Here is an 87,143-nt window from a genome sequence, read left to right as displayed (position 1 = left end):
GACTGTGCCAATATCATTCCTCTGCAGGAATCATACTGTTCGGTCACTCAGTTCATTGATAAATCTTTCGACTTAACTTTTTCACGAGTGCCCACACAGATTGCATGGTCAAATTGTTAAAGAACGTTATTGCCTCGGCTATCTACTCGGTAGTTTGTCGTGACAACGGAAGCGAATTATAGGGAGTCCCCGATAATCTGCAAGCCTTAATTTTAATAAAACACTCAACCGGTTACTTTTTAGCCAACCACAAGAAATCCGAGGATGTTTCATGCTGTTTGTCGAAATTCACTCTTTACCTGGCGAGTATTAGAATAATGACACGCATCAGCATGATCACCCACTTTTTCCAATAATAGCGGCCTTTCTTCTCGGCACCTGTCTGTCGCATATGGGCAGCGAGTATGAAAATGACAACCTTTGGGTGGGTTAATCGGTGAAGGCAACTCACCTTCCAGTACCGTCCTACTGCTGTTTCTTTGCCGGGGATCGGCAACCGGTATCGCAGACAATAATGCCTTTGTATAAGGGTGTAGAGGTGAGCTATAAACCTCTAATGCATGCCCAATTTCCACTATTTTACCCAGATACATGACAGCAACGCGATCTGATATATGCTTAACTACTGATAAGTCATGGGCAATAAAGATTAAAGTTAGATTCATCTCTTGCTGCAGTTCCAACAATAAGTTAAGGATTTGCGCCTGCACTGATACATCCAAAGCCGATACGGATTCATCACATACAATGAGCTTAGGCTTTAATGCAATCGCACGGGCAATACCAATACGCTGACGCTGACCACCAGAAAACTCATGAGGGTAACGCTCTGCAGCACCGGCAGGTAAACCTACTTTTACCAACAGATCTTTTACCCATTCTTTTCGTTCCGCCGGCTTACCTATCTTATGAATAATAAATGGCTCTTCAATTATCATTCCAACAGTATGGCGAGCATTCAGTGATTCCGTCGGATCCTGAAAGATAACCTGCATTTCCTGACGAAGTGAACGCATCTCTTTTACTGACAAATGGGTAATATCACGCCCTTCAAAAAAGATCTTACCTGCGGTAGGTTCAAACAATTTTAATAACGTTAGCCCGAGTGTACTTTTCCCGCAGCCTGATTCACCAACCAAGCCCAGCGTCTCTCCTTGCTTAACGGAAAAACTTACCCCGTCTACGGCATACACCGTGTAGCCCTTTCTTAAGATACCGCCACCGGAAAAGAAGTATTGCTTAAGATCTTCAACACGCAGTAATTCCGACATTAGCTTACCTCCATCCAATGATGGCAACTCACTTTGTGAGATCCCTTTAACTGAGTCCAGGCTGGGACAAGGTCACGGCACTCATCAGTAGCATAACGGCAACGAGTACAGAAACGGCAACCATCAGGCATTTCGTTTAACGGAGGAACGTTGCCCGCTATCGTATCCAGCTTTTGTTTATGCGCGGTATGCTGCGTTGGCATCGATTTAAGCAAGCCAAGTGTATAGGGGTGTTTTGGCTTCTCAAATAAGGTGAAAATATCAGCCATTTCCACCACTCGCCCAGCATACATAACAACAACGTCATCACACATTTCAGCGACCACGCCTAAATCGTGGGTAATGAAAATAATCGCCATCCCCGTGTCACGTTGTAGCTCACGCATTAAATCGAGAATCTGCGCCTGCACGGTCACATCAAGTGCTGTTGTGGGTTCATCACAGATAAGGATATCGGGTTTACACGCCAGCGCGATGGCTATCATGACTCGCTGACGCATGCCGCCTGAAAGGTTGTGCGGATATTCTGATATACGCTGTTCCGGTGATGGGATCCCAACCTTAGCTAGCATATCAATCGCAAATTTCAGGCGATCTTTTTTATCTAAATCACGGCGGTGTAATTCGAGAACCTCACACAGTTGTTTACCTATGCTGTGCACCGGATTCAGCGCCGTCATCGGATCCTGAAATATCATAGAGATACGGTTACCCCGCATCGCATAGAGTTTTTCAGGTGGCAAATCAACAATGTTCGCTCCCCGATAAATGATCTTTCCACCAGTAACTTGCCCGTAAGGTCTCGGCAACAGGCCCATGACGGACATAGCGGTCACGCTCTTTCCGCACCCGGACTCACCGACAATCCCTAATGTTTGCCCTTTCTTTACGGTGAAGTTAACACCATCAAGAACACGCACGACACCATCATCGGTCACGAATTCTGTCACAAGATCGTTGACTTCCAGTAAGACTTCATGGGTCATAACCGCTACTCCCATGTCTATAATTTATAGGTATCATCGATGACAGTGACAGGTTCGAAATGCTTCCCCTTTTTCATGGCAGACAAGGTTTCTTTCTTTATTTCCTCGTCAATCCAGAATGTTGACAGATCTATCGGAGAAAACATGGCTTCTGTCAGTTTAGTCATCGCAGGAGTCGGATATTTCAGCCAACGCCAATATCCTTCGCGGGTGTACGGCACGATATAACCAGGAATGATCACACTCGCATCTGCAACAGTTTGTTGAATCTGTCGGGATATCGCCCTCTTCCGGCCTAAATCAAATTCAGCCCGATAAGCCATGATCAACTTATCCAGCTCTGGCGAGCTGTAGTTAGTAAAATTATTCGTCTGTGGCTTAGTGGCATTATCCGAGTGGAAATATTCCCAATATTGCGGAATATAACTGGTCCCCATGTTATGAAATGAAAGTTCATGCTTTTTCTCAAGCACGTACTTAAATGCAGAAGATCCATCAACTAAATTCAACGTCAGCTCCAGACCGGCTTGCTTCGCCTGTTCTTTCAGGTAGGCGATACGCGGGGTATGGGCAGAATAAGAATAGGTCACGGCAAACATCAGCTTCTCGCCACGGCTGTTGACTCGGATCCCGTCTGGCCCTACCTGATCAAACCCAGCCCGGATAAAATAGTCTGCAGCGCGGTTCGGATCAAACGGGTCAGGCTTAATATCAGTATTGGTGTATTCACCATGTCCGACACCAAGTCCATTCGGTTTACGGACATAATCACCACGCAATACTTTTTCAATCATGCCATCAAAGTCAATGGCGAGTGCCAGACCTTTCCGGACATTGATATCATCCAGATGAGGCTTGGCGGTGTTGATCCAGACTCCACCGCTACCTTGAGGTAGCTGGTTATACCCCCAAAACCGATTGATATAGCCGTTCTGGTAAGGCTCGCCATTTGATTTCTCATGCCAAAGCGAAGGCATAATCAAACCAAAGGCATCAAGATCACCTTTCTCAAAATATTTTTGCGCAATATCCTGATCGCGGATCACTTTGATCCGGATCTTCTCTACGTTATAACGATTTTTATAATACTTATTGGAGTAGCCCCACCAGTCCCGCCCTACATGTTTAAAGCTAATAGATTTACCTTTCTTCACTTTATCCACATAGTACGGCCCCGATGACGGTTCTGCTTTAAAGTTATAAAGACGAACGAAATTGTCATCAACCCCATCACTGTTTTTGTCAACTCTCGGTGTGTAAAAATGGGCAGGACGGGGTTGAATGTCATAAAGCGTCGTCATTAAATCTTCCCGGTTTTTAGCCTTTGTCGACGTAATGACAATGGTATGATCGTCAATTTCACCTACCCCCTCCACCTGCTCGGTGAAGTAGTTGTTGTACCAAGGTGCCACAATATCTTTTGAACGCATTAACTGGACCGCAAATTTGAAGTCTTCGGCTGTAATGGGTTTACCATCAGACCACTGGGCGTTGGGATTTATTCGAAAATAAATACTTTTATTATCCTTCCCATAAGCCCATTCGTTCGCAAGTTCCGGAATCCATTTATAAGTAATGGGGTGTCGCCTGACTAAGTTAGGGCGAGTATCTAATAGCCAATGCCTGAAACTACCGTTTGAATCAGGCCCAACAATTCGGAATGTTTGTGGAAAGCTCTGAAGGTAGGTGCGGAAAGTTCCACCGAACTGAGCATCACTCGACGCAAAAATAGGTTCATTCGGGTTTGATATCCACTCTAGATCATCAGGCAACGTTGCTGCATGCACGGTAAAACCTAGTGCGGATATCATCGCTAAGGCGGATAATTTTATTTTTTCATACATCATTAACATCCTTGTTGATACGGTAGATCTTAAATATAGCGGGTATATTTTTTAGGGTCGAAAGCTTCACGGATTGCTTCCCCAATAAAGGTCACCATCACCAGTACCATAACAATGGCAGCAACAACGGAAGAAGCTATCCATGGCGAGTCCAGATTCGATTTTCCCTGTTGTAACAAATCGCCCCAACTCGGTGTGGGAGGCATCAAACCAAGCCCTAAATAATCCAGCGCCGTTAACGCGGTAATATTGGCCGCTATGGTAAAGGGGGCCAGAGTCACAATCATGACCATGGTGTTTGGCAATATATGCCTGAACACAATCCTTGCAGTCGATGCACCTAAGGCACGGGCTGCCATCACATATTCCCGAGCCGACTCTTTGTAAGTCATGGTGCGCATGTACCAGGTCATTCCCATCCAGCCAAACAGTACATTTATCGCGACAAACAAGGTAAAGGTGGGTCGGGTGATCGATACCAGGATCATAATTACATACAGGAAAGGAACCATTGACCAAACTTCAATAAAGCGCTGGGCTATCAAGTCAAATTTCCCGCCCCAAAATCCCATCGCACAGCCGACAGAAACGCCGATTGCATACGAAATCACCATGGTCGTTAAGGCAAAGCCCATAGCAATGCGAAAACCATAAAAAAGACGGGCTAAAATGTCGCGGCCGATGGTATCGGTCCCCAGGTAATGTTGATCGTCAAAGCTTGGAGCTGTTGGCGGGTATTCACCACTAAAATCCTGTTCGTAGGGATTCCATGGCACTAACGGCAAGATAACAAAATTATCGCCATTCTGCTGCTCAAAAAGCTGCTGTAATTCTCTGTAATCAGCCTCTTTAGAGTAATCTAAGCCAAAATCGGTTCCCGGCCTGACATCACTCATCACCGGAAAATAGTAGTCGCCACTGTATCTGACGACGAGCGCCTGACTATTGATCAAAAACTCGGCAAAAAGAGAGAGTATCAGTAAACAAGACAAGATTAAAAATGACAGATACCCGCGTCTGATTTCTTTAAATCGCTTGATTTTCTTTAGTGTTAACGGATTTATTCTCATCAGTCTAGGCTCCGAACTTCACTCGAGGATCAACAATCGCGACGCAAACATCCGACAGAATATTGCCGATCATCAGTAATACCGCATTAATCGCAACAATCCCCATAACAACAGGGTAATCCCGCTCCATAATCGCTTCATACCCTAGCAAACCCACACCATCTATATTAAAAATAACTTCAATAAGAAATGAGCCGGTCATGAAAAATAGCAGGGAGTTACCAAAATGGCTTGCTACCGGTATTAGGCTATTACGCAGAGCGTGCTTGCGTACTGCTTGTGGAAACGGCAGGCCTTTGGCTATAGCAGTTCGTACATAATCTGATGATAAATTTTCCATCAGATTATTTTTCATTGTCATGGTTAGCGTGGCAAAATCGCCAATCAAATAACAAATCAACGGCAACACAGCGTGCCACATAATGTCTTTCACTTGATCGTAAACGCTCTCATAGTCGTCAAAATCATCATCGACAAAGCCCCCCATCGGAAACCATTCAAGGTGATAGCCGAATAAGGTGATCAGCAAAACCCCAACGACGTATCCAGGCAGTGCATAGCCGACAAAAATAACAATGGATGATCCCGAATCAAACACACTGCCATGTCTCATGGCTTTGAAGTAGCCAAGGGGAATAGAAATGAAATAGCTGATAAAAAAGGTCATTCCCCCATAGAACGCCGAAACGGGTAGCCGCTCGGCGATCATGTCCCAGACAGGTTCGTAATAACGGGTCGATTCACCCAAATCGAGCACGACTAATTTAGCGAGCCAGTCGGTATAGGCTTCGAGCGCCGGTTTATCTAACCCGTAAAAAGCATTCAATTCTGCTATCTGATCTTCTGATAACGCGCTACTGCCACCCGGTGTTGTCATCGATGATGCAGCATCTCCTTTTGCCTGCATACTGGCCAGCATCCGCTCAACCGGCCCCCCCGGCACAAAACGGGTGATCGTGAAAATAAGAAGGGTTATACCAAGAAATGTCGGGATGACTAACAGCATCCGACGGAAAAAATAGGACAACATCTGCAGACTAACTCCTTGTCTTCAGTAATTTAGGCTCCTGCCATTAATAATGTCATTATCAATCACCGCACAGAGCAATAGCAACGAGCAACTGCGGATATGTGAGAGAGAATCACCACAACGAATATCGACGGATAGACAAATCACAGCGTTGATTAGCTATTATTTTAGCGTACGGAGCACTCCACGGCCGGGAATCACATGTCTCCGTATTTCTTCTCCCCCAGAAACCAAAAAACCCGGCCAATAGGGCCGGGGGGAAAAAGACATGGCTTAAAAGGAATTACCAGTAAACACGCGCACCGATAGCAAATTTACTTTCGCTATCCACTTCTGTTGGGGCAATAGTTGTATCTGAGCCTTTGTTACTGTAGCCCAGGGTACGACCATCTGCGTAAGCGTATTCAGCATAGATACGAGCCCACTTGTTAAAATGATAAACAGAGCCGATGTGGAATCCTTTGCTATCACCATCTTTTAGCGATGATTCTGATGCATCCTGATCAGTAAAATCAAACCCCGCATAAGTTGTAGCCTTGTCAGTCCAGCTGTATGTACCGCCTACACTGTAGCCATTTTCTTTGATCTTCTGGCCTCCTTGACTTTCAAGTTCAGCGTTGTAGTAAGTAAAGCCAATCAATGCAGCACCAACCGTATATTCAACCGTACCTTCAAAATACGTATTTTGAAGATCCGCTTTAACGTCCTCTTCACTTTTCAGCGTTGTCAGTGCACCTGTAACTTTATCTTTCACTTCCTCTATTGTATGGGTACCAACTTTATAAGCTTTATCGCGATTCTGACCGCCACCGAAGTGCAGGTTAAAGTCACCTAAGCTGGTACCGGCATACAGTTCAGCCAGCTCCTGATTGGTATCATCTTCAGATAGGCCATAGTTACCAGCAACCCAGAAGCTTTCGCCTTCATAGTTATACTTGATCAGTGAATCGTGACGCGCACCAGAAAGCGTCGCGTGACGCAATGCAGAACCACCAAAGAAGTAGGAATAATCGGCACCCCATGTATCATCCGAAACAACCCACTGACGGCCGAAAGTAAATTTACCGACATCCGTATCTACACCGGCATAATGCAGGCGGTTTTTCATCGCGTAATCTTTTTCCTTGGTTTTGTAGTTCAAACCAAATTCAACCTTACCAAACACATCCACTGTATCGGTAAGCTTGTATTGTGCTGTAACGCCGGCACGAGAAGACCCTGCGTTTAACGTGACATCCTTATCTTCAAGTTTTTTTACTTCAGTTCGAAGCTGACCGTAAAAGTCGGCGAATCCTTCGTCAGACTTGAAAATTTCAACGGCGTTTGCCGATGTGGCAAACAAAAGAGAAGGGATTGCTACTGCTAGAAGTGTTTTTTTCATCATACTTTCCTGTAATTTTTATTATCCTTAACGCCTAATCCTTCCTGAACTAAGCCTGAACAACCTAGCAATAAGCCAATTTCTTATCAACGCAATATAAATCTACAAAAGATGACAACACATATAAAATAAGTTGTATTTTACAAAATGGTCGCGCGATTAATTGGTGCATAATTCTCACCGCGAAACATTGTGCCAAGTGCGCCTCGACGCTTTATTTCAAAGGATAAATAACTATTCCCCCTCCGTCACAACACACCGGCCTATTCGCAATTTCGCATAAATAGTCAAAATAGTGCATAGGCACGTCCCGATTTATATGCGAAAATAACCTATTAATATTATTTTTAATTCCAAAAAGTTCTAGTAAAAGTGAGGTGTTAATATAACCCACTTTCAGTCAATGGGTCACATTTGCCTGTTAAGCACTGAATTACAAGCATAAAAAAAGCCGCCTAAGGCGACCTTCTGCTATTTGAGATTGAACTTAACGAGTTGCTAGCCAAGCAGGCACATCAGCAACACTGTCCAGCACCACACTAGCCAGAACTGCGCCTTCGTCAGTAACAGGCTTGCCAGTACGAACTAAAATTTTCATTCCGACTTCCGCTGCTTCTGCCGCAATCATATCTTCCGCTTTATCACCGATCATAACGGAATTAGTCATATCGATTGCTAAATAATCACGAGCCGAAATAAACATTCCCGGCTTAGGCTTGCGGCACTCACAGTCCTGTTTATAATCACCCACACCTTCTGTTGGGTGATGCGGACAATAATAAATACCGTCAAACTCAACACCATGATCGACAAAATTCCAGTCCATCCATTCTGTCAGACGCAGGAATTCATCTTCAGTGTACATCCCACGCGCAATACCGGCCTGGTTGGTCACCAACACAAGCATATACCCCATTTCTTTGAGTTTTTTACAGGCCTCAAACACCCCTTCTACGTATTCGAAATCGTCCACGGTATGAACATAACCATGATCAACGTTGATTACGCCATCACGATCGATAAAGACTGCTGGTTTGGCCAAGAGTTAGCCCTCTGTATTATTGCGTTAGGCAGATTATGGCATGCCAGAGGCTGGTATTCACCTGTTTACCGATAATGCATCGCCTCTTCTGTAAAAGAAAAGAACAAAAAACAACATCTAGACGTCTGGACGTAAAAATAGCTATTGACTTGGCCGTCTAGACATCCTAGCATCACAGCAACACAATATGATATAAATCAACCTTTCACACCAAACGATTACAATATTAAAACAAAAAACACTAATCGATTTATCTAAGTTCAGGAAGTTCGATGATAGAAATTAATAGAGTCAATAAAGTGTTCTATCAGGGAGAGAGAGCCATAAACGCCCTCCTCGATATCAACCTAACAATTGAGCAAGGTACCATTTTCGGGGTGATCGGATCCTCAGGTGCCGGTAAAAGCACGCTAATTCGTTGCGTAAATTTGCTGGAAAAGCCCACCAGCGGCCATGTTATTGTTGATGGCGTCGATCTTACTCAGCTATCGAATCAGGAGCTCACATTAGCTCGCCGTAAAATTGGCATGATTTTCCAGCACTTTAATCTGCTATCGTCTCGTACCGTCTTTGATAATATCGCACTTCCGTTAGAGCTGGCCGGAGCATCAAAAACGGATCTCACGACGAAAGTCGACGAGTTACTTAAACTGGTTGGCTTGGCCGATAAAAGAGACACTTATCCATCCAATCTCAGTGGCGGTCAAAAACAGCGCGTCGCCATTGCCCGTGCATTAGCCTCTGATCCTAAAGTCTTACTTTGTGATGAAGCCACCAGTGCACTGGATCCGGCAACAACCCAGTCTATTCTCGAGCTGCTAAAAGAAATCAATCGCAAGCTGAACCTGACTATTCTGCTTATCACCCATGAGATGGACGTAGTTAAAAGTATCTGTGCCGAAGTCGCTATTATTGGTGATGGTGAGCTGGTAGAAAAAGGCCCGGTCGGCGATATTTTTGCTCACCCGAAAACAGACCTGGCGCGTGAATTTATTCGCTCGACGTTAGACTTATCCATTCCTGACGATTATCAAGCGCGGATGACCGCAGAAAGAGTGACCGGCAGCTACCCTCTGATCCGCCTGGAGTTTACCGGAGCTTCTGTTGATGCTCCGCTGATCAGCCAGGTTGCACGAGAGTTTAATATCGACATCAGTATCCTGAGTTCTGATATGGACTACGCGGGCGGTGTTAAATTTGGCCTGATGCTCGCCGAATTTTTGGGAACAGAGCAAGCAGCAGAACAAGCGATCGCTTTTCTGCGTGATCATAAAGTGAATGTTGAGGTATTAGGTTATGTGGCTTGATTCGATTGCCAACTGGTGGCTAACCAATGAACGTCTGACCTACCTGCTCATCGAGGCACTCGGCCAGACCCTAACCATGGTACTGGCATCCGGCATCATCGGTTTTGCATTAGGTATTCCTCTCGGTGTCGCGCTGCACTTAAGTAAAGACGGCGGGCTACTGGAAAACCGTACCCTGAATAAAGCATTGGGAACCGTTGTTAATATTGGCCGCTCGATTCCGTTCATTATCCTGCTGGTCGCCATTATTCCGTTTACCCGCTTTATCGTCGGCAGTTCTATCGGTACAGCGGCAGCGATTGTTCCATTGGCCGTAGGCGCTATTCCGTTTATCGCGCGGCTGGTTGAAGGGGCATTACTGGAAGTACCATCTGGCCTGGTTGAGGCAGCTCAGGCAATGGGGGCGACACCAAAGCAGATCATTACTAAGGTCCTGTTACCAGAAGCGCTGCCGGGTATTATCAATGCCGTCACGATCACACTCGTCACACTGGTCAGCTATTCTGCAATGGCAGGCACCGTCGGAGGTGGCGGTTTAGGTGATGTGGGTATTCGTTACGGCTACCAACGCTTTGATGGCTCCGTCATGATGATCACCGTCGTCATCCTGGTCATTCTGGTTCAGCTTATTCAATCTGTTGGCGATCACTTAGTCAAACGGGTCGATCACCGATAATCCAAGATTCTAAAAAGTAAAACTTTAGCAATACCATTTAGGGAATACCCCATTCTAAGGAGAAGTAATATGACATTTAATTTAAAGAACCTTTTTGCTGCCGCAGGTCTCGCATCGGCCTTGGTTCTAACCGGTTGCGGCGAAAAAGAAGCCGTTGTTGATGTAAATAAAATCAAAGTCGGGGTCATAACAGGGGCCGAAGCACAGGTTGCCGAAGTGGCAGCAAAAGAAGCAAAAGATAAGTATGGTCTGGATGTTGAGCTGATCATTTTTTCTGACTACGTTTCACCTAACGCGGCACTTGAAGAAGGATCTATTGATATCAATGCCTTCCAGCACAAGCCATACCTTGATCAACAAATTACTGACCGTGGTTACAAGTTTGCCGTAGCGGGCAACACCTTTGTGTATCCGATCGCAGCCTACTCAAACACAATCAAATCTATTGATGAGCTAAAAGATGGCGATCAGGTTGCGGTACCGAATGATCCGACCAACCTTGGCCGCTCGCTGCTGCTACTTCAGCAACAAGGTCTGCTTCAGCTAAAAGAAGGTGCAGGCCTAACAGCAACAGTATTAGATATCGTAAGCAGCCCTAAGAACCTCAATATTGTTGAGCTGGAAGCCGCCCAGCTACCGCGCTCTCTTGAAGATGTACAGCTAGCAATTATCAATACAACGTACGCCAGCAGCATCAACTTAACGCCTGAGCGTGACGGTGTCTTCGTTGAAGACAAAGAGTCACCATATGTGAACCTGATTGTGGCCCGCGAAGACAATGTTAATGCAGAGAATGTAAAAACATTCGTTAAGGCATATCAGTCAGAAGCCGTTTACGCCGCGGCACAAGAGATCTTCCAGGGCGGCGTTGTTAAAGGCTGGTAACCTTTAATCAAGCTTTATCCCCTCTAAGTCCTGGACATTCGTCCGGGGCTTTTTTATATGCGGCTCTATCACATAAGCCGCATCGGAACTTTTATGGTATGTTTTGTTCACTCAACTCCTTGTCATTAATTACAAGACCAAACCGTTATGTCATACAACATTGAGCCGATTGGCATTATTCGCTCACCCTACAAAGAAAAATTTGCCGTACCGCGCCAGCCGGGATTAGTTCCCAGTGCCCGTTCTGAAATAGTGCTGCAAGGTGAAGCCAATGCTCTCGAAGCTGTCAGGGGGATCGAACAATTCAGTCATTTGTGGCTGCTATTTTTGTTTGATCAGAACCTGCAAGCCGGTTGGCGGCCCACCGTTCGCCCTCCCCGCTTAGGGGGGAACGAGCGTATTGGTGTATTTGCCAGTCGTGCGACTTTCCGCCCAAATGGTATTGGTATGTCGGCGGTTGAGTTAAAAGGCATTCGCCAGCAAGAGGGCCATGTGATCATCGAACTCGGCGGTGTTGACTTAGTCGATGGCACCCCGATTGTTGATATCAAGCCCTACGTGCCATATTCCGACAGCCTGCCTGATGCTCGGGGAGGTTTTGCCTCAGAACAGCCAGAGACCCTGAGCGTGATCTTCACTGATGCTGCAATAAAGAACCTGCAGGGTAAGCATGGTCGCTATCAGCAGAACGTGATTGCCGAGGTATTGGCGCAAGATCCCCGCCCTGCTTATAAGAAAAACAAAGCTGACAGCAAGGAATATGCGGTGCACTTGTTTAACTTCAATGTCAGATTTACCGTCAATGATGAACAGGTCACGGTGACTAAGCTAGAATCTATTGGTGATTAATCCCGCGAGCGATTGATCTCTTTGGCGAAAAGCCCTTAGGCTGTTAATATATCGCCCTTCACTTAAAATTCATCAACCAACGGATACCATCAATGCGTACCAGTAAATATCTTCTTTCCACGCTGAAGGAGACTCCAAACGACGCAGAAGTTATTAGCCACCAGCTAATGCTACGTGCAGGTATGATCCGTAAGCTGGCTTCAGGTCTTTATACCTGGCTACCTACAGGTCTGCGTGTTCTGCGTAAGGTCGAAAACATTGTTCGCGAAGAAATGAACAATGCCGGTGCAGTCGAAATGATTATGCCCGTCGTTCAGCCTTCTGATCTATGGCAGGAGACTGGTCGCTGGGACAAATTTGGTCCCGAGCTGCTTCGTATCGCTGACCGCCATGGCCGTCCGTTTGTATTAGGTCCGACTCACGAAGAAGTGATCACGGATATGGTTCGCAACGAAGTGAAATCTTATAAACAGCTTCCTTTGAACCTGTACCAAATCCAGACCAAATTCCGTGATGAGGTTCGTCCGCGTTTCGGGGTCATGCGCTCTCGTGAATTCATCATGAAAGATGCGTATTCGTTCCATCTGGACAAAGAAAGCCTGATAGAAACCTACGAGATCATGCACCAGGCGTACTGCAACGTCTTTAGTCGTATGGGCTTAGATTTCCGTCCGGTACTGGCAGATACCGGCTCTATCGGTGGTTCTGGCTCTCACGAGTTCCACGTACTGGCCGAGAGCGGCGAAGACTTAATTGCCTTCTCTACTGAATCTGACTACGCCGCGAATATCGAAAAAGCAGAAGCCGTTGCCCCCGTAACAGAGCGTACGGCACCGACGGCTGAAATGACGCTGGTTGATACTCCAAATGCTAAAACGATTGCAGAGCTTGTAGAGCAGCACGGTATTGCTATCGACAAGACAGTGAAAACCCTGTTTGTTAAAGCCTCTGATGAAGTCGATGCCGATATCATCGCGCTGATCATCCGTGGTGATCATGAGCTGAATGAAATCAAAGCAGAGAACTTGAAAGAAGTGGCATCTCCGCTAGAAATGGCAACGGAAGAAGAAATCCGTGCATTGATCGGTGCAGGCCCGGGGTCATTAGGTCCTGTTGGTCTTAAACTGCCATTCATCGTTGATCGTACCGTTGCCGTCATGAGTGACTTTGGGGCAGGTGCAAATATCGACGATAAACACTACTTCGGTATTAACTGGGGTCGTGATGTTGAGCTGGGTCAAGTAGAAGATCTACGTAACGTTGTTGAAGGCGACCCAAGCCCTTGTGGTCAAGGTACCCTGCAGCTTAAACGCGGTATCGAAGTGGGTCATATCTTCCAGCTAGGTAATAACTATTCAACTGCAATGAACGCAGCCGTGCTTGGTCCGGATGGTAAAAATACCATCATGGAAATGGGTTGTTACGGTATTGGCTGTACCCGTGTTGTGGCTGCAGCCATCGAGCAGAATAACGATGACAGCGGTATTATCTGGCCAGCCGCTATTGCCCCGTTCCAGGTAGCTATCGTTCCGATGAACATGGCGAAGTCTGAAGAAGTGAAAGAGGCGGCAGAAAAACTGTACGCTGAACTTACCGCAGCAGGCATCGAAGTCTTGTTTGATGACCGTAAAGAACGCCCGGGCGTCATGTTTAAAGACATGGAGCTAATCGGTATTCCGCACACCATCGTTATCGGTAACCGCAGCCTTGAAAATGGCGAAGTCGAATACAAAAACCGTCGCGATGGCAGCAAAGTCGGCGTCCCGGTTGCTGAAGCCGTCGAGCTGATTAAGCAAAAGCTAGATTAACCCGCAGCACCGCCTCAAACTTTAAAGCCTCCCGCTCGCGGAGGCTTTTTATTTTCCGCTAACTAGGGCCGGTTTAGCTTTCAACACAACAGCGGTAAAGACTAAAAAGATCTTCTGAGCCGGCACGAAGAGAAAGATTTTGTTATTCAACCCACTACGTTTAGTTATATAGTAAATAAACATTAATATTATAACAATCGCCTTGACCTGCATAACGACTGAGTGCGGATTCGAGAAGCGTATATGAGCATTCCCAACACTGTTTATTATATGAAGTAGCAGCATGACAAGAGGGCGGATTGTATGGCAAAGGATAAGCCTAAAATCAGCTTATTACTAACAGGTGGTGGCGCACGAGCGGCCTACCAGGTTGGAGTACTAAAGGCGATTGCTAAGTGGTACCCCAGAGTACACCACAGCCCGTTCTCCATCTATTGTGGAACGTCAGCGGGCGCGATCAATGCGATTTCAATTGCCTGCTATGCCTCTTGCTTTCACCTCGGTGTCAAAAAGCTGGAGTCGACCTGGTCGCAATTACATAGCAGAAAGGTGTTCAGTGCCAGCCCTTATGGCATGACAAGCTACTTGGCTAAACAATGGTTTGCACGATTACAAGCCGGCTATCATGAACGCCCGCCTTTTGGCCTGCTAAATAGCCGCCCTTTGCGTCAGCTGCTAAACCAGGTCAATAACTATGAACGGTTAGAAAAACAAATTCTGGCCGGCAACCTTCATGGAATATCAGTCACTGCATCGAGCTATAAAAGCGGAGTCTCAGTCAGTTTTTTCCAGGGACAAAATGAACTGACTGAATGGGATAGAGCTAAATCCAAAGGCCGGCGAGCCTTAATTACCACCGAACATCTGCTGGCTTCTTCTGCGATCCCTCTTATTTTTCCAGCAACCCGTATTGGCCAGACCTATTATGGTGACGGATCGATTCACCAACTCGCCCCTCTTCGTCCGTCATTAAAAATGGGCGCAGACAAAATTCTTATTATTGATTTGATTAACCAGAAGGTCAGTGAAAGGGATCATACCAAAGCTCCTGGTTTGGCAACGCTGGGCGGTCACCTGATGGATACCATTTTCAGCGATACCATGACGGCGGACTTGGAGCACTTGTCTCGTACTAATACGTTAATTCAAGCCCTACCGGAACATGAGAAACAACGCTTACAGCTAAAAAATGTCGACTATATTCACTTGTCACCGAGCCAGTCATTCGGACCGTTGGCGCAAAAATACTATTGCCATATGCCACCAATGCCCCGCGCTTTGATGCGATTGGCCGGGATCAGCCCCAGAGATGATGCCGCTATCACCAGTTATATCTTGTTTGAACCTGACTATATTCATGCTCTGATCGATATGGGGTATCAGGATGCTTTAGAACAAGAGACGCTCCTCCGCAATTTTCTTAAATAAAATCCACGAATTCTTGATAAAACAAAGATCTAAATGTTGATTTGGCGTAATAATTGCCTATAGTTAAGCTCTTAGCATTTTTATGACGCAGTTATGGATCCGATTCTCTGGGAGAAAATTTTTGCAGACGAGCGAAAACCAAGGGCTAAGCCACTTGGGGCCGATCAGCGCTTGCTAATGCTGCAAAAACTACAAGGAAAATTAGAGCTTGGCTTATTGTTCGAGATTTTCACCCGTGAAATTGAAAAACAGATCGATATCAGCCGTCTGATTTGGGATCTTGATGATACCTGTACCCTGATACGCAGAGGAAAATCAACCGAATTCCGTCAAACGTTTGTCCTTCGCTTTGGCGACAATGAACTCGGAAAACTGCAATACAGCACCCCTTACAAGTTAGACAAAGACGAAATTAACCTCCTCCATACCTATCACCGCCTTTTTGCCGGTCCGCTCGCCAATGCGCTCGAATATCGCCAAGTCAAAAATATGGCTATGCGTGACTACTTATCCGGCCTTGGCAACCGTACCAGCTTTGAGCAAGACATACAGCATGCCATCGCAATGAGTGAGCGCAGAAATGTCGGCCTGGTTCTATTGCTCTTCGATCTGGATAACTTCAAACAAATCAATGATCGCTTTGGTCATTTAGATGGTGATAAGGTGATCCGCCACTTTGCTACGGTGTTAAAGCAATCTGTCCGTGCTTCAGACCGTTGCTACCGAATAGGCGGAGATGAATTTATTATTATCCTTCAGCCTGCAACGGCGGAATCAGCACAGAAAGTCACAAGGCGCGTGCAGCAGTTAACCGTTGAAGATGCAACTCTGCGCACCCTTAAAATCGGTTCCTCTTTTGGTTATGCCCAGTACAATAAAGGTGATACGACCTCCTCCATGATTGATCGCGCCGACCGCCAGCTCTATCAGCAAAAGCGCAATAAATAAACGGCCTACCAATAACCTTACCCTGAACCATATTCATTTTTTACTCCCCCATGTATAGTTAGCTTGATAAACTTCTCTTTAATAAACCCGGCGAAAATAAACCCAGCTTTGAGAAGACTTCCAATTCGCTTTTCCCCTTATTCAGCGAAAGCCAATTAGAAGACTAATTGATTTAAGGAAAGACCATGAAAGTTCATGAATGCTGTGAATTTACCCGTAAAATCTATGCGCAAATCGGTGGTGGTGAACTGGGCTACATTCCGAATGCCATTCATTGTGCGATTAAAACGTTAGATTTTATTGCCGGTAATGAAGAGTTACCTAAAGATATTCGTGAACGCGCCGCCTTTGCGGCCGCTAACTTATTAATGAGTGATCACGAGGATTGAGTCATGAGTTTAGCTAACTACCAAACTATGGATCCCATTATGCTGATGAGCATTGTGAACATGAAAATTCGCGATGAATTTGGTGATTTAGACAGCTTGATTAGCTACTTTGAAATTGATAAAGAGACACTCGTCACTCGCCTTGCGGCTGCAGGTTTTGATTATTTACCACAAGCGAAGCAGTTTCGATAAGCCGATAACTTTCACGACACAGACAAAAAACGGAAGCCAATGGCTTCCGTTTTCTTATCTCTTTTATTTACCCGTGAAGGGATCAATCCATTAAGAAAATGAAGCCCATAGCACTGTTGCAACGAAGACAGGACAAACCACTTTCAGGTATAGCGGCCAAATCTTCCAGAACAAACTGTTTTCAAGATCCGGGCATCCCGCACTCAGCTCTTTGAGCTTACTATTGCGAGACCACACCCAACCGGCAAACAGAGTGAACAGCAATGCCGCTACTGGCTGGAAATACTGTGTGGCGATTGTTGCCACTAAACCAAACATCTCACCGAAATTAAAGATAATCACAACACTGAAAATCGCAATGACTGCCCCTAGTACCCAGCTGGTTGGTTTTCGACGGGTATTAAAGCGTTCACTCACCAGCGATACCGGACATTCCAACATCGAAATGGACGAAGTCAGCGCTGCTATCGTCATCAACACAAAGAACACGAGTGCCAGCAGCTCACCGACAAAGCCCAAGCTATCAAACAGCATCGGAAGTACCGTAAACACCAGAGTATCTGAACTCAGTAGTGAGCCATCCTCGGCATAAATAGCCACGCCTTTTTGCATCGCAACAAACATGGCCGGCATTACCACCATACCGGCAATAATCGCAACGGCGGTATCAACTAATGTGACGCTCAGTGCCATTTTAGGCAGGTTCTCTTTCTTACTCAGGTATGAGCCATAGATCAGCATTGAACAGCCACCTATGGTCAGCGAGAAGAAGCCTTGTCCCATTGCAGCAAGCAATAATCGGCGATCGAAGATTTTGCTAAAGTCAGGAATAATAAAATGCTTCAACCCCTCCATTGCGCCATCTTGGGTCATGATGTAAAGGAACATTAAACCAAACAGCGCAAACAGCGCCGGCATTAGGCGTGTTGACCATTTTTCAATGCCTTGCTTAACTCCGCTTTGGACAATCAAAATAGTCAGTATATAAAAAATGATTGCACCGAAGAGATTTCGTAAAACAGAAAACTCTTTCAGCCATGCGGAGGCTGATTCAAAACCTAAAATATCGGTTACAGCTGCAAACATAAAGGTGATCAACCAGCCGGCGACAATACTGTAAAAAGCCAGAACTAAACATGGTACAACCAAGCCAATGCAGCCAACCATTGCCCCGGCTTTTTTCGCCAGCGGATTATCAGACAGGCTACGCATACTATCGATAGGATTGGCCTGACCATGACGGCCAATCGCCATTTCAGCGACCAGCATCGGAAAAGCGACCACCAGGATCATAAAAAGATACACCAGTACAAACGCACCACCACCATTACTGGCAGCCTGAGTCGGAAAGCCCCAAATGTTCCCTAACCCGACAGCTGCTCCGGCTGCCGCCAGCACAAATCCTACTCTTGAACCAAAATGTTCTCTATTTCCAGCCATTATCCGCACTCATGTCTTTACAAAATCATCGTATCAGCGTGCTAGTACAATAATACCTGCCGTCATCATAAGCAATAGCAGGAAAACCAACTGGACAAATAGTAATCAGACAGCTGTAAATATCGCACTACCCGACATGATCGATGCAAAAAAAGCCGCCAACTGCATATAATGCAGATGACGGCTCAATTTATCAGTGACAGCGATTCAGCTCGGCATTGTTGGTTCGAGAGTAAAGAAGTCAGTCATGACTATTTTAGCTGCGAGAAATACGCCGCGACATTGGCGATATCATCATCACTTAACATCGATGCCTGTGGCTGCATCACCATCGACATTCCGCCATTGCGCTGTTTATTTTTATACGCTTTTAATGCACTCACCAGATACTGTTCGTTCTGGCCTTTCAAATTAGGGTAACCGGGGATCATGGCGATACCGTCGACACCATGGCAGGCGGCACAAATCGCGGCTTTGGCTTTCCCTGCGACAGGATCGCCAGCGGCCATGGCAGGGGATGAGATCACTGCGGCTAACATTGCAAACGCAAGAACTTTCTTCATATCGTCCTCTTTAATATTGTTATAATCTTCATAACGAATTGTGCACCTTTTATATACATAATGCACTTAAGATGTACCATACTGCCAATCCAGCTCACAATCCTGACCGGCAAACCCTTCAACACTAAATAATCCAGCCACGGCCGCTAAGTGCTCACCGTAAAAGATCAATGGAGTACGTCGCCGATTCCAGCTCGGGATACCATATTCCTGAAACAGTTTTTTCAATTTACGCTTACCCACTCGCCCTTGTGGTTTCACCTCAAGCCCTTCCGGCTCAAATCGCACCGATACTACCTCGCCATCCTGTGGCAGACGCAATATACCCTGAGCAGAATGACGCAGAGAGATGGTACCGAGCCCTTGCGGTAACGGATAAACCTGGTCAATGTCGCATACCTGAGACCAGTCACTGATATCAGGCCACTGATCGACAATATACAGCCGCTGCTTATAACGGCGGAGCTGATGGTTGTGCCAGCAAAGTTGCGGATTGGCATCATCTTGCGCCCGTACAACAGAGTGCCAAATCTGTTCTAGCTGAGCCTGAGAGGGCATACTGACATCAAAACCACTTAACCACTGGCGAATAAGTTGCTTACCCATACGTTCGGTTCCTAACGCGCCAATAATTAAACTATGATCTGAATGTAGTGCACCCGCCAACTGGGTGGCAAGTAATTCACGCAAAAGCGATTCTTGTTCACCGCATAGCGCTGCACTGCGCACTACGGCTTTGCGCATGCCAGGCCAGCGTTCCAGTAAGCGGGGCGTGATTTGATGACGGAGAAAATTACGATCATAACGCTGATCCTGATTACTCTCATCTTCGACCCAGCTCAGCTGGTGTTCTGTGCCATAGCTCAGGATCTCCTGGCGACTGGCGTGCAGTAACGGACGCAGGTGACAACCGGCGGCAAATACGGTATGAACAGGCATGGAAGCCAGTCCCGCCGGACCACTGCCGCGCTTCAATGCCAGCAGAAAGGTTTCAAGCTGATCATCAGCATGCTGGGCCGTTAGTAAAGCATCGTGAGGCTGCACATGCCTAGCTAGTGCCAGATAACGCTGCTCCCTGGCCTGCTGCTCGACGCTTATCCGATTTCCCAGCGTCAGGGTGACAGATTCTATCTGGCACTCGATACCTTCTTCCTGTGCCCATTGCTGGCAGCGCTGCGACCATGTATCGGCATTGGCACTTAAACCATGATGAACATGCACAGCCAGGCATTGATAGTGCGGATACTGCCTGATGAAACGCCCCATTAAATGCAACAGCACCCGAGAATCCAACCCGCCGCTTAACGCGAGAATAAAGCGTTTGGAGCGAGGGGCATGTGCTTGCAGGCATGCCGACAGCTGAGAATAAAGCATGGTAAATGAGTTCGCCTTGTTAGGAATGAGCCATACCAAATCCATTAATTATCTGATCAATGGAATGTGTTTCAATAATACCAATCAACCGCGCCTGACAAAACCCAATAAAAAAGCGGGCCAACCTAAGTTGACCCGCTTTAGCGTTCTATTCTGACATCAATGTCGCGGTTTAGCTCGCCGCTACATCTAGCAGTAACCGTAGCTCATCAGACGCTGATAACGGCGCTCTAGCAGCTCATCCGTATCAAACGCTTCAAGTTCAGCCAGATTAGCCAACAGCTGAGCTTTCAGTGACGCCGACATTGCCACTAAATTACGGTGTGCACCGCCTAGTGGCTCTTCAATTATCGAATCAATAAGCTCAAGCTCCTTCAGACGCTGGGCCGTCAGCCCCATAGCTTCAGCAGCCTGAGGGGCTTTATCTGAATCGCGCCATAAGATAGACGCACAGCCTTCTGGCGAAATCACTGAATAGGTAGAGTATTGCAGCATATTGACGCAGTCACCCACCCCAATTGCCAAGGCGCCACCAGAGCCACCTTCACCGACCACATTACAGATCACGGGAACGGTTAAGCCAGCCATATACTTAAGGTTGGTTGCGATCGCTTCTGACTGACCACGCTCTTCTGCACCGACACCAGGATAAGCACCTGCAGTATCGATGAAAGTGATGATTGGCATTTTAAAACGCTCTGCCATTTTCATCAGGCGCAGTGCTTTACGGTAACCTTCCGGTTTTGGCATACCAAAATTTCGGAATACCTTCTCTTTGGTGTCGCGGCCTTTCTGATGACCAATCACCATTACAGGGCGACCATCAAGACGTGCAATCCCGCCAACCAGTGCTTTATCATCGGCAAAAGCACGATCACCAGCCAGTTCATCAAACTCAGTAAAGATGTGCTCAATGTAATCAAAAACATATGGACGCTGCGGATGACGGGCTAGTTGAGCCACCTGCCATGCACCTAAATCACCAAAGATCTTTTTCGTGAGCTCCAGGCTTTTCTTTTCCAGCAGTCCAATTTCTTTATCTAAATCAACCGATGCCGATTCATCACGACGTGACACATCACGTAAGGCTTCAATTTTTGCTTCTAATTCTGCAATCGGTTGTTCAAATTCGAGGAAGTTCAGGCTCATACCACTTTAAATCCTTTTGCCCATGATTATCTGTACAAACATAGGCTAAATTAATTAAATTCAAGCTCGACTTGCTTCTCACCCAGTAAGGCTTTGAGATCAAAAATTAACTGATCTGTTGGCGTAATACGCCATTCTGTCCCTAAAGTGAGTTTGGCACGTGCATTCGAGCGCTGATAATACACATTGACAGGTACTGTACCTGCCCGGTGAGGCTCCAGCACTTGGCTGAAGCGCGCAAAAAATTGTTCATCAACTTGCTTCTCAGTCACTGAGATAGCAAGACTTCTCAGGTGCTTTTCTCTGGCTTCTGAGATATCCAGTACTTCTCTGGCTGACATTTTAAGGCCACCATTGAAATCATCAAAGCTGACCTGTCCAGAAACCACTAATATTTTATCTTTTTCCAGCAAATCAAGATAGCGTTCTAACGCATCAGAGAAAAGCATTACTTCCATCCGGCCCGAACGGTCATCTAGCGTCATCAGACCAATACGGGTACCGCGCTTGGTGGTCATCACTCGCGCCGCAATCACCAACCCCGCCACAGACGCCACTTTATCACGGCTGGTTGGGTGGGCATCTTTCAAACGCCAGGTTGTATAATGCTTCAGTTCAGGGATATAGGCATTAACCGGGTGGCCGGTTAAATACAGCCCTAAGGTTTCCCGCTCCCCTTCCAACCAGACTTTATCTGGCCATTCAGGAATGTTGGCATAGGCCTGCTCCACTTCTTCCGGTGCAGCAGTCAGTACACCGAACATATCAGCCTGACCAAATGCTTCCGCCTGATGGTGCTGGCCTGCAGCTTTAATCGCATCGTTCAGCGTTGCCATCATTGTGGCACGGTTAGGGCCTAAACGATCCATCGCACCGGATTTTATCAGCTTTTCCAGTACTCGCTTATTAACCTTCTTGGTGTCGATTCGGGCGCAGAAATCGAACAGATCTTTGAAGTGACCATCTTTTTTACGTGCTTCAATGATATTTTCAATCGGTCCTTCACCGACGCCTTTTACTGCACCAATACCATAAACTATGGCACCCTGATCATCGACATTAAAGCGATACAGGCCTTTATTGACATCAGGCGGTAGCAGCTTCAGTTTCATCCGATGGCATTCATCCACCAAGCCAATAATTTTATCGGTATTATCCATATCGGCCGTCATTACCGCCGCCATGAACTCTGCAGGATAGTGCGCTTTCAGATATAACGTCTGGTAAGAAACCAATGCATAGGCCGCGGAGTGGGACTTGTTAAAACCATAACCAGCAAACTTTTCAACCAGATCGAAGATCTTCATCGAGAGCTCGCCATCAACCCCGTTTTTAATAGCGCCTTCTTCAAAAATAGCTCGCTGCTTAGCCATCTCTTCCGGTTTTTTCTTACCCATCGCACGGCGAAGCATATCGGCGCCACCGAGCGTATAGCCCGCTAGAACCTGAGCTATCTGCATGACCTGTTCCTGATACAGGATGATGCCGTAAGTAGGCTCAAGGATCTCTTTCAGTGATTCATGCTGCCATTTTTCATCAGGGTAAGAGACAGCCTCACGGCCATGCTTACGGTCGATAAAGTTATCTACCATCCCCGATTGCAATGGTCCAGGTCGGAACAAGGCAACCAGTGCGATCATATCTTCAAAGCAGTCCGGCTGAAGACGTTTGATCAGATCTTTCATGCCTCGGGATTCCAACTGGAACACCGCGGTAGATTCTGAGCGCTGCAGCATGGCGAACGATTTTGCATCCGCCATTGGAATAGCCGCAATATTAACCGGCTCTTTGCCTTCAGCTTCAAGGCGAGGGTTGATCAGGCCAAGTGCCCAGTCAATGATAGTTAAAGTTCGCAGCCCCAGGAAGTCGAACTTAACCAAGCCTGCGGTTTCAACGTCATTCTTATCAAACTGGGTAACCGGGTTTGCCCCTTCTGCATCGCAATACAGCGGGGAAAAATCGGTGATCGTGGTGGGTGAAATAACAACACCACCCGCGTGTTTACCGGCATTACGTGTCACACCTTCAAGAATGCGACACATATCAATCAGAGCTTTAACTTCTTCATCGGCATTATACGCTTCACCCAGTTGCGGTTCGGCATCAAAAGCCTTTGCCAGCGTCATACCGGGTTCAGCAGGGATCAGTTTTGAAATGCGGTCGACGAAGCCATACGGGTGACCAAGCACGCGTCCCACATCACGGATCACCGCTTTGGCCGCCATGGTACCGAAAGTGATGATCTGCGAAACCGCATCGCGGCCATAAATTTCAGCGACGTGATCAATAACCAAATCACGTTTATCCATACAGAAATCGATATCGAAATCGGGCATGGAAACACGTTCCGGGTTCAAGAAACGTTCGAACAGTAAGTCAAATTCCAGCGGATCAAGATCGGTGATACCCAACGCATAAGCCACCAATGAGCCGGCACCGGAACCACGGCCCGGACCTACCGGTACGTCGTTATCTCTTGACCACTGCATAAACTCCATTACGATCAGGAAATAACCGGGGAACCCCATCTGATTGATCACTTCGAGTTCTATCTCTAGGCGCTCGTCGTATTCAGGGCGGCGCTCAGTACGTACCGCATCATCAGGAAAGAGAAATGCTAAGCGTTGCTCTAAACCTTCCCGGGATTTTACGACTAAGAAATCTTCTGTACTCAAATCACCAGTAGGGAAGTTAGGCAGGAAATATTCACCCAGACGTACCGTGACATTACAGCGCTTAGCGATTTCAACGCTATTTTCCAGCGCTTCAGGAATGTCGGCAAACAGCTCGCACATTTCTTCTTCGGTACGTAAATACTGTTGTTCGCTATACAGTTTAGGCCGGTTCGGATCCACCATGGTATAACCGTCATGGATCGCGACCCGAATTTCATGGGCATCAAACTGCTCAGGAGAAATAAACCTCACATCATTGGTTGCCACTACTGGCAGTTCGGCTTGTTCGGCCAGCTCAACCGCAAAGTGCAGGTAAGCATCCTCATCGGCGCGTCCCGTTCGCACCAGCTCGAGGTAATAACAGTCAGGAAAGTGGGTCTGATAAAACTCGACGCAGCGGTTAACGACGGTTTGGTTTCCTTTCAGCAGCGCCTTACCGACATCACCACTCTTGCCGCCCGACAGCAGGATCAATCCCTTTTTATGCTCAGCCAGCCATTCTTTATCGATGACAGGCAAGTGCTGAACATGACCGCGCAGATACGCTTTCGATATCAGCATTGTCAGGTTCTGATAACCGTCATTATCGGCAGCCAATATTGTCAGATCACAGAGATCATTTTCCAGCTCTTCAGACTGAACTTTAAAATCAGCACCAATGATGGGCTTCATTCCGGCACCATGTGCTGCAAAGTAGAATTTCACCAAACCGCACAAGTTAGTGAAGTCGGTTAATGCCATTGCAGGCATACCCAGTTCGGCAACTTTTTTGACTAATGGCGGTACTTTTGACAGACCATCAACCATAGAAAAGTCACTGTGAATACGAAGATGAATAAAGCGAGGTTCAGCCATGACAACCAGATTTGATACGTTCTTAATTTGAAGCAATGATTATAGCCTAAAGGACTGCAATCATCACCGAGAGTGGCTTAATGATAAAACGAACGACCATTAAGCCAGCAGCATAGATGCACTCAACGAGGAAATCAGTCGATACCCAGAATGCGTTTAACTGGCTTAAAGCTCTTACGGTGTTGCTCAATAACCCCATATTGCTCTAAGGCTTCAAAGTGCGCTTTGGTCGGGTAGCCCTTGTGCTTGGCAAAACCATACTCAGGGTGCAAAGCGTCAAGCGCTTCCATTTCGCGATCACGTGTTACTTTGGCGATAATTGATGCCGCACTGATTTCAGCCACCCGTAAATCACCTTTAACCACCGCCTGAGCCGCCATCGGCAACGGTGGAATTTTGTTACCGTCAACTAACACATAGTCAGGTTGTACCGGCAGATCCGCAACGGCGCGTTGCATCGCCACCATCGTCGCCTGCAAAATGTTGAGCTGGTCAATTTCTTCCGGTTCACAGCGACCGAGTGACCAAGCTAATGCTTTCTCTTTGATCTCATCAAACAGCAGATTACGTTTTTTCTCACTCAGCTTCTTAGAATCGGTTAAGCCATCAATCGGATTGCTCGGATCCAGGATCACCGCAGCGGTTACGACCGCGCCGACTAGCGGCCCGCGGCCGACTTCATCAACCCCGGCAATCAGTTGGGCTTGCGGGTATTCAAACGGTTCAAAATCTTTCGTCATTACTCTTAGCTCAAGCTTTATCAATCAACGACAATACCGCCTGGGCGGCTTGCTTATCAGCGTCACATTTTATCCATTGATGCATGCGAGAAAATTCGGCCATCAGAGCGGTATTATCCGCCGATAAATAATGGTCGACGCGTTCAAACAACTTCTCGGGAACGCAGTCTTCTTGCAGTAACTCAGGGACCAGTTGCCGATCTGCCAAAATATTTGGCAGAGAGACATACTTGGTTTTCAGCATCCGACGCATTAGCCAGGCTGTCAGCGCCTTCACTTTATAGCCCACCACCATCGGACGTTTCACCAGCATGCATTCCAGCGCGACGGTACCCGATGCCAGCAATACCGCATCAGAGGCGATCATGACATTACGGGCGGTATCATCTACCAGCACAAAATCCAGCTCGGGGGCGGTTTCCTGCCAGGCTTGTTCAAATTGCTCCCGACGCTTTGGGTTCACTAACGCCACCACAAAACCAAGATCCGGATGCTTGTGCTTAAGCAGCTTACAGGTTTCAATGAAAGGGGCCGCAAGCATCGCCATCTCCCCGCCACGACTGCCTGGCAACACGGCTAACCATCGTTTCGTCGCGCTATAACGACTGTCAGTAAGGTTGAGTAACTCGCGGGCTGCCCGTTGATCGGTCTGCAAAGGGATCGCATCGGCCATCGTGTGGCCAACAAATTCGCACGGCACGTTGAATTTATCGTAAAACGCTTTTTCGAAAGGCAAAAAAGCCAGAACCAAATTGGTCGCGGCTTCAATTTTGAAAATACGCTTCTGACGCCAGGCCCATACCGATGGACTGACATAATGAACGGTTTTAATCCCCTGGCGTTTCAAATCCAGCTCTAAACGCAGATTGAAATCAGGCGCGTCAATGCCGACAAAGACGTCGGGCGGATTATCAGAGAAGTACTTGACCAGCTCAGCCTTCACTTTGAACAAGCGCGGCAGACGACCTAACACTTCCACAATACCCATCACGGCCAGCTCTTCCATATCAAACAGCGCTTCACAGCCCTCTGCTTCCATACGAGGACCGGCAACACCCACAAATTCAGCATCCGGGTATTGTGCTTTAACGGCACGGATAAAACCGGCACCTAAAATATCGCCGGAAATTTCTCCGGCGACAATTCCTATCCGAAGTGGCTTCGTCATATTAGCGAATGATACCGCGCGTCGATTTTTCGAAGAACTCGACAAACAGATCCAAAGACGGATGATCTTTTGCCATTTCTTCGATTTCAGGTTTGACTTCCGCCAGTGTCTTACCGGAACGATACAGGGCTTTGTACACGGCGCGGATCGCTTTGATCTCTGCCTTTTCAAAACCACGTCGCTTCAGACCTTCGACATTTATGCCGAAAGGGGCACAGTGGTTACCTTGCGCCATCACATACGGCGGGACATCTTGAACCACAATAGAACCACCACCCAGCATGCAGTGAGAGCCGATGGTGCAGAACTGGTGGATCGCTGACATGCCGCCGATAATGGCTTGATTACCTATCGTAACGTGACCCGCAAGCGTCGCATTATTGGCAAAAATACAGCGGTCGCCAATCATACAGTCATGGGCAACGTGAGCATTAATCATGAACAGGTTATCGTTGCCCACTTGGGTAATGCCATTATCCTGGGTTGTACCACGGTGCATGGTTACGCTTTCACGAATTGTGTTGCGGTCACCGATTTCAAGGCGCGTCGGTTCACCCGCGTATTTCAGATCCTGACACTCTTCACCAATTGAAGCGAACTGGAAAATACGGTTTTCGCGACCAATCTTGGTTGGGCCTTTCACCACAACGTGCGACATAATCTCAGTGCTTTCGCCGATTTCTACGTCAGCACCAATATAACTAAATGGACCAACTTTTACGTTAGCGCCAATAATTGCCCCATCTTCCACAATTGCGGATGGGTGAATTTGTGCAGTTTCGTGGATCATTAGAATTCTCGCCTTGCGCATTTTAGTTCAGCAGAGCAAACCACTTCGCCATCAACTTTCGCGACACCATTAAACATAGCAATGCCGCGACGTTCTTTCAGGAATTCAACGTCGATAACCAGCTGATCACCCGGCACAACAGGCTTACGGAACTTAGCCTTATCAATGCTAGCAAAGTAATACAGCTCATTTTCAGTTGGCGCACCAAAGGTTTTAAATGCCAGGAGGCCCGTCGCCTGTGCCATTGCTTCCAGAATCATCACACCAGGGAAGATCGGCATTTTTGGAAAATGACCGGTAAACTGAGGCTCATTCACGGAAACATTTTTAATGGCAGTTAAGGTCTTACCCTCATCATAATCCGTTACTCGATCAATCATTAAGAACGGATAACGATGTGGAAGAAGCTCTTGAATTTCTGTGATATTTAGCGTTTTGTTTTCGCTGGTCAAAACTAAAGTCCTGTTCAAAAAAAGACGGCTTTGCGCCTATGGAAAATTATTTAAAATACCGTACAGGTTAAACGCAAAACGGCCTACGCATGCGCAGGCCTGTTCAGCGGGCTCTACTGAAGATTACTTAGTTGCTCTCATCCAGTTTTTTTTCAACGGATTTAAGACGTTTATTCATCTCGTCAATCTTCATGACACGCGCAGCGGTTTTACGCCATTCTTTGTTCGGCTGTAAGGGGATACCTGAAGAAAACATACCTTTCTCTTCAATGCTGCGCATCACCATGCCCATACCGGTAATCGTCACGCCATCTGCGATCTCTATATGACCGTTCAGTACAGATGCACCGCCGATAATACAGTATTTACCAATTTTAGTACTGCCTGCGACAACAGTACCACCAGCCATGGCCGAACCATATCCGACCTGCACGTTATGGGCGATCTGTATTTGGTTGTCGATGATGACATTGTCTTCGATAATCGTGTCATCCAGCGCACCACGGTCAATCGTCGTACACGCACCGATTTCCACACGGTTACCGATACGAACAGAGCCCAACTGCGGGATCTTCACCCACTCGCCTTTGTCATTCGCATAACCAAAACCATCAGCACCAATAACAGTGCTCGATTGCACTAAACACTGTGAACCCAATACCACATCATGGTAAATGGTCACGTTTGCCCATAGCTTGCTGTCAGCACCGATTTTTGCATTTTTACCGATAAAGCAACCCGCACCAATCTGAGTGTTTGCCCCGATTTTTACGCCTGATTCAATCACGGCATTATGACCGATGGCAACGCCTTCACCGATGATTGCATCGTCTGCCACGTACGCAGAAGGTGCAATGCTCACAGCAGATGCTGGGGTTGTATCCAATAATTGCGCCACCAAGGCATAACCCAGGTAAGGATCATTCAGTACCAACGCATTGCCTTCAAAGTAAGACAAATCCGCTTCTTTCAACATCACTGCAGACGCTTGACACTCTGGTAGGTGTTTACGGTACTTACTGGCAGACAAGAACGTGATTTGTCCGTCCCCTGCTGTTTCCATGCCGGCAATCGATTGAATCTCAACAGAACCGTCGCCATGCAGCTCTGCTCCCAGTTTATCTGCTAATTCAGCAAGAGTAATACCAGCCATTATTTACCTTATTCTTTTGTAACTGCGGCCACCCAAAGTGGCCGTGGTGCCAAACAACCGCCTACCTGCAGGCAAAGCGGCCGTTAGATAATACATCGTTTATTTTACTGCAGAAATGACCTTCTCAGACAGGTCATCTTCAGGGTTTGCATAAAGTACAGCTTGCGCGTCGACGACCAGATCGTAGCCTTCTGTCTTCGCTACCGTCTGAATAGCCTGGCGAATTTTCATGATCAGTTTCTGCTCTTCTTCTTGGCTACGACGACGCTGATCTTCCTGCAGTGCTTTCGCCTTCAGTTTGTAATCTGAATCTAAAGACGCTAATTCACGCTGGATCTTAGTGCGATCACTCGCACTCATTAGTTCGCCGTCACGCTTCATTTTTTCAACTTTCGTCTTCATGCTTCCTTCCAGACCGCGAAGCTCATCAATGCGATCTTTAAACTCTTGACGTAGTTTCTCAGACACATTGTAGCGCTTAGCAAGCTGAGCCATCGCCTGACCCGTTGCAACATAGCCCACTTTCTGGGCTGTTTCTGCTGCATGAGCATACATCGATGATGAAAGAATAACCAAGCTAAGACTTGCCGCTTTAATCCACTGTTTCAAAAGGCTTCTCCTTAAAAATTAGAATGTTCGTCCAATAGTGAATGTGAAGAACTCTTCATCATCACCGTCGTATTTCTTGAGCGGACGAGCAATCGAGAATACGAGTGGTCCCATTGGGGACATCCACTGCAGTGCCGCACCATATGACGCACGAATTAATGACGGGTCAGAGTAGTCATGCAAAAACGTGCCGTCGTCGTCTTTTAAATCATACTCGGAATCCCAGACGGTACCGGCATCAACAAACACACTGGTCCGGATCTGGTTGCGCACTTCGTCTGAGGCAAACGGGGTCGGTACAATCAGTTCAACACTGGCTAGCGCAACTGCATTACCACCGGCCGCATCATCCGTCCCCGTCGCACAGTTATTGTTGCCACCAATCGAACTACCGGTACTACAGCCCTCGACATAAACGGCTTTCGGCCCCACCGTATTCGATCGGAAGCCGCGCAAGGTAGTGAAACCACCCGCGTAGAAGTTCTCATAAAATGGCAGCAGATGATCACTACCGTTATCAGTGCTGCCGTAGCCGTTACCGTAACCTAAGCGACCGCGCAATAACAGGCTGAAATCATGCCCTTTATTTAACGCAAAGTACTGGCGTATATCATACTGAGTCTTGAAATACTGCGCATCAGATCCGGGAACGGTCATTCGGAACGACGCCCGCTGATGGTTACCTGCCGTAGGGAAGTACCCCCGGTTCAGGTTGTTACGCGTCCAGGAGACTGACCAGTCGAAATCATCCAGTTCGATAATGTTGTCACCACGATCGAAATCATGGATCTTCTTAAACTTTTCGATCTGGTAGTATTCTTGGGTGTTCGAGATCTTGTTGTGATCATAGCCCAGGCCAAATTCGAAAAAGTTCAGCTCATCAAACGGGAACCCCCAGGTCAGGCTGGTACCATAACTCTGGTTGGTATAGTCCGAAATGTTGGCATCAGAGGCTTCAAACTCGTTGTAGTAAATTTTACCGCCTAAGCTCACTCCATCAAGGGTGAAGTATGGGTCACGATACTCCAGGCTAACGTTTTTCTGGTAATCGTTCATCATGGCATTAATGCCAAAACGATTACCGGTACCCAAGAAGTTATCCTGCTGAATACCGGCCTGGAAGCTGATACCCGATTCCGTACCAAAACCAACACCGAAGTTAATACTGCCGGCATTCGATTCTTTCACGACGTATTTTACATCGACCTGATCTTCCGAGCCCGGAACACGAACGGTTTGTACGTCGACCGTTTCGAAAAAACCGGTTCGGTTCAGACGATCTTTACCGCGCTCGACCGATTTAGAGTTCAGCCAGCTACCTTCCATCTGACGCATTTCACGACGCAGCACTTCGTCTTTGGTCGATGTGTTGCCAGAGAACTGAATATTACGTACGTAGATACGTTTACCCGGCTCAACGTTCACCAGCAGTGACACTTGCTTGTTCTCGTCATCAAAGTCAGGGATCGTAGTCACTTGCGGGTAGGCATAACCCGACTCACCCAGCTTACGCTTTACCGCTTCTTCCAGTGCTGTTACCTGAGCGCCGTTATAAATATCACTAGACTTAAACGTCACCAGCTTGTCGAATTCACTGTCGCGATCAACCAGTTCGCCTCGGAATTTCACACCTTTAATGCGATACTGATCACCTTCATTGATTTTGAGGGTGATATAAACGCCTTTCTTATCCGGTGAAATAGCAACCTGAGTCGATTCTAATTTATATTTCAGATAGCCGTTATTCAGATACTGCGAACGAAGCGCTTCCAAGTCTCCAGCCAATACCTGCTTCTGGTACTTTTCATCCGCAAGAAAATTCCACCACGGCACTTCTGCCTGAAGGTTAAATTTGCCTTTCAGCTCATCATCGCTAAAGACTTCATTACCAATGACATTAATTTGCTGGATCTGGGCTGAAACGCCTTCGGTAAACACAAACTTCAAGTCTGCGCGGTTACGAGGCAGCGGAGTGACAACCGCTTTTACGCTGGCATTATATTTACCAACGCTATAATAGAAATCTTCTAAGCCTTTCTCTATCTTACTTAGCGTGGTCCGATCGAGCGCTTCACCCATCCGAAGGTTAGACGCGTCTAAGTTTTCAGTGAGCTGCTCGTCCTTAATTGCTTTGTTACCGGAAAATGTAATATTGGCAATAGTCGGGCGCTCTAATACGTTAATTAAAATCGCATTTCCATCACGAAAGACTTTTATATCTTCAAAATTACCGGAAGCAAAAAGAGCCTGAATAATTTCTGCCACATCCCGGTCATCAACGCTATCACCTACACGGACTGGCATTTTTAACAATGCTGCACCTAATGTGACACGCTGAAGGCCTTCAAAGCGAATATCATCAACTACAAATTGTTCCGCGCTCTGCGCAACACTGCTACCAAGCAAAAGTGATGCGGCCAACAGATTTTTTATCGCCATTACTGTTCTAATTATTCCTTGCTAAAAAACGCATTTATTAAAGGCGGGTAAAATCATTGAATAGCGCAACGGCCATTAACGCAACCAAAATGGCTGATCCCACTCTATAGCCAATATCCTGAACTCGTTCGGAAACAGGACGACGTGTTATCGCTTCAATTGCAAAAAACAGCAAATGTCCGCCGTCTAACACGGGAAGCGGTAACAAGTTAACGATGCCCAAGTTGACACTTATCAAAGCCAAAAAGCCAAGGAAATAGACCATCCCGTAATCGGCTGTCATCCCTGCGCCTTTGGCAATCGATATTGGGCCACTTAAATTCTTAATTGCAATATCACCCGTCACCAGCTTACCAACCATATCAAAGGTTAAGGTGGTCAGTTGCCAGGTTTTCTCAACGGCTTTGCTTACTGCTTCTAACGGGCCAAACTGCAAATTGATCTGATATGATTCTGGCCAGGCTTCCATCTTCGGTGCAAAGCCTGCATAACCAATTATATCGCCATTAGCCAGTTTTTTTACTGCCGGGATAAGGGTCAGCGTAACGCGCTCCCCCTCACGCTCGACTTCAACCAGCATAGATTGATCCGGTTTTGAACGCACAGCCTCGACAACCTCATCCCATTTCACAATCGGCGTATTATCGATGGCAACAATCTTATCATTTAACCTTAAACCGGCAGCAATTGCTGCTCCATCATCAACAAGTTGTGAGATAGAAAGGGTAATTGGCGGTGAGTAGGGTGTGATCCCTAAGGTTGTCAGTACCCGCTCACTTTCAGGATCAAAAGACCACCCAGTCAGATCTAAAGTACGCTGAACATCATACCTGGCATCGGGTTCAGTCACCGTGATAACCATTTCTTTATCACCGATATTAGAAATCATTGCCATATTGGCAGATTCCCAATCAGCGGTTTTGATTCCTGAAATGGATTTAAGTTCCATTCCGGAGCGAATTCCTGCTTCTGCTGCAATCGACTGTGGGGCAACCTCTCCGATAACCGGACGCACAGCGGGCACCCCAATCAGGTAGACAATCCAATAAGCAACGATGGCAAAAATAAAATTGGCGACCGGGCCGGCAGCAACAATAGCACTGCGCTGCCACAACGTTTTGTTATTGAAGGCTAAATGTTGTCTGTGCTCAGGCACCTCATCGACGCGCCCATCAAGCATCTTGACATACCCCCCTAGCGGGATCATGGCCAGGGTATATTCCGTGCCGTCTTTACCCACTTTGCGCCACAGCGCTTTACCAAAGCCAATAGAAAAGCGCTCAATGTAAACACCGCATCGGCGGGCGACCCAAAAGTGACCGAACTCGTGAGCGGCAATCAAAATACCTAATGCAAGTAGAAATGCACCAAGGTTCCACAAAACGTCCATCATACTGATACCTTATGAATCACTTTACGAGCCAAAATTCGGGCCATCTTATCTAGCTCAATCACGCTTTCCAAGTCAGTCGGTACTGTCATTTGAGCTGACTCGAGAACATGCGCATTAATACGGGCAATATCGGTAAAGCTAATTTGCTTATTCAAAAATGCCGCGACCGCGACTTCATTCGCTGCATTCAACGCGGTTGTTGCCGCCTGACCTTCGTAACAGGCATCTATCGCCAGCTTCAGGCATGGATATCGGGCATAGTCCGGTTGCAGGAAGGTAAACTCACCGACCTTGCTAAAATCCAGTGGTGCGACTCCCGCATCGACCCTTTCAGGATAGGACATTGCACAAGCAATCGGGGTTTGCATATCAGGCAACCCCATCTGGGCCAATACTGAGCCATCCTTATACTGCACCATAGAATGAATAACAGATTGCGGATGAATAATCACTTGCAGTTGCTCACGGGACGCATTGAACAACCAGCGGGCTTCTATGTACTCCAGCCCTTTGTTCATCATGGTGGCGGAATCGACAGAGATTTTTGGCCCCATGGACCAATTAGGGTGGGCTATTGCCATCTCCGGTGTCACCGCTGATAATTCGGCCACCTCAGTATAGCGGAAAGGTCCGCCGGAGCCGGTTAATAAAATTTTGCTGATACCGTGCTTGTCCAGATCGCAACGCCCCATCGCTTGCTGTATTTCAGCCGGTAGACACTGGAAGATTGCATTATGCTCGCTATCAACCGGCAACAATTCAGCGCCGGAGTGCTCACAGGCATCAATGAACATCTGTCCCGACATCACCAGGGCTTCCTTGTTGGCCAGCAAAATACGCTTGCCCGCCCTGACTCCCGACATTGTCGGCAGCAAGCCCGCAGCACCGACAATCGCGGCCATGACGGTATCCACTTCGTCAAGCGCGGCGACTTTACACAGGCCATCGTCACCAGTAAAGACCTCTGTATCAAGACCATGCTGCTTAAGTAATTCTGACAATTCTGCTGCCGCTTGCGACGACGCCATCGCGGCATACTTTGGCTTCCAGGTACAGCACAACTCAAACATTTTCTGGCTGTTTGAGCCTGCGGCCAACGCAACGACATCAAATAAATCTGGGTTTTGTGCTGCGACGGCCAGCGTACTGCTTCCGATTGACCCCGTAGCACCAAGAATCGTTAACTTACGCATAAAATCACTTAATTCAGCTATGAAGGGCAGCCAGAAAACAGCTGCCTACTATATGACATTGCTTATAGTAACCAAAGATACAATAAAGCAAAAACAGGAAGGGCTGCCGTCAGGCTGTCGATACGATCAAGAATACCACCATGACCCGGCAAGAGATTACCACTATCCTTAATACCTGAGGCACGCTTAAACATACTCTCGACCAAATCACCTAGCACAGAAGCGATAACCGTAATGATGGCAATAGCAAACAATCCACCCAGGCTGGAAAACGGAATGTCCATCAGTGCAGCCCCGCCCCATGTAACTAACAGAGCCAGTGCAGCACCACCGATTAGACCTTCAATGGTTTTATTCGGGCTAACTGCGGGGGCCATTTTATGTTTACCGAAACGCTTACCTGAGAAGTATGCACCAGAATCGGCGGCCCAAACCAGACAGCAAACTAACAACACTAATTTTGCGCCATGGTATGGGCTTTCAACATAGTGAACGGCGCGGAGCATCAAGATACCCCAGAAAAAGGGGATTAAGGTAAGCAAGCCAAAAATGTATTTTAAAGAAGAAGCTTTTACCCAAAGTTTGGCACTCGACGGGTACGTTATTGCTAAAGTAGATGCAATTAACCACCAAACACCGCCCACCACTAACATGATATGGTGTGACTCGGATAATATTGATAGTGAAGTAACGTCAGACGGTATTGTCACTAAACTCAAACAGAGAGTAATCGCAGGCACTATCATGGCAGCCATACGCGATTTAGCGTCAACAAATTGTGTCCATTCCCAAAAACCGATCATGGTAATTGCCGCTAAAGCAATTACAAAGGCCGGGAAAGGTAGTAGAAATATCCCTGCAATCACCAACGGCGCGAGGATTAAGGCGGTAAAAATACGTTGCTTTAACAAGCTGCGTCCTCTCGTTTTATCATTTGTTTTATCACTATTTCAGCCTGCTTGTAGCTGTTCAACCTGCAGCTACCTTAATCAATGCGCTTTATGATAAAAAACACATTTTGCTGAATAATGGTTATTCTTGTAATAATGCTTGAATCTGCTCACCCGTGCAGCCAAAACGGCGCTCGCGGCTCACGAACCATGCGATGGCATTGGCAAAGCTATCTTCATCGAAATCCGGCCAGAGCTGCTCTGTAAAATACAACTCCGCATAAGCCGCTTGCCATAACATAAAATTACTAATTCGGCATTCGCCACTGGTACGGATCATAAGATCGACATCTGGCAGATCGGCTGTCGACATACCAGCAGCCATCATCTCTTCTGTAATATCTTCAACCGTCAGGTTATGTTCGGCAACTTGCTGCGCCAACCGTTTAGTCGCTTGCAAGATATCCCACTGGCCGCCATAGTTAGCCGCAATATTCAACACCAAGCCGGTATTGCTTGCCGTTAAGGTTTCTGACGCGAGTATCTTGTCTTGCAGACGACGGCTGAATCGACTTTTATCACCGATGACACGTAACTGAATGTTGTTCTTGTGCAGCCGTTTAACTTCACGACCTAACACGGTCATAAATAGCTGCATCAACAATGACACTTCGTCTTCTGGTCGACGCCAGTTCTCACTGCTAAAAGCAAATAAAGTCAGAGCTTTGACACCTAGGCGATTAGCCGTGGAAACGGTTTTACGTACCGCATCAACACCAGCCTTATGGCCAAACACTCGAGTCTTACCCTTCGCTTTTGCCCACCGACCATTGCCATCCATAATGACGGCAACGTGCTTCGGTAAACAGTCCACTGAAAGTGCAGTTTCGATTGGATGCTGTGCCATACATTTCCCTCAAAAAAAAAGCGCCGTACTGCACGCACAGCGCTTTAAGTCTCATAAAGCTAATTTTTATGCCGCTAGGACTGACGTCAGCGTCTTAAACTTCCATCAGCTCTTTTTCTTTCGCTTCAAGCACCGCGTCAATATTCTTAACGGCTGCGTCTGTCAGTTTCTGAATTTCGTCTTGAGAACGACGGTCATCATCTTCAGAAATCTCTTTGTCTTTGAGCAGCGCTTTAATGTCAGCATTCGCATCACGACGGATATTACGAATCGCAACACGCCCCTGCTCTGCTTCCTTGCGTACGATCTTAACCAGATCACGACGGCGCTCTTCTGTCAGCGGAGGAAGAGGAACACGAATCGTCGTACCAGCAGACATTGGGTTCAGGCCCAAGTCAGACATCATGATCGCTTTTTCGACTTTAGGCGCCAGTTCACGATCAAATACCGTGATGGATAATGTACGTGAATCTTCAGCAACAACGTTTGCCAGTTGCTTAAGCGGTGTATTGGCACCGTAGTATTCTACGTAAATTGTATCAAGCAAGCTTGGGTGTGCACGACCAGTACGCACTTTAGCCAGTTGATTTTTTAGCGCTTCAACGCTTTTTTGCATGCGTTCTTGTGCATCTTTTTGAATTTCGTTAATCACAATTAGTTCCCTTGATTATTCGGTCAAAGTAGAGGCGAAACCGCCCCATCCTGAATTAGTCGTTAGAAATCTTAGTCGTTAGAAACCTAGCTATTAGAAATCAATGTGCCTTCTTGCTCGCCCATCACCACTCGGCGAAGTGCACCTGGCTTAGTCATGTTGAATACACGAATAGGCATATTGTGGTCACGGGCCAGTGTAAATGCAGCTAAGTCCATTACTTTTAGTTCTTTTTCAAGAACATCGTTATAGCCAAGCTTATCACAAAGAACAGCATCTGGGTTTTTAACTGGATCATCAGTGTAAACGCCCTCAACTTTCGTTGCTTTCAATACAACTTCTGCTTCAATTTCAATACCGCGAAGGCATGCAGCTGAGTCTGTCGTAAAGAAAGGATTACCGGTACCGGCAGCGAAAATCACGACACGGCCCTGACGCAGCTGGCTGATCGCTTCTGCCCAGTTATAGCTGTCGCATACACCATTAAGTGGGATAGCTGACATGACTCGAGCGTTCACATAGGCACGATGCAATGCATCACGCATTGCCAAACCATTCATAACTGTGGCCAGCATACCCATGTGGTCGCCCACAACTCGGTTCATACCCGCTTCTGCAAGACCCGCACCACGGAACAAGTTACCACCACCAATAACAAGGCCTACCTGCACGCCTAATTCAACGAGCTCTTTGATTTCCTGAGCCATACGGTCAAGAACTTGTGCGTCAATGCCAAAACCTTCGTTGCCCTGTAGTGCTTCACCACTAAGTTTGAGCAAAATGCGTTGATAAGTCGGTTTAGGGTTTGTGGTCATGCGTATTACCTTCCAGGCTTAACTAAAGAGATATGGAGTTGTAAAAAGACCGCAGCCTAGGCTACGGTCTTTGGAGTTCTTATGCGAAGGATTAACCCTTCTGAACAGCTGCTACTTCTTCTGCAAAGCTCATTTCTTGAGCTTTCTCGATACCTTCGCCAACTTCAAAACGGATGAAGTTAGTTACTGTAGCGCCTTTTTCTTTCAGCATTTGACCAACAGTCTGAGCAGGATCCATGATGAATGCCTGGCCTGTCAGAGAAACTTCGCCGGTGAATTTCTTCATGCGGCCAACAACCATTTTCTCTGCGATTTCAGCTGGCTTGCCAGATTGGATTGCGATATCGATCTGGATTTGCTTTTCTTTAGCAACAACGTCAGCTGGTACATCTTCAGGAGTTACGAACTCAGGCTTAGATGCCGCAATGTGCATTGCAACTTGCTTGATTGTTTCTGCATCTGCATCAGAAGCAACAACAACACCGATACGGTCGCCGTGACGGTAAGAACCGATTTTAGCACCTTCGATGAACTCAACACGACGAATGCTGATGTTTTCACCGATCTTAGCTACAAGAGCAATACGCTGCTCTTCAAATTTAGCTTGTAGTTCAGCAACTTCAACACGGCCAGCAAGAGCAAAATCAGCTACTTCGTTAGCAAACGCAAGGAAGCTAGCATCTTTAGCTACGAAGTCTGTCTGACAGTTAACTTCTAGAATTGCAGCAATACCTTCACCTTCTTTGATGATGATTGCGCCTTCAGCTGCGATGTTACCCGCTTTTTTAGCGGCTTTAGCAGCGCCACTCTTACGCATGTTCTCAATCGCCAGTTCGATGTCAGCGTTAGCTTCAACAAGCGCTTTTTTACAATCCATCATGCCTGCGCCAGTACGTTCGCGCAGTTCTTTAACTAGGGCAGCTGTAACTGTTGCCATTGTTATATCCTCAGTTTGAATACTCGGTATAAAAATCAGGGGCCTGTTAGCGGCCCCTGTTAACCATACTTAGTTTACACAAGGTAACTTAAGATGCTCAAAGGAGCAGGCTATTACTCAGCTTCTACGAAACCGTCTTGTTCAGCTTGCACAACGATATCTTGGTTGCGAGCTTCAGTAACAGTTTGTGCTACAGCACCAGTGTAAAGCTGGATAGAACGGATTGCATCATCGTTACCAGGGATAACGAAGTCAACGCCGTCTGGGTTAGAGTTAGTATCTACTACTGCAAATACTGGGATACCCAGGTTGTTAGCTTCTTTAACTGCGATATGTTCGTGATCAGCATCGATTACAAACATTGCGTCTGGCAGGCCAGCCATGTTCTTGATACCACCAAGAGACTTCTCAAGCTTTTCCATTTCACGAGTACGCATTAGCGCTTCTTTCTTGGTTAGCTTGTCGAAAGTACCGTCAGAAGACTGTGCTTCCAGATCTTTCAGACGCTTGATTGACTGGCGAACAGTTTTCCAGTTAGTCAGCATACCACCCAACCAACGGTTGTTTACGTAGTACTGGTCACAGTTGATCGCTGCTTCTTTGATTGATTCGCTGGCTGCACGCTTAGTACCAACGAAAAGGACTTTACCTTTACGAGCAGAAATCTTGTTGATTTCAGCCAGTGCTTCGTTGAACATTGGTACAGTTTTCTCAAGGTTGATGATATGTACCTTGTTACGTGCACCGAAGATGAATGGCTTCATCTTTGGGTTCCAGTAACGAGTTTGGTGACCAAAGTGTACACCAGCCTTAAGCATGTCGCGCATTGATACAGTTGCCATTGAATATTCCTCTATGGGGTTAGGCGTCCACATATCCCATCCTACCGACCCTTTATCACCGTTCGAAACAACTCGCTGCCTCATCGAGAGAACAGCCGCATAACGAAAGAATGACGGGCACCCCGGAGCATGTGCCGATATGTGTGAGTGATTAATAAAAGTAAGTATAATTTAACTAACAGAGTCGAAACCCAATTAGCTAATTACGGCGCGCTTTATACCATATTTCATCATCAAAAATCCAGCCTAAATATATTCGAAGTCACGAAACTTGGTTTCCATCCTCAGCCCTCGCTGTTAACATATACGTAATAGTAAACCGTCATTCATAGAGAAGATTACATGAGCATCAAGATCAAAACGGCTGAAGAAATTGAAAAAATGCGCGTTGCAGGCCGTTTGGCCGCTGATGTGCTGGAAATGATCGAACCGCACGTCAAGGCGGGGGTCACGACAGAAGAACTTGATCGCATCTGCCACGATTACATCACTCAAGAGCAAGGTGCCATTCCCGCTCCGCTGAACTATCACGGTTTCCCTAAGTCAGTTTGCACCTCAATTAACCACGTTGTTTGTCACGGTATTCCTAGCGACAAAGATGAAGACGTGAATGGAAAGTACAACAAACCGGCAATATTGAAAGACGGCGATATCCTTAATATCGACATTACCGTGATCAAAGACGGTTACCACGGCGATACCTCTAAAATGTTTGAAATCGGTGAAGTATCACTGGAAGACAAACGTCTTTGCCGGGTGGCACAAGAGAGCCTGTACCTGGCCATCAAAAAAGTGAAGCCGGGTACCACGCTGGGTGAAATCGGCACCGCCATTCAGAAATTCATCAAAAGTGGCAACAGCCGTTTTTCTATCGTCAAAGACTACTGCGGCCATGGTATTGGTAGCGAATTCCACGAAGAGCCACAAGTTGTCCACTACAAGAACAACGATCGTACCGTACTGAAAGCGGGCATGTGTTTCACTATCGAACCGATGATCAATGCCGGTAAGTTTGGCTGCGTCTCAGATGAAAATGATGGCTGGACGGTCTACACCGTTGACGGTAAGAAATCTGCCCAGTGGGAGCACACCCTGCTGGTCACTGAGACCGGTTGTGAAATTCTGACCTTGCGTAAAGACGATACCCTGCCCCGCATTCTGTAAGTCAGACCACCGAATACGTCATTCCCTAAACAAGCCGGCAAATTGCCGGCTTTTTATTTATTGTTATCCGGTTATAGTAAGAACAAGCATTTTTACTCTATGGCACGGACTGCGATGACTGACACTTCCTCGGCTCTTCAGGCTTTTTCATCTGAATCCCTCACGCAAGAGAACTTGCGAACGGCACTCGAGCGCTTTTCTGAACAACAAAAGCAACTGTTTCTGCGGCATACCCCAATCACGGATTTGGTGCATGCGCGCTCGACATTTATCGACCAGCTGCTGATCCGCCTGTGGCAACATTTCGGCTTTGCTCAAAAAACGGATCTTGCCCTTGTGGCCGTGGGGGGGTACGGGCGAGGCGAGCTGCACCCCTTGTCTGATGTTGACATTCTCGTGCTCAGTGAACAACCGCTGGATGAAGCAACGGGAAAAATCGTCAGTGAGTTTCTGACCTTCCTGTGGGATTTGCGGCTGGAGATCGGCCATAGTGTCCGCACCGTTGCTGACTGCGTTGAAGTCGGCCTTGCCGATCTTACCGTCGCAACCAACCTGACTGAAGCCCGGCAGCTGTGTGGCAATGAAGCGCTATTCCAGTGTCTGCAGGAACAAGTAAACTCCGGTAAATTCTGGCCCAGTGAAGACTTTTACCGCGCCAAGCTGAAAGAGCAAAAAAGACGTCATGCCCGTTACCATGACACCACCTATAACCTCGAGCCCGATATAAAATCCAGCCCGGGCGGTCTGCGTGACATCCATACCTTAAGCTGGGTGGCACGGCGCCATTTTGGTGCCACTAACCTGTTAGAAATGAGTCGATACGGCTTCCTGACTGATGCTGAATACCGTGAACTGGTAGAGTGCCAGGACGCCCTATGGCGGATCCGCTTTGCCCTGCATATCGAATTGCGCCGCTATGACAATCGCCTTACCTTTGCCCACCAACCTTCAGTCGCCGCAAACCTCGGCTACACCGGCGAAGGAAACCGCGCTGTCGAAATGATGATGAAAGAGTTCTACCGCACTTTGCGCCGGGTGTCAGAACTCAATAAGATGCTGCTGCAGCTGTTTGATCAGGCGATTCTCGACAGCGGTAAAACCGCCGAGACAATCAGTCTTGATGAGGATTTTCAGCTTCGAGGCCATTTGATCGAGGCAACCAAACCTGCTCTCTTTCAGGCTCGTCCGGAAACCATTCTCGATATGTTCATGCATATTGCACAAAATTCTGACATTGAAGGTATTGCAGCACCGACTTTGCGTCAGTTACGGACTGCACGCCGACGATTAAATCGTTTTTTGGTTGAGATCCCAGCAGCCAGAGAAAAATTCATGGAACTGGTCCGCCAGCCTAATGCATTGCAAAAAGCCTTCCGGCTGATGCATCGCCATGGTGTTTTAGCCGCCTACCTGCCGCAGTGGAGCCAGATCGTCGGACAAATGCAGTTTGATCTGTTCCACGTCTATACCGTCGACGAACACAGTGTTCGCCTGCTCAATAACCTCAATAAGTTCAATGATCCGGAGAATCGGCAACTTCACCCAATCTGCTGCGAAGTCTATCCGCGGCTTATCAAAAAAGAGAGCCTGATCTTAGCGGCAATTTTCCATGATATCGCCAAAGGCCGCGGTGGTGATCATTCTGAATTAGGTGCCACAGAGGCGTATAATTTCTGTCTGCAGCATGGTCTTTCCCGCCCCGAAGCAAATCTGGTAGCGTGGTTAGTTAAACAACATCTGCTGATGTCGGTCACTGCCCAGCGCCGGGACATCTATGATCCGGAAGTGGTGTCCGAATTTGCTAAAGAAGTCCGTGATGAAGAACGGTTAGATTACCTGATCTGTCTGACGGTGGCTGACATTTGCGCCACCAACCAGGATCTATGGAACAGTTGGAAGCGTACCCTGCTTTCCGAACTCTATTATGCAACTCAGAAAGCACTTCGCCGCGGACTGGAAAACACCCCGGATGTTCGTGAACGTATCCGCCATAATCAGCAGCTTGCCTCGGCAATATTACGCAGCAAGAACTTTGCCCCCCGGGAAATTGAAGTACTATGGCAACGCTTTAAGGCCGATTACTTTCTGCGCCACACTCACAATCAGATAGCCTGGCATGCTGAAGCGATCCTGACCCATAAGGACAATGACAAACCCCTGGTCCTGATCAGAAAAAAAGCGACCCGGGGCGGTACCGAAGTCTTTGTCTACAGCAAAGACAAAGCGAAGTTATTTGCCATTGTAGTTTCTGAGCTGGGTAAGAAGAACCTCAGCGTCCATGATGCACAGATCATGAATAGCAAAGACGGTTACGCCCTCGACACGTTTATGGTGTTAGACCCGAGCGGGAAAGCCATTTGCGAAAACCGCCACCACTCGATACGTCGCGCTCTGATCAAAGCCCTGACGCACATGAAATCGGAACGCAAAAATAAACGAGCTTCTCGTCAGCTGCAGCACTTTAATGTAAAAACCAGAGTCGATTTCTTACCGACTAAAACCGGCAAGAAAACTACGATGGAATTGGTTGCGTTAGATATGCCAGGGTTACTCGCGAGGGTTGGATCCGTTTTTGCCAAGCAGAAGATCAGCCTGCAGGCCGCCAAAATTACCACTATTGGCGAACGGGCTGAAGACTTCTTTATTCTGATCAATGAACAGGGCACTCAATTGACAGCCGAACAGCAGCAGCAATTGAAAGAAGCGCTCATCGCCAAGCTTGATTCACCCGATTAATGCCGATTGGTATAAAACCAGCTCCTGAGCATCTGAATCTCTGATGCTCAGGGGATGCGCGATCTTGCCCACACTCTCACCGCCCACATCAAGAAATTATCACTGGTTCTTGCTACAGTGGCGGTATATTCACTTCACCAGTACAGCCATGCCATTGCTGGCAAACCAGAACAATTGAATGAGGCCTCTATGTACCCACACCTCACCAGTATCGGGATCGAACATCCGGAAACCATTGAGCGTTACAGCCTGCGGCAGGAAGCCGCAAATGACATTTTAAAAATCTATTTTGCCAAGCAGAAAGGTGAATTGTTTGCCAAAAGCGTGAAGTTTAAATTCCCGCGTCAGCGCAAATCTGTCGTCGTAAACAGTGGTAATCGCGAATACAAAGAAATTACCGAAATCAATCGTACGCTTACCCACATTATTGATGAGCTCGATCAAATCACCAAAAGAAAACCCAAAGATGTAGACATTAAAAAGAAAATTCTCAGCGACTTACGCCACTTAGAACAGGTGGTCAGCCATAAGATTGCTGAAATAGAAGCGGATTTAGACAAACTGAAATAACGTCGGACACCATAATAGGCGGAATATTCGGCGTGAATGAAAGAGAGCAGATATCGACTATCGGTGGGTGTAAGCGTCAAGGCATTCCTGCTCTTTAATCAGCAGAAATGCCTACCAAAGGCCGATTACACCAGTTGTGTGATAAAGCCACTCAACCAAGGCCGTGTCACTTCCAGCGCATCAAAATTCACACAGGCGTCGATGTCCAGCCGCTCTGCGAGCGGGGAGGCTTGCAACTGCTGTAACAGATAATCAAATTGCCGCCCGGCCCCGCAATAGCGCTCTTCACCATAGCTGGAATCCCCCATTGAAATCACCCCATAGCGAAGGTTGGGCAATAAGGGAAACTGATCATTGAGTGCAAAATAAAGCGGCAGGATATTATCCGGTAGTTCCCCCAGCCCGGTGGTTGAAGTTACAATCAAAACCACATCATTTTGATATTCAAGGAAGTCGGTGAGCAGAGGCTCTAAATAGAGTTGAACGACATGACCCTTTGCGGTCAACGTCTCCACCACCTCTTGCGCGACATCTTCTGCGCCACCAAAGACTGAACCTACAAATACGCCAACTTTTGCCATCTTTTTCTCGCCTCCCTTGCTGCCGGTTCCTTAAATTTGGCTATTGATGGCACAAGATGCAAATCCCCCTCCTCAGAACGGGAGCTACCTCATTAAAACAGCCGATCACCGCTTTATTATTGACTTGTTAATAAGTCTGCAGGCCAACCAAACGCAGCCATAACACGTAGCCATGTTTCATCAACATCAGCTTGAATATCAATCTCTTGACCAGTTACAGGATGGTCAAACTGCAGCCGTGATGCATGCAGCATCAGACGATGGCATTGATAATTTTCACGGAACATACGGTTATGGCGACCATCACCATGATTGACATCACCGATAATATGGTGGCTTAAATGGTGCATATGGCGACGCAGCTGATGCTTACGCCCTGTCTCCGGCTTCATTTCTACCAGACAATACCGGCTTGTGGCATAGCGCCCTACCGGAATATCCGTTTCGACAGTGGCCAACGGTTGGTATGCCGTTACCGCCTCTTGGGCTTCTTGCTCTTCAACCGCATTTTTGTCCGCGATCTTATCCAGATCTTTCTTTAGAGGGTAGTCCAATACCGCGGCTTCCTTGATCCAACCGCGCACGACAGCATGATAGGTTTTATGGATCTCTCGTCCGGCAAATTTCGGCATCATTAACGCGGCAATTTCACGGGATAAACCAAACAGCAGTACCCCCGAAGTCGGGCGGTCTAATCGATGTAACGGAAAAACATGCTGACCTAGCTGATCGCGCAGTGTTTGCATCACAAAGACCGTTTCATGGCTATCTAACCAAGAGCGGTGTACCAACATACCTGCCGGTTTATTAACTGCGACCAAATATTGGTCCTGAAAAAGAATTTCTAATTCCATCGATTATTGAGCCTTAAACAGGTTATCTAATTCGCCTGTGATACGAATTATGGAGTCAACATCCTTATTATGCTTCATCGCTTCTTCAACATAAGGTGAAAGTTCAAAATGCATCGGCAAAGGCAGTTGCATCGTGACGAGCCGAGTCATTTTAGGAATAAAGATCCATTGTAACCACTGGTTACAGGTTAGCATATCAACCGCAAACGGTTCTGTACTCGCCAACGAAGCCTGACTTGGTGCAACACTTTCCCAAAGGCCAGCTTCATGCATGACAACCTCAAGCTTTTCTAACAACAACTGGCTATGACGATATTTATCCATGATTCTGCTCTTCAAGAAATAGGCGCGCAAGGATACCACCTCAACTCCCTACCCCCAACATGTTACCTATTATCGCCCATTACCATGGTGAAATCAGACAATGCGATGGACGTAATTGAATAGTCAGTTAATTGTTGTCTTTGATATACTCTCGATTCAGATTTAGGAGCGATAGCTATGTCCATGGATACATTTCATACCCTCACCCAGTTACTGGATAATGCCGGTTGTCAGTACAAGATTTTCGATCTTGGTCGCCGTGTCAGCGAAATTGATATCGAGCAATTTAAGGCGGTTGAAGAAAATCGCCAACCTTATCCATGGCCGTTGCAGCAACATGCCCACCTTTCCATCTCTTTTTGGCAGAACGGTAATCCCCCATGGATCTGGTTCTTGCGCTTGCCATTGGATGAGCGTGGTTTATTAAAGCAAGCCGCGGTGGGCGATTTCATCAAGTATGTTATCGAAGCGATGGGGGCGACCCTGAATGCAGAACCAACAGAAGAAGAACAGCAGAAACTAGCCCAAAATCCATACACGTTTAAGCCTAATGATGACAAGATGGCCATTTTTCATGCCCAACTTCGTCAACAGATTTCGCTGCCTGCAAGCCAGTATTACGAACATGCCCAACACTTCTTAAGCGGTGCGCTAGGCTGGGACCAATGGCAAGGTGTCGGTCTACAAGGTCTGGCTGATGTTTGTGCCCGGATGAAGCAAGAAAATAACAGCACTTTACTGCGAAAAGCGGTGAATAATCTGCCAATGACACCACTCTATGCATTACTCGGCTGCTTGGAGCATGGTGATATTCCAGATAGTCTTAGCCAGCGATTAAGTGAGCGGTTACTAACAGAAACCGCATCGGCGGAGCCTGATCTCTTCTTAGTCGCCGCACTGATCCGCTCTCTGGCTGGCAGCAACAGTGAAACACTGACAGAGCAATTAGATCACCTGTTACAGCAAGCAGTGCTTTGCCACCCAGAAGTCTTAGTGGCAATAGCCGGCCGCTGCTGGAATGGCCTTGCGAACACTGACACGGCAAGCCTGTTCCTGCTTCGTTTAGCTGAAACCAAAGATCAAGCCTTGTTTAACCAACTGTTTACCGACCTTGTTATGTTGCCTTTACTGCGTGGCATCATGTTGCAGGTGCTTCATAGCCAAGCTAACCCGGCGTTAGTTGAAGCGATTACACAACTTCAGCAACATGCTCGTGGTCAGTAACAATACCAATCGGCATCTGCCGCACGAAGGACAGCCACTCAGAAATGGATAACTTACTTGCAATACTTTTGGTCACTTTCGGCGCTTACCTGTTCTGGCAGCAGCGCAGACAAACTGAATTGGCCCAAAAATTTATAGAACAGCGCTGTAACACCCTTAGGTTACAGTTACTCAGTACCGCGAGAGGATCTCATAAGCTCAAGGATCAGAAAGGCAACTGGGGATGGCAAACAGTGTACCTGTTTGAGTTTTCAGCTGATGGTCATGACGCATATCAAGGTTATGTGGTCATGAAAGGCTTCCGACCGATGCGCATTCATGTGCCACCGCATCGTATGCCGGAAACTGAAGGGCTTTAGAGTCTGGGGTCTGGCAGAGAAGTGGACTCGCTTCTCGTCTCAGGACTCGGCCAGAAACAAGAACGGGCGCGACTTTCGTCGCGCCCTTAGGTCTTACTTGCAGCAATCCCGCTACTATCGTGCTCCCTGCATCATTCCATTGAATCGCCGTAATCCTTCGACGTATTCCTTAATTCTTCGTCCTGAAGTTGTCCTTTGGTCTAATCCCGACCCGTCAATACATCCAGTACTGACTCTCTTCTCCGTCCTGGAGGTGTCCTTTACTTCGTCCTGAAGTGTTCCTTTATGCCTCTATCCCAGAGGTGTCCCTGACTTCATCCTGAAGTGGTCCATTTGTCTTCCTGACCAGTAAGTATCCTACTTACTAATTAACCGGTCCTTCGGTTGTTCCCTTCACAGTCCATGTTCGATATATCATCCTGATATACCGGCCTCATCCTGAGACTGCCATAATCCTTGGCTATTTCCTGTTCCGTTCCGGTCAGTTCCTTCCGACACCAATAAGATTACGCGCAATCGTGAAGAAAAGAACCCTCGGGCAAACAATTGTATCGGCGAGGAAAAAGTGCACATTAAGAGAAAACAATTTAATTTATTTGTATTCAACAACTTGAAGATGTAAGTCCGTGATCTGCCCGTTTATTTTTCCTGTATCTCCCACAGCTTTGTAAGAGATCTCTCACACGGATGCGAGATAAAAGAGATGATGACTCCCAGGCTACGGGTCATTAAAAACTCAATGAATACCCTTTTGACGATATAGATGGCGATTTATTTGAAAAAAATAAAATAGTCAGCATGAAAATTCCATGCGCAACCGAAAGAAGTGTGATTGTGCGGGGGCGTATTCTACGCATAAAAACGGGCGCGACTTGCGTCGCGCCCTTAGGTCTTACTTGTAGCAATCCGGCTACGAGAGTGCTCCCTGCATCATTCCGTTGAACCGCTGTATCCTTCAGCGTATTCCTTTTATTCTTCGTCCAGAAGAGATCCTTCGGCCTTCCTGACCCGTCGATACATCCGGCATCAACTCTCATCTCCTTCCTGGAGGTATCCTTTACTTCGTCCTGAAGTGTTCCTTTATACCTCTATCCCAGAGGTGTCCCTGACTTCATCCTGAAGTGGTCCATTTGTGATCCTGACCAGTAAGTATCCTACTTACTATTAACCGGTCCTTCGGTTGTTCCCTTCACAGTCCATGTTCGATGCATCATCCTGACATACCGGCCTCATCCTGAGACTGCCATAATCCTTGGCTATTTCCTGTTCCGTTCCGGTCAGTTCCTTCCGACACCAATAAGATTACCCTTTTTCCAATTCTGAACAAGATAGGGAAATCGCTTTTCTGATAGAGCGTTAAGAACAAAGAATACAATTAACACACAAGCAATTGATAAAAAACGAATTAATTTTCACACTTACCATTATACCCTACCGTCAAGCTAAGCATTTCCTACGCCTTTGTAAGAGATCTCTTACAAGAGCAGCAGAAATCAGGTCGACTTGTTGCTTGGATCCCCCCTCACTATACTTATCTAGAAACACGATTCACCCAAATGGCAGCTGTGATATGAACCAATGAATTCTCGCTAAACCCTGCAGTTTGAGGTGGTTTGAGTATAATATTAATTTGCTGAGGGAATAATAATGGAAACATTCAATCACGACTTACCGAGCCTTTTCAGTCAACTTGGGTTAAACAACTCAAAGGAATTTATTGAAAACTTCCTCACCGAACACCGTCTTGAACAACACGAAAAATTGATAGAAGCCCGTTTTTTACAACCATCTCAGCAACGTTTTTTAAAAGAATCCCAGGAACAGGACGCCGACTGGTGTGAAGTCATTGATCAACTCGATACTTTGCTACGAAAATAGCCATATATTCAGAAACAAGTAGGCCACAGGGATCAAGGTTAAAATGTCAGACATCACCCAAGCGTTAGAACAGGTTATTACGTCACTTATCGCAGAGGGCAAAGAGCCCTCAGTCGCCTTAATCAAAGCCAGACTGGCTGATCCGCTGCCAATACCGGTAATTATTAAAGCGCTGCAAGCATGGAAGAAAAACGCCAAGGTTCCGAATATTCAAAAAACAGCGCCGACACTCACTACCGAAGCACGCATCAAACAACTCGAACAGCAAGTTGCCGAACTGACCACCCGATTAGCGCGTTTAGAGAACAACTAAAACAAGGGGGCACCTGACAGGTGCCCTCGCCGCAGAAAAGGCCATAATATGATGTTGAAATCTATACGGCCACACAGATCCCGTCTCGAACGCGGGGATGTCACACTTCAGCGTTGGTGTTGGGTTTAATGTTTTTAAATAAACTTCAAATAAACCTTTACAATAATCGATACTACGGTATTATCCATCTCGCTCTGTTGTTCAGAGTTATTAATGAAACATCAAGTAAAAGTAAAACCTTAGAATTTCTTCGTTATTGTTGTTATCCTCAGTGTTTCCCTTAGCTTCGTCGTCACATTCAATAATTCAAGCTTTCAGCGCATCGCATTATCGCGATCACTTTATGAATTTAAATATATAAGGGACAAAAAATGTCTAATAAAACAACTGGTCTAGTAAAATGGTTTAACGAAGATAAAGGTTTTGGTTTCATCACTCAAGACAACGGCGGTGCTGACGTATTCGTTCACTTCCGTGCAATCGCTTCTGAAGGTTTCAAAACTCTGGCTGAAGGCCAAAAAGTTTCTTTCGAAGTAGAGCAAGGCCAAAAAGGCCCTCAAGCTTCTAACGTAGTAGCGCTATAATTTTGTAAGTCGGCGTAAATGGTCTCATGACCATTTACGTCACTTTTAATAACTATCAACCAATTATTTATACCGTACATTAGAAAATATAAACATTTCTTACATCTGCTTTTTGTATATGTCGTTACGTTCCTTATTTACTTCGCAGTATTATTATAAATAAAACCATCAAACTTAAACATCAGACATTTAATTACAATTTTAGGTTTTTAACTTATTCTGTTTTTATCATTCTGATAATTAAGACAAGGGTACTTATGTCTCGTTCAATAGGTCGAAAACGATTTTGGTTTCAGCAAGGTCGCCAAGAAAACAATACAACAAAAATAAAGGTAATTAAATGATTGTGAACTTTAATATTTTAAAAGGTAATATTTCGTGGGATGCATTAATACATCAACTAAATAGTGATGTCTTATTACGCCATATTCTAATGAAAGGTAACGTCGATAATATGGATATTAAACTTTCGTATTGTGAGAAAACATGTGAAGGCAATATCATTAATAACGGCAATCAACTTATTGGTAACTTTTCCATTTCCTTTTAGTACTTTTATTCCCCTCCAGTTATATTTTATATTTTAAATCACATACTGCCGCATTAAATCTTTCAGAAAAGACTGATTGAAAAAACTTGTCACACGGTCAATTACGGTGTGAATAACAATATCAGTCGTTACAGAACACTTGATAGTTTGAGATTTTCTGCTTAGCTGATAGGCCCAACCGAGCGGAAAAGCATGGCTTGGTTATATCCTGAAGCTCTTCAGAATCAGCTATCAATAAGATTTATCGATAGCCGCCTGTATTACCGCAGTCCAGAATGTTTAATCCTTAAAATCCCACGACAAGTTACTCACCAAATGACATTCATCGCACTTGAAGTCAAATATCTCATGCAATGCCTCGTCCAGCGCCCAATCACCACCGCAAACAGGGCACACCCGTGCTTGCTCTGATTCTTTACCTTCACCACCAACGCGATAGATATACAGATATGTCGGGATCTCACTTACCGCTTCCATACGGCGACATAAATCCCAACCTCGGCGGAACAGAATACTTTTGCTGGAGCTGATTTCAAGCAATGTAGGCTGTTCAGCCACTGAAGCATTCATTTGGAGTTGATCACAAGCGCACCAGTCTTCCTGCCATTTGATCAATGGCTTCTGATCGCCATTTTCAAGTGAAGGCAACCGATATAGAGGTACCGGCTGGAAATGTTCCCCACAACGGATCGGTGAGCAGGTATGTAAATGACTGGTATATAAAATCTGCCAGCCTGGCTTTTCACATTCATCGCTGGGATCCGAATTCATATCCTCACCAATGACTTTCACTTTCGGTCGCAATAGACCAAATTCACTCAGCTGGTCAAAAGCCTGTTTCACCTGAGGGCTATGGAAGTCAGGATGAAGACTGTTCGCCTCAGGGCAAACAACCCTGGCGACAAAGTTGCCACCATTCATTGCTATCGGCAGCTCACGACCAATAATTTGACCGCTGTAACGCAGGCAGTCCAAACAATAGTTGATCGCTTTCTCAACGGCCCCCAGCGAGGTGTCACAATAAACCTCAAAGTCCAGTTCAGTTATATACATCGATCAGGCCTCTTTTACTACAGGCTCTAACTGACGCAGAAAGCTCGCGACATCTTGCGCCAGAACCTCACGTATATTTTTCCCTAAGGTTTCCAATACCACCTGGCCGGTCATATTGCAGATAGCGATGACTTGATCTTCTTTTTCTAATACGCCGATAAATACGGTGGGCTTCAGCTTCAAACGGCGCTGAGTGACCAAATGCCCCAAAATATTTTCCTGCAGGCGCTGCACATCTTCTTCACTGAATGCCTGAAGCAAGTCAAACTCGATATCGTGACCTTCCCCTTGGAACCTGGCTGTCATATCACCGCTAAACTGCGCACCGTAAAAAGCGGTAATGTCGTCATGCAGACGCAGCTCTATCCCTTTTTCGACCCCGGTAAGATCCCCCATCGGATTTCGTGCAACCGGAGTCCAGCTCACTTCATCGCCATCGTCGGCCTTTACACATGGCGAGACCAAGCCGACCAAGTCACTGCTTCGTGGAAAACCTTGACCGGCATCACACCATGCTTGCAAAAAACGGGTGGAAAATTCAGATAAAGCCACCGCAACCGGATGATTCATTCGCAACCTCACAAAAGATTAAGTAAACTTTGTCTATTCTAATCCAAGAGTGTCCAGGACAGTATGAGCAAATATCAAGACGCGAAAGAATTAGCCGGTTTAACCCTAGGCCAAGGTACGGAATACAAAGACCAGTATGATGCCACTCTTCTTCAGCCTGTTCCGCGCAGCCTGAACCGTGATGATCTGGCACTTGGCGAAACACTGCCATTTACTGGCTATGACATCTGGACACTGTATGAGCTTTCCTGGTTAAATAGCAAAGGCCTGCCCCAGGTTGCCATTGGTGAGGTTCGCCTACCAGCCAGCAGCCCTAACCTGATTGAATCGAAGTCATTCAAGCTATATCTAAACAGCTTCAACCAAACTAAATTTGCAAGCTGGCAGGAAGTGGCGGATGTGCTTCAGAAAGATTTAACCCAGTGTGCCGGTGAAGATGTCGATGTCACTATTCAGCCTTTAGCCGATTTTGATGACCAGCCGATTGTCAATTTCAGTGGCGAATGTATCGATGATCAAGATATTGAAATCACCAATTATGAATTTGATGCCAGTTATCTTGAGGGAGCAACTGAAGAAGAGGTTGTAACCGAAGATCTAAATAGCCACCTGCTAAAATCCAACTGCCTGATCACCAGTCAGCCCGACTGGGGCAGCGTCAAGATCTCGTATAAAGGCAAGCGTATTAATCGCGAAAAACTACTACGCTACCTGGTCTCTTTCCGCAACCATAATGAATTCCACGAGCAATGTGTTGAACGTATTTTCACGGATATCATGAAGTTCTGCCAGCCGGAATTGCTGACCGTTTATGCGCGTTATACCCGTCGTGGCGGCTTAGATATCAATCCTTACCGTACCAATCAAGGCAAAACGCCAAGCGATAACTTCCGCTTAGCTCGTCAGTAATTACCAGACGACAAAATTTAGGTAATAAGTCCGGCAAAAACGTGTACTTTGCTGGACTTGATTCTTCAACCCAGTAATATTAGGCCTCTGTGTTTATTGTGGTTTAAGAGATAGTATGAGTTTTCGCCGCTGGCTGATAAGTATAATAGTTATCCTGATTGGTTCCTTTAGCGCGCATGCGAAAATCTATACAACCCCCATTCTGACCGACGCTAGTGAGCTATTACAAACCAGCCCGGAACAAGCACTGGAAGCCGCCAATCGTTATTTAAGCCAACGTCGCTTAAGTGAGCCAAAGGAATCGTCGCGCGTTCATGTTAATGACGAGACTGACCATACGGTTCGCACCCCGCTGAATACAATCAACGCGCTGCAGATCAAAGCGCAGGCATACTCGCTGTTAAACCAGACAGAAAAAGCCATCAGTACCATTGAATCAGCAGAAGCACTGGCCACCAGTCATGGACTCACCTATACCATTTTTGAAACACGCCTCCTTCATGCCAAAATATACTGGGACAATCTTAAAAACAGCGCTATTGCTCTCAGCATATTGGATCAGGTTGATAAAGATATCAGTCAGTCGCAGCCGCTGAAACTCACGACTCAGATTAAAGTTCTGCAATATCAATCGGCGATGCAGCGTGCCGTCATCGAATCCGCTCTCGATAATAATGACCGGGCAGAAAAACTGTTTGCCGAGGCCAAGCTTTTTTTGACGGATTTGGACGATCAGGAAGAGCAGATCACTTATCAACTTACGATCGGCCATCACCACCTGCAACAGAAACACTACGATTTAGCACTAGACCGCCTGCTGAGTGGATACTGGCTGGCTGTTGAGAGCGAAAACAAAGCAAAAATAGCACTCGCAAACTACGAGCTTGCAATGTTATTTGAACAGCGCAATGTCTTTGATAAAGCATTGGAACACGCCACCCTCGCCGGTGAATTTTTCGAGCATTACCAACACACCCAACCGCTGGCCAAGACATTAGCGCTGATTGCTTCAATCTATGAGCAACAAAGTCGTTACAACCTTGCTTTGGTGCATTATTTCAATGCATTAGATCAGGAGAATCAACTGCGGCATAATATTCGTTCAGCCCGCCTGCGACTCAGTATCGCCCGGGTTTATCTGCATCTATACAACTACCCCAAAGCAGAACAGTATCTTCAGCAAGCCCGTCAACTTGCCCAGCAAGCAAGCAATGAAACCATCCAGGCCGAAGTCCAAATCCTGCAAGGCAAGCTTGAATTGGCCGAAGGTCGCCTGGAAAAGGCAATATCTACGCTGCAGGCCGGTCTGATTTCAGCCAGCCGCACAGGGCTACGGGAACTTCAACTTCAGGGAGAGTCTATTCTTTCTGAGACTTTCGAAAAACAGCACGACTACTATAATGCCTTGTTAAGCCAGCGACGATATGAGCAGCTTTTTGCCAGCCAGCAAGAAAGCCAGCTCAAAAGTCATGTTGACGTATTCAAGCAACAGCAACGGATGCTGGAGCGCTCCCTGCAGCTTGAAGAAATGGAACGTCAGCAATTTCAAAATGAAAAATCGATATATAAACAAAAGAAAGTCAGCCTGTTTTTACTCTGTGTCATTACATTACTAACCATTTTTCTCATCCGCTGGCACCAGACAGTCAAGCAACTGAAAAAAAGACTGAGTATTTTACGTACTGAATTCTATACCCACCCTCGTAGTGGATTACGCAACCTGAGAATGCTCAATGCCCGCCTGCCAAACTCGCTGCAACAGAGCAGTGCTAACTTTGAACAATGGCATTTAGGTGAAATTATTAATGAGCCACTGAGTGATCGCCTGCGATTTGCGTTATTTGAAGTCCCTTTTTTAAAGCACCTTCACCTGCAATATGGCTATCAGCACGGCTTAGAAGTTGAACGTCAATTCGGTGATTATCTGAAAGAGCAGATCTGCAAACCGGCACGCCTCTATCACTTTTCAGACGCGATGTTCCTGTATATTGAGCCTAACTCGCGCTTAAATACAGAACCAAAGCAATTGGCTGACTCTATCCAGCAACTGGTCGATAATTTCATGATTGAACGTCAACTCGACTCACGCGTTCGAATCGGTATGGCCGAATACCCCTTTTTGCCTCGCGCTTATACCGCCATCAATGATCAGGAGCTGATAGATATCCTGCTAATGGCCGCTAACGCCGCACGCCTTAACAGCAAGACTGAACAAGGTAGCCAGTGGGTGCACCTGAGTGCGATTGATGCCGCGCCGGCCGCGAGTTTCGCATCTGATAATATTCGTAAAGCCTGTATTCAGGGCATCGCTAATGGACTGGTCAAAGTGCAGAGTTCATCGGCAAAAGAGTTCAACTGGAACAATGATCACGATTCAGACAAAAATGTCATTTAAACTAATAGCGTTATCTATCATCACGCCGATAACAGCTAAACGCCAAGCACGTTTTTTGCTAACATGGCTCAAACAGTCCTGAGTAAACGACTCATTAAAAAGGTTAATTTTATGTTTTTGGGTAATTCATCAACAACGTGACTGACATTAATGCCGTTGCTTCGGAAGTGAGTAAATTGAAGCAGCGCTTGGACCAAGCTCAATTGTCTTATCGCGATGCTTCGCTGAAGTCTCGCCGTGAGATTGTAATCTTAAAGCGCTTGATCACTCGTTTATCTGTCGCCTGTCGCGGACTGGACTGTGAGCTGGACACTAAGCTGATTGAACTTCGCACTGAACTCGACCAACCCAAAGACATCAGTAAACTCATTCCCCGTCTGGCTGTTATTGAACGCTTAGTAACCCGCCAAGCGGGATTCACAGAAAAAGAAAACCAGCGTCTCGATCAACAGATTCACCGGAGTGGTGAAACGCTGAAACGGGTCCACGGTTTACCTGCCCAGCTCAAGCGAGAACTGCGCAATATTCTCAGTGCCAAGTCAGAGAGCCTCGCCCACAATCACCAACGTATTCTGCGCTTACTGGAATTGTATGAGCGCTCGGTGAAGCTGATATCAACATCTAATGATAATCTGGCGCTTAAAGACACCCTAGATCATGATTTGCAGCTTCAGCTGACCAATGAACTGCAGCATTTAATCACCGAGCTGGATTTTGATGGCGAATCCGGCGATAAACTGCTGGCCATCCGCAACCGATTATTGATCGGTGTACCGCCACAGACACTGATTGAGTTGTCGCTGGAAGTCTTACGCCTGGTACTCAATGGCACCCACCAGGAACGTCGTTCCTCACAGAAGTTCTTAGATTCGGTGAACAGCGATCTGGCCACACTGCAAAAAACCACTAATCAAAATGTTGGGCAGACATCGGCCTTATACGCACATCACGGTGAGCTCACCACCGAACTGGCGACGGTCATCAATACTGTCAAACAAGGCCTGCAAGATCAAAAAAACCTGGAAAGCTGGCGCCCGACATTAACCGTACTGACGAAAGAGTTACAGGTCTTGGTCGATCGCAACCGCGCGTTGGAAAAACGAGAAAAAATGCTGATTGAGCAACTCAGCTATAACGAGAATAAAGTTACCACCTTGTTTGAGCAAACACTGGATTACCGTCAGCGCCTCAATGATCAGGAACGTAAAATGTTTCTCGACCACCTGACAAAAGTCTATAACCGTGCCGCACTGAATGATCGCCTTGAACATGAATATCGTCGCTGGCTACGCTATCAGCATCCGCTGTGCGTTGCATTGATTGATCTCGACGATTTCAAGGACATTAATGACAGTTACGGCCATATAGCCGGTGATAAAGCATTAAAGATCATTGCCCGCACTATCCATCAGTGCCTCGAAGAAACGGACTTCATCGCCCGCTTTGACGGCGATGAATTTGTCGTGATCATGCCTGATGTCAGTGAAGAAGAAAGGAATAAACGTCTTAACAAAATCCGTGAGTCAATTTCGCAATTGCCTTTCCGCTTCCGGGATCAAAATGTCACTATTTCAATCTCGATTGGTGCCACCTTATTTGAAGGTAACGATACGCCGACCGATATCATTGAACGTACTGAAAAAGCACTCTACAGTGCGAAAAGTGCCGGCCGTAACCGCCTGATCTGGATTTTATAACCCTAAGACCAATTTTCACCGAACTCTGGTCAAATCCGCTATCCCTGTGTATGGTAAAAGCAACCGGTTAATTATTAACAATCTGCAGCAACCTTTATACCTAACTGATATTTATACCGATTAATATATCTTCAACTGACTCCTGCCTTAGTTCAACTCGCCACCATGTCGTTCTGGAGCAAATAGAAAGCACGCGATTACTGACAAATCACTACCAGCATAACTGGCACTTTTACTGATGGTATTAGACACCTAAGCAACTAACTGAACATTAATGCCCATGGGTATTACTCTACGATTTTCTCTTACGACGTCACCAACGCCGTTTCATCGTGACCAGGGAGGTAACTATGATTACTCATATCAGTCCAGTCGGATCCATGGAGCTGCTTTCGCAACTCGAAGTTGACCGCCTGAAAGCCACTGCATCCAGTGATCTGTATCGCTTGTATCGAAACTGTTCACTGGCAGTCTTAAACTCTGGCAGCCACACCGATAATTCAAAAGAGCTGCTGGAAAAACACAAAAGTTTTGATGTCAATGTGATGCGCCGTGAGCGCGGCATCAAGCTCGAACTGATCAACCCGCCAGAACATGCCTTTGTTGATGGCCGCATTATCCGTGGAATTCAGGAGCATATGTTCGCGGTACTGCGTGATATCGTCTACGTTAACATGCATGTACAGCAGCACAATAACCTCAACCTAACCAGCACTATCCATATTACCAATTTTATTTTCAGTATCTTACGTAACGCCCAGATGTTGCATTCGGGCGAAGATCCAAACATCGTTGTATGCTGGGGTGGTCATTCGATCAATCCGATCGAATATCAATACACCCGAGAAGTCGGTCAGGAACTGGGCTTGCGTGAACTGAATATCTGTACGGGGTGTGGTCCCGGTGCGATGGAAGGGCCAATGAAAGGCGCGGCTATCGGTCATGCCCAGCAGCGTTATGGCAACAGCCGTTTTCTTGGCATGACCGAGCCGTCAATCATTGCCGCTGAACCACCGAATCCGATTGTTAACGAGTTGGTGATTTTTCCTGACATCGAAAAGCGCCTCGAAGGTTTTATCCGCGTCGGGCACGGCATTATTATCTTCCCCGGCGGAGCCGGTACGGCAGAAGAGTTGCTCTATATTCTGGGGATTTTAATGCACCCGGAAAATGCAGATCAGCCAATGCCTCTGGTATTGACCGGGCCAAAAGAAAGTGAAGCGTATTTCCGCACCCTTGATGCCTTCATCAAGGACACCCTAGGGGAAGAAGCCCAAAAACATTACCATATTATTATTGATGATCCGGAAAAAGTCGCCCAGGTCATGAAGGCATCAATGCCGTTGATTAAAGAGCACCGCTTAGCAACTGGCGATGCTTACAGCTTTAACTGGTCACTGAAAATTCCGCCGGAATTCCAGTTACCGTTTGAACCAAACCACGATTCAATGTCGACATTGGATCTACACACCAACCAACGTCCGGAGCACCTCGCCGCCAGTTTGCGGCGCGCTTTTTCTGGCATCGTTGCCGGTAATGTCAAAGAAGACGGGATCCGTGCCATTGAACGAAAAGGGCCGTTTAAGATCAATGGCGATATCGCACTGATGAAGCGTATGGACAAACTGTTGAAGAATTTCGTTGTACAGCAACGAATGAAGTTGCCAGGCACCCAGTATGAGCCTTGCTATGAGATCATCACTTCCCAGCCAAACGGAAAATAACCCACCCAGCGGTTACACGCTCTCGCGGCAATGGAACACCCAAACCATCTCGCATCTTGAGGTGGTTTAGGTATAGAATAAGGGCCTGTATCGCCCTTATTCTTATCAAAGTCAGTCGTTGTTATGTCTATCCATCTTGTTGTTATTGATGCCCTAAACCTTATTCGTCGTGTTCATGCGGCCCAACCCGGTGAGCCGGATGTGCAAAATACCGCCCGCGTTTGCTGCCAGGCATTAGGCAAGATTATTAAGAGTAGTATCCCTTCGCACATTGTGGCGGTCTTTGACCATCATAGCGACGACCGGGGATGGCGTGCCGAGCTCCTGCCTCACTACAAGGAAGGCCGCAAGCCGATGCCGCCTGAACTAGCTGAAGGCATGGAGGCGATACAGGATGCCTTTATGGCCATGGGAATCGACTCACTGTTATCGGATGGCGATGAAGCCGATGATTTAGTGGCCACACTGGCACTGAAAGTCGCCGACAGGGGGGAGCAGGTGACCATTATTTCAACCGATAAAGGCTACTGCCAGCTGTTGCGCCCGACTTTACGGGTGCGTGATTATTTCCAGCAGCGCTGGCTCGATAGCCCCTTTGTCGAAAAAGAGTATGGGGTGAAGCCGGAACAACTGCCTGACTACTGGGGATTAGCGGGGATCAGCTCCAGTAAAATCCCCGGCATTCCCGGTATCGGCCCGAAAGCTGCCGCCGAATTACTGGCACTTTACCCTGATCTTGAAACGATGATTGCCGCCGATGAACTGCTGCCAAAGTGGAAGAAAAAAGTCGATGAGCATCATGATCTGGCCATCGCATCGAAACAAGTTGCCACCCTGAAAACAGATCTGCAGCTTGGCTTCAATCTGCAGGATATCCGCTACCAGCCACAAAGCTAATCATCGCCGCTCCCGCTGATATAAAAAACGCCATCAGCAATGATGGCGTTTTTTTGTATTTCAGCATTGTCTATCTGAACTCACTTAACACTCGTGATACGAAATCCCGCTTTAGCAACAATGGCAAGTATTGTTCAGTCTCAACATTAATGCGGGGAACGGTTGTCCAAACGCTGGATGTGGACCGTGATTTCTTCTCGGTCATGATACAGGTGCTTCGCCTGCAGATTGAATTTCACACCATTTTGGATCAGGTAATGCTTCAGGTTTTCAATATCCTGCAGCACTTCATCGTAGCGGCCTTTCATTGGCAGTTTGAGGTTGAAGATCGCTTCTTTTGCCCAGGCCTTGATCAACCAGTCACCCATCAGGTGAGCAACCCGTGCCGGTTTCTCAATCATGTCGCAGACAATCCAGGTCACATTCTTACGTGGCGGCTCAAACTTGAAGCCATCCACTTCATGGTGCTTAACCTGGCCGGTATCCATCAGGCTCTGCGCCATCTGACCGTTATCGATCGCATGTACAAACATCGAGCGCTTAACCAGCTGATACGTCCAGCCCCCCGGACAAGCACCCAGATCAACCGCCCACATACCGGAAGCCAGACGCTCATCCCACTCTTCACGCGGAATAAATACGTGGAAGGCTTCTTCCAGTTTTAGCGTTGAACGGCTCGGCGCATCGGAAGGAAACTTAAGGCGCGGAATACCCATAAAGAACTGCGAGTTGTTGTTCGATAGCGAGTAACCGACATAGCAACAGCCGGGGGCGATAAAGCAGACATGAAGCACTGGCTTCCATCCATTATCTTTCGCATACAGCACTTCTTTTTTACGCATCGCCTGGCGCAGCGGTACCGTGAACTTACGACAGAATTTCAACAGCTCTTTGGCTTCATTGGTATCTGGCGTTTCAATGCGCAGATCACCACAGCGAGGGAAATCTTTTACCGCTTCAAGGATCGGTGAAATACGATCGTCTTGCGGTAAATCCGTTAATAACGTTGTTGCCGCAAACATCTGCCGGGCAAATATTAACGAAGAGAAAGGCTGTAGTTTAATGAATTTCTCGGCATCACCCTGCTGATGAAATTCAAACACCACATAACCGGTATTGTTTTTCGTCCGAGGAAAACCATATAACTCCAGTTTGTTCGCTTTGTCTTGAACTTCACCGGCACATTCTTTTTCAAAGCCTGGACGACAGTACAATATAACTTGATTCACTTTGAACCCTCAAGCTGAACGCCAGGCAGCCACCGCAAGCGCTACCCAACCAATAATAAAACACATGCCCCCCAGCGGAGTGATGGGGCCGAACCATTTAACTCCCGTCAACGCCAGCACATACAGGCTGCCGCTAAAGAGCAAAATTCCTGTTGCAAAAAACAGGGCTGCGTATTGTACTGCTTTTGTCGGCATAATGCGTGCCCATAATCCACATCCGATCAACGCGAGCGTATGCCAGGCCTGATATTGCACCCCGGTTTGAAACACATCGAGCAAAGAAGGTGGCAACTGAGCTTTCAGGCCGTGAGCGGCAAAGGCTCCCAGCGCCACCATTACGGCACCGCTTAACGCTCCGAAAAGTAAGATAATTTTAACCGGCACTCACACACTCCTTAATAAAATCGGCTAACTGTTCTATCGCTAATTCGCGGTTTCCCTGCTCGGTATGCCCCGACGCTTTTCGCGGCTTAAGGCTATGGTCACCATCAGGTAAAAAACTGACAGAAACCGATTTTGCATACTGCCAGCCTTCAACTTCAGCTCGGGTACCAAAGGTATCTCGCTCTCCCTGCAGAATTAAGGTCGGTAACGTGGCGACTTTTAAGTGCTCTCCGCGAAAGTTCTCCGGCTTGCCGGGCGGATGAAAAGGAAACCCTAAACACGCCACTCCCTGCACGTTCGCACTGCAGTTTTCCACCTCAGCTGACTCAGCCGCGATGTCGCTAACTATCAGGCTGGCCATACGCCCGCCCATCGATTTACCACCAATCACCAGCTTACCGTCAGCAAAATGATTGATATGCTTTTGGAAGTCCAGCAACAGCTTAGGCTGGCGATCAGGCGGACGCTTTTTACCGTCTTCCCGGCGTTTGACCATATAAGGAAAATCAAACCGGATAACGCGGATGTCATGCTTAGCGAGGCCTTGCGCCATCGCCGTCATGAATTCGTGATCCATCCCAGCTCCGGCACCATGAGCAAATAGAAAGGTCGCTATCGCCTCTTCGCCTTGCTGGGGGCCATCAATCAGGTATGTCGGCAATGTGGATACTTGTTCGACATCAGTCACCGGTACTGTATTAGGCATCCGTAATATCCTCTTGTTCGCTGGCGGCTTTTGCTAGGACCCAGTCACGGAAAGCCTGAATACGTCCGGTCTCGGCTTGTTTTTCCTGGCACACCAAATAGAACGCATTTTTACTCATCAGTATTTCATCAAAGGGACGGACCAGGCGCCCGGCGTCTAATTCTGGTTGCGCTAACACATTATTCCCCAGCGCAATCCCCTGACCGTGTACAGCGGCCTGAAGCACCATGGTTGAGTGGCTAAAAATAGGCCCCTGGTTAACGTTCATACCGGTTAGCTCAAAATGGCGAACATAGCTTTTCCACTCTTTACGCGAGGTATCGTGCAACAGGGTGTGAAGCTTGAGATCATCGAGCGTACGCAGCGGTTTAGGCCCGGTTAGCAGCATCGGCGAGCAGACGGGCAGCAAGTATTCCTGATACAGTTTATCGGCCCGTAATCCCGGCCAGTTACCACGGCCGTAATAAATCGCGACATCAACATCGTCGGTTAACGATCCTTCGTCCAGATCCACGGCTTTAATTCGCACATCAATCTCAGGATGGTGTTGATTGAAATCAGCCAGCCGCGGCACCAGCCACTGGATCGCAAAACTAGGAGGTAAACTAATGGTTAACGCCCCTTTTGCCCCCCGTTCAAGCACCTTATCTGTCGCCTCTGAGATAGCAGAAAAAATGTCTTTTATATCGAGGAAATAGCTTTGCCCTTCCTCGGTCAGTAACAATGAACGGTTACGGCGGCGAAATAATTTCAGCCCGAGAAACTCCTCAAGGGCTTTAATCTGGTGGCTTACCGCCGCTTGTGTGACAAATAGTTCTTCCGCAGCCCGAGTGAAACTTAAATGCCGGGCTGCCGCTTCAAAGACCTTGAGTGAGTTGAGTGGTGGTAATCGTCTAGACATAGTTTTCCGCTACTGGCCAACACATTAGTTTTTTTTATGGCGAACATTATAAATTGTCCATTGTTCAAGTGCTATAGAAACCCTATGATTCTGAGCGCAGCAAAGGCTTGAACATCTGATATTTTGCTCTCTGGCACTATCGACAGGCCAATGCTGCGATGTTGTGTTTGCATATTGTCCGGGTTGTGCCGGACTGGTAGTCAATCTACCTATTTACTTCCTGTTTTTTTGACCTATCCGTCAAAGTTTTTATTGTTAAGCACTGTGTCTCAACACAGTGCTTTTTTTTATTCCCGCCTTTGTGGCAACGATAAAATCACTTCTTCAGTATAATTATCTGGTGGATGGGGATAACCGCTTGCTCTTACCGCCAATAATTAGCATGATCGCCCCCTAAAATAATCCAATGTGACTCACTATGACTGCCCAATTTGATATCAACCAAATTCGCCCACAGTTTCCGGCTTTACATCAAGACTGTAATGGCCAACCTCTGGTTTATCTTGATAGTGCCGCGACTGCCCAGAAGCCTCAGGTTGTGATTGAAACCATCCGGCAGTATTACAGTGGTCACAATGCCAATGTGCATCGTGGCAGTCATAGCCTGACGGCAACGGCGACAGCGCAATTCGAACGCGCCCGCAGCACGGTGCAGCAATTTATCAATGCCCGCTTTAGCAACGAAATTATCTGGACCCGGGGGGCCACCGAAGCACTCAACCTCATTGCTCAGACCTATGCGCGCCAGAACCTGCAAGCCGGTGATGAGATTCTCGTGAGTGAACTGGAACATCACGCGAATATCGTCCCCTGGCAAATGGTGGCAGAGCAGACCGGGGCAAAAGTTGTCAAGATCCCGATGAAACCCGACTGCACGCTGGATATGGATGCCTTTCACCAACGCTTAAACGACAATACCAAAATTGTCGCCGTCGCTCATATCACGAATGTGACAGGCACCCGTAACCCGATTGAAAAGATCATTGCGGCCGCCCACCAGCAAGGTGCCGTCGTCGTTGTTGACGGTGCTCAGGGTATCGTCCATGAAACGGTTGATGTTCAGGCGATGGATGCCGACTTTTATGTCTTCTCCGGCCATAAGCTCTATGCCCCTACCGGCATTGGCGTGCTCTATGGCAAGCAAGCCATTCTTGAAGCCATGCCACCATGGCACGGGGGCGGAAAAATGGTCGAAAAAGTCTCTTTTGCCGGCACCACATTTTCAGCCCTGCCTGGTAAGTTTGAAGCCGGCACCCCGAATGTTGCGGGTAGCCTGGCACTGGCCTCGGCGATTGACTGGTTGCAATCACTCGACCGGGAAGGGGCCGAACAGCACATTCAGCGGTTACGGCAAAAGGCGATTGATGGCATCACCGATATTGAAGATCTGCGTATTGTCGGCTTACAAGATCATGCCAGCCTGTTTTCGTTTATCGTCGAAGGCGTACACCATCAAGACATTGCCACCTTATTGGACCAACAAGGTATCGCCCTGCGAGCAGGCCACCACTGTGCCCATCCAATGCTGGATGCCCTTAGGCTAACAGGTACTCTGCGGGTATCATTAGCCCTGTATAATACAGAACAAGACATCGAGCGCTTTATTGCCGCGCTCCACAAAGCATGTAGCTTGCTATAAGGACACTCATGACAGAAGCGACACTACCTCAACACCCATTTGGTACTGAGATCACCGCTGACGATATTGTGGCGCAGATGCAGACCGCCAAAGGATGGGAAGACAGATACCGCAATGTGATTCAGTTGGGTAAGAAACTACCGGCATTGCCTGAGGCATTTAAGCAAGATCAGTTAAGGGTCAGCGGGTGTGAGAGTCAGGTCTGGCTAACCCATGAAGCGCGCGGCAATTACTTTCATTTCGCGGCAGACTCTGATGCTCGCATTGTCCGTGGCCTGATCAGCCTGGTACTCGCCGCATATGAAGGCAAAACCGCCGAGGAAATCCGTGAATTCGATGTCGATGGGTATTTTGACCAGCTCGGTCTGATTGCTCACCTCAGCCCATCGCGGGGCAATGGGTTAAAAGCCATTGTCGAGCAGATAAAAGCATTGGCGGAAGGCTAACACTTCGGCAAGAGCAGAGAAAAGTAGCGAGTAGCGAGAAACTAGAGTCTCGCTACTCGGATCGCATATCTACTTGCTATGCTTCTCAATCAGTTTGGCAATAATGCGCGATACCGCCACAAAGCCAAACGTTGCCGTCACCATGGTCGCCGCGCCAAAGCCGCTGGCACAGTCCATACGCTTTGGTCCATCGGCCGTGGCTTTCACATTACACACCGAACCATCAGCCTGCGGGTACTTCAGCTGCTCGGTCGAGAACACACAGTCGATACCGAATTTACGCTTCGGGTTCTTGGGGAAGTTATGATGACGACGCAAGGTATCACGCAGCTTTTTGGCTAACGGATCCTGAATGGTTTTGGTCAGATCAGTAATTTGAATTTGCGTCGGATCCACCTGGCCACCCGCACCGCCGGTGGTGATCACCTTGAACTTGTTACTTTTACAATACGCCAGCAATGCCGCCTTTGGTTTCATGCTGTCAATGGCATCAAGCACATAATCAAAACGGCTGTCGATATATTCAGGGATGTTTTCCGGCGTAATGAAATCATCAATCAGATTCACCTGGCATTCCGGGTTGATCAGCTTGATACGTTCCGCCATCACTTCAATTTTACTCTGACCAACCGTACCCGTCATCGCATGGATCTGACGGTTGATGTTGGTGACACACACATCATCCATATCAATCAGAGTCAGCTCGCCAATACCTGAACGCGCCAGCGCTTCTGCAGCCCAAGAGCCGACACCACCAATACCGATCACACACACGTGTGCGGCACGCAGAATTTCAACGTCACTGTTGCCATACAAACGGCGGGTGCCGCCAAAACGCTGGTTGTAATTGTCTGAGGCTGGATTTTCTAATTTACGCATAGTCATTGACGTATAACTTTTAGTCGTTCAGATAAAGAATGAGCGCGTTTTATACGCGCTCTGCTCTTAATTGTCCAGTTGCCCCTGCTTCCGGGCGAGTTCATGGCGCCGGATTAATTCGTCGCCGCAGGAGACAGCCATGGGGCTTCCGTCCCGCTATCTTGCAAGCCCAGCTTCCATACCCGGCCAAAGTGCTTATAGTGGCCGGCATCTGTTCCCGCCTGCCCCCCCATACCATGATACAGATCGAGATGGTTTTTCTTCACCGCTCCCCCCGTATCCAGCGCCATTAACAGCTTTAGAACATGCTGACCGTTCCAGTTACCTTCGCTATCGAGCTGAGGGACTTCTGCCAGCAACACGCTTCCCATTGGTAAATACTCACGATCCGCGGCGACCGAAGCATGTGCCAACAGCGGAATACCGGCCGTTCCCATCACATCGAGACTCTTTTGTGGCTGAAAAAACACATAGGATGGGTTTTGCTCTAACAATTCACGCACAGTGGCTTCATCTTGCAAAGAGGCCCACTCTTCAATCGCCTTTAGTGACATCTTCTCACGAGGTATTTCATCGCGTTCAATCAAAATGCGGCCGATGCTGACATAAGGATGGTCGTTCTTACCTCTATAGGCAAAATACTGCAACTCATTGTTATCATCGAAGTGAACAAAACCACTGCCCTGCACTTCCATCATAAACACATCAAGCATCGATGCACTGTAGCCGAGCTCCAGCCCTTGCCCTTCCAATGCCCCCTGATAGATTTCTGCACGGGTCGGGCAGATCTCATCACATACCGGCATACCATAAACAGGGTAATGGAAAACCTCATCAGGCTGATGGCGTAATTCTATAACCGGTGAAAAATAACCGGTGAACAGTACATTGCCATTTTCATCCCCCCCGCCCATTTGAGCAATCTGAATACCGTACTGACCTAACTGGCTGGGATCACCACTCTGCTTCGCCCAATGGTCAATTTGATGATATAACGCCTGGTATTGACTTGTCATCGACGAAGATCGTGCTATCACCTGCGCCACCTGCTCGGCAAACATACTGTAATCACGCGACTTGTCTGACTCTACCGTAGGCACTGGATTCAAGACCTGATCAAAATTGCCATCTATATATTGCTGGCCTCGATCAGTCGGCTTAGCGCACCCTGCTAAGCCAATAATTAACATTGCGATTGTAACTTTACGAAACACGGTAGAAACCTACTATAAGTTTGAAAAAGAGCCTGACGGCTGAATATGCTTGATGTTAGCAAACACTCCCCGGCTGGGAAGCGTTAACTTCTTGCGAAATTAACACTTTATGTAAGGCTTTGTGTCAAGGCTTTGTTTTATTTTCGGAATAGGTGAATCGTAAAGCCAGGGGAAACCATACGGTATTTGACTTACCCGGTTTCCTCTAACGACTGAAGGTGGAAATATAATGCGCGGGTTGTTGCCGGACCAGATTCTCAGATGAATAGATATAAAGATAAATTTCATCACCCAGGCGGTACTCTAAAGTACTGCCATCCCATTCAAAGTGGGTACTGACCTGGCGTCCGTTAATGAACACCCCTGCAGGTCGGATTTCAAAGCTGTCGGCAGCATACGGCGCCACTTCCTGCTCAACCCAGGTGCCATAAATATGAGCAATCGGCTCAGGTTGGAATAAGTCAGCCTTAACCAGTCCTAACGCCAGTGATGCTGCGAAGATGAGTCCTATCACAGTGAACAATACCAGACATATGCTTTGCCATGTTTGTTGCCTAACCTTTTTCATCGCCATTCATACGTCATCAATAACCTCGGTAATATACCGGATCCCCATCACAGAGCCGGAACGATATTAACGACCGATATTCGATAACGGGATCTTATGTCCATTAAATTTCAATTCAAGGTCACTGAATTTTCAATTTATCACCTAGCCTGAAAGCATTTTCACTCTCACTAAGGTGATTAGAGAGTGAGGGAGTAGGTATGACCGCAAAAAATATTTCGTTACTATCTGTACAATTGTGAGAATTCATTTATTTTTTATGCATAGTTACTTACGGCATGGATGTAATCAATTGAAGCTTCGTAGCACTGCACTCGTCAAAGGCTTTCGGCAATCGGCCCCATATTTGAATGCCCATATAGGCAAGACCATTGTTATTATGCTAGGTGGTGAGGCCATCGAAGATCGTAACTTTTCTAATATCGTCAATGATATCGCACTGCTTAACAGCCTTGGGCTGCAGATTGTGGTGGTTTACGGTGCCCGCCCCCAGATCTCGCATTTATTAACCAGCCAAGGGTATTCAACGCCTTATCATAACGGGGTACGGGTTACCGACGAACGGGCCTTAGAACTGGTTAAGCAGGCCGCGGGACAGCTACAGCTCGATATTACTGCCCGTTTCTCGATGGGGCTAAACAATACCCCAATGGCTGGTGCACAGATTAACGTCGTCAGTGGCAACTTTATTATCGCGCAGCCACTCGGCATTGATGAAGGCGTCGATTATTGTCATAGCGGTCGTATTCGCCGGATAGATACCAATGGTATTCACCGCCAGTTAGATCAGCATTCCATCGTCCTGCTTGGCCCCGTCGCGAGCTCAGTGACTGGAGAATGCTTCAATCTCACCTCGGAAGAAGTGGCCACTCAATTAGCGATTCGGCTAAAGGCCGACAAATTGATTGGCTTCTGCTCTGAACAAGGGGTGCTCAGCGAGCAGGGGGAAGTGGCTTCTGAACTGTTACCCAATGAAGCCGAAATGGCTTTACAGCGCCTGGTCGATGCCGATGACGATGATTGTGGCACGGCACGCTTTTTACGCGGGGCGATCACGGCATGTCGCGCCGGTGTTCCTCGCAGCCATCTGATCAGCTATAAAGAAGATGGCGCGTTGATCCAGGAACTGTTCTCACTTGACGGGATCGGTACCCAAATTGTGATGGCCAGTGCCGAAAAGGTCCGCACTGCGGGCATTGACGATATTGGCGGTATCTTAGAGCTTATTTATCCGCTGGAGCAAGAAGGGATCCTGGTACGGCGCTCCCGCGAGCAGCTGGAACAAGAAATTGAGCGATTTACAATTGTTGAACGTGACGGTCTGATCATCGCCTGCGCTGCACTCTATCCTTTCCCGGAAGAGAAAATGGCCGAAATGGCCTGTGTCGCGGTGCATCCTGATTTCAGAGACGGCGATCGCGGCGCATTGCTGCTTAACCGGCTTCGCATGCAAGCCAAAGAACAAGGCTTGAAACACCTGTTTGTTTTAACCACACGCAGCCTGCACTGGTTCCGTGAGCAAGGTTTTATTGAAACGAATGTCGAACAGCTACCGATGGCGAAAAAAGCGCTGTATAACTTCCAGCGCAAGTCAAAGATCTTAACGCTAACACTCTGAGCAACTTTGACTTCGCCATAAAGACGCCAGCACAGACTGCTGGCGTCTTTTGTCGCCTGAAATCAACTAGGCCAGCAACTGCGCCAACCCACTCGCTCGCTCTGTACGTAAGCGCACTGCCCGATTGACCACCTCTTGCTGAGCAAAAAGATGCAGCTTCTCTTTGGCCCGGGTAACACCGGTATAGATCAGCTCACGGGTCAATATCGGACTGAAATCTGCCGGCAGTACCATCAAAGTATCGGCAAACTCCGAGCCCTGAGATTTATGGATCGTCATTGCATATACCGTCTCATGCGTAGGCAGCCGGCTGGGCAGCACACTGCGTATCGAGCCGTCAGGCATCTCAAAGTAAACCCGCAAATGCGGCTGATCAGGCGTCACCTTATGATCCATTATCACAATACCGATATCACCGTTATACAAGCCTAAGCCATGATCGTTACGGGTGATCATGACCGGACGTCCTGCATACCAGGTTTCATCCGTCGGACGAATTTTACCAATACGAACCAGTTCACGTTCAATTCGTTGGTTTAAGCCTGCGACACCGAAATCACCTTCTCGTAATGCACATAATAGACGAACTTTAGAAAAGGCTTTCAGGACGTCTTTCGGTTCCTGTTTCTGCTCAATCGCATCTAAATAATCACGATAAAAAGTCACCGTCAGATTAATCATGGTCTGGTAACTTTCAGCACTCAACGGGTAATTATTAATATCTCTAAAGCCTTGTCGGCACACTTTTTCGACATCATGTGGCTTGCCTTCATTTATGGCTTTCGCCAGCTTACCAATGCCTGACTCGGCATGAAAACGGTAGCTTTTACGCAGCATACAGAGGCTATCAGCCACTTTACTGACCGTGCCTGGCTGGGTCGGAGCAAAATCATACCCTGTCAGATAGCTCAGCAGCCGACCTTGTTCCTGGCTATATCCCTGGTGCGAAAAGGCACAGATATCCCCGAGTACGGCCCCCGCCTCAACCGATGCCAACTGATCCCGATCACCGAGCAAAATCAGTTTGGCATGCGGTGGCAGGGCGTCGAGCAGACGTGCCATCATGGGCAAATCGACCATAGAGGCTTCATCGACGACCAGCACATCAAGGTGCAACGGATTACCCCGGTGGTGGCGAAAGTCGACCTGATTAGGCACTGAGCCTAACAAACGATGAATCGTGCTGGACTGAGTCGGAATTCGTTGGCGCACTTCCGGCTCAACCGGTAACGACTGTACTGCCAGACCAATCGACTCTGTCAGACGGGCAGCAGCCTTACCCGTAGGGGCAACCAGTTTAATGTTTGGTACATGTAATTCACCGTCAGGGCTGGTGTGCTGTGCCTGCTTGACCAGCGCTGCCAGTAACTTGGCCACTGTCGTGGTTTTACCCGTGCCCGGCCCGCCCGAAATAACCGAAAACTGACGGGTGATCGCCGTCGCTGCGGCGACTTTTTGCCAGTTCAGGCATGCACTCTGCGGAACGAGATCATCGAGTGGGTTCAGCTCTTCCGCTCTGCCGGCCGACAGCAGCACCTGATCGATGGCCGCCCAGTCCAGTTGTTCGGCATGTACAATATCTAGCTTATCGCACACTTCATTGCGGCGACTGTCAGCACAATCGGCTGGCCCGGCCCCCCCTTTCTTCAGCTGCTGCAATGCCTGATATAAATAGGTATAGGTGCGCGGGAACAATTCATCCAACACGGTCGGCATGATCGCTGCCGGTTCAATGGATTGCGCACTATGATTAAGCTTCTCTGCCACCCGCTTTTCAAAATTCCAGTAGCGATGCAGGTACAGCCGCCCCTGTTGGAGCACTAATGGGGTGGCCTGCCGAGCGCCTGATCCCGAGGCATCCGATACCGCTGGCAACGACGTCAGTTCCGCAGCCCACTGTTGAGATGGCGGTAAGCCCTCTAGCAACGCCGCCGAGACCCTGACAGGCAAGCCAAACAGTGGGTGGTTTTCGATTTTATCGAGCATCAGACACACGTGCCCCTTGCCCAGTTCATGACTGACTAAGGCGGCCACCAACGCCAGCAGCGAAGAATGTGGCTCTGGGGTACGCTGAGCCAGAAATTTAGCAAATTGATAATCCAGCGGACGCAGTACACCTTGCTTGGTAAGATCTTCTAAACGCTTAAGCATCAATCTGCTCTCCATCAATTAACTGGTCTAATTCAGCCAGCAAGGATTGGGACGGACGCGCATAAAAAATGCCGCTGTCACTGCCGGCTTCCATACCGCGTAAGAAGAGATAATAAACCCCGCCAAAATGCGTTTCATAGTCATAGTCAGGAATGCGGCTGCGCAAAAAACGCTGTAAGGCTAAGGCATAAATCTGGTATTGCAGATCGTAGCGGTGATCGCGCATGGCCTCGGTCAGCTGATCCCCCCGGTAGGCATTAGGCTCATCGCCTAAATGATTCGATTTCCAGTCCAGTACATAGTATTTGCCGTGATGTTCAAACACTAAGTCAATAAACCCTTTCAGCATCCCGCTCACGGTAGCAAAACCTAACTCACCGGCTTTGGCTGAGACACTATCGTGCCTGGCAATCACCTTATTCAGCATCGCAGAAGAGAGCAATTCAATCGGCAGTAAAAACTCCATCTCCGTGAGTCGCTGAGTGGCATTTTTATCAACCAGCTTAAGATCATTGCCATCCAGCGGGCAATGAAGAACGTCGTCAATCAGCTTTTGCAGCACTGGCAGCCAGGCCGCCTCGTAATTTTCCCGCAGCAGTAACTCTGTCAGGATAGTGATGGTTTCCGGGCTATCGACCGGTGCGGTAAAGTCAATTTCTTCGAATACGGTATGTAAAAACGTCCCCGGACGCGCACCACGGGGGAAGGTATAAATAGAATACTCAGGCTCAAGTTCAATATTTGCCTCTTCGCCCTCCTGCGCTTTCTCTGCCGCAGAATCGATATCAAAACCGGGTAGATCCAAGCTGCTGTCGTGATAGGCCTGATGGCCCTGCTTAACCAGACTGGAGTAGCTGGTCATCCACCAGTTACGTTCAATTCTTGCGTTAAATTCACTTGGCTGCAGGGTCGGCGCATCCTGCTCTACCGGTTGCCATTTGCTATCCGGCAACACTGGCGGTTCGGCCACAGTGATTGCAGGCTGGCTTTCTGCCAGTTTAGCCAGGGCAAGCTCCAGAGCCGCGATACTGCCTTGCTGACCATTTTGCACCAAATGTCCCATAGCAGAACGGTGCAGGCCGGTCGGCTCTTTGGTACTGCGGCCATTGCGGATCGGCGCCATGCCAACATAGCAACCGTAGACCGCTCGCGTTAGCGCGACGTAGATCAGGCGTAAATCTTCCGCCAGACGCTCTTTATCCGCTTTTTCTATCGAATCATCTTGCTTAGTAATATCAAGAACGGTGATATTTTCCCGTTCATCGTGATACTTCACTTCGCTTTTCTTGTCGACTTCGCGATAGCTGCAGACAAACGGCAGGAATACCAGATCGTATTCCAGCCCTTTCGATTTATGGATCGTGACAATCTGCACCAGGTTCCGCTCTGATTCCAAACGTAAAACCTGATCTTCGGCATTGCCGTTAGGCTCAGCAATGTGTTCGGCTAACCAGCGTAATAAACCGTAATCACTGTCTAGGCTCTGGCTGGCTTCCTGCAGCAATTCACCGATATGCAGTAAATCCGTCAGACGTCGCTCACCGCCCTCTTCCGCTAACAAACGTTCAGCAATGGTCGATTTAGCCATCACACTGCGCAGCATTGGCATCACACCGCGGGTTACCCATAATTTACGGTAGTCTTTAAACGCATTAACGGCCGTTTCCCACTCGGTTTCATCGCTATTGAGCTTGTCTAAATCAACGGCCGTTAACGCAAAAAGACGCGAAGCTAACGCTGCACGCAACGCGCGATCATCTTCCGGTGTTAATACCGCCTGCAATAAACGCTGCATGTCGGCGGCTTCCGGAGTGGAAAATACACTGTCTCTATTTGATAAATAGACACTAGCAATACCCTGATCAGCCAAGGCCTGACGTACCAGTTTTCCTTCATTACCGGTTCTGACCAAGACCGCAACATCACTCGCCTGAATGGCTTTTTTGTGCTCTTTGTCTTGGAAAAAGGCACTACCCTGCTGGGATTGGGTGAGAACATTCTGGATCTGGGCTGCCGTTGCTTCGGCCATCACTTGCTGATAACTGCCTTTAGTCACCGGTTTGCCATCCTGGCTTTCCTGATGCCAGAAGGTCAGCGCATGCTGTGCCTGATTATCGAGCCACCAGCTACGTTCTGACGCTTTGGGGCTATGGTTCACCGACAGAAACTGAATGTCCTGATCGTAAATAAACGGTCTGTCCGGCTGCTCAAAGACTCGATTGACCGAGGCAATCATGTCGGCGGTTGAGCGCCAGTTAGTGCCCAGGGTGTAATGATCACTGACCTGACGCCGCGCTTGAATATAAGTAAAAATATCTGCACCGCGAAAAGCATAGATCGCCTGCTTCGGATCGCCGATCATAAACAAACCGCACTGCGCCTGCTCTGCATTTTCGGTGGTATAGATGTTGCTGAAAATACTGTACTGAAGGGGGTCGGTATCCTGGAATTCATCAATCATCGCCACGGGATACTGGCTGCGAATACGCTCAACCAGCAGATCGTCACGATCATTATCGATCGCCGCAGATAGCTGAGTCAGCAAGTCATCGAACGATAACCAGCCTTTGCGCTCTTTGGCTTTCGCGAGCAAAGTGCGACATTCTTCTATGGCGTGAGCCATTAAGGGATCGCGCAGATTGGCCGGGTTATCCAGCAGCTCAGCAACAGCTGCAAACACCTCATGCTCTGGGGCGTCACCTTTTGCCGTTTTTTCGATCAGGATCTGCTGATGGAAGCGATCGAGCTTATCCGGCAAGTCGTAGCCCAAGGTTGGCGATGCCGCCCACAAACTCACCTGTTCTAACCATGCCGGTAAACTTTTTTTGGTATAGCTGCGCTTGTTCACGCCGGAACTGGCTATCAAGGCTTCCAGATCCGCTTCATGCTCACGCCATAGCGCTTTAAAACCGTCGATGCGTTCGAGGTTTTTATTGTGCAATTCAGCCAGTGAATCTGTCATCGCCTCGACGCTTAACTTCACCGGGGCGCCAGTTAAACTGCCACCGATATCTTTCAGCAGCGCCGCCGGCGAAGACCATACGTCTCGCACTTCAACCGCTAAACTAGGCGGCAAGTGGTAGAAATTACGACGCCAGTAGTCGGCCGCGACTAAACTTTTCAGCTGGCTTTCATCGGTCACAAATTCATTATTAAAACGGCTGCCCGACTCAAAGGCATTTTGGGTCAGCATGCGCTGACAGAAACCATGAATGGTATAGATGGCCGCTTCATCCATCTGGCGCTCAGCCTGCAGTAAAATCTGCGCCGCCGTCTGATGATCGCTAATTTCCTCAAGCAAAGGCTGGATCACCGGATCGTGACTGACACCCCGGCTAAATGCTAACCGGGCATCATGGATCCGGGCTCGAATGCGATCTCTTAATTCGGCGGTCGCCGCTTCGGTAAAAGTTACAACCAGAATCTTATCAACGGTCAGCTCGGTGGCATGCCGCGTTTCTGCACTGCCATGGCCCAGCAGCAAGCGTAAATATAAGCTGGCAATAGTAAAGGTTTTACCCGTTCCCGCAGAGGCTTCGATCAAACGGGCCCCATGCAGTGGAAACGTCATTGGCTGCAGGGTTGCTGCCCCGGCGGATTTCGGCATCAAATGTGTTCCCGAGCCTGACTGCGAATGACATTCGGAGTCTTGCGTTATTGCTTGAGTCATCAGACATCACCCTGTTTGATTCAGAAACCAGATACGTTAGTGATAATGATCATCTTTTTTTTGTGATCCAATACTTATAACGGGTTTTTAGCATCTGGAATAACATTTTATTCTATTTATGTGCGAGTTTACTCACGGTTTACCGAGCGTAGTTTGGTTAGTATCGCGGCCAGAAACGTGGTCTGCCTCTGGACCTGTGGTCGTACAGCGAGCACCCTACAAATAAGAATGATTTGCTGGCGACCACACTACACCTATTCCCTACGATTCTTCCGCTGTTTCGCTGTGTAAAACGGCTGCCTGTAATATTCGGCTCGCCATTTGTGACGCCTCATTCGCTAATGTTTCATTCCATTGCGGCCACACCCGGGCAATATAATTGTCGGCCCCTTCGCCCGGATAGAGATAGCCGTCATTAAAGCAGTCAGCCATCTTCTTCAGTGATTTTTCCAAGGTATCGGCATCATCCTTCCAACTGCCGTCGCGACCAATACACGCAGTAATACCGGCAAGGGCCGTTTTCGGAAAATACGGTAACGGCTTATTCAAACCCTGGTAATACAAGCTTACGGCTTCTTTGAGGTAGGCATTGGCCTGCTCAGGCTCAACCTTAAGTAAGGTTAAATGGGTATCGGTACCAATCAGATGAGTGATTTGACTCTGGCCTCCCGCGGCCAGGCAAAGGTGATCAAACCATGCGGTTAATAAATCCTGTGCACGGACTTTGCCACTGCGATAACGTACCAGTCCGGCTTGATAACGCTGCTTGAGCCAGCCCTGCAGCCGGACCTCCTGCCCTTCAATCTGAAAAACAATATCCACTTCATGATCATCAAGCGGGCTCGCCACTAACGGTAAAATTAAATCCACCAGTGTAATCACCTCGATTCGTGTCGCTTCCAGCTCTAATTCGCCAAACGCCGCGACAGGAACATTTCCCGCCGCCTTCTGTTCCGCTGAAAATTGCCTGAATACGTCATCGTCATTTTCCTGATCCTGTTTGGCCTCAAGCAGCAACGCCAGTAATTGGTCACGCATCAGATAGCTGTCTAATCCGTTAAGCACAAAGGGTTCGTCATCTTCCATCACGCCCATCGGCGGTTCAAAGAATACTTTTAAACGACGGTTAAAGAAATAACGCACAGGTAAGCGCCAGAATCGCTGTAATTCAGCCAGATCCAGCTCGCGGGTTTGGTCCGCATCAAGAGACTCTTCCTCAAGAGCCGCCAGCTGGAAATCTTTACCTGCCTCACCATTACGTAAAGCTGCGGGTAACCATTCCGCCGCATAGCTGGTTTGCTCCCCCGTAAAAGCATCAGGGCTGAACGGGACTAACGGGTGGTGATGAATTAACTGCGCTTTGACTCGCTCTGCTGAAGCGTCGACCGGGAGCGATTGATCACCTGCCACGCAATAACCTTGCTGACAATATTCCACCAGCTCACTGACCAGTACCGACGGCACTTTTTCGCTGTTGTCCTGAATCGAACGGCCCACATAGCTGATATACAGGGTTTCCTGCGCCGATTGGATCGCTTCAAGGAACAGGTAGCGGTCATCATCACGACGAGAGCGATCACCCGCCTTGGTGCGGCCGTCCATTAAATCAAAGCCTTCCGGCGCAATATTTCGCGGGTAAGCACCGTCGTTCATCCCCAGCAAGCAGACTGCCTTGAAAGGAATAGAGCGCATTGGCATCAGTGTACAGAAGTTAACCTGACCTGCCAGGAAGCGCTGACTCACCCGCTCGCCCGACAGTTTATCTTGCAGGTACTGGGTCAGAACCGCGGGGGTGATCAATGTTTGATATCCGGCATCATCAAGCTGTTCATGTAAGCGATGTAAGCTGTCACGGATTGATTTAAGGATCAGTTCGCCTTCCAGTTCGACGGCAAAGAAATCATCTAATAACTGATTTAATCTCTCCGTCCAGGCTGTCACCGATTGCGGCTGCGCCAGTTGTTCACGGTAAGCGATCAGGCGATCAATAAAGCTCGCTAACTGACCGGCAAGCTCGGCCTCTAAGCCCTGTACCTGCTCGTAAGCGGAAATCCCCTCGAATAAACCGGCATCATGAGGCATCGCATAACCCAGCAACATACGCTGAATACCAAACAACCAGGTATTCTGATGTTGCTCCGGCAATTCAAACTGACAGGCCGTCTCTTTATCTAACCCCCAGCGTACGCCGGCTTCTTCAATCCAGCGCTTGATTTGCTCAAAGCTATTACCGTCAAAACCAAACTTGCTCATGACTGCCGGCACTTCGAGCAGTTCCAGTAGTTCTGACGCGTGACAGCGGCTTTCAGGCAGGGCCAGCAAGCGCAAGAAAGCCAGTAAAATAGGATTTTCCTGCTCTGCGGTTCGGTCTGAGATGGAAAATGGTATATAACGGTTACCCGGCGCATTGCCAAATACCGCCTGAATGGCAGGCCCGTAGGCATTGATATCGGCCACCATCACAATCACATCACGTGGCTTGAGGTTTTCATCAGCATCAAACATGGCGAGCAGTTTGTCATGCAGCACTTCCACTTCCCGCATCGGACTATGACACGCGTGAATAGACAGGGAAGGATCATTCGCCGCAACGGGCAACTTATGATGGCTGGAATCTAAAATATCGTCATTTTGGCGATCTTCTAAATTGAGAATATCGGCCTGAATGGAATGCAGCAGCGTATCAGTTTCAATATCCACAAACGCTTCCACTTCCCGGGCTTGTATTTCAGACAGCAGATACAAATTATCCCGCCCAAGTTTGCCCATTGAAGCCAGCAGGCTGTTGCCAACCACATCGTTGTGCATGTCATCATGGATATTGTCTTCAACGCTGCCTTTCAGCTGCTCGGCTAACTCGCCCTGCTCACTGTGATCGTCCAACCATTTCACTTGTAAGCGCTGTTTAGCCGCGAGTCGCGCCAGATACTTACGGTCACGGACATCACCCCAGTAATAACGACAGGGGTTAGTAAACATCAGGTGAACGTCAATATGCTCGCCCATCGCGGCCAATGCATCAAGGTAGCGAGGGGGGAGCGATGAGATACCAAAGACAAACAATCGCTTAGGAAACCCTTCAGGCAAGGCGCCGCTGTGGGTGTAGTTCTCAAGTGTATCGATAAAATGCTCGTACAAATTGGCACGATGATAGGGCGATTGCTCTAATGCCAGGGTATGATCATACAATGCCTGCCACAAAATGGGCTGCCATGGGTGTTCATCACCCAGTTCTGTCACTGTTTCACCCGCTTCCCACTGTTGGATCCACTCCGGGCGATACACTAAGTACTGGTCAAAAATATCTGCGATTTTTTCTGCCAGCTGATAACTTTTCAGGCTGTCTTGATCGTGTTCTAAATACCGTTTGAGCGGCTCAAATTCCGGCTTCTCCAGCTGCTCAGGCAAGACTTCCATCAACTTCCAGGTCATCGCCTCTTTATTGAAAGCACTGCGCTCGGGCACATCAGCCAGCACCTGGGTAAACATTTTCCAGATGTAGGTTGCCGGCAAAGGAAATTCGAGGTTTGCCGCGACACCAAATGATTTCGCCAGCTCCATTTTCAGCCATTGAGACATGCCGGGGCTTTGCACCAGAATTTGTTCTGGTTCGAATGGATTATCAAGAGGATTGAGGCGGATCAGTTCAACCAGCAGCGATTTCAATAAATCCAGTTGGTTTGAGTGATAAACAGTAAACACGCAGATATCTCACAAAAAGAGAAAGTTGTCCTGATTGTCTACCATGATCTTGTTAGCTGCAAACCTAAATTACAAATACAAAAAAGCCCGCATAACCGGGCAAATCACACTCGCTAAACTTGTAATCTTGCAGCAATCCGCCTAAAAAGCTCGCCAGAACAGTACGGTACAGATGAGACTGTAAAAAACGAGATCCGTAGGACATTACGCGCTATGTGAAACAGGACCAAAAATACATGAAATCGGACGGTAGAAGGCTAAATAACGCAGCGCGACATAAGACACAACGACCGTCGAGACATACAGTTCAATACTCGCAAGCAGGGAAACTTGATTAACATATTCTTGTGCGACCCCATTTGTTGCCATCCAAGCGGCGGTTTTGAACAGTGCTGTCGCACCAATCACCATTGGGAAGGTGAAAGCAGCATAACCTGGGCTGAATTCTAAACGCAGCAATCGATAAAACGCCACATAGATAACAGATGTCATCAGTACCGCAATACCGGCAAGTAAGCTGATGATCACCGGGGAGGGGCTCTGATCCACAGTGAGATACCCAGCAAGAGAAAGGCTTGCCGGTGCCGCCATAATCGCAATGGTTGGTTTCGCTGCATCTGGAATTTCATGACTGAAGATCAAACGATAAATCATGATCGGCAGCATCACCGCATATACCGCCATACCAAAAATCAGCAAGCCTTCAGCGAGCGGACGTAACACCCCACCGGGAAAAGCGACATCCGCCACGATAATACCAATGGGCGGCACAAACCAGCTTGGCACCATATGATGCAGTTTGAATTCAATCGCACGGTGATAAACGAATAACACCAGAAAGATCATGTGCAGTATGACCGCGAGTAACCACACCGCTTGCGCAAAATAGGGCGCATACATACCAACCGTTTTTGACACCACCATTAACGCCATTGCAAACGTCGGTACTACGCTACCGACAACAGGGTGGGTCAAATCATTCCACAAGGATTTGGGGTGAAGCAGAAATTTCGTAATCAGGATCAGTAACAATACTGATGCGATGGCGGCTCCGGTTACTTGGCCCGCACCGCTTAGATCTGCGGCATTTTCCCAGCACCAGCCAAGACTTGCGATACCTAATGCTAAACCCGCCATAGGGGTTGGCACTGCTGCAACTCTGTTTTTCGTCGCGTTAATCATTATCTTTTCTCCGCGATCCCCCCAAATATTATGTGTAGCGATGTAATACCAATCGGAACACTTCTCTCGATTGGTATAACCAGTTTGGGCTGAAAGCATTAATCTCTGAACACCGGAAGAGTGTATTAAATTTGAAGGATTTATAATAATTGAATATATTTAACCGTACTTTCAGCTTTGCTTAATCTATTTTTATTACCCATCTTAACCAAAGAGATAAAATGAATATTGCGCTGAAGCAACTCAGGGTCTTTGTTACCGTCGCCCAGGAAAGAACGATCACCGCTGCTGCAGAAAAATTGTTTTTATCTAAGCCGGCAGTGAGTATGGCGTTAGCTGAATTGGAAAGACAGCTGGATCATAAGTTGTTTGATCGCAATAACAATCGTCTGATCATCAATGAACAAGGTAAGCGTTTGTTACCTTTAGCTGATGAATTGTTGGCTCGCAGCCATGCGATCGAAAACCTCTTTGATCAGGCCGGACCGGTAACCGGAAAATTAAAAGTAGGATCGAGTGACACGGTCGGTAACCAGGTGACCCCTTTCCTGCTCCGCGATTTTCGCGCCAGCACTCAACATGCGGATCAGTCGCTGTTTATCTCCAATACGGCACAGATCTGCCACAAGCTCAGTGAATTTGAACTGGATGTCGGTCTGGTTGAAGGCAAGGTACAGCAAGCCGATCTGATCACCAAAGCCTGGTTAGACGATGAAATGGTCGTGGTTTGCCATCCGGATCACCCGCTGACTCACATCGACAATTTACAGCTGTTAGATCTGGAAAACTCGCACTGGGTTCTGCGCGAGCCGGGATCGGGCACCCGTGAATTTTTCCTTAATCGCATCTCACCGCGGCTGGAAGAGTGGCATCAGGCATTCGAACTCAATACCACCGAAGCGATCATTAACTGTGTCGCTGCCGGATTAGGGATCACTTGCTTATCAAAGCTCGCCATTCAACATGCGGTCAATGACAAGCGACTGGTGTTGCTGGATTTACCGATCGATATGCGCCGCCAGTACTGGTTGCTCTACCACAAAGAAAAATACCAGAGCCCGTTATTATCTCTGTTTATCGACTTTTGCCTGCAATGGCAGTTAAAGCAGGCCTAGACGCGAACATCACTCTTAAATGTGGTTATCACCAGAGCTGAAAGCAATGATCTGACTGATCTGACAGAGGGGACGGCCCGTTTCCTGCTGCCAGTCATTGAAAGCCGCTTGTGCGGCCGAGAGCGATTTTTGCGTATCGCGGCCGCCATCAATGATCCCGGTATTGCGTAAATAGGCCTCTACGTCGTGACTCAGAATAAAGGTATCTTTCCCCATAACGCGTAACGTGTAGGGGCCGGTATTTCCCCCCAGGCGTTTGCCATTACGTTTCAGGTAACGCCACAATCCGATAATATCTTCTTGTGGCCAGTCAGCCACCATGGCGGCAAAGGAACCATGTGCCAGGGCTACTTCATGGATCATCTGGGCATTTTCAGGAATGGTCATAACCTTGCCTAAATGGCGAATAATGGCAGGATCGGTCGCTTTGCGTTCCCACATATCATTCGGGATCAAGAGCATCTTCTCAATATCGAATTCAAAGAACACCTCTTCAAAATTTTGCCATTTGCTACGAACGACACGCCAACTCATACCGCACTGAAACACTTTCTGAGTAAATGCCGCCAGCCAGCGCGCATCAGAAATTGTATTTAATTCCTGAAGACTCAAAGGGGTAGCAAGCAAACTCTCAAGTTCAGCCTCTCCTCCCTTTCTTTCTGCTGCTCGGGTATAAATCTGAGTAAATTTTTCTCTCGCCATCACATTAACACGCTTATCACTGGACAGAAGCCTTTATGCTACTGTATAAACAGCCAGTAAATCAATTTCGGGAGGGTGACCATGGCTGTTATCATCAAATATGTAGTTGAGCGCAACGGAGAAGAAAAGATGACTTTCACCTCTAAATCCGAAGCCGACGCATACGACAAGATGCTAGATATGGCTGACGATATGTTTACTTTGCTAAGCAAAAGTGAACTATTCGAAGATGAAGCTAAACAAGAAGAACTTTCACTGTTCTTAGCACAGAAGCGTGAAGAAGTACTGGTTGCATTGGGGGCTAAAAAAGCGAAAGCGGCTCCTAAGAAAAAAGCGGCAAAGCCTGAAGTGGTTCAAGATGAACCTCAGGTAGATGCAGCTTAATCATCACTGATGATGTCGTTTTAAGAATAACGGCGTTTATAAGTACTTCAGCATGAATAAACCTCCGACCCGGAGGTTTTTTTATGTAGCAAAAAGCCCTTACGATTCCGGCCAAAGAGTTAAATTCGTCATAATCTCGTCATTTTCGACCGATTGCTTAGTCAACCCTTCTATATCAAGCCAACTGTCTTTATGATGGTTTTCTATTAATACGTAGCAATGAGCTAATTATACAATCTGTCAGACTTACAGATTGGGCTTTAAATTTTTAGGAACGGAGACGATTGATAATGGCTAGCTTTTCACTTGCCTTAGGTACTGCAACTCAAAACCGCGATGGTAAAATCATCGAAGCCTTTTTCCCAACGCCGGTGCTTAACCCATCAGAAGAACTGGTTAAAGCCATCGCTGCCGTTGTAGATTACAAAGAAGGCAACCAGGCTATTGAAGTGACACCGGCTCAGTGCGCAAGCCTTGCTACTGCATTCAAATCTGCAGGTGACGAGCAAAGCGCGCAGTTTGCAGCGAAAGCCGCTCTCTCTTCACAACCGTTGGTTCTAGTTATTCTTGCGACCGACTCTGCGCCGGTATCTGTAGCTGAAGGCTTCCTGAAACTTCAGCTTATCTCTCACCGTCTAGTTAAACCTCACGGTGTGGTACTAGACGGTATCTTCGGCCTGCTTCACAACATCGCATGGACCAGTCAAGGCCCTATCGATCTTCCAGAGCTGGCAGACCGCCAGATGGAAGCGCGCCTGAACGGTGGAGTGCTATCCATCGATTGTGTCGATAAATTTCCGAAAATGGTTGATTACGTCGTACCAGCCGGCATACGTGTTGCTGATACTTCACGTGTCCGCCTTGGTGCGCATGTCGGTGAAGGTACTACCGTGATGCACGAAGGTTTTATTAACTTCAACGCCGGTACCGCAGGCGTAAGCATGGTTGAAGGGCGTATTTCTGCCGGTGTTATGGTTGGCGAAGGTTCTGATATCGGTGGTGGTGCCTCTATTATGGGTACCCTGAGCGGCGGTGGTAAGATGGTGGTTTCTATTGGTGAAAACAGCCTGCTGGGTGCCAATGCCGGTCTTGGTTTCCCACTCGGTGACCGTTGCACCATTGAATCAGGTCTGTATGTCACGGCAGGCTCTAAAGTCCGTATGCTGGATGCCAGCGGACAGGAAGTCGAAGTGGTGAAAGCACGCGATCTTGCCGGTAAGTCAGATCTCCTATTCCGTCGCAACTCTGTAACCGGTCAAATCGAGTGCCTGACCAACAAGAGTGCGGTTGAACTGAACAGCGAGCTACACAGCAACAACTGAGTTCAGACACGTTATGCTGCATAATAACAAGGCTGCAATCGCAGCCTTTTTTAATCGTGTTATACCCAACCACTTCTGAATCTCGCCTCTTGAGGTGGATTGGATATAGGGATCAATAACCGCGATCAGTCACACTGTAGCTACTCTCGCCTTCCTTTGAATCGAGACATTCATTTATGTAGCCCTGATTAATCACCGTCGAGACTTGATGACGGCCAGTACAGTAATCAAACCGACCTTTCAAATATCCCGCACGATAGGATTCGTACTCCGTCTCGGTTAATGCCCCCAACTCCGACAAACGTTTATTATTAAGCTCTCGGTAACCCTGCTCTCCGTGGTAAGTCCCTAATTGTTGCCACTCTTTATTCGCAGATAATTCTGCCTCATACCGGGCCGCACAACCAGACAGCACGATCAGGACAACTAACATCGTTAACCTCAGCATACTAACTCCCCTTCCCCTGCCAATAACGTTTATACCAATTGGTATTATTTATTAGTTATTTAGTAAGTATGGTTCAAAGTATTAAAATGCGATGTTAATTTAGAGCCGCGGCCGCTTGTTTGCCGCTTTCACTTTTCGCACCCACCGCAACCAGCATCAATCCGATAAAGGCAGCAACCAATAACACCACACCTAAGTGCCAGGGCTGACTCATACCCGATTTAAGTAACATACTGCTAATTAGCGAAGCAGATACCATCTGACAGGCTCCAGACAGTGCCGAAACGGTTCCCGCACGATTGCCATAGGGAACTAATAGCATCGACTGTGCACATGGGAATGCCATACCATTCGCCATTGCCAGCAAAAAGTGTCCAGCACTGACCCACCCCGCAGCAACCGGCGAAATCATCAGTACCAACCCGGCAAGTAAGTGGATCAATGGTGCTAACTGGAGGATTTTCTGGGTGCCAACAACGGGCCTGATTCGCTGACAGAACACCCCGCCGGTCAACATGCCAAAGGCTGGGATCATTGCCCAAAACGCGTATTGCTCAGAACTCATCCCAATCTGAACCTGCATAATAAAAGGCATCAGAGAAATAGAGATCACAACCAGGGAGAAATTGATCCAGCCAATTCCGGCAAAACTCAGGAAGTGGCGTTCTTGCAACAGAGTAAAATAAGAGAGAACAAGCTTAGCGACGGATTGAGGACGTGAAGAGTGGCTCAGGGTTTCGGTAAAAGTGAATACCAGCACCAACCAAATCAACGCAATATAGACCAGCAATAACATCAATACTGCCAGCCAACCCCAGTAGTGGTTTACCATACCGCCAATAACGGGTGCAACGATAGGGGTGAAAGCAGCAACAATAGCAACCCAGGTCATCGCCTTCACCAGATGCTGATTTTGATAGCTATCACGCATAGTTGCCCTGGCAAGTACCGCGACACTCCCGGCTCCAAGTCCTTGCACAAAACGTCCGGCTAGCAACCAGGAAAAAGTATCTGCATGGGTAACAGCCAGTACCAGCCCTAAAAGTGCAATAAGCAAACCGCAAAGCAAAACGGGGCGGCGGCCAAATATATCGGATAGTGGTCCATAAATAAGCTGTGACGGACCGAACCCAAGTAAGTAGCCCGAGACTAATAATTGAACCTGATCAGCGCTCAACTGAAGATCCTGAGCGATCCATGGTAAAGACGGAAAGACTAAGCCGAGACTCAGCTGACCAATACTAACGATCAGACAAGCCAATAATAAAGGTTTCCAGTTAAACCTTTCCATATATCTCCTTTTTATCTCAATAGCCGACTGTCCATTATGCACGTTACAGGTAAAACTATTAGCAGCAAGCACTTAAGGCATAGTTTCCCATCAGGACGCAATATGATTTTTCATTAAAAAAGCAGCTTAACCAAAGGCATAAGCTGCTTTTTTATCTGTATTAAAGCTAATCTGAAGAAATGGTCAGATTTTACTGATCTTATAGGTTAACGGATTAGATACTGAAAACTTACTGCCGGATGTTTCAACATTGCCTTGCTTCATCGCAACAAGCACTTCTTTCTGTATTCTCACAACCGAGAAAAACCTCACAATCATAAAAACGATGAAGACCGGCATGATGATCTGGCTTAACGGGACTGATTGCAGTACAAAATCATTGATTAGCCAGATAGCCAACATCAACAGCATAATATAGAGGGAGTTGGGCTTCAGTACGATCTTTACATCGTTCGGGGTTTCTATTCGTTCGTAGAAAAATTTCATGGTTATAGCCTATTATCAGAAATTGCCCTAAGACTCTCACACTCCTTCATCATATGACAAGATCGGAATACTCGGTTGAAGTGTTGAGTTGTAACAAAGAATAAAAGAAAGTGATTAGAGTCGCGAGAGGCGGGCTCTAGAGGGTTAATAGTACCCTTCACTACACCTTGCCATCCTCGAAATCGAGAGACAATATTATCGGGGATCCATCACTCGTTGATCCTATGTGGCTATGGGTTCCCTATCACGTTTGTACCTCGCTGTAGGAAATAACGAGGTTTTGCTTTTGTTCAAACGTAAAAAAGCCCAGTCTTTCGACTGGGCTTCTCTAATAAATGGCGGAGTGGACGGGACTCGAACCCGCGACCCCCGGCGTGACAGGCCGGTATTCTAACCAACTGAACTACCACTCCGCAGTGTCTATTCAGCATAAAGCTATTTGGCGCCTGGCGATGACCTACTCTCACATGGGGAGACCCCACACTACCATCGGCGCGACTGCGTTTCACTTCTGAGTTCGGCATGGGATCAGGTGGGGCCACAGCGCTATGGTCGCCAGACAAATTCTGTTTATTCCCGGTC

Annotated in this window: 76 protein-coding genes, 1 tRNA gene and 1 rRNA gene; 29 read left to right on the top strand and 49 right to left on the bottom strand. The window is 47.5% G+C overall.

Going from position 1 to position 87,143, the window contains the following annotated elements:
- Positions 1–269: 269 nt before the first annotated feature.
- The 7 genes from AC2204_RS17350 to gmhB all read right to left on the bottom strand — a co-directional run bounded on the left by AC2204_RS17350 (position 270) and on the right by gmhB (position 8,624).
- Positions 270–1,271: an ABC transporter ATP-binding protein gene (locus AC2204_RS17350; protein ID WP_318926929.1), complete on the bottom strand. Its 1,002-nt coding sequence runs from the start codon at positions 1,269–1,271 to the stop codon at positions 270–272.
- A complete protein-coding gene (locus AC2204_RS17345) occupies positions 1,271–2,257 on the bottom strand; it encodes an ABC transporter ATP-binding protein (RefSeq protein WP_318926928.1) in 987 nt (328 codons plus the stop codon). Before AC2204_RS17345 ends, AC2204_RS17350 begins: the two co-directional genes overlap by 1 nt.
- 17 nt (positions 2,258–2,274) lie before the next feature.
- The gene (locus tag AC2204_RS17340; protein WP_318926937.1) at positions 2,275–4,101 is read right to left on the bottom strand and encodes an extracellular solute-binding protein; all 1,827 of its coding nucleotides are present in this window, start codon (positions 4,099–4,101) and stop codon (positions 2,275–2,277) included.
- A 29-nt stretch (positions 4,102–4,130) separates the two neighbouring features.
- The gene (locus tag AC2204_RS17335; protein ID WP_413466716.1) at positions 4,131–5,171 is read right to left on the bottom strand and encodes an ABC transporter permease; all 1,041 of its coding nucleotides are present in this window, start codon (positions 5,169–5,171) and stop codon (positions 4,131–4,133) included.
- Positions 5,172–5,175: 4 nt separating this feature from the next.
- On the bottom strand, positions 5,176–6,201 hold the full coding sequence (locus tag AC2204_RS17330) for an ABC transporter permease subunit (RefSeq protein WP_318926927.1): 1,026 nt from the start codon (positions 6,199–6,201) through the stop codon (positions 5,176–5,178).
- Between the two features lie 283 nt (positions 6,202–6,484).
- Positions 6,485–7,582 carry a porin gene (locus AC2204_RS17325; protein WP_318926926.1) on the bottom strand — a complete coding sequence of 366 codons (1,098 nt, stop codon included), beginning with the start codon at positions 7,580–7,582 and terminating at the stop codon, positions 6,485–6,487.
- Positions 7,583–8,069: 487 nt separating this feature from the next.
- Positions 8,070–8,624, bottom strand: a complete 555-nt coding sequence (gene gmhB, locus AC2204_RS17320; protein ID WP_318926925.1) for a D-glycero-beta-D-manno-heptose 1,7-bisphosphate 7-phosphatase — start codon at positions 8,622–8,624, stop codon at positions 8,070–8,072.
- Positions 8,625–8,896: 272 nt separating this feature from the next.
- Here gmhB and metN point away from each other — a divergent pair, with 272 nt between their 5' ends.
- The 9 genes from metN (at position 8,897) to AC2204_RS17275 (ending at position 17,106) form a co-directional block, all read left to right on the top strand.
- Positions 8,897–9,931: a methionine ABC transporter ATP-binding protein MetN gene (metN, locus tag AC2204_RS17315; RefSeq protein ID WP_318926924.1), complete on the top strand. Its 1,035-nt coding sequence runs from the start codon at positions 8,897–8,899 to the stop codon at positions 9,929–9,931.
- Positions 9,921–10,607, top strand: coding sequence for a methionine ABC transporter permease (locus AC2204_RS17310; RefSeq protein ID WP_318926923.1), 687 nt, complete (start codon positions 9,921–9,923; stop codon positions 10,605–10,607). Before metN ends, AC2204_RS17310 begins: the two co-directional genes overlap by 11 nt.
- A 69-nt stretch (positions 10,608–10,676) precedes the next feature.
- Positions 10,677–11,492 carry a methionine ABC transporter substrate-binding lipoprotein MetQ gene (gene metQ, locus AC2204_RS17305; RefSeq protein WP_318926922.1) on the top strand — a complete coding sequence of 272 codons (816 nt, stop codon included), beginning with the start codon at positions 10,677–10,679 and terminating at the stop codon, positions 11,490–11,492.
- A gap of 147 nt (positions 11,493–11,639) precedes the next feature.
- Complete coding sequence (tsaA, locus tag AC2204_RS17300) at positions 11,640–12,341, top strand: tRNA (N6-threonylcarbamoyladenosine(37)-N6)-methyltransferase TrmO (RefSeq protein ID WP_318926921.1); 702 nt, start codon at positions 11,640–11,642, stop codon at positions 12,339–12,341.
- A 92-nt stretch (positions 12,342–12,433) separates the two neighbouring features.
- On the top strand, positions 12,434–14,149 hold the full coding sequence (locus AC2204_RS17295) for a proline--tRNA ligase (protein ID WP_318926920.1): 1,716 nt from the start codon (positions 12,434–12,436) through the stop codon (positions 14,147–14,149).
- 303 nt (positions 14,150–14,452) lie between these two features.
- Positions 14,453–15,577, top strand: coding sequence for a patatin-like phospholipase family protein (locus AC2204_RS17290; RefSeq protein WP_318926919.1), 1,125 nt, complete (start codon positions 14,453–14,455; stop codon positions 15,575–15,577).
- A 93-nt stretch (positions 15,578–15,670) separates the two neighbouring features.
- Positions 15,671–16,525, top strand: coding sequence for a GGDEF domain-containing protein (locus tag AC2204_RS17285; RefSeq protein WP_318926918.1), 855 nt, complete (start codon positions 15,671–15,673; stop codon positions 16,523–16,525).
- 185 nt (positions 16,526–16,710) lie between these two features.
- Positions 16,711–16,914, top strand: a complete 204-nt coding sequence (locus tag AC2204_RS17280) for a YaeP family protein (RefSeq protein ID WP_318926917.1) — start codon at positions 16,711–16,713, stop codon at positions 16,912–16,914.
- A 3-nt stretch (positions 16,915–16,917) separates the two neighbouring features.
- On the top strand, positions 16,918–17,106 hold the full coding sequence (locus tag AC2204_RS17275) for a DUF4250 domain-containing protein (protein WP_318926916.1): 189 nt from the start codon (positions 16,918–16,920) through the stop codon (positions 17,104–17,106).
- 90 nt (positions 17,107–17,196) lie between these two features.
- Here the strand turns inward: AC2204_RS17275 and AC2204_RS17270 are convergent, their stop codons facing one another.
- The 20 genes from AC2204_RS17270 to rpsB all read right to left on the bottom strand — a co-directional run bounded on the left by AC2204_RS17270 (position 17,197) and on the right by rpsB (position 40,142).
- Positions 17,197–18,546, bottom strand: a complete 1,350-nt coding sequence (locus AC2204_RS17270; RefSeq protein ID WP_318926915.1) for a sodium-dependent transporter — start codon at positions 18,544–18,546, stop codon at positions 17,197–17,199.
- Positions 18,547–18,797: 251 nt separating this feature from the next.
- Positions 18,798–19,109 carry a c-type cytochrome gene (locus AC2204_RS17265; RefSeq protein WP_318926914.1) on the bottom strand — a complete coding sequence of 104 codons (312 nt, stop codon included), beginning with the start codon at positions 19,107–19,109 and terminating at the stop codon, positions 18,798–18,800.
- A 66-nt stretch (positions 19,110–19,175) separates the two neighbouring features.
- Entirely contained in the window at positions 19,176–20,483 is a 1,308-nt protein-coding gene (tilS, locus tag AC2204_RS17260) for a tRNA lysidine(34) synthetase TilS (protein WP_318926935.1), read from the bottom strand.
- Between the two features lie 189 nt (positions 20,484–20,672).
- The gene (gene accA, locus AC2204_RS17255) at positions 20,673–21,632 is read right to left on the bottom strand and encodes an acetyl-CoA carboxylase carboxyl transferase subunit alpha (RefSeq protein ID WP_318926913.1); all 960 of its coding nucleotides are present in this window, start codon (positions 21,630–21,632) and stop codon (positions 20,673–20,675) included.
- A 50-nt stretch (positions 21,633–21,682) separates the two neighbouring features.
- Positions 21,683–25,162: a DNA polymerase III subunit alpha gene (gene dnaE, locus AC2204_RS17250; protein WP_318926934.1), complete on the bottom strand. Its 3,480-nt coding sequence runs from the start codon at positions 25,160–25,162 to the stop codon at positions 21,683–21,685.
- 134 nt (positions 25,163–25,296) lie between these two features.
- Positions 25,297–25,902, bottom strand: a complete 606-nt coding sequence (rnhB, locus tag AC2204_RS17245; protein WP_318926912.1) for a ribonuclease HII — start codon at positions 25,900–25,902, stop codon at positions 25,297–25,299.
- Positions 25,903–25,912: 10 nt separating this feature from the next.
- A complete protein-coding gene (gene lpxB / locus AC2204_RS17240; RefSeq protein WP_318926911.1) occupies positions 25,913–27,070 on the bottom strand; it encodes a lipid-A-disaccharide synthase in 1,158 nt (385 codons plus the stop codon).
- 1 nt (position 27,071) lies between these two features.
- Complete coding sequence (gene lpxA / locus AC2204_RS17235) at positions 27,072–27,860, bottom strand: acyl-ACP--UDP-N-acetylglucosamine O-acyltransferase (RefSeq protein WP_318926910.1); 789 nt, start codon at positions 27,858–27,860, stop codon at positions 27,072–27,074.
- On the bottom strand, positions 27,860–28,312 hold the full coding sequence (fabZ, locus tag AC2204_RS17230; RefSeq protein WP_318926909.1) for a 3-hydroxyacyl-ACP dehydratase FabZ: 453 nt from the start codon (positions 28,310–28,312) through the stop codon (positions 27,860–27,862). The genes lpxA and fabZ overlap by 1 nt, the downstream gene beginning before the upstream one ends.
- Positions 28,313–28,439: 127 nt before the next feature.
- Positions 28,440–29,465, bottom strand: coding sequence for a UDP-3-O-(3-hydroxymyristoyl)glucosamine N-acyltransferase (gene lpxD, locus AC2204_RS17225; protein ID WP_318926908.1), 1,026 nt, complete (start codon positions 29,463–29,465; stop codon positions 28,440–28,442).
- A gap of 99 nt (positions 29,466–29,564) precedes the next feature.
- Entirely contained in the window at positions 29,565–30,074 is a 510-nt protein-coding gene (locus AC2204_RS17220) for an OmpH family outer membrane protein (RefSeq protein ID WP_318926907.1), read from the bottom strand.
- Between the two features lie 18 nt (positions 30,075–30,092).
- Positions 30,093–32,513, bottom strand: a complete 2,421-nt coding sequence (bamA, locus tag AC2204_RS17215) for an outer membrane protein assembly factor BamA (protein ID WP_318926906.1) — start codon at positions 32,511–32,513, stop codon at positions 30,093–30,095.
- 37 nt (positions 32,514–32,550) lie between these two features.
- Positions 32,551–33,906, bottom strand: a complete 1,356-nt coding sequence (gene rseP, locus AC2204_RS17210; RefSeq protein ID WP_318926905.1) for a sigma E protease regulator RseP — start codon at positions 33,904–33,906, stop codon at positions 32,551–32,553.
- The gene (ispC, locus tag AC2204_RS17205) at positions 33,903–35,099 is read right to left on the bottom strand and encodes a 1-deoxy-D-xylulose-5-phosphate reductoisomerase (RefSeq protein WP_318926904.1); all 1,197 of its coding nucleotides are present in this window, start codon (positions 35,097–35,099) and stop codon (positions 33,903–33,905) included. Before ispC ends, rseP begins: the two co-directional genes overlap by 4 nt.
- A gap of 62 nt (positions 35,100–35,161) precedes the next feature.
- Complete coding sequence (locus AC2204_RS17200; RefSeq protein ID WP_318926903.1) at positions 35,162–36,010, bottom strand: phosphatidate cytidylyltransferase; 849 nt, start codon at positions 36,008–36,010, stop codon at positions 35,162–35,164.
- Positions 36,011–36,131: 121 nt separating this feature from the next.
- Complete coding sequence (gene uppS, locus AC2204_RS17195) at positions 36,132–36,896, bottom strand: undecaprenyl pyrophosphate synthase (RefSeq protein ID WP_318926902.1); 765 nt, start codon at positions 36,894–36,896, stop codon at positions 36,132–36,134.
- A gap of 94 nt (positions 36,897–36,990) precedes the next feature.
- On the bottom strand, positions 36,991–37,548 hold the full coding sequence (gene frr, locus AC2204_RS17190; protein WP_318926901.1) for a ribosome recycling factor: 558 nt from the start codon (positions 37,546–37,548) through the stop codon (positions 36,991–36,993).
- 86 nt (positions 37,549–37,634) lie between these two features.
- Positions 37,635–38,363, bottom strand: coding sequence for a UMP kinase (pyrH, locus tag AC2204_RS17185; RefSeq protein WP_107285019.1), 729 nt, complete (start codon positions 38,361–38,363; stop codon positions 37,635–37,637).
- Between the two features lie 91 nt (positions 38,364–38,454).
- Entirely contained in the window at positions 38,455–39,300 is an 846-nt protein-coding gene (tsf, locus tag AC2204_RS17180) for a translation elongation factor Ts (protein WP_318926900.1), read from the bottom strand.
- Positions 39,301–39,413: 113 nt separating this feature from the next.
- Positions 39,414–40,142: a 30S ribosomal protein S2 gene (gene rpsB, locus AC2204_RS17175; protein WP_107285017.1), complete on the bottom strand. Its 729-nt coding sequence runs from the start codon at positions 40,140–40,142 to the stop codon at positions 39,414–39,416.
- A gap of 342 nt (positions 40,143–40,484) precedes the next feature.
- On the opposite strand from rpsB, the gene map reads away from it, so the two are divergent.
- From map to AC2204_RS17160, 3 genes are all read left to right on the top strand, one after another.
- On the top strand, positions 40,485–41,306 hold the full coding sequence (gene map / locus AC2204_RS17170; protein ID WP_318926899.1) for a type I methionyl aminopeptidase: 822 nt from the start codon (positions 40,485–40,487) through the stop codon (positions 41,304–41,306).
- A 114-nt stretch (positions 41,307–41,420) separates the two neighbouring features.
- A complete protein-coding gene (gene glnD / locus AC2204_RS17165; RefSeq protein WP_318926898.1) occupies positions 41,421–44,042 on the top strand; it encodes a bifunctional uridylyltransferase/uridylyl-removing protein GlnD in 2,622 nt (873 codons plus the stop codon).
- Between the two features lie 189 nt (positions 44,043–44,231).
- Positions 44,232–44,612 carry a DUF3461 family protein gene (locus AC2204_RS17160; RefSeq protein WP_318926933.1) on the top strand — a complete coding sequence of 127 codons (381 nt, stop codon included), beginning with the start codon at positions 44,232–44,234 and terminating at the stop codon, positions 44,610–44,612.
- Positions 44,613–44,737: 125 nt separating this feature from the next.
- On the opposite strand, the gene AC2204_RS17155 is transcribed toward AC2204_RS17160, so the two are convergent.
- From AC2204_RS17155 to AC2204_RS17145, 3 genes are all read right to left on the bottom strand, one after another.
- Complete coding sequence (locus AC2204_RS17155) at positions 44,738–45,193, bottom strand: flavodoxin (protein ID WP_318926897.1); 456 nt, start codon at positions 45,191–45,193, stop codon at positions 44,738–44,740.
- Between the two features lie 116 nt (positions 45,194–45,309).
- On the bottom strand, positions 45,310–46,047 hold the full coding sequence (gene truC / locus AC2204_RS17150) for a tRNA pseudouridine(65) synthase TruC (RefSeq protein ID WP_318926896.1): 738 nt from the start codon (positions 46,045–46,047) through the stop codon (positions 45,310–45,312).
- A 3-nt stretch (positions 46,048–46,050) separates the two neighbouring features.
- The gene (locus AC2204_RS17145) at positions 46,051–46,371 is read right to left on the bottom strand and encodes a YqcC family protein (RefSeq protein ID WP_318926895.1); all 321 of its coding nucleotides are present in this window, start codon (positions 46,369–46,371) and stop codon (positions 46,051–46,053) included.
- Positions 46,372–46,554: 183 nt separating this feature from the next.
- On the opposite strand from AC2204_RS17145, the gene AC2204_RS17140 reads away from it, so the two are divergent.
- The 6 genes from AC2204_RS17140 to AC2204_RS17115 all read left to right on the top strand — a co-directional run bounded on the left by AC2204_RS17140 (position 46,555) and on the right by AC2204_RS17115 (position 51,279).
- Positions 46,555–47,595, top strand: coding sequence for a DUF3549 family protein (locus AC2204_RS17140; protein ID WP_318926932.1), 1,041 nt, complete (start codon positions 46,555–46,557; stop codon positions 47,593–47,595).
- Positions 47,596–47,639: 44 nt separating this feature from the next.
- Positions 47,640–47,954: a DUF3301 domain-containing protein gene (locus tag AC2204_RS17135; RefSeq protein ID WP_318926894.1), complete on the top strand. Its 315-nt coding sequence runs from the start codon at positions 47,640–47,642 to the stop codon at positions 47,952–47,954.
- A 1,647-nt stretch (positions 47,955–49,601) separates the two neighbouring features.
- Positions 49,602–49,832, top strand: coding sequence for a DUF2789 domain-containing protein (locus AC2204_RS17130; RefSeq protein ID WP_318926893.1), 231 nt, complete (start codon positions 49,602–49,604; stop codon positions 49,830–49,832).
- A 43-nt stretch (positions 49,833–49,875) separates the two neighbouring features.
- On the top strand, positions 49,876–50,145 hold the full coding sequence (locus tag AC2204_RS17125) for a hypothetical protein (RefSeq protein WP_318926892.1): 270 nt from the start codon (positions 49,876–49,878) through the stop codon (positions 50,143–50,145).
- A gap of 371 nt (positions 50,146–50,516) precedes the next feature.
- A complete protein-coding gene (gene cspE, locus AC2204_RS17120) occupies positions 50,517–50,729 on the top strand; it encodes a transcription antiterminator/RNA stability regulator CspE (RefSeq protein WP_107285006.1) in 213 nt (70 codons plus the stop codon).
- A 340-nt stretch (positions 50,730–51,069) separates the two neighbouring features.
- Entirely contained in the window at positions 51,070–51,279 is a 210-nt protein-coding gene (locus AC2204_RS17115; RefSeq protein WP_318926891.1) for a hypothetical protein, read from the top strand.
- A gap of 279 nt (positions 51,280–51,558) precedes the next feature.
- Here AC2204_RS17115 and AC2204_RS17110 read toward each other — a convergent pair whose 3' ends face one another.
- Both AC2204_RS17110 and syd read right to left on the bottom strand, forming a co-directional pair.
- A complete protein-coding gene (locus AC2204_RS17110; RefSeq protein ID WP_318926890.1) occupies positions 51,559–52,332 on the bottom strand; it encodes a Zn-ribbon-containing protein in 774 nt (257 codons plus the stop codon).
- A 3-nt stretch (positions 52,333–52,335) separates the two neighbouring features.
- Positions 52,336–52,902: a SecY-interacting protein gene (gene syd, locus AC2204_RS17105; protein ID WP_318926889.1), complete on the bottom strand. Its 567-nt coding sequence runs from the start codon at positions 52,900–52,902 to the stop codon at positions 52,336–52,338.
- A 63-nt stretch (positions 52,903–52,965) separates the two neighbouring features.
- Here syd and queF point away from each other — a divergent pair, with 63 nt between their 5' ends.
- The 5 genes from queF (at position 52,966) to xni (ending at position 60,524) form a co-directional block, all read left to right on the top strand.
- Entirely contained in the window at positions 52,966–53,811 is an 846-nt protein-coding gene (queF, locus tag AC2204_RS17100; protein ID WP_318926888.1) for an NADPH-dependent 7-cyano-7-deazaguanine reductase QueF, read from the top strand.
- A 115-nt stretch (positions 53,812–53,926) separates the two neighbouring features.
- A complete protein-coding gene (locus AC2204_RS17095) occupies positions 53,927–56,206 on the top strand; it encodes a tetratricopeptide repeat protein (protein ID WP_318926887.1) in 2,280 nt (759 codons plus the stop codon).
- A gap of 137 nt (positions 56,207–56,343) precedes the next feature.
- Positions 56,344–57,903 (top strand): GGDEF domain-containing protein, encoded by a 1,560-nt coding sequence (locus AC2204_RS17090; protein WP_318926886.1) that lies wholly within the window; start codon positions 56,344–56,346, stop codon positions 57,901–57,903.
- Between the two features lie 350 nt (positions 57,904–58,253).
- On the top strand, positions 58,254–59,627 hold the full coding sequence (gene ppnN / locus AC2204_RS17085; protein ID WP_318926885.1) for a nucleotide 5'-monophosphate nucleosidase PpnN: 1,374 nt from the start codon (positions 58,254–58,256) through the stop codon (positions 59,625–59,627).
- A 123-nt stretch (positions 59,628–59,750) separates the two neighbouring features.
- Positions 59,751–60,524: a flap endonuclease Xni gene (gene xni / locus AC2204_RS17080; RefSeq protein WP_318926884.1), complete on the top strand. Its 774-nt coding sequence runs from the start codon at positions 59,751–59,753 to the stop codon at positions 60,522–60,524.
- Between the two features lie 146 nt (positions 60,525–60,670).
- On the opposite strand, the gene rlmM is transcribed toward xni, so the two are convergent.
- Genes rlmM through AC2204_RS17060 form a run of 4 tightly spaced genes read right to left on the bottom strand, consistent with a single transcriptional unit; the run spans position 60,671 to position 63,744 of the window.
- Positions 60,671–61,753 (bottom strand): 23S rRNA (cytidine(2498)-2'-O)-methyltransferase RlmM, encoded by a 1,083-nt coding sequence (rlmM, locus tag AC2204_RS17075; RefSeq protein WP_318926883.1) that lies wholly within the window; start codon positions 61,751–61,753, stop codon positions 60,671–60,673.
- Between the two features lie 9 nt (positions 61,754–61,762).
- Positions 61,763–62,089, bottom strand: coding sequence for a DUF423 domain-containing protein (locus AC2204_RS17070; RefSeq protein WP_413466717.1), 327 nt, complete (start codon positions 62,087–62,089; stop codon positions 61,763–61,765).
- Between the two features lie 37 nt (positions 62,090–62,126).
- The gene (locus AC2204_RS17065) at positions 62,127–62,843 is read right to left on the bottom strand and encodes an alpha/beta family hydrolase (RefSeq protein WP_318926881.1); all 717 of its coding nucleotides are present in this window, start codon (positions 62,841–62,843) and stop codon (positions 62,127–62,129) included.
- Complete coding sequence (locus AC2204_RS17060) at positions 62,836–63,744, bottom strand: transcriptional regulator GcvA (protein ID WP_318926880.1); 909 nt, start codon at positions 63,742–63,744, stop codon at positions 62,836–62,838. The genes AC2204_RS17065 and AC2204_RS17060 overlap by 8 nt, the downstream gene beginning before the upstream one ends.
- A 418-nt stretch (positions 63,745–64,162) precedes the next feature.
- On the opposite strand from AC2204_RS17060, the gene csdA reads away from it, so the two are divergent.
- On the top strand, positions 64,163–65,383 hold the full coding sequence (csdA, locus tag AC2204_RS17055; RefSeq protein WP_318926879.1) for a cysteine desulfurase CsdA: 1,221 nt from the start codon (positions 64,163–64,165) through the stop codon (positions 65,381–65,383).
- An 8-nt stretch (positions 65,384–65,391) separates the two neighbouring features.
- Positions 65,392–65,829: a cysteine desulfurase sulfur acceptor subunit CsdE gene (gene csdE, locus AC2204_RS17050; protein WP_318926878.1), complete on the top strand. Its 438-nt coding sequence runs from the start codon at positions 65,392–65,394 to the stop codon at positions 65,827–65,829.
- Positions 65,830–65,898: 69 nt separating this feature from the next.
- Here csdE and tcdA read toward each other — a convergent pair whose 3' ends face one another.
- The 3 genes from tcdA to AC2204_RS17035 all read right to left on the bottom strand — a co-directional run bounded on the left by tcdA (position 65,899) and on the right by AC2204_RS17035 (position 68,490).
- Positions 65,899–66,708 carry a tRNA cyclic N6-threonylcarbamoyladenosine(37) synthase TcdA gene (tcdA, locus tag AC2204_RS17045; RefSeq protein WP_318926931.1) on the bottom strand — a complete coding sequence of 270 codons (810 nt, stop codon included), beginning with the start codon at positions 66,706–66,708 and terminating at the stop codon, positions 65,899–65,901.
- Between the two features lie 113 nt (positions 66,709–66,821).
- A complete protein-coding gene (gene mltA / locus AC2204_RS17040; RefSeq protein ID WP_318926877.1) occupies positions 66,822–67,922 on the bottom strand; it encodes a murein transglycosylase A in 1,101 nt (366 codons plus the stop codon).
- A 205-nt stretch (positions 67,923–68,127) separates the two neighbouring features.
- Positions 68,128–68,490, bottom strand: a complete 363-nt coding sequence (locus tag AC2204_RS17035; protein ID WP_318926876.1) for a DUF2850 domain-containing protein — start codon at positions 68,488–68,490, stop codon at positions 68,128–68,130.
- Between the two features lie 292 nt (positions 68,491–68,782).
- On the opposite strand from AC2204_RS17035, the gene argA reads away from it, so the two are divergent.
- The gene (gene argA / locus AC2204_RS17030; protein ID WP_318926875.1) at positions 68,783–70,108 is read left to right on the top strand and encodes an amino-acid N-acetyltransferase; all 1,326 of its coding nucleotides are present in this window, start codon (positions 68,783–68,785) and stop codon (positions 70,106–70,108) included.
- A 66-nt stretch (positions 70,109–70,174) separates the two neighbouring features.
- Here argA and recD read toward each other — a convergent pair whose 3' ends face one another.
- The 4 genes from recD to AC2204_RS17010 all read right to left on the bottom strand — a co-directional run bounded on the left by recD (position 70,175) and on the right by AC2204_RS17010 (position 80,813).
- Entirely contained in the window at positions 70,175–72,259 is a 2,085-nt protein-coding gene (recD, locus tag AC2204_RS17025; protein ID WP_318926874.1) for an exodeoxyribonuclease V subunit alpha, read from the bottom strand.
- Positions 72,252–75,866, bottom strand: a complete 3,615-nt coding sequence (gene recB, locus AC2204_RS17020) for an exodeoxyribonuclease V subunit beta (RefSeq protein WP_318926930.1) — start codon at positions 75,864–75,866, stop codon at positions 72,252–72,254. Before recB ends, recD begins: the two co-directional genes overlap by 8 nt.
- 324 nt (positions 75,867–76,190) lie before the next feature.
- A complete protein-coding gene (gene recC / locus AC2204_RS17015; protein WP_318926873.1) occupies positions 76,191–79,631 on the bottom strand; it encodes an exodeoxyribonuclease V subunit gamma in 3,441 nt (1,146 codons plus the stop codon).
- A 204-nt stretch (positions 79,632–79,835) separates the two neighbouring features.
- On the bottom strand, positions 79,836–80,813 hold the full coding sequence (locus tag AC2204_RS17010; RefSeq protein WP_318926872.1) for a TDT family transporter: 978 nt from the start codon (positions 80,811–80,813) through the stop codon (positions 79,836–79,838).
- A gap of 221 nt (positions 80,814–81,034) precedes the next feature.
- On the opposite strand from AC2204_RS17010, the gene AC2204_RS17005 reads away from it, so the two are divergent.
- Positions 81,035–81,928 carry a LysR family transcriptional regulator gene (locus tag AC2204_RS17005; RefSeq protein ID WP_318926871.1) on the top strand — a complete coding sequence of 298 codons (894 nt, stop codon included), beginning with the start codon at positions 81,035–81,037 and terminating at the stop codon, positions 81,926–81,928.
- A gap of 15 nt (positions 81,929–81,943) precedes the next feature.
- Here AC2204_RS17005 and AC2204_RS17000 read toward each other — a convergent pair whose 3' ends face one another.
- Entirely contained in the window at positions 81,944–82,630 is a 687-nt protein-coding gene (locus AC2204_RS17000) for a DNA-3-methyladenine glycosylase I (protein ID WP_318926870.1), read from the bottom strand.
- 81 nt (positions 82,631–82,711) lie between these two features.
- On the opposite strand from AC2204_RS17000, the gene AC2204_RS16995 reads away from it, so the two are divergent.
- Positions 82,712–83,014: a YebG family protein gene (locus AC2204_RS16995; protein WP_318926869.1), complete on the top strand. Its 303-nt coding sequence runs from the start codon at positions 82,712–82,714 to the stop codon at positions 83,012–83,014.
- 290 nt (positions 83,015–83,304) lie between these two features.
- A complete protein-coding gene (gene dapD / locus AC2204_RS16990) occupies positions 83,305–84,336 on the top strand; it encodes a 2,3,4,5-tetrahydropyridine-2,6-dicarboxylate N-succinyltransferase (protein ID WP_318926868.1) in 1,032 nt (343 codons plus the stop codon).
- A 112-nt stretch (positions 84,337–84,448) separates the two neighbouring features.
- Here the strand turns inward: dapD and AC2204_RS16985 are convergent, their stop codons facing one another.
- From AC2204_RS16985 to rrf, 5 genes are all read right to left on the bottom strand, one after another.
- Positions 84,449–84,784, bottom strand: a complete 336-nt coding sequence (locus AC2204_RS16985; RefSeq protein WP_318926867.1) for a DUF2799 domain-containing protein — start codon at positions 84,782–84,784, stop codon at positions 84,449–84,451.
- Between the two features lie 94 nt (positions 84,785–84,878).
- A complete protein-coding gene (locus tag AC2204_RS16980; protein ID WP_318926866.1) occupies positions 84,879–86,075 on the bottom strand; it encodes an MFS transporter in 1,197 nt (398 codons plus the stop codon).
- 183 nt (positions 86,076–86,258) lie between these two features.
- A complete protein-coding gene (locus tag AC2204_RS16975; protein ID WP_318926865.1) occupies positions 86,259–86,561 on the bottom strand; it encodes a hypothetical protein in 303 nt (100 codons plus the stop codon).
- Between the two features lie 336 nt (positions 86,562–86,897).
- A tRNA-Asp gene (locus tag AC2204_RS16970) sits at positions 86,898–86,974 on the bottom strand.
- Between the two features lie 31 nt (positions 86,975–87,005).
- Positions 87,006–87,121 (bottom strand): 5S ribosomal RNA (gene rrf / locus AC2204_RS16965).
- Positions 87,122–87,143 lie beyond the last annotated feature (22 nt).

The organism is Photobacterium sp. (genome assembly GCF_057456235.1).
This window is presented reverse-complemented; position numbering and strand designations above follow the sequence as displayed.

Bases quoted from the DNA above. Each gene is read 5' to 3' on its own strand.
- AC2204_RS17350 (WP_318926929.1), bottom strand. From the start codon at position 1,271: ATGTCGGAATTACTGCGTGTTGAAGATCTTAAGCAATACTTCTTTTCC.
- AC2204_RS17345 (WP_318926928.1), bottom strand. From the start codon at position 2,257: ATGACCCATGAAGTCTTACTGGAAGTCAACGATCTTGTGACAGAATTC.
- AC2204_RS17340 (WP_318926937.1), bottom strand. From the start codon at position 4,101: ATGTATGAAAAAATAAAATTATCCGCCTTAGCGATGATATCCGCACTA.
- AC2204_RS17335 (WP_413466716.1), bottom strand. From the start codon at position 5,171: ATGAGAATAAATCCGTTAACACTAAAGAAAATCAAGCGATTTAAAGAA.
- AC2204_RS17330 (WP_318926927.1), bottom strand. From the start codon at position 6,201: ATGTTGTCCTATTTTTTCCGTCGGATGCTGTTAGTCATCCCGACATTT.
- AC2204_RS17325 (WP_318926926.1), bottom strand. From the start codon at position 7,582: ATGAAAAAAACACTTCTAGCAGTAGCAATCCCTTCTCTTTTGTTTGCC.
- metN (WP_318926924.1), top strand. From the start codon at position 8,897: ATGATAGAAATTAATAGAGTCAATAAAGTGTTCTATCAGGGAGAGAGA.
- AC2204_RS17310 (WP_318926923.1), top strand. From the start codon at position 9,921: ATGTGGCTTGATTCGATTGCCAACTGGTGGCTAACCAATGAACGTCTG.
- metQ (WP_318926922.1), top strand. From the start codon at position 10,677: ATGACATTTAATTTAAAGAACCTTTTTGCTGCCGCAGGTCTCGCATCG.
- tsaA (WP_318926921.1), top strand. From the start codon at position 11,640: ATGTCATACAACATTGAGCCGATTGGCATTATTCGCTCACCCTACAAA.
- AC2204_RS17295 (WP_318926920.1), top strand. From the start codon at position 12,434: ATGCGTACCAGTAAATATCTTCTTTCCACGCTGAAGGAGACTCCAAAC.
- AC2204_RS17290 (WP_318926919.1), top strand. From the start codon at position 14,453: ATGGCAAAGGATAAGCCTAAAATCAGCTTATTACTAACAGGTGGTGGC.
- AC2204_RS17285 (WP_318926918.1), top strand. From the start codon at position 15,671: ATGGATCCGATTCTCTGGGAGAAAATTTTTGCAGACGAGCGAAAACCA.
- AC2204_RS17280 (WP_318926917.1), top strand. From the start codon at position 16,711: ATGAAAGTTCATGAATGCTGTGAATTTACCCGTAAAATCTATGCGCAA.
- AC2204_RS17275 (WP_318926916.1), top strand. From the start codon at position 16,918: ATGAGTTTAGCTAACTACCAAACTATGGATCCCATTATGCTGATGAGC.
- AC2204_RS17270 (WP_318926915.1), bottom strand. From the start codon at position 18,546: ATGGCTGGAAATAGAGAACATTTTGGTTCAAGAGTAGGATTTGTGCTG.
- AC2204_RS17265 (WP_318926914.1), bottom strand. From the start codon at position 19,109: ATGAAGAAAGTTCTTGCGTTTGCAATGTTAGCCGCAGTGATCTCATCC.
- tilS (WP_318926935.1), bottom strand. From the start codon at position 20,483: ATGCTTTATTCTCAGCTGTCGGCATGCCTGCAAGCACATGCCCCTCGC.
- accA (WP_318926913.1), bottom strand. From the start codon at position 21,632: ATGAGCCTGAACTTCCTCGAATTTGAACAACCGATTGCAGAATTAGAA.
- dnaE (WP_318926934.1), bottom strand. From the start codon at position 25,162: ATGGCTGAACCTCGCTTTATTCATCTTCGTATTCACAGTGACTTTTCT.
- rnhB (WP_318926912.1), bottom strand. From the start codon at position 25,902: ATGACGAAAGATTTTGAACCGTTTGAATACCCGCAAGCCCAACTGATT.
- lpxB (WP_318926911.1), bottom strand. From the start codon at position 27,070: ATGACGAAGCCACTTCGGATAGGAATTGTCGCCGGAGAAATTTCCGGC.
- lpxA (WP_318926910.1), bottom strand. From the start codon at position 27,860: ATGATCCACGAAACTGCACAAATTCACCCATCCGCAATTGTGGAAGAT.
- lpxD (WP_318926908.1), bottom strand. From the start codon at position 29,465: ATGGCTGGTATTACTCTTGCTGAATTAGCAGATAAACTGGGAGCAGAG.
- bamA (WP_318926906.1), bottom strand. From the start codon at position 32,513: ATGGCGATAAAAAATCTGTTGGCCGCATCACTTTTGCTTGGTAGCAGT.
- rseP (WP_318926905.1), bottom strand. From the start codon at position 33,906: ATGATGGACGTTTTGTGGAACCTTGGTGCATTTCTACTTGCATTAGGT.
- ispC (WP_318926904.1), bottom strand. From the start codon at position 35,099: ATGCGTAAGTTAACGATTCTTGGTGCTACGGGGTCAATCGGAAGCAGT.
- uppS (WP_318926902.1), bottom strand. From the start codon at position 36,896: ATGGCACAGCATCCAATCGAAACTGCACTTTCAGTGGACTGTTTACCG.
- pyrH (WP_107285019.1), bottom strand. From the start codon at position 38,363: ATGACCACAAACCCTAAACCGACTTATCAACGCATTTTGCTCAAACTT.
- tsf (WP_318926900.1), bottom strand. From the start codon at position 39,300: ATGGCAACAGTTACAGCTGCCCTAGTTAAAGAACTGCGCGAACGTACT.
- rpsB (WP_107285017.1), bottom strand. From the start codon at position 40,142: ATGGCAACTGTATCAATGCGCGACATGCTTAAGGCTGGTGTACACTTT.
- map (WP_318926899.1), top strand. From the start codon at position 40,485: ATGAGCATCAAGATCAAAACGGCTGAAGAAATTGAAAAAATGCGCGTT.
- glnD (WP_318926898.1), top strand. From the start codon at position 41,421: ATGACTGACACTTCCTCGGCTCTTCAGGCTTTTTCATCTGAATCCCTC.
- AC2204_RS17160 (WP_318926933.1), top strand. From the start codon at position 44,232: ATGTACCCACACCTCACCAGTATCGGGATCGAACATCCGGAAACCATT.
- AC2204_RS17155 (WP_318926897.1), bottom strand. From the start codon at position 45,193: ATGGCAAAAGTTGGCGTATTTGTAGGTTCAGTCTTTGGTGGCGCAGAA.
- truC (WP_318926896.1), bottom strand. From the start codon at position 46,047: ATGGAATTAGAAATTCTTTTTCAGGACCAATATTTGGTCGCAGTTAAT.
- AC2204_RS17145 (WP_318926895.1), bottom strand. From the start codon at position 46,371: ATGGATAAATATCGTCATAGCCAGTTGTTGTTAGAAAAGCTTGAGGTT.
- AC2204_RS17140 (WP_318926932.1), top strand. From the start codon at position 46,555: ATGGATACATTTCATACCCTCACCCAGTTACTGGATAATGCCGGTTGT.
- AC2204_RS17135 (WP_318926894.1), top strand. From the start codon at position 47,640: ATGGATAACTTACTTGCAATACTTTTGGTCACTTTCGGCGCTTACCTG.
- AC2204_RS17130 (WP_318926893.1), top strand. From the start codon at position 49,602: ATGGAAACATTCAATCACGACTTACCGAGCCTTTTCAGTCAACTTGGG.
- AC2204_RS17125 (WP_318926892.1), top strand. From the start codon at position 49,876: ATGTCAGACATCACCCAAGCGTTAGAACAGGTTATTACGTCACTTATC.
- cspE (WP_107285006.1), top strand. From the start codon at position 50,517: ATGTCTAATAAAACAACTGGTCTAGTAAAATGGTTTAACGAAGATAAA.
- AC2204_RS17115 (WP_318926891.1), top strand. From the start codon at position 51,070: ATGATTGTGAACTTTAATATTTTAAAAGGTAATATTTCGTGGGATGCA.
- AC2204_RS17110 (WP_318926890.1), bottom strand. From the start codon at position 52,332: ATGTATATAACTGAACTGGACTTTGAGGTTTATTGTGACACCTCGCTG.
- syd (WP_318926889.1), bottom strand. From the start codon at position 52,902: ATGAATCATCCGGTTGCGGTGGCTTTATCTGAATTTTCCACCCGTTTT.
- queF (WP_318926888.1), top strand. From the start codon at position 52,966: ATGAGCAAATATCAAGACGCGAAAGAATTAGCCGGTTTAACCCTAGGC.
- AC2204_RS17095 (WP_318926887.1), top strand. From the start codon at position 53,927: ATGAGTTTTCGCCGCTGGCTGATAAGTATAATAGTTATCCTGATTGGT.
- ppnN (WP_318926885.1), top strand. From the start codon at position 58,254: ATGATTACTCATATCAGTCCAGTCGGATCCATGGAGCTGCTTTCGCAA.
- xni (WP_318926884.1), top strand. From the start codon at position 59,751: ATGTCTATCCATCTTGTTGTTATTGATGCCCTAAACCTTATTCGTCGT.
- AC2204_RS17070 (WP_413466717.1), bottom strand. From the start codon at position 62,089: ATGGTGGCGCTGGGAGCCTTTGCCGCTCACGGCCTGAAAGCTCAGTTG.
- AC2204_RS17065 (WP_318926881.1), bottom strand. From the start codon at position 62,843: ATGCCTAATACAGTACCGGTGACTGATGTCGAACAAGTATCCACATTG.
- AC2204_RS17060 (WP_318926880.1), bottom strand. From the start codon at position 63,744: ATGTCTAGACGATTACCACCACTCAACTCACTCAAGGTCTTTGAAGCG.
- csdA (WP_318926879.1), top strand. From the start codon at position 64,163: ATGACTGCCCAATTTGATATCAACCAAATTCGCCCACAGTTTCCGGCT.
- csdE (WP_318926878.1), top strand. From the start codon at position 65,392: ATGACAGAAGCGACACTACCTCAACACCCATTTGGTACTGAGATCACC.
- tcdA (WP_318926931.1), bottom strand. From the start codon at position 66,708: ATGCGTAAATTAGAAAATCCAGCCTCAGACAATTACAACCAGCGTTTT.
- AC2204_RS17035 (WP_318926876.1), bottom strand. From the start codon at position 68,490: ATGAAAAAGGTTAGGCAACAAACATGGCAAAGCATATGTCTGGTATTG.
- recD (WP_318926874.1), bottom strand. From the start codon at position 72,259: ATGCTTAAGCGTTTAGAAGATCTTACCAAGCAAGGTGTACTGCGTCCG.
- recB (WP_318926930.1), bottom strand. From the start codon at position 75,866: ATGCCGAAATCCGCCGGGGCAGCAACCCTGCAGCCAATGACGTTTCCA.
- AC2204_RS17010 (WP_318926872.1), bottom strand. From the start codon at position 80,813: ATGATTAACGCGACGAAAAACAGAGTTGCAGCAGTGCCAACCCCTATG.
- AC2204_RS17005 (WP_318926871.1), top strand. From the start codon at position 81,035: ATGAATATTGCGCTGAAGCAACTCAGGGTCTTTGTTACCGTCGCCCAG.
- AC2204_RS17000 (WP_318926870.1), bottom strand. From the start codon at position 82,630: ATGGCGAGAGAAAAATTTACTCAGATTTATACCCGAGCAGCAGAAAGA.
- AC2204_RS16995 (WP_318926869.1), top strand. From the start codon at position 82,712: ATGGCTGTTATCATCAAATATGTAGTTGAGCGCAACGGAGAAGAAAAG.
- dapD (WP_318926868.1), top strand. From the start codon at position 83,305: ATGGCTAGCTTTTCACTTGCCTTAGGTACTGCAACTCAAAACCGCGAT.
- AC2204_RS16985 (WP_318926867.1), bottom strand. From the start codon at position 84,784: ATGCTGAGGTTAACGATGTTAGTTGTCCTGATCGTGCTGTCTGGTTGT.
- AC2204_RS16980 (WP_318926866.1), bottom strand. From the start codon at position 86,075: ATGGAAAGGTTTAACTGGAAACCTTTATTATTGGCTTGTCTGATCGTT.
- AC2204_RS16975 (WP_318926865.1), bottom strand. From the start codon at position 86,561: ATGAAATTTTTCTACGAACGAATAGAAACCCCGAACGATGTAAAGATC.